Genomic DNA, 115,343 nt, shown 5'->3' on the forward strand with positions numbered 1-115,343 from the left:
GGTTAGGGGTTAGGGGTTAGGGGTTAGGGAAAAACGCTCCCACATCCTATCTACTCACATTTAACCTATTTTCTCCCACTTTTTTCGAAAAAAACTAAACCCTATATCCTCACCCCTATACCCTCCAAAAACCTAATCCGAAATCATACGTTCATCACTCTTCACGGTAAACTTAAACTGTCTTTCGCCTCCAGGAGAACGGAGTTTGACGATATAACTTCCAGAATTTAAAGGGTATAGCGACTTCAACACAACACTATTAGCATCAGAACTAGCTTCTTGTTCACAAGGAACGCCCAAACCAGACTCTGTACCTACTAATGCCGTAACGTTGGTATTACTTTCTACGGTAACTGTAATCACATTGCGATCATTTTGTCTAGCAACAATAACAGGCGATGTAATTTTGGCTGCAATCGAGGTATAAACATTAAACTGCCCGTCTTGTTCATATTCTACAATACGATAATATTCTGAATAACGAAGGATTTTGGAGTCAGTAAACGTAAACTGTAACCTTTCATCGGCCATGTTTTCTTTTACTGGAATTTCACGAATGTCAAAGAAAGTGTCGTTGTCTTTACTTCGTTGTACGATGAATCTTGCAGGACGATGCCCCTCTGTACTCACCCAGCTGAGTACGGCTCGACTATCATCATTTACTTTTACATCAAATAGAACATCGCGACTCGAACGAGCTTTGATTTGAGACTGTGCACAAAAGGAAAATCCCATGACAAGGAGACCCATCATAGCAAAAGCTAAGGAAAACTGTTTCATAGAGGTTGTTTAGGAAATAAAGTTTGGGTTCAATAAAGATAGGCATCTGCTACAAATGGCGGGATAGCAAATATTATTTCAAATTTAGCACTATTTTAATAATATTCTTACATAAAATTATAAAATTTCAATATTTAGTTGCAAAAAAAGGCTTTAATTCAAAAGTGTCTAAACTCCAAAAAAGTTTATAACTAAAGAATTAAAGCCTTAACAGAAAAGCTATTTTACTGAAAATCAAGTATTTTACTAAAAATATTATTTCTTAGCTCTTTGCATTTTTACCATAGCAGGAGTAATAGCGTTTGCTTTATTACCAAAACTTTTACGAATGTACGTAAGCACATTAGCAATGTCTTTATCACTTAAAAAATCATGAGAAGGCATTTCATTTGAATAACTTTCTCCTGCTACCTCTACGCCTTTCAAGCCATTTAAAACAACTTTAATCAGTCGTACTGAATCACCCAAAACCCATTCATTTTGAATCAGTGGAGGATTCAGATTAGGTACTCCACTCCCATCTTCTTGGTGACAAGCTAGACAATAGTTTTCATAAACTAGCTGACCTGAGTCTGCCTGTATGGCTTTATGTATTGTATTTTTTTGACCGTATCTTGCTGAAACTGCCGAACCTAACATTCCTACCAACAACAGACCAGTAACAATATATTTGAACATGAGATGATGTTTAGAATATGTTTAAAAATTTTATTTAGCACGTATCGGAAAAACAAAATTTCCCTTCGCTACACCTTACTTTTCTTCACTAGGCGTGCCCGTCTAACACAAGAAAAGTAACCGCGCGGCGGCCGCAAAAGAAAGTCAAGAAATCCTAATCGGAGTGGCGACCCACCTCGCCTGCGGCTCAAACAACAGGATTTCAGAAAAATAAATACAAATTTTTTATTTTTAATGACTTATAAAATTTAATCATACTCTTAGTTTTTGATAACTCTCCAAACTTTTCCTTTTACCGAATCACTGATATACAATGAACCATCAGGACCTTGTGCCAAGCCCATCGGGCGCGCCTTTGCTTCGTTAGGATTTTTGATTTCGCTACCACCAGCAAAACCTTCTGCAAATACTTCATATTCTCCTGATGGTTTTCCATTTTTGCCAAAAGGAACAAAAGCCACAAAATAGCCTCCTTGTTTTAATGGAGCGCGGTTCCACGAGCCATGAAAACAAATAAATGCGCCATTTTTATATTTAGCTGGCAATAGATTTCCTGTATAAAACAACAAGGCGTTTGGTGCCCAGTGAGCAGGAAAAGCCATAATAGGCTGGTCTTTGCCTTCACAACGTTCTTGAATTTTACCATCACCACCATATTCTGGCGCTAACATTTTTTTGTTTTGGAAACGATCATGGTAACAATATGGCCAACCGAAATCAGAGCCTTTTTTCACTAAACAAAACTCTTCAGAAGGTAATTCTGCATTTTGTTCGGCATTGTACAAAGTCGAGAACATGGTATTCAATTGGTCACGACCGTGTTGCATTGCATACAATTCACCTTGTTGTTTGTTCCAATCCAAGCCTACTACGTTACGTAAACCCGTTGCATAACGCACGCCATCAGCTTGTTTTTGGTTTTTCTTGTTGGCATCAAATTGCCAAATACCACCATGCCATTCCAAAATAGGACAAGGATCCATTCCTTTAGAACCTTTTTGGCGGTTTTTCTCCTGACAAGCGTTTGATGGTGCACCAAAAGTTACATACAAATGTCCTTTGTCATCCAACTCGATAGACTTCGAACCGTGTTCGCTGTAGTGTTCCAATCCAGTTACGATTGTTTCTCCAGCAGCCTCGTCGATCTTTCCGTCTTTCATTGGATAGCGCACTACCGATGTGTCAGACGAAGCATATAAATAGCCGTTACCAATGACGATACCTGTACCCAAAAAATTGCCAAAAGAAGTATTTTGGTCTGCCTTTCCGTCGCCATCAGTATCTTTCAACACAACAGTACCTTTGCCGTTTACCAATTTGTTCAAACGAACATATACATCGCCGTTAGGAGCTACAGCCAAGTGACGAGCTTTACCCAAACCATCGGCTACTACTAGGGCGCCAATACCTTTTGGGAGTGTCAAACCTCCGTTATCAACATCAGCTTTTAACTTAATGGATTTCTGTGCTTTAGAAGATTTCTTTGGAGCTGTGTTGGCCAACAAGGAAGTGTTTACTAATAGCCCAAACAAAGCGGAGAGAATAATGCTTTTTTTCATTGGAAAATGATTTTAATGCTGATTTTTAGTCTTTACTTATGGACATACGCCATAAGCTTGGTTAATGATGTTTTAACCAAAACTACAAAATTCGGTAAAATGTTCTATTGGGCTTTATTGGTTATGATTTAGTATTGGGAAATACCTCATTTTCCAAAGCAATAAAATTGACTAATTCATACGATTTATTGAACATTGGAATAATCTGCACTTTACACAAATAAGGCTCTCCATCAGGTCGATAATTCGTCAAAACACCTTCTACAGGAATTCGCTTTTGGATATGCTCACGTATCAAAGCTCGAACTTCAGCCTCGGTATCTTTGCCTTGTAAAAACTTGGGCTTTTTACCTCTGGCAAATTTAGGCGTATAACCTGTCATACGCTCAAATCCAGTACTGGCTAACAGAATAGTTTGTTGAGGGTCAGTAATCACAACGGCATGAGAAGGATTTTTAAGGTGTAAATGAAAATCTGCCCAGCGAATCCAACCTTGTTTGATGGCATAACGGCAAATTAGTTCATAATCATTTTGTGCCTCTTCGGACAAGGCAATAGGAGGTGTCATAAATTCATTGCCAATCAGTAGTGGATGAATTAATCGGATGTTCATAAAAGCATCCGAACTACTGTCTGAGGACAAATCAAACATACAAGTTTTGTTTAAGGTCTATCAATATTTTTAGTAAAGAATAAAGAATGAATGTCTAAAAAAGGTCGATTTTGTTTGAGCTTTTTGTAAAACAGTCAAACAAAATACAAAACTAATACATTGATTATCAATTACTTAATTTTAAATATACATGAAAACTTGCTATTTGATTCTCATTAGACCAAAGAAATTTTTTAGAGCAATACTCTAAACTTCTTTATATCTATTTGAAAGTCAGAGTGGTTATGGGAGGGGTTAGTATAAATTGTAGAGATATGAATCAGGACTATACAAAAGTTTTTATTTCGCTCATAAGAAGTCTGATTTATTGGTATTTTCTATCGTAGTGTCAACCTTTTAGATCAATTAAAACCTTTTTGTTACGGGCGAATAAATTCACCCACTAAGTGGAATCACATATTCACAATACAAAAAAAGAGTCCGTAAAACCTTAGTTCCACGGACTCTTTTTTATTGAAAAATCATTTATTCACCATTATTCAATCGTTACGATTTTAGATAAGTGATTCCAGAAACTTGGATATGATTTTACGACCACGTCTGGTTCTTCGATTACTACATCTTCTACCAATGCCAACGGAGCAAAAGCCATCGCCATACGGTGGTCGTCATAAGTGTGCACCGATACAGGCACCACTTGACGCTCAGCCGCAGCAGGAGTCAATTGGTATTTATGATTGGTTTCGACTTCTTTCAAGGCTGCGCCAAATTTGATTAACTCATTTTGAAGCGCCATAATACGGTCTGTTTCTTTCACTTTCAAAGACTCAATTCCTGTCAGGGTCAACGGAATATTTTTAGCAGCAGCCACCACACAAATCGTTTGCGCTAAATCTGGACAGTTCGTAAAATCCCATTCTAATGAAGTGGCAGGCTCGATTTTAGTCAATTTAAACCCACGACCCGTGTACTCTGATTTCACGCCCAAGTGACTCATAATGTCAGTAACTACTGAGTCGCCTTGTAAAGAGTTTTCTTTTAATCCTAACAATTCCAAAGATGCATCAGCCTTATCTGACAAAGCCACTACCGAGAACCAATAACTCGCCCCAGACCAGTCTGATTCTACGGCATACTGGATAGGATTATAGGCTTGTGGTGCTACAGTGATCGTTTTTGCGTCCCAATCTGCCTGAGCTTGTACGCCAAATGCTTCCATTTGTTTCAAGGTCATTTCGATATAGGGTTTTGAACCCAACTCTCCTGTAATTTCCAAAGTTAAGCCTTCTGGCAACAAAGGCGCTACCATCAACAATGCCGAAATATATTGTGAACTTACATCGCCACGAATCGCCAAACGATTGTTTCCTTTAAAATCAAAACCATTTAATTGTAATGGAGGATAGCCTTCAGTTTTTACATAGTCAATTTGAGCACCTAACTCGCGCAAGGCATCTACCAAAATACCAATAGGGCGCTCGCACATACGAGGTGTACCTGTCATGGTTTTGATTTGACCAGTTACCGCATAATAGGCTGTTAAAAAACGCATGGTTGTACCAGCATCAATAACGTCAGCAATAGGGTCATTGGACGCTAATAAACGCATCATGGTTTGCGTATCACGAGCCTCTGCCAAGTTTGACAAATTATCATGCCCTTTGGCAAGTGCGTTGATAATCAAAGCACGGTTAGATTCTGATTTTGAAGACGGTAAAGGAATTTCCGTTTGGAAAGACTGTTGTACTTTGTGTAATAATAACTTTTTCAAGGTCAATGTCGGATTGTGGATGTCAAAGTCGAACCTTGGCATCGTTTATTTGGTTAATTAGAATCTTCCAAAGCATTAGCAAACGCCAGCGTTTGGATTCTTTTCAGAAGAATAACAAAATTAATCCATGAACCTAATCTTTCCTAATTTGTTACATGAATCGCACGACCAAGCGTCGTTTCTGGCTGATTTTGTATTGAGGATAAGATAGAGGTTTGGCAATAAGACCGATTCCAATACATACCCCGCTAAACGCCAATAACCCAGGACTAAGTTTAATGGGTTGGTTGCGCTGTACTTGGTTAAGCACATCAATTAGTGAAAACATTATCCCTCCTGCTGCGATAGTCCCCGCTCCTTTGGATACAAAAGGAATATGACGATAGGGTGAAAATATCATTGCGATATTCTTCAAGGCTATTTCGGAAGTAACATGACTTTCTTCATCTGTAAAGAAAAAAGTACTATCAGCAATCTGTTCAATACGACCAGTATAGCGGGTTTTGTTTCCATTCAATTGGAACGATATATCGCTTTCCTCAAAGAATCTTAGCTTTCGAGCATAGCCTTTAGCATACTCTATTGCCAAATATTTGATCGGAGTGTATTTACCCGTACTATCCACTGCTTTCCGAATACGCCCCAGACGAGTATTTTGGCTCAAAACACTCCAACTTATTAAACTCAATAATAATACAAGCAAAAATCTCATGGTGTAATGTTAAAGATGTTATCAGTTAATGGTATATCTGTTACAAAATCAAAAAAGTATCTTGTCGCTTGCCTAAGGGATATTGCCATTGGAAGTTACGGCTTGGAAGCCTTAGCATTTGCTAGTACTGGTTTGGAAGCCAGCACTAGCATAGCAAGACAGATATACCAATAACAGATAACGATTCATCCTATTCAGGAAATTGACTTTTATCTAGTCCTGGAATAAGTTTTAAGGCATTTTTATAATAAACTTTTTTCAAAATTCCATCCGAAAGACCTAAGCCATACATTCTCCAGAATGCGTGATATTTTTTATGATAAGGAAAATACTCGTCGTTGGTTTCTAATACCCTAAAATAAGTAGCATACTCAGAAGGAACCCATGAGTCTTTTCCAAACAGGATTCGGTCTTGACGTTTTTCAAAAAATCTTTTAGCCGTATGTGGCTGACGACCCAACTCCGCTATCACTGCTCCAATTTCGACATACATATTGGGCATTTCGTCCATCAAGCTATCCAATTTGGGTAAGTTATTCGGATACCAACCCATGTGCGCTGCTATAAAATTAGTTTTAGGGTTTTTCTTGAAAACATTATGTTGTTGCTCAATAAGCTGCTCCCATGTAAAGTCATTAGACTTTTCGCCTGCATTTCGCTTTCTGTCTGGGTGCAATTTGAGTTCGAGCCAACGCTCATTAAAACGGTCGACAGGTTGCCAAAAACGCTCTGGGTCAGCCGTATGAATTAGTACAGGGATGCCTAATTCACCTGCTTTTTTCCAAATTGGATCTAGTCGTGGATCATCGACACGTACCAATTTATCTCCATCTTTTACCGAAAACCCAAGGTTTTTATAAATTTTCAACCCTTTAGCACCACGCAGCTTTACATCTTCTTCTAAAGTTTTAACCGCTTTTTCAGTCCAGCCTTTGGTATTGATATTGGCAAAATCAATATTCGTAAATACCGCAAAACGACTTGGATAATACTGTTTTATCTGCTCGATTTGCTTGGTTAGAGTTTGAGTACTTTTGGCTTCGTCGCTTGTCCAACCTCTACCGCTCAAATTGACCATCAACTTCATATTGAGAGCATTCATATCGGTAATTAACTTGTCCAAATTTTCTTTTTCTTCATGCAAATTCCATTGATGATTATGAACGTCGATAAAAGGAAATTTGGCTTTTGTGGTAATATGCTCGGGTACCACTAAGGTAGATTTGGGCTCGTACTCTTCAAAATTTACCGTGATTTGTTGGGCATAAGAGCTCATACTCAGTAGTAAAGCAGACAATAGTAAATAATTAGATTTCATACAATTGGAGGAATTAATTCAGGTAGTTATGAAGGGGAAATATGATACAGACTATAGTTATTCAAGGGATAATTGAGGTTTTTCTTCATCGTCGGGCAAAATCGTAACGGAGCCATAACGGAAACGACCTTGATATATTTCGAGCAAATGCTCTAATCGCCACGAAGAAATATCGAGTTGGCTGATGGGTATTTCTTGAATTCGTCCGTTATTGACAAAAATCAGGTTTTCGGTATATACATTTTTCTTTACCTCTGGCTTGATATGTAACCCGTGCACCAAAGCCCACGAAACAAAAGGTTGACCAAGCAATTGTATGCCTTCTTGCGAAAGAATAATCTTAGGTTGTGGTTTATTATGTTTCACATAAATCCAACCCAAATAAGAAGATAGTGTCAACATGCAAAGCCCTGACCATAGTTCTGCTTGATTCAAAAAATACACCATATATAGCAGCGCCCCCAAAGCTCCAACTAATAACATATAGCGGTCTTGTGCTTTGGTAAAAATTGTGGTAAGCTCTGGAATATCTGGGTCATCTTCAAATACAGATAGTTCGTTGGGGTCGGTCATACTTGATTAATTATGAATTTTTTAACCTAATTCGGATTTGGGATTTGGGATTTCGGAAATATTGCTAGTTCAAGACTTAGTCTTGGACTTACTTTTTTTAACAGTTTACAACTGAACTAATCTCTTCTTTTACTTATTCTGAATTAATGCTCTAAATAAAACATTTTCTTGCCAGAATCATTCCATTTTTAGATACTTTAACATTTGTCTATAAAAATAGGGCAGCCAACAAGCCTATTTGTCAGCTGCCCTATACTATGTCAAAAGTCTATTTCGAAAACACACAACTTAGGGTGTTACATTCCTTCAATATTAATTTAGTCGCGGATCTGTAGGATAATTGGCCATTACCTTAAAATCACCGCCCATTCCTTTAAGAACAGTTCGCCAAAAAGAATCTGAAGGTGTATCAAATACAATTTCGGAGGTAGCTGAAGCGACAATCCAAGAATCTTGTTCAAGTTCATTTTTGAGTTGCTCACCACTCCAACCCGAATAGCCCAAAAAGCAACGAATATCTTCGGGGTGAAGTACTCCATTGTTCAAAAGACGTTTGACTTGTTCGAAATTTCCACCCCAAACAACGCCTTTGAGTAACTCTTGCCCACCATCTATCAAATCAGGTCGACGATGCACAAAATGTAGGGTATTTTGTTGGACAGGTCCTCCGATAAACAAAGGAACGTCAGGATATACATTTTCTTCTAGGACATCGGCTAGTACTAGATTAGAAGTTTGATTGAGCACCAAACCAAAAGACCCGTAGGAATTATGATGCTCACAAATTAACACTACGCTTCGCTCAAAATTAGGGTCGCCCAAGAAAGGCTCTGAAATAAGCAAGTTGCCCCTATTTACATTCCTGTTCTTCATAATATTCCACGTTTGAGTGTTAAACTAGTACTACAAAAACTAACTTTGTACTGCTTTCTGGCAATAGAGTAAGCATCCAAAAATTAATTGCTGATAGGTTTATCAGCGTATATCGTTTATATTAAAAATACAATGCAAGCGCCAAAACTCCAAACGCTTTTTCTGTCTCTGGGCTCAAATTTGGGTAATCGTGAAGAGAATTTGAATCAAGCAATACAACTTATTAGACAAAACATAAGTACAAATCTTTCTATTTCAAATATTTATGAAACAGAGCCTTGGGGCAACTTAAATCAAGCAGGTTTTTTGAATTTGATATTAAAAATTGAAAATTCTTCTTTACTTCCGCATGAGGTTTTAGAAAAAATCCAAAAAATAGAAATTGAACTAGGGAGAGTGCGTGTAGAAAAATGGGGCGAACGCTGTATTGATATTGATATTATTTATTTCAACGACTTAGTTCTTGACGATACTCAACTGGTAATTCCTCATCCATTTGTACAAGAACGCAAATTTGTGTTAGTGCCTCTTGCCGATGTTGCCCCTGATTGGGTTCATCCTGTTTTGCAAAAAACAACCTTACAAATGCTACAAGATTGCCCTGATAGCGGTTGGATTAAAGTATATGAAGGATTCTAAAACCGTCTATTTCGGATATCGGATGTTGGATTTCGGAAGTGTAATCTTGTATGTTTTGTAAAAAATAGAGGTATTTTACTTTATTTCCGAAGTGACCTCACTTCATTAGGTAGATGGTTAAAACTAATCTATTATACCATAAAGAAAAGTTTGTTTGCAAGGAAAAATATCAAGAACGAATCATAAAAAAAGGCGGTCGAAATGAGTTTTTCGACCGCCTTTTTTTATGCTAAAACTTATGATGACAAACCTTTAAACGCAAATATTGCATCTCTACGGATGAAGTACATATTAAAAAATAATCACTCAGTTCATCTATATTTCTTACAAGTTTTCTGAAACTTTTGATTTGTCCATAGTATCCATTGTACCAAAAACATAATCCCAAAGTGGAGAAGAAACCCCAAATACAGCATTACCATCTTTGTAATGGTGTACTGCGTGGTTAATCCACAATTGCTTCAAGAAATTTTTTGGTGGTGCATACGCATGAACAGCATAATGAACCAACAAATAACTAGCATATCCCCAAATAAAGCCAGGAAAAAATGCATAAGCAGCCTCGCCCATCAATACAAAAAATAATGAAAACAAGGTTACAGCCACTACTATAGCTAATACAGGAGGCATAGCCAAACGAGTTTTATCTTTTGGATATTCGTGGTGTACGCCATGTGCTACATATTGGAATTTGGCACGAGCCTCAGTAGTTGGGTCAATATGATAAACACTTCTATGAACCCAGTATTCGATAAAAGTAAATGTGATAGCACCAACACCAAACAGCGTACCTATCAAAGCGTTTGAAAGGTCTGTATAAGTAAAGGCATACCATCCTAAAACCGCTCCAGATACAAAGAACATCGTTACAGGAACAGCAATGTGAGTTCTAGACAGTTTCTCTAAAATTGGGTTTTCAAACAATTGTTTGGTTCCACTGTTTTTGGGTCTCATTTTTTTCTGATTCGCTTCCATATCGTGATATACGTGATGAGTAGTCCTTCTATTAAAATTGCACTAAAACAATAATTTTAATAGGAATGAGGTCTTATTATTGAATTATAACAACAAAGATACAAACTTTTAAAGTTCCTATTTCCTAATTTTTATTGATTTTTGTCACAATTCACTTTTTTTTCCTACTGTTCTAATCTGTTTTATTCTTCATCAATCATCTACTTTGGGCGATTTTTGTTTGATGATTAGTCGCAAAGACTGATCATAGGTAACATAATTCCAAAGCCAGTTGATGAAGATTAAAAGACGATTTTTGACACCTACAATCGACATAAGGTGTACAAACATCCATGTCAACCATGCAAAGAACCCCTGAAATCTCCAGAAGGGTAAATCCACTACAGCCAAGTTACGCCCAACTGTAGCCATCGAACCCAAATCTTTGTAGGTAAATTCTTCCAATGGATTGCCTCTTAAAAGTCTTGGAAGGTTTTTAGACAATAACTTTCCTTGTTGAATGGCTGGCTGTGCCACTTGCGGGTGACCGTTTGGATAGGCATCCTCGGTCATAAAGGCAACATCGCCAATGGCAAAAATGTTTTGATAACCTTCTATTTGGTTGTATCTATTGACCTTAATTCGTCCTCCGCGAGCTAGTATTTCTGGGTTTAGTCCTTCGATAAAATTAGCTTTAATTCCTGCCGCCCAAACCAAATTATTGGTACGGATTTTTTCACCATTATTCAAATACGCATACTTGCCATCAAAATCGGTTACACGGGTATTTAGGTAAACGTTAACACCCAACTGCTCCAAATATTCCTTCGATTTGATTTGTGCATTTTTTGACATCGGTCCCAACAATTCCCCTCCTGACTCAACGATATATACTTTCATTAAATCAAAATCTAATTCAGGGTAGTCCTTCGGCAATACATGGCGTTTCATTTCAGCCAAAGTACCTGACACTTCCACACCCGTAGGTCCTCCTCCCACAACTACCACTGTCATCAATCCTTGACGGACATCGTCACTATCGGAAACCAATGCATTCTCAAAGTTTTCTAACAACCTGTTTCTCAAACCTAAAGCCTCTCCCACTGATTTCATCGGTAGCGCCTTTTCCTGGATATTTTTTTGTCCAAAAAAATTGGTATCTGCCCCTATCGCCAAAATTAGATAGTCATAGCGAATAGCACCCAATTGCGTGATAATCTCCTGCGAGTCGGTACGCAATTCGGTTACTTCGGTAATACGGACATGAACGTCTTTGTAATGATGAAAGGCCAAGCGAAGCGGAAATGAAATGGCCGATGGTTCTAAGCCTGCGGTAGCTACTTGGTAAAAAAGAGGTTGGAACTGATGATAGTTGTTTTTATCGATCAACACTATCTGAAAGTCTTCGCTATCGGCTAGGTCTCTGGCAATTTTTAAACCACCAAAACCTGCGCCAATGATTACCACACGCTTTTTGGTAGTTTCAGGAATATTGGGTGTCATAGGCATCAATGGAAGTGCTGAAAGTTTTCTATACAACACTCACGGTCTAGTTGTTAATGGATAACGAATCTTGTTAATATTAAATCGGATTTTTGACATCAAACTACAAGCCTAAATCTGATTTTTTTAGCATCCTTTTACTTTAAAATAGAATGTAGAGTGACCCAGTAGTCCCTCTACACTCATCTATACACTTTGTGCCTATTGTACATTTAAGTTTTTGCTATTTTAGTTGCTAGCATAAACAGATTTTAGTCTACAAACATTTTTTCGGGAAATTTCCAGCTCTTTGCTGTAATCTGTTCGTAATACTGTTCGTACAAAGGTAAAATATTAGCAATGTCAAATTCTTTAGCTCGGTCGAGGGCATTTCTCTTGAAGGTTTGCAAACGTTCTTCATCTTCAAGAATGTAAATAGTGTTTTTGGCCATATCTTCTACATCGCCAATTTCACTGATAAACCCAGTTACACCATGAACATTTACTTCAGGAATACCACCAGCATTTGACGAAATCACAGGCACTTCGCAGGCCATGGCTTCGAGCGCAGCCAAACCAAAACTTTCTTTTTCTGACAATAGTAAAAAAATATCTGCTAGTGACAAAACTTCCTCAATAACATCGAGTTTACCCAAAAAGCGTACATCGTTTTGCACCCCTAACTCACGACAAAGCATTTCGATAGAAGTACGCTCTGGACCATCACCAACTAATAGCAATTTGCTTGGTATTTTCTGATTTACCAAATGAAAAACTCTCACGACGTCTTCAATACGTTTTACTTTTCTAAAGTTGGACGTGTGCATGAGCAGTTTTTCGCCATGTGGACATATCGCAATTTTGAAATGGTCTTTTCTGAGTTTTTTAAAGCGCTCTAAATCGATAAAATTGGGAATCACTTGAATATTACTGATAATTTCAAACTCCTCATAAGTATCATTTTTGAGACTTTCAGACACGGCAGTCACTCCATCAGACTCATTAATTGAAAAAGTTACCACAGGCTCGAAAGAAGGGTCTTTTCCCACCAAGGTAATATCAGTACCATGAAGCGTAGTAATAAAAGGAATATGTACCCCTTTGGATTTCAGAATTTGCTTTGCCAAATACGTTGCCGAAGCATGTGGAATCGCATAGTGTACGTGCAACAAATCAAGCTTTTCGGTCAGTACCACATGGACAATTTTACTCGCCAAAGCCGACTCATACGGCAAGTATTGAAACAAAGGGTAGCTTGATACACTTACTTCGTGGTAATAAATATTTTCATTAAAAAAATCTAAACGCGACGGTTGACTGTAGGTAATAAAATGTACTTCATGCCCTGCTTTGGCAAGTGCTTTTCCAAGCTCTGTGGCTACAACACCACTACCGCCATAAGTGGGATAACATACTATTCCGATTTTCATTGAATTACTTGAGATTGAGTGTTTGATGGTAGTCTGATGTACTTCACATTAGATAGTCGAGATAACGAACAAGCTAATGGGGATCGATTTTTATTACTCGTTACTGTTTAAAACTACAAAATAGAATAATATTTATGGAACAGTTACCATTTGGTATCATCATTTAGCCAAGAGTCTTAATCTCTGGGCTGTAATCATTTGGGAATAAGCCAAAAGGATAACGGATATATCATGAATCCTGAAAATCTTTTTGCTTAACAAACGTAATTTATAATTTTCCTCCTTCTTTATTAAAACATGATTTGAGAATACAACACCGAAAAATCAAAATTTTCTCCCGAATCAATAGAATTTCTTCAAGGGTATTCATGTTAGGTAGATAAGAGCATATTAAAAACTTTATTTGGTATTTGTCAAAAAAACGACATTTCCCTTCGCAACTCCTTACTTTTCTTGTCTTGACACAAGAAAAGTAACCGCAGCGGCGGCCGCAAAAGAAAGTCAAGAAATCCTAAACTCGCCTGCGGCTCAAACAACAGGATTTCAGAAAATAAAACACTTAACATCATAAAGTTTTCATTTGGGAGACTTTATGAAATTAAAGAATACTATAATTGACCATATTGCTGATAGCTAATAAATCTATTTTGTAAAAAACATTAGATTTATTCTAGATTAGCTTTTAACAGATACCTCGTTAACTCATAACAACAAATAGAACAAAGCGTGTAATTTTGTTTTCATGGAAAATACTTCTCATAAAGTCACTTTGGGTCAATCTATCTTGGCATTTGTTCGGCTTATTCGATGGCCTAATTTGCTGATTATTGCTTTCACCCAATACTTCACTCGAATCTTCTTGATCCTAGAAGCCGATTTGACGTGGAGCAATGTAATCGAGGTATTGTTAGACTACAAGCTTGCTCTGATTGTGTTATCAACGCTTTTTATTGCGGCATCTGGCTATATCATCAACGACTATTATGATATAAAAATAGACTTGGTTAACAAACCTCATCGGGTTGTTATTGGACGATATATCAAACGCCGTTGGGCTATGGTTATCAACCAAATCTTTAATGTAGCAGGACTTCTTTTAGGTTTATTAGTGGGCAAAAAAGTCTTCTTAGTCAATCTCTTAGCCGTATTTTGCTTGTGGTTATATTCCAATCAATTGAAACGTTTGCCGTTTTGGGGTAACTTAATGATTGCAATTCTCACAGGATTTTCGTTGTTGGTATTGGCAGTACACTATCCTGGGCATCAGCGCGAGGTGTGGATTTATGCAATATTCTCTTTTGAAATTACTCTAATTAGAGAGATTATCAAAGACATGGAAGACCTCAAAGGTGACGAAAAACACGGTTGTAAAACTCTGCCTATCATCTGGGGAATCGCCCGCACCAAATTACTCCTTTATGGCCTTATCGCCATCTTCACTGCTTTACTTTTCATTTTGGCAACCCAGCTCCCACATAGCCGTATTGGATATGTTTTTATGGCATTGATGCTTCCTTTAGGCTTTTTGACCTACCGCTTGGTATATGCAGACAAATCAAAAGATTTTGCTTTTTTGAGTGATGCCTGCAAAATTCTTATGATACTTGGCGTGCTAAGTATGATGCTGGCTTAGGAAAGAAAAAAGGTTTCTCAAATTGCACTAGAATGCTGATAAGTTTTTCTGTATTTTTGTGGGAATTGAGCTTGTGCATGATAAGGCACTAGGCAAAAAGGCACTAGGCACTAGAAATTTTTACTCGTTACTATTCCTTAGTAATACTCTCTTTTAATGGATACTAATGCCTTTTTGCCTATCCCCTCAAAACTCGCTTTAATCACTTCATACCCTAAAAATCATGTATCACGAATCTGTAATGCTTCATGAGTGCGTAGAAGGACTCAATATACGCCCCGATGGCGTGTATGTTGACGTCACTTTTGGTGGAGGCGGGCACTCTAAAGCAATTTTGGAAAAACTTGGCGAAAAAGGCAAACTTTATGCTTTTGATCAAGACCCAGATGCTAAAAAGAATGCCAATCTTATTGAGGATAAACGCTTAGTTTTTATTGAAGCCAACTTTAGATATATCAAAAAATATCTTCGCCTACACGGTGTCAAACAGGTAGATGGGATATTGGCTGACTTTGGTATTTCATCGCACCAAATCGACGAGCCAACTCGTGGATTTTCAACTCGTTTTGACGGCGAGCTAGATATGCGTATGAATCAAAAAGCAGAAGTATCGGCCTATACTGTTATTAATAAGTATCCTGAAGAGCAATTGCATAAAATTTTTGGTATGTACGGCGAAATCAAAAACGCTCGTACACTTGCTGGTGCTATCTGCTCTGAACGAATGAATCAGCCTATCAATACTACTGGTGAGCTCAAAGCAATTTTGGAAAAATATGCCCCAAAATTTAAGGAGTTCCGCTATTTTGCACAGGTATTCCAAGCTATTCGTATTGAAGTAAATCAGGAATTGGATGTCATTCAGGAGTTCCTCGAACAAACACCAGAATTATTGCGCGATACCGACAGCCGTTTGTGTATTATGACTTTCCACTCGTTAGAAGACCGTCTTGTGAAAAACTATATCAAATCAGGCAACTTCTATGGCGAACTTCAAAAAGACATCGTTTACGGAACTGTTGACAAACCGCTCGAAGCTGTGTCTCGCAAACCTATTGAGGCCTCTGCTGATGAATTAGCTCGCAACAACCGCTCTCGTAGTGCCAAACTTCGTATTGCAACATTGTCTAAGTAACGACTCTCAACCTTCTCCTACAATGGCAAGAAACGTTTCGAAGAATGTAACACCCAAATCTAGCTCAACTCGCAAGAGTAATGGCAAGGGACTATTTTCGATTATTGATGCAATTTTCAATATGGATCGCCTCCTTGGGGGGGAGTTCCCTGCTTATCAATTGCGCTATTTGCTTTGGCTATCTTTTTTGATTGTACTCTACATTGCGTCGTCGCTACACTCTGAGAGTTTGATTCACCAAATAGACAAAACCAAAGCTGAAGTAGAAGAGCTACGTGCTGACTATACCACTCAACAAGCTGATTTTATGAAAGCAGGAAAACAGTCTGAAATCATCAAAAGAGTGGAGTCTATGGGCATTGAGGAAAACAAAACCCCTCCTACCAAAATCATTGTTAAAGATTGGTAAGCTTTAAGCCTAATTCCTATGGCTTAAAGTCCAAAACGTAATAAGGCACTCAACCAATAGAAGTTTGTATCTATCAAGCATTTTGTAATCTCGTCGAGCCCGTATTAATGGGTTCTTCAATCAATAATCCCTTTGTTATGAATATCAAGAAAGACATCGTCATACGTATTCGTGCTATGTTTTTGTTTATGCTCTTATTGGCTGCGGGTATTATCTGGAAGATATTTTTTCTACAAACTATCGAGGGTAATAAATGGCGTGAAAAAGCAAAAATGTCTTATGTAGAAGAGCGTACGATTGAGGCTGTTCGTGGAAATATATTTGCCGATGATGGTAGTTTATTAGCTACTTCTCTTCCCAAATACAAATTGGGTTTTGACCCTTTGGTAAGTAGAAGGAATAAGAAAAATGCTAAAATCTATGACGATGGTATAGACTCACTTTGTCATTCTTTAGCCAATTTTTATCATGATAAAACTGCCGAAGAATATTACTCTCAAATCGACCTAGCAAGACGTCGTAAAATCACCTATATCGTCCTCAACAATGACTTAATTTCTTATCAGGATGTTAAGAAAATGAGAAAATGGCCAGTGTTTCGAGCGGGTAAGTATAAGGGAGGCGTTGTATTTGAGAAAGTAAATGTGCGCTATAATCCATTTGAAAAAATGGGTGTAAGAACCATTGGCTATAAAAAAGATAAAGAAAAAGTAGGTATCGAAAATGCTTTCGATGTTGAGCTTTCGGGAACATCTGGCAAAGGTGTCTTCGAAAAAATTGTCGGAGGAAGTTGGCGACCTGTAGAAGGTGGCGAAAAAAGTATTCCTGTTCAGGGGCTAGATGTTCACAGTACGCTCAATGTCAATATTCAGGACGTTGCCGAAACATCGCTCATGAATGCACTTCGCAAGTACCGTGCAGACAAAGGATGTGTGATTGTGATGGAAGTAGCCACTGGCGAAATCAAGGCAATGACCAATCTCTCAAAAGTTGGCAAAGATAGCTCTTATTATTCCGAAACTTATAACCACGCCGTACTCAACCGTACCGACCCTGGCTCGGTATTCAAACTTCCATCAATGATTGCTATTATGGAAGAAGGAGGCTTAGAAAATACTGAATTAGTCAATACGGGCGACGGTACTATCAAAATCGGAACACTCACCACCGAAGATTCAAAAAAGGGTGGTCACGGGACGATTCCTGCGCAAGAGGTTTTTGAAGTATCCTCCAACGTAGGGATTATGCGCTTGATGCAGAAATATTTTGGTGATGCAAAGCAAAAAAAATATTATGAGTATCTGAAAAAGTTTCACTTAAATGAACCACTCAAATTTCAGCTCAAACCAGATGTTTCTCCCGTAATCAACGAGCCAAAAGCTGGTGACAAAACAGCCATGTATTGGAACTCCATTGGTTATGGCGAACTTATCACGCCATTACAAATGCTTACTTTTTACAATGCCGTGGCCAATAATGGCAAATGGATTCAACCTATCATTGTGAAAAGCACCAAAATTGCGGACGCAGTTGTGCAAGATTTTCATGTTGGGCAAACAGTTTATCCAGACCCAATATGTTCAGAAAAAACTTTAGAAAAAGTTCGTAAGATGTTAGAAGGTGTTGTTGAGCATGGCACTGCCAAAAACATCAACAATCCTATGTATAAAATTGCTGGAAAAACGGGTACTTCTCAAAAACTCATCAATGGCAAATACCGAGAAGGAATGTATTATACCTCATTTATGGGTTTTTTCCCTGCCGAATCACCCAAATATAGTATTGCCGTAGTGATTGACAACCCTCGTGGCGTTAAGTTAGAAGCCCTATATGCCAGTGATGCCTGTGCTCCTGTATTTAAAGAGATTGCGGATAAAATTTATGCCAATGATATTCAAATGCATAAGCTCTTGATTAAGGAAGACGGCTCAAAACTAAATTTTGCTAAACAAAAAGTCATTGCACATTCGTCAGATATTAAGGTATTTAATGATGAAATGTCGATCGATAAAAGCCCTCAAACTGAAGGCTGGACTGCTGTAAAACAAGACAGTCAAAACTCGTTCAATTACGAAATCAAATACAATAAGAAGAACCGTGTACCCGACACTCGTGGTATGTCATTGCGCGATGCCATGTATGTATTAGAAAATAAGGGGTTGAAAGTACGAGTAAAAGGAATTGGGAAAGTCACAAGTCAGAGTATCCCTCCTGGCGCAAACTTTACCTCAGGGCGTACCATCGAGCTTATTCTTCAGTAAACAAGAGACGTTATTAGTTAATAGTAATTCGTTATTTGAAGACAGAAATAATAGGAGCTTCAGCCAGCATCTATATGCCATAGGCTAAAAATTGTGCTTGCCTAACGCCTACGGCTTATAGCCTAGAACGTATTAATGCATTTTTTGCTATTTTTTCAATGTATGTAGGTAAATATTCGTATTTTTAGTTTCCCGTATTAAAAATCACAAGCTATTTATCAAGCCATTAATCGCATGACATCTTTTGTGCCGAACCCACAATCAACCGAACCACCACAAAAAAATAAGACCATACGAAACAGCGTTATAGTTGGAGCAGGTCTACTCCTAGGATACTTTCTCTATCATCAATATATCCAAGCACAACTCCAAGTGAGTCAGATGCAAATGAATACTGAGGAAATCAAAACCATCAATACCGATATGGGACGACTCAGGGAAGATATTCAGGATAACAGAGATGGAATTCAAGAAAAACAACGTAAAATCGATGAGCTAAAACAACAACTTGAGACAGTTCAAAAAGAAAGTAAGGAGCAAAGCGAAGAACAACGTAGAGAAATGGTTCAAATGCTCCAACGCCAAATCAATCAGCTTTCAAAAGAGAAAGATGAATTGCAGGTTCGGTTGAATAAAACAATAGGTGAATACGAAACTAAAATCACCAGTTTCCAGAAAATTATCAAGCAAAAAGATAGCATTATTTCAGGGCAAAATACTACCATTCATCAGTTAGAAGATGTACTTGCTCAAAAGCAAAATGAGGTAAAAAAGCTTGAATTTGAACTGAAAGAAACCAATGATGTCATAGAGTCTCTCGACGATAAACTTCACGTAACTATTACCAACGTGAGTTTTTATGCCAACGGTTTTGATGATGCCGACGACGACCTGAGCAATAGCAATAACAAATCGAAAATTACCGAAGTTGGGGTATTTTATTCGCTCAGTCGTGAAATCCGTAGCGCTGAGCATATTCTCGTAGAGCTATCCCTTGGTAATCAACGCATTATAGGCAAGAAAGAATTTTCGAGTAAAGATATTGAAGAAATCCAGAAACAATCAAAGCAAAACGGTATAGAACGTCCTCTGAGTATCAAAATTCAGAAAGGCTCTTTTGATGTTCCACTCAAAATCAACTTCTATGTCAAGGTAGGTAGCCACAAGCAACGACTATTCTTGATTGACTCGAAAGTGATTCCTGCGATTAAAAGTAAAAAGTTTATATAATTCCTGAAAAGCGCTCACAAAGCGCTTTTTATGTTACCTTATGAAAACAGTTACACAAATTTTCCAACAAGTAAAAACAATCTCTGTTTTGGGTAATCCCGAAGTAGAGATTTCTCAACTCACCATCGACTCTCGTCAGGTTGGTCCACAAACGCTTTTTGCTGCCCTAAAAGGCACTCAAACCGATGGTCATTCGTACATCGAAAAAGCCATAGAATTAGGTGCTAGCGCGATTCTATGTCAGGACTTACCAGAAGTGATTCATCCTAATGTAACCTATATTCAAGTAAGCGATTCGGCCGAATCGTTGGGTTATGCTTCATCCAACTTTTATGATAATCCTTCTAGCAAACTTAAGCTAGTAGGGATTACTGGCACAAACGGCAAAACGACCACGGTTACATTACTGTTTAGACTTTTCAGAAAATTAGGATACCGCTGCGGTTTGATTTCGACAGTTCAAAACCAAATCGACGATACCATAATTCCTTCTACGCATACCACTCCCGATTCTATCAATTTGAATAAGCTTTTGGCAGAAATGGCAGAGGCGGGTTGTACCTATGCATTCATGGAGGTGAGCTCACACTCGGTTGTTCAGCACCGTATTACGGGCTTATCATTTACAGGAGCCATTTTCTCAAACATTACCCACGACCATTTAGATTTTCACAAAACTTTTGACAATTATATCAAAGCCAAAAAAGGATTTTTTGATATGTTGCCAAAAACAGCCTTTGCCTTAGTCAATATCGACGACCGTCGTGGCTCAGTGATGGTACAAAACACCAAAGCAAGCATTAGCACTTACTCGCTCGAAACGCTTGCTACCGTAAAAGGTCGTATTGTTTCAGATAGTATTTATGGGTTGGAAATGGAAATTGATAACAAAGAAGTTCATTTTCAATTAATTGGTACTTTCAATGCCTACAACCTTATGGCTATTTATGGTGCAGCTATACTTTTGGGTGAAGACAAAGACGAAGTACTCATCAATATGTCGAGCCTACAAACTGCACCAGGACGTTTTGAACAAATTGTTTCGCCTGATACTCGCAAAGTTGGTATTGTAGATTATGCACACACACCAGATGCACTCGAAAATGTTCTGAAGACCATCAAGCAAATCAAAGATGGGAATCAGCAAGTAATTACGATTGTAGGCTGTGGAGGAAATCGTGATGCGACTAAGCGCCCAATTATGGCAAAAATAGCCTGTGAACTCAGTGATAAAGTTATTCTGACTTCGGACAATCCTCGTTTTGAAGACCCTGAGGAGATTTTGGCACAAATGCAAAAAGGTGTCCCTCCTATCGACTTCAAAAAAACTAAAACTATTATCGACAGAAAAGAAGCGATTCATTTTGCCATTAATGAGCTATCTGAAAATGGAGATATTATTTTGGTAGCAGGTAAAGGACACGAAACCTATCAAGATATTCAAGGAGTAAAGCACGATTTTGACGATAGAGTTATCATCCGAGAAGCTTTTGGTATATAGTCTAGACTTGAGACGATCAAAATATTTAGAGGCAAATTGTCTTATAGATAGCTCAATGCTCCTATTTAGGCAAAACTTTTCCATTTTTTAACAGAGTTTATTCAACAAAAAAGTAGAAATTTGACAAATCAAACATCCCTTTTTCATCAAATTTCTATCCACTGAACCATGCTTTATTATCTTTTTGATTATTTAGATAAACATTTTGACTTCCCAGGTGCAGGGGTATTTCAATATATCACCTTCCGTGCCATTGCTGCCACGATAACCTCATTGGGTATTGCAGCAATCTGGGGCAAAACGGTTATTAACATGCTCCGTAAACTTCAAATCGGTGAGGATATCCGCGATTTGGGTCTTGAGGGACAAATGCAAAAAAAAGGTACGCCTACGATGGGTGGCTTTATTATCTTGTTATCATTGTTGGTACCAACCTTGCTTTTTGCTAAGCTTCACAACGTCTATATTATTTTGTTGATTACAACAGCCGTATGGTTAGGCGCAGTAGGCTTTTTAGATGATTATATTAAGGTATTTCGTAAAAATAAAGAAGGGCTTTCAGGACGATTTAAAATAGTTGGACAAGTTGGGCTTGGACTAATTGTTGGACTTACAATGTGGTTTAACGACGATATCAAAGTACGTACTTACGAAAAAGCCACTATTGCTGCCAATATTGGAGAAGTTCAAAAGTTCACCGATTCCAAAGACTTAATCACGACGGTTCCTTTCTTGAAAAATAACCAGTTTGATTATAGTTATTTGTTGCCCGATTCGATGGACCAATACACATGGATCCTATATGTTCTTGTAGTTATTATCATCATTACGGCTATTTCAAACGGTGCTAACATTACTGACGGTATCGATGGACTAGCTGCAGGTACTTCGGTTATTATCGGTATAGGTTTAGCGATTTTGGCTTATGTGTCTGGGAATAAGGTTATTTCACAATACCTCAACATCATGTTTATTCCAAACAGTGGAGAGCTGGCCGTCTTTTGTGCCGCCTTTGTGGGAGCATGTGTTGGATTTTTGTGGTATAATGCCTATCCTGCACAAGTATTTATGGGCGACACGGGTAGTTTAATGCTGGGTGGTGTAATTGCTACATTGGCCATCGTAATCCGTAAAGAGCTATTGATTCCTGTATTGTGTGGTATTTTTGTGGTCGAAAACTTATCCGTAATCATTCAGGTAAGTTATTTTAAATACACCAAGAAAAAATATGGCGAAGGACGTCGTGTTTTCTTAATGTCACCTCTCCACCACCACTACCAGAAAAAAGGCTATAACGAATCCAAAATCGTCACCCGCTTCTGGATTGTATGTATTATCTTGGTTGTGGTATCATTGGTAACCTTAAAATTACGTTAGAAATAAAGGATAGACTATCTTTAGTCCCAAGAAATAGAGACATTTGTTATTCGGTTGTGACAAATTTCTCACCTAAAAAGGAGTTAACGCACAACGTTAACTCCTTTTTTTATGTCCATAATTATGGAGGTTCACCTCCGAATACAAAATCATTCGGCATTGATACCTTTGTTTATGCCTGTGGTCTAATCAAACAACCGTTTATAAAAACTTGTTAATTAGCCATAAAGTCAACTAAACATTTGATTAACTTTGATGTCAAAAGCCCAAGAAACCATTAATGGGAATTTATCGGTCATTTATCAAAACTGTTTATTGAAATGCTCAAATTCGTTCTTATAGTAGTGCTCATTTTCTTTGTATTTCCAAAATTATTGAAATGGGTATTGAGAGGCTTTGTGGTTTCACAAATCAACAAAGCCCAACAGGAATTTCAACAACAATATAATCCCAATACAAACACCAACCGTCCTAAAAAACGTGATGGTCAAGTAGATGTGGATTTTGTACCACCAAAGTCAGGTAAAAACTCAGATGACTTTAATGGCGGCGAATATATCGATTACGAAGAAGTAAAATAATAGTATTAGCGATTGGTAGTCAGCTTTCAGCAATATCCAAAGCATATTCCTTACAAGGTATCTGCTTTTTCATTTCTAGTTTTATAGAATGTTGTTATTTATCTGATAGCTGACTGTCCAAATCATTTTACTTAAAGACTAGCAAGTACTTGATTAATTGGATAATTCAAATATTACCCAACCACGATTTAAATATCTATTTTATCAATGAACATCATTTTTCATCTATAAAAATAGGCTTTTCAAATCCTATTTTTATTCATTTATCTAAAAAATCACACAAACATCGACTTTTATCAACTATAAAATCGTATTTTTGTAAAAATCAGTAGAATGATTAAGTGTAAACCACATATAATATTTTCTATTTTCATTCTATTATTGATGTTCATACACATTAATTCAGTTGTAGCTCACAATAGTCAAAATTGTACAAAAGAAAGATTTTATACGCCAAAACGATTATACAAGTCTTTTCAATTGGCTCCTCTTAGCTCACAACAAACACAACATCCATCGGATGATTTTGACCTAACGACTTCTGATTCAAATCAAGAAGACGAAAATCAAGATTTTTCATCCAATTCAAATCTGTGTTTGTTAGAAGAACCAAATCATTGGTTAGGAGTATCAATATTGACACGAATCACAACTGGGTATTTCTTAAACTATTATGGTGTAGAACTAAAGCAGTTTACACCCCCTCCTCGGTTATAACATATTATCTTTCCACTAGAATACCTACTAGATTCAAAAAACAGCCTCTGTTTCAGAGATTTGAAACAGAAAATGATACTTTTTGAATTATACTTCATCCAATTAATCAACAAACAAAAAACAACTGTTGGAGATGCTTGTCGGAGCATCTCCAACTACTTTCCTATTCAATACAGTAGGCTATAGCTCATAATTTCTCCTTTCCATAATTTTTGAATTTATAAAATTGTTACAGTTTGTTAGTAATAACGTAGCATTGAAAATCCACATAATCAATGGTTTAGCTCAATAGATACCTTAACTCAACTAAAGCAATAAGCACTTTGATTCAATATATTGATAAGCTCAAAAGACAGGAGGAGTACATCCTTTTGTCACTTGAAGATTATCTCATTCAGACAAATAGAAAAATTATGAAGAGAATTCTGTTCGCAGCCAGCCTTTGCGTACTATTGGCATCCTGCAACAAAAAGGAAGAAAAAGCTGACATCACGCTTGAAAACTTTACAGTAACCTCGCCAATTGTGGTGGATACTTTTTTGCACAATGATTACGTAGCCGAAATCAATGCGGTACAAAATGTAGAAATCAGAGCTCGCATTAAAGGCTATCTAGAGAAAATTTACATCGATGAAGGTAAATATGTACAACAAGGTCAGTTGTTATTTACCATCAACAACCCCGAATTGAAAGAAGAGTACATGCGTACCAAGGCAGTAGTCAGAAGTACCATGACAGAACTCAAAGCCGCTGAACTCGACTTTAGTAATGTAAAAAAACTAGTTGATAAAAACGTAGTTTCGAAAACTGAACTTGAACTTGCTCAAAACAAAGTAGAGCTTGCTAGCGCCAAAGTGGAAGAAGCGCAAGCCAATGAGTCTTTTGCCAAAATCAAACTCACTTATCTTCAAATAAAAGCACCCTTTAATGGGATTGTCAACCGTATTCCAAACAAACCTGGGAGTTTGATGGAAGACGGAACTTTATTGACAACCATTTCTAAAAACGATGAAGTTTTTGCCTATTTTGATGTTTCTGAAAAAGAATATTTAGACATTGCTGATAATGCTCGAAAGCAAAAAGACACAGCGCCACAAGTAACGCTCCTACTAGCCAACGGTGAAGAACATGATTACAAAGGTCATGTAGAAACTAGTGAAGGGGAATTTGACAAAAGCACTGGTAATATTGCCTTTCGTGCACGCTTTCCAAACCCTCAAAAAGTCTTAAAACATGGTGCAACGGGTAAAGTTCGCATTTTACAACGCTACCGCAATGCAATGATTATTCCTCAAAAAGCTACTTTTGAGATTCAAGACCGCATGTATGTGTATGTAGTCGATAACAAAAACAAAGTAAAATCTAGGGCTATTAAAACCTCCAAACGTTTACCACATTTCTATATCATAGATTCAGGACTAAACACAGACGACCGAGTGGTATATGATGGTATTCAAAACTTAAAAGAAGGTTCGGAAATCAAACCGAAGTTTGTGGCACTCAAAACGATTGCCAAAGAGCTTTCTAAAACAGATTCCAATTAGTAGAGACCCTAAGATTTTTCACTATGTTTAGTAATTTCATCAATAGACCCGTGCTATCGTTGGTAATATCCATCTTCATTGTGATTTTGGGCTTATTATCAATGACTAGCCTCCCTGTGACGCAATATCCAGATATTGCTCCTCCAGCCGTAACTGTTACAACCAAGTATACAGGTGCCAACGCCGAAGTTTGTGCCAAAGCTGTAGTGACTCCTCTCGAACGAGCCATTAATGGTGTACCTGGCATGACCTATATGACTTCGGTATCGGGTAACGACGGTACAAGTATTATTCAAGTGTATTTTGAAGTAGGTACCGATCCCGACGTAGCAGCGGTAAACGTACAGAACCGTGCGACTACCGTGCTTGATGAATTACCTGAAGAAGTAATCAAAGCTGGGGTTGTAACCGAAAAAGAAGTCAATAGTATGCTTCTTTACATCAACTTGATTAGTGAAGATACTACGCTCGACGAAAAATTCATTTACAACTTTGCAGACATCAACGTATTGGCAGAATTAAAGCGTATCAATGGTGTAGGCTTTGTCGACATCATGGGTTCGCGAGAATATGCTATGCGTGTATGGCTTAAGCCAGGGCGTTTGGATGCCTATCAACTTTCGGCAGAAGATGTTATCAAAGCACTTCGTGAACAAAACGTAGAAGCAGCCCCAGGTAAAATCGGTGAAAGTTCTGGTCGTCAGGCTCAATCACTACAATATGTATTGCGCTACACGGGTAAAATGACCCAAAAAGAACAGTATGAAAATGTAGTGATCAAAGTAACTGATAGTGGCGAAATGCTCCGTTTAAAAGATGTGGCTGATATTGAATTTGGCTCATTGGATTATGATGTACTATCAAAAGAAAATGGAAAGCCATCAGCTGCTATTGTACTTAAACAGCGCCCAGGCTCGAATGCAAGTCAGGTTATTGCAGATATTAAAGCTCGTCTGGAATTTTTGAAGGAAACTTCTTTTCCTCCAGGAATGACTTATACGCTAAGTTATGACGTATCCAGATTCCTAGATGCCTCGATTCATGAAGTAGTCAAAACTTTGTTTGAAGCATTTATCTTGGTAGCTATTGTGGTATTCTTATTCTTGCAAGATGTCCGTTCTACCTTGATTCCTGTGTTTGCCGTACCTGTATCCTTGATTGGTACGTTTGCTTTTATGCAATTGTTTGGGTTTTCGATTAACCTACTTACTTTGTTCGCATTGGTTTTGGCGATTGGTATTGTAGTCGATGATGCCATTGTTGTGGTAGAGTCTGTCCATGCCAAAATGGAAGAAAAGCATCTGAGCGCTAAACTTGCCACTATCGAATCTATCAACGAAATCAGTAGCGCTATTATCGCTATTACGTTAGTGATGTCGGCAGTATTTATTCCTGTAGCATTTTTGGATGGTCCTGTTGGGGTATTCTATCGACAATTTTCAGTGACTATGGCGATTGCGATTGTAATTTCGGGGGTCAATGCTCTTACGCTCACACCTGCTTTGTGTGCCCTAATTTTACAGAATCCTCATCATGGTGAGAAAAAGCAAACGATTGTAACTCGTTTCTTTGATGCTTTCAACCATCAATTCAACCGACTGACTGGTCGCTATGGCTCATTACTCAAAGCGATTGTCAATCGTAAATTAGTGACGTTGGGAGTACTAATCGCATTTAGTATCGGCTCGTGGGGTGTAGCTAGTATCTTACCTACCAGCTTTATTCCTACTGAAGACCAAGGAACGATCTATGCTAGTGTAACCACACCTGTAGGTGCTACGCTTGAGCGAACAGAAGAGGTCATGAACCAAATTGATAAGATAGCTCAAACCTTACCAGAGGTATCTTCTATATCAAGTTTATCAGGTTTTAGTATGATGACCGACGGTGTGGGTGCCTCATTTGGTATGAGTACCATCAACCTAAAACCTTGGGAAGAAAGAAAAGCTACCGCAAACAAATTGATTGATGAGTTAATTACTAAAACAAAACATATCAAAGGTGCCGATATTCAATTTTTCCCTCCTCCTGCTGTACCTGGATTTGGTAATGCCAGTGGTTTCGAAATGCGTTTATTGGATAAAACAGGGACAGGTAATCTTCAAAATATTGCCAAGGTGGCGGATGATTTTATGGAAGAACTCCAAAAGCGTCCTGAAATCAAAAATGTGTTTTCGAGCTTTAACCCTAACTTTCCTCAGTATCTCATTCATGTTGACCAAGATTTAGCCGCCAAAAAAGGTATCTCGGTAGACAACGCCATGAGTAACCTTCAATCTCTGATTGGTAGTTTTTATGCAACCAACTTTATTACTTATGGACAAATGTACAAAGTAATGGTTCAGTCTGACCCTAAATTTAGAGCACAGCCTGAGGATATTATGAAGTTGCGTATCAAAAACAAAAATGGAGAAATGGTTCCTTACGCCATTTTTAGTAGAATCGAGCGCGTGTATGGACCAGAGCAATTGACACGATATAATATGTATTTTTCGGCAATGCTCAATGGTGAGCCTGCCCCAGGCTATAGTACAGGTGACGCCATCAAAGCTATCAAAGAAGTGGCAAAAGCTAAACTTCCTCGTGGTTATACCTACGAATGGTCGGGCATGACACGTGAAGAAGTTTTATCTGGCAACCAAGTAGTTTATGTCTTCTTAATTTGTTTGTTGTTTGTCTATTTATTGCTTTCTGCACAATACGAAAGCTTTATTCTACCTCTAGCTGTATTGATTTCATTACCTATTGGGATTTTCGGTTCTTTGTTTTTCTTGTACATCTTCGGTCTGGAAAACAATATTTACGCCCAAGTTGCCATGGTTATGTTGATCGGGTTGTTGGGTAAAAATGCCATTTTGATTGTAGAGTTTGCTATGCACGAGCAATCTCAGGGACGAACCATAGTCCGAGCAGCAATTTCAGGGGCTATAGCTCGTTTCCGCCCAATTTTGATGACCTCTTTTGCTTTTATTGCTGGATTACTACCCCTTATGTCAGCGTCAGGTGCTGGGGCTATTGGTAACCGAACCATCGGTACAGCTGCGGCAGGCGGAATGTTATTTGGTACTGTTTTCGGTATTGTCATTATCCCTGGGCTTTATGTACTTTTTGCAAGCCTAGCTGGTAAAAAGAAATCCAAAAACAATAAAAAAATTGAAGAAGCTTATGTTTAGATATAAAAAAGGTCTTTTATTCGCCCTTGTAATGCTTGGATTCAGTGCTTGCAAAATCAAGCCTGAAATTCCACAAAACAAGCCTTTACTGGTAGCTTCTAGTACTTTTACCAGTTACTCTGACTCAACACAAAAAGAGATACCCAATATTGGGACATTTTTTGCTGATACTACGCTATCTGCGCTAATTGATACGGCTTTGCAAAACAATTTTGATTTGCAAGTGGCTGTTCAACGAGTAGAAATAGCTCGTGCAGGGATTCGTTTTAGTCGAGGTTTGGGTATTCCAGAAGTTAGTGCTGGCGTCATTGCAGGTGGAAAAAAGTTTGGAGATTATACCATCGATGGAGTTGGAAATTATGACACGCAATTTTCGACTAACCTAAATGACAAACAAAGCATCCCACAACCTTTCATTCCAGATTATATGCTTGGATTGCAGTCTTCATGGGAAATTGATATATGGGGAAAACTCAAAAGTCAAAAGAAAGCAGCTTTGGCTCGATTTCTTTCTTCAGAATTTGGGAAAAATTTAGTGCAAACTCAGCTAGTAGCCGAAATTGCAGATGCCTATTTTGAGCTTTTGATTTTAGATAATGAGTTAGACTTTTTAGAAGAAAACATTAAACTACAGCAGTTTTCGCTCGACATTGTCAGAGTAATGAAGCAAGCAGGTGAAGCCAATCAGCTAGGGGTAGAACTACTGAAAGCTCAATTATTGAGCTCAGCTGCTATGAAAGTGGAAGTAAATCAACAAATTATCCAGAATGAAAGTCGAATCAACTTTTTGATGGGTCGTTATCCACAGCCTATCAAGCGACCAAAATTTGCTTGGGAGAAAGTTATTCCACCAACACTTTCGGCTGGAGTACCATCTGGATTACTCAAAAACAGACCCGATATTCGTCAAGCAGAGTTGGAATTGCAGGCACGAAATGCCGATTTATTTACGGCTAAAGCGGCATTCTATCCTTCTTTTAACATCAATGCCAACTTAGGCTTACAGTCTTTCAAGGCATTGCTTTTACTAAATCCAGCTTCAGCTGCATACGGTCTTGCAGGGAGTCTAATGGCTCCTATTGCCAATAGAAGAGCCTTGGCCGCAGATTTGATGGCGTCACGTGCCGAACAAAAAACCGCTTATATTGGCTATCAGAAAAGTATTGTAAATGCCTTTACTGAAGTTTACAATTACCTTTATTTGATAAAAACCAACGCTGATATTTATAAATTAAAATCAGAAGAAGTTAACACGCTGAAAAATTCGATTGGGATTTCGACAGACCTTTTCCGTTCGGGTCGTGCTACGTATTTGGAAGTAATTACTGCTCAAAAAAATGCACTACAGTCACAAATTGAGCTAATTAACGTGAAGAAAAAGCAATACAATGCCGTAGTGGGATTATACCGAGCACTGGGAGGTGGCTGGAAGTAAAGTTAGTTATGAATTTTAGAATTGAGATTATTCTCTAAATTTTCATCAAAAAAGCGGTTGGAAAATATTTTCCGACCGCTTTTTTGATAATATGACTCGGCTTAAGACGCAATCATTGCGTCTCTACCGCTAGAATACAAATTTTAAAATAATCACTCATTCGCTCAATCTCAATTCACTCAATAATTAAGAATGGCTCATGATTAAAAGTCGCTTATCTTAAATCTCTTCTTTCAACAATTTTTCTACGACTTCAGGAAAGTGTTTATGTTCTAATACCTGTCCTTTTTTAGCTACATCTTCAGGGGTATCAGTAGGTGTTACAGGATACGATGCTTGAAAAATGATAGCACCTTCATCATAACGCTCATTCACATAGTGAATTGTAATACCTGATTCGGTTTCTTTATTTTCTACCACCGCTTCGTGTACAAAATGTCCATACATACCTTTCCCTCCAAATTTTGGTAATAATGCGGGATGAATATTGATGATTTTGTTAGGAAATGCCGCTACCAAATTCGAAGGAATCAGCCACAAGAAACCTGCTAAAACTACCCAATCAATTTCGTTTTCTTTCAATAAGTCTACAATCTTATCTGACTTAAATTCGCTTCTATTAAACAATACCAAAGGAATATTTAAACGTTCTGCACGTTGGATTACACCAGCAGAAGGATTGTTACAAAGAATCAGTTTGACTTGAGCCAAATCTGAATCTTTGAAATATTCTACCAAACGCTCAGCGTTCGAGCCTGATCCAGAGGCAAATACGGCAAGATTTTTCAAGATTTTTGAGGGAGTTTTATTCTACATTTTTTTACAAATTTATAGGATACGTTCCAACCATACTACTGCAATTGTACTCTTTATTCAAAAATGAAAAAGATTCTAAACGCATTAACTTCAAAAATCATGAAAATTAGGCTTCTATTTTTGCTTATTATGATTGGAGCAAGTGCTTGTCATCCAATAGAGAATGATGCCACTGCTAAGGGAAGTATCAGTAATTTGGATAGCCTAAAAGGCACTTGGACACTCAAATATGTTTTTCTAGGTGATGTTATTGATCAACCATGTTCATCTAGCAAAATGCCACATGATATAACACTCAACATTACCAGCCAATTGGTCGAAAACACTTCTGACACCTATGTTATAAATGGTCAATCTGCTGTCAATTCGATTTTTGGCGGACTGAAAATCCTATCGTTTGATGAGAATACTCAGACTGGGAAAGCAACTGTAACACAATTAGGAAGTACTAAAATGGCAGGACCAGAAGATTTAATGAATTGTGAGTTGAGATATTTCACTCTCTTAAATGCCACCAAAGATTTTAAGATATTTAAAGATACTGATGGGAAAACTTACTTACACCTTGGCGACTTCAAGACTGATAATCAGCCCTCTAGGAATGGAGGAATGTATTTAGTTTACACCAAAAATTAGGATAGACGTTTTAAACCTTTTTTGAAAAAGTTGTCTTACTAATTAAATTTTGAAATTACATCGATTGAGATACCAAGATATTACACCTAAAGAGGTACTGACACACACATTATGCACCTCCGTTAAAGTTAATATTGAATACGGCAAACACAGGGATAGATTTGCTTTGTGGAAAAGCTCCAATTATCTTATTTAGATAGTGTACTAGCAAGAATTCCTGCCTTTCCTATTCATTTTCAGACATTACACCGCTTAATGTATAAAAAATTGCTTACTTCTAACCTATCGATGGGGGCTACTTTGGTAGCCCTTTATTTTTGTCATCCTGAATTTTAGTATTATGTCACTAAGTGGAATCGTCAGTCAAGAGCTAGTCATATTGTTAATTTTAACAATAAATCCGTGTTACGCTTTAACCCAAGTATTTTTTTCCTTCAATCAAAAAAAGCGGTCGAAAAATAATTTTCGACCGCTTTTTTTGATACTATATTTCGGAAGGAGACCTATTTAGACGCAAAGCATTGCGTCTCTACTCATGAAATGTAGATTTAAAGAATAATCACTCATTCGCCAAATCGCCATACAAAACATAGTCCAAATACCCATGATTTCTATGCCAAACTAAAACTCTAATAACTTTCTAAAATTTAGTATTGAAAAAATTCCTCTAATCACTATAACTTGCAATAAAAATACCACTTAACCATTTATGAGACCTCTGTTTATATTATACTTCATCAGTTGTACTGCATTTCTGACGGGCTGTGTCGTTGAGGAAAATCTCAATGTAAGTCCACACGAGTTTGCAGACATAGTTAAGAATAATCCCGACATACAAATTATTGATGTGCGCACTCCTCAAGAATGGAAAGAAGGGAAAGTAACATCAGCCAAATGTATCGATTATTTTGACCCAGATATATTAGAGAAAATTGAGTCATTAGATAGAGACAAGCCTGTATTACTATATTGTGCTACAGGTGGAAGAAGCTCTGAGATAGCCGAGCTTCTGAAGGAATATGGCTTCAAAAAAATTTATAACCTTAGAGGTGGTTACAAAGATTTGCTGAAAGAAGGTCTACATTAAGACCTGAATCATACGATAGTACATACCACGTACTTACTCTAAATCTATTTTTTTTCAAAAATAAATACCTTTAAATAGCTTTCTTTTTCTACTATCTTATCCAATCTAAATTGATTTGCTTCTAGTAAATCTACGAGTTGAGTTTCTGAAAAAAGAGGTAACCCACAGCCTTCATGTATTTGTCCTTGGGTCAAGGCTATTTCTTCTTCAATAATAAGTTTTCCTACTGGCTTGAGAATTTGTGATACTTCATGCAACATTTCTTCCAGATATTGAAATTCGTGGAAGGCATTGATGATTAATACCTTATCGAAAGTATTCTTAGGCAAATTTGTTTTTTGTGGGGTTCCTAATATTGCGTAAAATGTCCCGTCTATTGCTCGCCCAAGTTGACGTTCCCAATACGCTTTTGCATAAGCGACTTCTTCTTCATTACAACTGTATTCATCAATATCTTGGATATAAAATGTTAAGCCTGATTGCATGCTGGCTAAGCCTATTTCCCACACCCCAGATGCCGCTCCTATCGAGGCGATGACATCGCCTGTATGTAACTGATATGCTTCAAATGATTTTTTCATTGGTCATAAAAACACAAAACCCTCACCGAAATGAGGGCTTTGTTAGTTTCTTTCTGAAAATTAGACTAAATACTTTCTAATTCAATATGCTCTGGCTCTGCTGTTTCTGCAAACAAACGAGCTTTCATTACATCTTCTAGTTTTACATTAAAGAATACCTTATGAATGTCAAAAGGTTCAATTCCTAAATCTTCTGGATTAGCCAAATGCTTGTATGACCCATCCTCTTGCATTTCATACGTATTGACGTTGTCACGCAAATTACATTGTAAAATATGAATTGCCTGTTGACGTACTTGGTTGGTCACCAACTCAAATAGCGACTCAATACGACGGTCAAAGCTACGCACCATAACGTCGGCAGAACCACCATATACTCTAGGACTTCCATTGTTGTGGAAATAATATACACGAGTATGTTCCAAGAAATCTCCTACGATTGAGCGTACTTTGATATTGTCTGATAAACCTTTGCGTCCTGGACGAATACAACAAATCCCACGCACAATTAACTGGATTGGCACACCAGCTTGAGAAGCTTTGTACAGCTCATCGATGGTGATTTTATCCTGCAATGAGTTTATTTTGATACAAATACCGCTAGGCAAACCCGCTTGAGCATTTTTGGCCTCATTACGAATCATATCTACCAATTTGTTACGCATCTCACGAGGAGCCGTAATCAAGTATTTATAACTATGTGGCTGCGAATGCCCTGTGATTACATTGAAAAATTCTGAAATATCACGTGTAATTACCTCATTGGTTGTCAACAAACCAATATCAGTATAAAGTTTTGCTGTATCTTCATTATAATTTCCTGACGACAAGTGAGCATAACTTACCACTTGATTACCTTCAGAACGAATCACCTGCAAAAGCTTCGTATGTGTTTTTAGACCTGGAATACCATAAATTACAAAACAACCTGCATTTTGAAGACGCAAGGCTTCACGGATATTGTTTTCTTCATCAAAACGAGCTTTCACTTCAAACAATACCGAAACGTGTTTACCATTTTCGGCAGCGTGAAGGAGTGCATCTGCAATACGAGAATTTTTAGAAATACGATACAACGTAATCTTGATTGCCAAAACCTGAGGGTCGTCGGCAGCTTGTTCAAGCAATTGTAAGACAGGTTCAAAATTGTTATAAGGGTGATGCAATAGAATATCTCCTTGTCTTACTGTCTCAAAAATATCGGCCTGTTTTACCGTTGATAAGCCCAATGGAGGTACCGCAGGATGCTGCTGAACCAAGCGGCTTTTAAACTCTGGATATTTAATGATTTGCCAAAAAGCCGTAAAATCGATAAGGTTTCCATTGTAGAAAACACCATCTTTTTCCAGCTTCCAACGTTTCATCATCATTTCGAGCATCCACGGCGAACAATCAGGTTCGATTTCGATACGCGTTACACGACCCAAACGACGGTCTTTGATTTTCTTCTTGATTTCGTCGATAAAATCTGTTTCTGAATCTTCATGCTCTACCACATCAAAATCACCATTACGTGTGATACGGAAAAGGGCAATCGATTCAATTTCTACATTTTTGTAGAGTTTCCACATTTCATGACGAATAATCTCTTCGATTGGGAAGAAGACAATTTCATCCTCGCGCTCAAAAACAAAAAAACGTTTAAGGTTTTGTGGAATTTGTACGAAACTAATTTTACTATTTTCACCACCTTTAAGAGGTTCGTTTTTAATAAAATCAATTTCGCCAGAAGGTATGCGAGTAACCACCCCAAAAATTAGCGTTTTTGCCAGCAAACTTGGGAAAGTATGCGTTTGGTCAAACACCATTGGGGTAAGCATTGGATATATCGTGCGATTGAAGTAATCGGTTACTTTCTCAAGTTCTTCAGAATACAAATCACCAATCTTAATAATTCTAAAGCCGTTTTCAGTACATAGTGGTACGATTTCTTCTTTATAAAGGCGTTGTTTTTCTTGGACAAAAGCCTGAGTAGCAGCCATCAAAGTTTTTTTAAATGGAATTTCTCTCAAACCAGAATAGTCGCTACGCTCCTTACCAAAGTCGATGTAGTTATATAAAGAACCAACTCTAATCGAAAAAAACTCATCAAGATTTGAAGCCGTAATCGCCAAAAATTTCAGTCGGTCAAATACATTTCTTCGAGAGTCACGTGCTTGGTCTAATACCCTCTCATCGAATTTTAACCAACTCAAATCTCGACTGATATAATCCGACTTCTCTATAACGTCATAAGAGCGATTTATGACTTTTTCAAGACGACGTTTTTCCTCTGGTGTTTGTTTCGTATTCATAAAATTACCCAAAAATGAAAAAAGATTCTCGACTAGAGAACCTATTTCACCGCGTTTACGATATTTTCTTCTTAGTCGTTGCATAAATTTTCAGAGGTTATACTATAAAACCTTAACGAAAACCTTGCTATTTTATTCTTGCATTCCACCCTTAATTGCTTCATAATCAGAACGTAAACGACCCATTTCTTTTACCAAAAAGGTTTGTAATTGTGCATTAAATTCCTTTTGATCTTCTGGAGATAAAGAAGCGTATAAATTCTTCAATTCTTGGTTTATTGTGGCTCTTTCCTCAGCAGAAGAGGCATTCATTGAACGAATGTGAAACTGTTTAAAATTAAATTCTGACATTGTAAATGGTGGAATAGACAAATTTAAGGTTTATCATTCATTGTAATATTAACAAAACGTTAAATTAACAAATGCCAAGCCTTTTAAAAAATTTATGGAGCGAAATGTTTACCCTATTATAGAAAAAATATGATTCTATCATCAATAGAAAGGTATAACGGATATAGATAAGGCTCTTGCGACTCATTTTTTTAAAGTCAGTCTCCTACTCTTGCTAAAACTATAACTTGTTACTGGCTTACTTTATTTCAAAATTGTATTTAAAAAAGATTACTCCTCACTTTGTCTCTCATCAACATCAAAGTTATGTGTCTTTCCTGATTGAGTGAATGGTGGTTGAGTGATTATGTAAAAATTTGTATTCTAGCAGTAGAGACGCAATGATTGCGTCTTAAGCCAAGTCATATCTAGCATAGTAGCATCAAAAAAGCGGTCGAAAAATATTTTTCGACCGCTTTTTTGATAAAAACTTGGAGAATAACCCTATTCTAAAAATTCGGGATGACTCATGTTTGATAAACTGTCAAGATAAATCTGTTGATTTTCTCGTTTGCGAAGCTTTATTATCTTTTGTAGTAAGATACGATAGACGCTTTCGCCAAGGTATTTTGCCACAAATAGAATCCTACAATCTCAGGATTTGTATTTTCGTCTAAGCCCAATTTATCTGTTTTCAAAGCATGAATTGTAAAAATATATTGGTGAATACCATGTCCTACTGGTGGACAAGCTCCTCCAAATCCTTTGGCACCATACGAAGTAACACTCTGGATAGCACCTTTTGGAGCTAATCCTTTTGTCAAGTCACCTGCACCTGATTTTAATTCTTTAACATTAGCAGGAATATCAAAAACTACCCAATGCCAAAAACCACTTCCTGTTGGTGCATCTGGGTCATATACCGTAATGGCAAAGCTCTTTGTTCCTTCTGGAGCATTTTCCCACAACAATTGAGGTGAAATATTTTCACCACTACATCCGAAACCATTAAACTCTTGTTTTTTGGTAAACTGTCCACCAATATCGTTACTTTTTAAAGTAAAAGTTTGTGCATAAGTACCTGCAAAAGCTGTTAAAACAAAAGCTACAATAAGTAATAATTTTGAGCGTAACATATTAATAAGGTTTTAATTGATAAGAATAAAGGTTTTTCAGCTAGTAAGATTATTCTTTCTGCTAATATCCTTTTGTACACTACAAAATTACAGGATTGAAATCTAATAGGGGTATTGCTTTCGGTTTAATTACTTATGAAAAAAGGTCAAACTAAGCAATCTGTCTTGGACTTACGCCAAACTGATGCTTAAAGGCAGCGCTGAAATTAGATAAATTCTCATAGCCAAATAACTGGTATATCTCCGAAGCTTTCATTTCTCCTTGGCTTAACATTTCCTTGGCTCGTGCGAGGCGCTTGGCTTGTAACCATTTACCGGGGCTTTCATGGTAGATACTCATAAAATGACGTTTGAAGGTAGACAAACTCATATTACACAAAAAAGCAAGCTCTTCTAAATTAAGATTGGTGTAAAGATTATCCTCTATGACTTTTCTAAAGGAAACTTCTTGCTGATTGAGTAACAGTCCTTGTAGAAACACCACAAACGAGTCGCCATATTTGTCTATCAAATAAAGCATAATTTCTTCCCATTTTAAGGTCAATATAGCCGAATTGAGTAACTGAGGCTTTTGAAGATACAACCTCAGCGACGCAACCAAATGCTGAATGTAGTTATCTTGTTCTAAGACAAAAAAAGCATTTTGTCCTTCTGCTTTCGCTCGAACAAATTGAGGGTATTTCAGAAAAAAGTTAGATACATTTTCTGGCGAAAAGAATAACAACACACTCTGATAAGAATTACTATCGCCCAAACATTCGGACATCAAACAATTGCCTGATGCCATCACTACAGCATATTGCTTATCAACCTGTACAGTATCATTCGAAAAATGTATTTTCTTTTGTCCATGTACCAAAAAACTAATCACATGCTGACGCAAAGTCACTTTGCTATTAAGATGATCTTCGGCAGCATGATAATCAAAGACATTCAATTCAGGTAAATCTCCCGTCTGAAATAAATCTTGTGGTATGGTATGCGTGGTAGCCTGCATGGATAATAGCTGATTGAGTGGGTGAGTGATTTAGTGATTTTTTAAATCTGTATTCCAACAGTAGAGACGCAATGTTTTGCGTCTTAAGCCGATTCATTTCTAGTGTATATTAAAAAGGCGGTCGAAAAACCAATTCCGACCGCCTTTTTAATAGAATATTTTAGCAAATAGTTCATGAGCTTTAGACACAAAATATGGCATCTCCACTAGTAAAATTTATGAAAAACAATCACTCATTCACTCAATCACAACTTACTAAATAGCAAGATGACTAAACATCTACTTTCGCATATTTGGCATTTTTCTCAATAAACTCACGACGTGGGGCTACTTCGTCACCCATCAACATAGAGAACAAGTGATCAGCCTCAGCTGCTGACTCGATTGTTACCTGCTTCAAAGTACGAGTATCTGGGTTCATGGTTGTTTCCCAAAGCTGTTCGGCGTTCATTTCACCCAAACCTTTGTAACGTTGTACACCTACTGAACTTTCCTTGTCACCACCCAATTCACGAATTGCAATATCGCGTTGTGGTTCTGTCCAACAGTAACGTGATTGCTGACCTTTTTTCACTAAATACAAAGGAGGTTGAGCGATATAGATATAACCATTGTCTACCAAATCCTTCATATAACGGAAGAAGAACGTCAAAATCAACGTACGAATGTGAGAACCATCGACATCGGCATCGGTCATGATAATGATTTTGTGATAACGCAACTTTTCGATATTCAAAGCACGCTCATCACCATCTTTACCAAAGCTTACACCCAACGCTGTAATCATATTCTTGATTTCGTCGTTTTCGTAAATTTTATATTCTTGCGCTTTTTCTACGTTCAAAATTTTACCACGCAAAGGCAAAATTGCTTGGAATGCACGGTTACGACCTTGTTTTGCCGTACCACCTGCAGAGTCCCCTTCTACAAGGTACAACTCACAAGTAGCAGGGTCACTATCCGAACAGTCAGCCAATTTACCTGGCAATGAGTTACCACCCAATACCGTTTTACGCTGCACCATTTCACGAGCCTTACGAGCTGCATGACGAGCTTGTGCTGCCAAGATAACTTTAGCAACGATTTGGCGAGCCTCTTTTGGATGCTCTTCCAACCAAGTTTCAAGCATATCAGACATCGCTGCTGATACCGCACCCGAAACTTCACCGTTACCTAATTTTGTTTTAGTCTGACCTTCAAATTGCGGTTCAGCTACTTTTACTGAGATTACGGCAGTCAAACCTTCACGGAAGTCATCACCAGCAATATCAATTTTTAGTTTATCTAAAGCACCTGATTTATCTGCATAGTTTTTCAAAGTACGAGTCAACGCACCACGGAAACCAGCTACGTGAGTACCACCTTCGATGGTATTGATGTTGTTTACATACGACACAACGTTTTCTGAATACGAAGTGTTGTACATCATTGCCACCTGTACAGGAACGCCATTTTTGTCACCCTCCATGTAGATTGGTTCAGCAATCAAACGTTCACGAGTAGAGTCCAAATAAGTTACAAACTCACGCAAACCTCCTTCAGAGAAGAATTCGTCTGATTTTGGCACGCCATTTTCATCCAAATCACGAAGGTCCGTCAAATATACTTTGATACCTGCATTCAAGAACGAAAGCTCACGCAAACGATTTGCTACGGTTTCGTATTTGTACTCAGTAACCGTAAAAATCGTATCGTCTGGTTTGAAATGTACGGTTGTACCTGTACGGTCTGCAATACCGATTTCTTTTACAGGGTATTGAGGCACCCCGATTTTATATTCTTGTTGGAAGATTTTTCCTTCACGATATACTGTCACTTTCAAGTCGGTAGACAAGGCGTTCACACAAGATACACCTACACCGTGCAAACCACCAGATACTTTATAGGTATCTTTATCAAACTTACCCCCTGCGTGTAATACTGTCATTACAACCTCCAAAGCAGACTTTTTCTCTTTAGAGTGCATTCCCGTAGGAATACCACGGCCGTTATCTTCTACTGTAATCGAGTTATCTACGTTGATGGTTACTTTGATTGTATCACAATGACCCGCCAAAGCCTCATCAATTGAGTTATCTACAACTTCCCAAATTAGGTGGTGAAGTCCCTTAATACCCGTATCTCCAATATACATGGATGGGCGTTTACGTACTGCCTCTAAACCCTCTAGAACTTGGATATTGTCGGCACCATAGTTTGCTTTGTTGTCGATTGTTTCTTGAATTTCTGACATATCTTCTTTGAAGTTGTTACTTTAATTAGGGCGCAATAAGCATGCGTAGCTAGTTATAAATTACAGTTTGTTAATGATAAAACGTACCAGAAAGTAAAGGAAGTATAAGGTGCTTCCTTGAGTGGACTTGGGTAGCGATTGAAAACCTGAGCAATTCGTGGGTTTGTATGCTGAAAATTTTGTAAGGATAACAAGTCACTTTCTTTGAAATTTTGCTTTAAAACGTAAAAATACGAAAAAAGTATTGCTTTACCTACAAATAACGGCACTTTAAGGGCTTTAAAAGCCTAAAAAAAGGGCATTTTCAAGGGCTTGACTTTCGAAATTTTCAGGAAATATTTTTTTGAAGATAAAATCAAAAATAATTGAAGAAAAAGGAAGTGTTTTTACGATTCTTTTGAAGCCTACATATTGTGTAAGTGGTAGCACCGAACCTACCCAATAGAGCATAAAAACGCCTCAATCTGGCTGATTGAGGCGTTGTATATTTTCTAGTGTTTGAAGTGTCTCACACCAGTCATTACCATTGCTAAGCCATTGGCATCGCAATAAGCAACAGAATCTTTATCTTTAATAGAACCACCAGGTTGTACAACCGCCGTAATTCCTGCTTTGTGAGCAATTTCAACACAGTCTGGGAATGGGAAGAACGCATCCGATGCCATTACTGAACCAGTTAAATCAAAACCAAACTCATTTGCTTTTTCGATGGCTTGTTTCAAGGCATCCACACGTGAAGTTTGACCTACACCTGAGGCGATTAATTGACCGTCTTTTGCCAATACAATTGTGTTAGATTTTGTATGCTTACAAACTTTCAACGCAAATTCTAAAGCTTTCAATTCTGCTTCAGTAGGAGCTTTTTCAGTTACAGTACGCATTTGAGGTGCTGTTTCTGTAGCTAAATCTTTATCTTGCTCTAAAACACCATTCAACAAAGTTTTGAACATTTTCTTACCAAATGCCACTTCATTGCGTCTCAATAAGATACGGTTTTTCTTCGTTTTCAAAATCTCAAGTGCTTCTGGCGTGAACGAAGGAGCAATCAAAATTTCGAAGAACAATGAGTTCATTGCCTCAGCTGCTTCAGCATCTACTTCGCCATTAGTCGCCAACACACCACCAAACGCTGAAATAGTATCACAAGCAAATGCATTCAAGTACGCCTGTTTTACCGTTTCGGCAGAAGCCACACCACAAGCATTAGTATGCTTGATGATCACAAATGAAGTTTGAGTAAACTCATCCAACAATGTAATACAAGCATCTACGTCAACCAAGTTGTTATAAGAAAGTTCTTTACCATTTAATTTCTCGAAAAGCGCTTCCAAATCGCCATAGAATGTAGCAGTTTGGTGAGGGTTTTCACCATAACGCAACGAGTGGTTTGGTAAAGCTTTGAAATCATAAATATCTGTTGTGTTGCCAGAGAAATACGCATGAATAGCCGTATCATAATGAGATGACACGCCAAATGCCAACATGGCAAAACGCTTACGGTCTGCTAAGTCAGTTCCACCATTTTTAGCTTCCAACAATGCTAATACTTCTGCATACTGTGTACGAGAAGAAACAATCAATACGTCATTGAAGTTTTTAGCAGCACCACGAATCAATGAGATACCACCGATGTCGATTTTCTCGATGATGTCGTCTTCAGAAGCACCACCTGCTACAGTTTCTTCAAATGGATAAAGGTCCACAATTACCAAGTCAATCGAAGGGATTTCGAATTGAGCTGCTGTTTGCACATCGCCTTCATTGTCACGACGGTATAAAATTCCACCAAATACTTTTGGGTGCAAAGTTTTTACACGACCACCAAAAATAGAAGGATAGCTAGTAAGATCTTCTACGGCAGTTACAGGAATACCCATTTCTTCGATGAAAGTTTGAGTACCACCTGTTGAGTAAATTTTTACCCCGTTCTTGTGGAGGAGTTCAACAATTGGAGCGAGTCCGTCTTTGTAATAAACCGAAATGAGGGCTGATTGGATTTTTTTGGATGACATTGTTTTGATACATTTTCGGCTAGTTGCTCGTTAGGGCTTTAGTTTATGTGTGTTACCCTACAACTAACCTCGTCAGAATGAAAGTGCAAAAATAAGCAATTTTGTATTTTTCGTAGTGCTTTAAGGCAATTTTATCTAAAACAAATAACTATTTATAGGTCATTTAGATAAATCGTCTATCCTATCTACACAAGAGTTCGTGTAAAATTGACACAGCCAGCCCTTTTGTTTAAAGTCTTTTGGCTATATTTGAATGATGCTGTAACCTTCAAGGTGGTTAGCAAATGGCTTTATGCTGTTTTGCTTTCTGAGAGTCAACAGTCCACACCCAAATATCATAACCCTGTTATCCATTAAAGTCATGTTTTGGTACGAAGAAGAAGTTAAACGATTAGAGAAATTACAAAAAACCTTAGAATATCAACCCCAAACGGCTTTTTATGGAAGTTCGACTTTTACGCTTTGGCAATCGCTTTACCAAGACTTTGTACCTTTCCAACCTGTAAACTTAGGCTTTGGTGGCTCTACACTAGCAGCCTGTACTTGGTATTTTGATAGAGTATTCAAATACCAAAAGTCTCTCGATAATATTATCGTGTATGCGGGAGACAATGACTTGAGCAATAATCGCCATCCAGAGGAAATTTATATCTTTCTTTTTCAGCTTTTTGAAAAAGTCAAAGAACGCTATGGCGATATTCATTGCTCTTATGTTTCGATTAAGCCCAGTCCGATTCGTTGGTATCTCAACGACCAAGTAAAATATACTAATATGATTATCAAAAACGAGATTGAAGCTCGTCAGAATCCCTATTGGCATTTTGTAAATATTTATGATAATTATTTAGGATACGACAATCGTCCCAATCCACAATACTACGAAAACGACGGATTGCATTTCAATACACAAGGACATACTATTTTGAAGGAAATTTTATTGAAACATTTATCTCAAATTAAACAAGTTTAAAAGATTTCCTATTAAATTTCTGACCTATCAATCCCTTTTAAAATTCCGCTATCATGACCCGCTCATACCACCAATGGTTTAGTCCAAACCTTCAAAAAAACATGGAGTTACTGGTATTTGGGCATACTGGAACACGTGTACTATTTTTTCCTACAAGGGCTGCAAGGTTTTATGACTATGAAGACTGGGGAGTAATTGCTGCCATTCAAGACAAAATCGAAGCTGGATATTTACAGGTCTTTTGTGTAGATAGCGTAGATGCCGAAAGTTTATACAACGAATATATCACTCCTCGCGAACGCATTGTACGTCATATTGCTTACGAACAGTATATTATACAGGAGGTGATTCCGTTTATGCATCAAATCAATCCTTTTAGTGATATGATTTCGGCAGGTTGTAGCTTGGGGGCTTACCATGCTATCAATGTAGCAATGAAATATCCTCATTATTTCTGTAAAGCGGTAGGCATGAGTGGACGCTATGACTTGACTTGGGCGACAGGATATTTTAGGGATTTGTTTAGTGGCTACCACGATGAGGATATTTATTTCAACACGCCTATTCAATTTATTCCGAATCTTCAGGACGAGCAAACACTTGCCGATTTACGCAAAATGGATATTATTTTAGCCATCGGACAAGAAGATGCGTTTTTGGAAAATAACATTCATTTTAGCGAAATTCTTAACCATAAAGATATTCACCATCATTTGTACGTCTGGGACGAAGAAGCTCACAAAGCTCGCTATTGGCGCAAAATGGTACAGATATATCTTTAAATTGAGTGAATTGATATTGAGTGATTGAGTGTTTTACATTTACACAATCATTTATTTTACAGATAGTTATTCATCCATATAGGATTATACGAAGGATTTTAAACTATTGCAGATTTGGGATTTCTGATTTCGAAAATACTGAAAAGTAGGTTACGCTTTCGCAATCCAACATCCGATATCTGAAATGGGTAATTTTTAAAATCATTCATAAAGCACCAATACTCAACTCCTTTTATTTTACGGACAATCTATGTTTCTTAAAAAAGCTCCAGTGGTCAAGGGTGTGTTTTTCTTTGGACACGCATTAGAATTTGGACGGGATCCGCTTACTTTTTTGCTTAAACTTCAAGATAACTACGAGCGTATTGCACAATTACGGATTGTGTATCTCAAAGTCAACTTGCTGCTCAACGCAGAGGACATCAAATATGTGTTACAAGAAAACAGCAAAGCCTTCGTCAAAGGACGTGCTTACAGAGTTCTTGGACAGGTGCTAGGAAATGGTATTTTGACGAGTCATGGTGAATTTTGGCATCGCCAACGTAAGCTAGCACAGCCTGCTTTTTATAAGCAGCGTTTGGCCTTGTTAGTCGATATCATGAACGACGAGACGATGACTTTGATTAAACGCTGGGAAGCTAGCCTCCAACAAGAAAATGGTTCTTCTATCCTACCTATGACCAAAGAAATGATGGCGACTACCTTAGTAATTGTCACCAAATCGTTGTTTGGCACGGGTATAGACGCCAATAAAATCGCTCATATTTCTCAGGATATTGATACCCTCAATGAAATTTTGAGCTTACAGATGCGTACCCCTGTAAGATTCCCGATGTGGGTTCCCACCACAATCAATCAGCGATTCAAAGCTTCGTCTCAGCGGTTAGATGCTGTCATTCAAGAAATTATTAGTACTCGCAGAAATGCCCTTGAATCTAATCCAGAGGCACAATTTGATGATTTATTGCAAATGCTTATCACTGCCAAGGACGAAGAAACGGGCGAACAAATGACCGACAAGCAACTACGAGACGAGATAGTTACGCTGTTTATTGCTGGTCATGAAACCACCGCCATGGCAATGTCTTGGGCCATGTATCTGTTGGCGCAACATCCTGATATAGTCCAAAAAATGCGTCGTGAATCGAATGAGGTATTAGGAGAGAATTTACCCAATTTTGAGAATATCCGACAACTAACTTACACCGCACAAGTAGTGAACGAGGTGCTAAGGCTATATCCTCCAGCATGGGCAATTAGCAGGCAAGTGATGAATGACCAAGCACTTGGGGAGTATTTGATTCCTGCTAAAGAACAAGTGTTTTTTTGTCCGTATTTGCTACACCGCAACAAAGCCTATTGGACAAATCCAGAGGAATTTAATCCTGACAATTTTTTACCAGAGCGAATAAAACAACGCCCAAGTTATGCGTATTTACCATTTGGGGGCGGACCTAGACTTTGTATTGGAAACAATTTTGCCTTGATGGAAATGCAAATTATGTTAGCCCTATTAGTCAAACATTTTGATTTTGAAAAAATGGAAAATGTGATTCCTGACCCACAAATTACCCTCAAACCAAAAGGTAATATGCCCATCAAAGTAAGAATGAGTAGTGAGTTTTGAGTCTATTTTTTGATTACTAATATTTTACCAACTTAATTCTACACGATGGCTTAAAGCGGTAGGATAAAAGTGAAATAGTATTTCTCATGAAGTAATAGAAACTTCTTTGCCTAATGCCTACAGCTTATTGCTAAAAGCAAACATTATAATAATCCAGTAAATGGTATCACTTACATGATGCTTATATGCTTAGAAAAACGTACATTAGTAAAGCTTTCTGAGTTATAAGCCTTATCCTTGTTTCTGCTAACTTTCAATTTGTCCATCTATATCTACGTTTGGACAGCTTTGCAACACACACCATTACATTGAATTTCAATCGATAATCCTTTATTTTCATCAATACACACAAAATATTGATATTTCAAATGAAAATTTATTTCGGTTCAAAACTTTATCTATTATTGCAACCGTAATTTATGGTAAAATATATCTTTTCATTTTTAGTACTTTATTATTATGAATAATCAAAATTCGCCTAACTCAAGCAACAATAGCCTTCTCAAAATTCTTTTGGGACTTGCGGCTGTTGTTATTTTGGTTTTAGGCTATATGCTATTTAATGCAAATCAAAAAACTGAAAGTCAGGAATCTATCATTAATCAAAAAATTGAAGAACTGACCACGGTACGTACTCGTTTGGATTCTATTTCAACACAACTAGATGCCAAAATCGCTGAAATTAAGGAGCTTGGCGGCAAAGTTGAAGAACTGGAACACCTGAAAGCTCGCTTAAATCATGACAAAGCCGAACTAAAAAATACCAGTAAGTTTGACAAAAATACCTACGAAGAGAAAATCCAAGAATACATTGCTTTACTATCTGAAAAAGACCAACAAATCAATAAGCTTCGTTCAGAGAATGAAAGTTTGGTGAAGGAAAAAGGTATTCTTACACAAGAGAAGGAAGGCGTTGTACGTGAAAATACAGGCTTACGTGCCGAGCGTGAAGTCCTGACTCAATCTGTTACTGAAGAACGTAGTAAAAACGAAGAACTAAGCAAAAAAGTTAGAATTGGTGCTCAATTAAAAGCCATCAATATTCAGGCACTGGCAGTGAGTTCTCGAGGAAAGGTACAAGATGGAGGCAATTATAAATCAAAGAAAATGAATCAGTTATTGATTATTTTCACGCTTCCTTCTAACCCTTTAACAGAGCAAAATGAAAAGGAAATCATTCTTCGTATTCTAGATCCAACGGGTGCTGTGATTTCGGATAGTGCATTAGGCTCGGGAATTTTCCAATTTAATGGCATCGAAACAGCTTACACTTCCAAAAAAGTCATAGAATATACGAGTAATGACCAACGTGTTGAAATGCTTTTTAGTCGTGGCGAAAACTCAAGGTACAATGCTGGTAATTATACAATAGAATTGTATGCTGAAGGATTTAAAATTGGACAAGGCGTATTTAGCGTAAAATAAGTTGAGTTATTTATATTCAATTGAGTGAATGGAGATTGAGTGAATTAGTGATTATGTTAAAATTGGTATATCAACCGTAGAGACGTAATACTTTACGTCTAAAACTGAGTTCTATCTAGCATCAAAAAAAGCGTTCGAAAAACAATTTTCGAACGCTTTTTTTGATAAAAATTATTGAATCATGTTTGTTTCAAAATTCAGGATGACTCATGTTTTGATACTACTACGCTATCTCTGACTCGGCTTAAGACGTAAAATATTACGTCTCTACGAATTCAAATAATCACTCATTCACTAAATACTACAGCGCAATCTCTAAACCAGCTACAAAGTTGTGCTGTGCTTGGCATGTTGATAAGATTGTGGATAAGTCGATTTCTTCCACAGTTCCAACCAATTTACCCGTAAAATGTAGTGTAATTGCCTCCGCATTGATTCGAGTCTGAGTAATCAATGGATGAACTGAACCATCTAATGCCTTCACAATATCTTCAGCAAATTCCTTAAACATGATGTTCGTAGAAAGTTTGTAATATTTGGCTGAAGAAGCGTCATTTCCTGTCACAAAAATAGGAACAGGTAGCAAGTCAGCACTAGCTGCCAAACGACCATACGCCTTTTTTGCTTCGGCAAAAGATGCCTCTTGCGCTTCTGCATCAAACCCACCAAACAAAAAGGCTACTTGCTTGCGAGAAGCCAAACCTGCAATACGTGTGGCAATAGCTGCATCTAATTTTTCCAATAATAACTGAAACTTGATGGTATTTTTTCCTGTACGAATACGCTCACGAATTGATTGACGAATGAAATAAGTAATCGCATCGGTCACATTCAAACCGATTTCAGCCATTTGTTTAAAAATCAAGGACGTTGGCGACATACCAGGAATAGTATTTGGGTCGTGCAATAGCACTTCGCCTTCTGGTGTCAAGAAGCCATCGATACGTGTACAAACGCCAAATTTTAAGGAGTCAAAAGCTTTCTTGACATCTGCTTGTACCTTATGTAGATTATCTAATGTAGTTTCAATAGGAATACGTTTGCGTGTTGCAGAAGATTGATATTTTGCTTTAAAATCAAATACCTCTACACCAGCTATAATTTCGGTTGGCGGCAATGCTACCGACACGCAATCTGGCGTTTGGATTACCCCGCAACTAAATTCTTGTCCTTTTACAAAACTTTCAAATAAAACAGCATCTTCGGCATTACTCGAAATCAACTCAGCTTTGGTATTTGCCTGTGCAAAATGTGCATCAAGTTTCGTCAATAATTCAGCAGGATGATATACTAATTCGTTGTTCAATGCCACTGGCAAACCGATCCCTTCATCAAGATTCGCCATTTTCTGAACATATTCTTTCTTGTCAGAGGTATTCCATTCTTCAGCACTTACTTCTCTAATAAAGAAGCACTGTTTTACCGCTTTTACAAAATCACTTACCTCATCTTTTTTCACAAAAGCTACCCCAATAGATGACCCTTGGTGTGGAGCTTTCACCACAAATGGTAAGCCAACTTGTGCTTTGATTTGTTCGAACAAAATACTAGCCTCTTCTTGCTCAAAAGATTGGCGAGTCAATGTTGCTGTTCTTTTGTTAAGACCTACTGCCAAGCGAATCAAGTCATTTTGGGCAATTTTATCAATCCCAATCGAAGAGCCCATCACACTTGGACCTGAATATGGAATACCGTACCATTCCAACAAACCTTGAATACTGCCATCCTCGCAACCAGGACCGTGCATAGCAATAAAGGCAAAATCGAAGTGAGACTTAAACTTGTCGGGTGAAATACGTGTACCAATGGTTTGAAGCATGGTATCAAGTTCTTCATCAGACAATTGCCCTAACGATTCTGAGTATATCGTGTAGTCGCCTTGATAAGATTTTGGGGGATAAAAATCACGAATAGCGCTAGAATATACCAGCGACTCATTGAGAATGATGAAGTTTCCTGTGCCGTCTACAAAAATTGGAACAGGCGTAAAAAGTGATTTGTCGATGTTTTCCATCGCCGTTTTACCACCTGCAAAACTAATTTCACGTTCACGAGCGGGCCCGCCAAAGAAGATACCTATATTCATGCTTGAAACGCCCGATTAAGCAATCGGGATTAAACGTTGAAGAGAATGCTATTTTTGGCGTGCAATATAGCAAATTTAGACGAGACAGCAGGGTTTTGAAGAAGTTGAGGCAATAAAAATGAAATAGAAGCAAACTTGTAATATATATGCAATAGGCATTAGGCTTTAAGCGGTAGGTAAAAGCATAAAAGTATTTCTAATAAAATCATGAATACATTTTCTGCCTAACGCCTACGGCTTATAGCCCATAGCCTATTAATGCAAAATGCAATTGCATTAATACGCTCTACTCTACTTCTTCTTGAAAATCCAGTCTAGTTTTTCAAGTGCTGCAGGATTAGTTGTTTTTGTTTTGACAAAATTCTCGATAAATGCTGCATCTTTCTTATCGATTTGCTTTACATTTTTACAAAAAGCATCTATCAAGTTAGCTGCTTCTATGTCTTTGCCTGCCTTGAAAAGGATAGTCGATTCGGTCCATACAAAACGCCCACGAATGGATTGCTCGTCGATACCCAAACGACGAAGATATTCTTTCATTTGAGTGAATCGTTCAGGCGAATATTGTTGTGCTCGGCTACAATACAAACTATACATCACGATATTTTCGGCTGTAACTTTGACATTTTGTGCACCAAATTTTTTATTAAATTCCTCCAAATGATTCATCATGTTGACAAACAAAGGGTTTTCGTCGTCCATGATGATTTTCTGTAAAACCACAAAATTGGTTGGACTAGACAGCATCTCTGGTTTTTGCTTTTGTGCATACGTGCGCATTGCCGCAAGATTGTCGGTTGTATCACATAGCAAACGGCAAGTGTAGGCATATTCAATCAAGAAATTATCATCATTCATTCCCTGTTTGAAATAGCTTTTCCAAATGGCCGATTGCATTTGTGGATTAATAGCACGCTCGCCCATATTGATGATATAAGCTTCGTTGTTTTGCTCATCACCAGCCGACTGGATATGCAGTAATTTTTCGTCTTTATCCCAAAAACTCATCAGGGGTGTTGACAATACATAAATATTATGTTTTTGACGAAAAGCTCTTGCCTCAGGAGAGTTTACCTCCAATTGATAATTGATAAAGGTTTTATTGTAAAAAGCCCCTACTTTGGCATTAGCATCAAAAGTCTTTTTGAAATTTTCACAGTGAGGACAACCAATCGCATAAATTTCAACAAAAAGTGGTTTGTTTTGAGCTTGAGCCAGAGCAAAGGCACTTTTGAGTGTTCCTTTAAAGAAATTAATACCTCCTCGTACCTGTGCTTGCGTCTGTACCAAACCTACTACAAAGGCAAATAGTAAAGCAATTTTTTTCATACGGTTATTATTGAGTGAATGATTAAGTATTGTGGATTTTGGATATTTGATTTCGGAAGTATCTATTATTATAAACAAGTACTATTATTAAAATCCGAAATCTGAAATCCCCAATCCGAAATTGATTATTGCTCCTACACAACGAATAGCCCCTGCAAAATAATTTGCAAGGGCTATATATATTTTGGACAAAGCTTCAAGTGAATTAAGCCACAACAGCTTCGACACGAGCAATTTCAGGAACTTCACGACGGATGGTTTCCTCTATACCAGCTTTGAAAGTCATGGCAGACATTGAACACGAACTGCATGCGCCCACAAATTGTAATCGAAGAACCAAATCGTTTGTGATTTCGATAACTTCCACATTGCCACCATCAGCTACCAAATAAGGACGAATCTTATTCAAGGCCGATTCTACTTTTTCTGCTAGAGAATTCTCAAACGTTGTTTCCATGCTTTATAACAAGTTGGTTGTATGGTCTTTTAGCAAGATCCATAAATATATTTAAGCTAGAATTTTGCTTCTGCCCTATTCGATTTTGCTAGTAATACAAATATCGTAATTATTTGATACTAAAGCCGACAGATGGCTAGGAAATTTAGCTATATGTATTTATCGTCTACACTTTCAACTGCACTGGCGTAGTTTTGTCTATCGTTGCATTACGAATAGCTACTTGTTGTGCTACGTTTTCGGCAAGATCTTTAAAGGCTTGTGTCATAATCGAATCACCCATTACTACAGGTTTACCTTCATCACCACCTTCACGGATTCCTTGTACCAATGGAATTGAGCCTAATAATTCGGTTTCGTATTTTTCAGCCAATGCTTTACCGCCATCTTTTCCGAAGATATAATACTTATTATTAGGTAATTCTTCTGGTGTGAAATAAGCCATATTTTCCACAACACCCAATACAGGAACGTTGATTTGCGCTTGACGGAAGAACATCAAACCTTTAGTAGCATCGGCCAAAGCTACTTTTTGTGGAGTTGTTACTACCACGGCACCTGTTACAGGCACAAGCTGTACCAACGACAAGTGAATATCTGAAGTACCTGGAGGAAGGTCAATCAATAAGTAATCTAATTCTCCCCAGTGTGTATCACCAAAGAACTGACGCAAAGCTTGTGTAGCCATCGGACCACGCCAAGGCACAGGGTTGTCTTGAGGTGCCAAAAAGCCCATCGAAATCATCTTGATGCCGTACTGCATGATTGGCTGAATCATGTTTTTGCCGTCTATCTGCTGTACCATTGGTTGCAAATCTTCAGCGCCAAACATCACAGGAATCGAAGGACCAGAAATATCGGCATCGATAATACCAACCTTAGCACCAGACAATTTAAGCGCCATGGCTAAATTAGCTGTTACTGTAGACTTACCCACACCACCTTTACCTGAAGCCACTGCGATAATATTTTTGACATCAGGCAACAAAGTAGAATTACCAAAACGAGTCGTAGTTACGTCAGCAGTCATATTAATAACCACTCTCAGATTGGGGTCTACGTGTTCGTGGATAGCGTTTTCGCAGTCTTTTCTGATTTTTTCTTTCAAAGGACACGCTGGTGTAGTAAGTACAACGGTAAAACGTACCTCTCCAACACCCAGCTCAATATCCTTAATCATATTGAGGGTAACAAGGTCTTTTTTCAAATCTGGTTCAGGAACCGTAGATAAAGCCTTGAGAATTTCTTCTTTATTGATTTTTAAATCGCCCATGATTGTTTTTCGAAATTAGTGGCAAATAACATTTATGCCATTTAGATAAGAATTGGTATCTTATCACTATCGTTTATTAAACTTAACCGCAAAGATAGCTTGTAAGTTTCTTTAAGCGATAGGAAGTAAAGAGGAAATTGCCAAATTGGAGATAGCTATAAATTACAAAGGACTCAACAAGTGAGTCCTTTGAAGGGAAAATAGGAGTAGAGACTATTAACTTTAAATGCTTTTGAGGTGTACTCATACCAAATATTATTTGGAAATCAAATTTCAATATTAATACACAATTCTAAAAATTATTTACGTAGACAGGTATATAAAGAGGGTCAACAAGTCAGATTTCTGTGTGAAGCTATTCTCAAAATAGGGCTAAATAAATGTTTCTCTTAACTTAGGTTATGAAATTCATAAAATGATGTTTTTTTTGATGGTAAGTGCGTTTCTTCATGGTAAATTTGGGAATGAATAACAAATTGAGGCTTATCTGGATATATCTTTTGGTATGGTTGTTATACATGTTTTGTGAAGTAGCAGTGTACTATGGGCTAATAGAAGTACCCTTCAGCTTCAAGACGATTGTACCAATCATATTACACGGTGTTTGTAAGCTTTGTGTCTTTATATTAGTTACCCAATATGTACTCCCTCGCCAAGCCCAACCAAGCTCAGCAGGAATTTTAGTACCACGATTGGGGCTCAGCATTGGAATGGTTGTTGTATGGACGTTAACGGTTCATTTTGTCTTTATCCCACAATGGTTTGACCCCTCTCAATATTCGCACTGGCGCAAAGACCTTTGGTTTCAAGCTAGTACTTATACAGTTATTATTTCTTGGGCACTAGCCTTTTGGTATGCTCAAAGCTTTTTTGAACAAGCACAACAACAGCAAATTGAAAAACTAGAAAAAGAACGCTTGAACGACGCCATCAAACAAGCTGAGTTAACTAATCTAAAAAAACAAATCAGTCCACACTTTTTTTACAATACGCTTAATTTCTTTTATGCGCAATCGGTGCAATATTCAGAAAATCTCTCACGAGGTATTTTATTATTATCTGAAATTATGCGTTATGCGATAAAAGATGACGACGAAGAAGGAAAAGTTCACTTGAATAAGGAGGTTGCTCAAATTCAGAATTATGTCGAACTCAACCAACTTCGATTCGATAATCAGTTGCATGTTCAGTTAGAAATAAAAGGCAATTTAGAGTATCGTCGCATTGTGCCTTTGATTCTATTAACCTTTGTAGAAAATGCTTTCAAATTTGGAGATTTATCGAACCCAACTCACCCACTTTTGATAGAAATTTCGGTCAAAGAAAACCACTTAACATTTAAAACTTATAATAAAAAGTGTTCCGAAGCTAAAAAACAATCAGGAGGTATTGGCTTGAGCAATACCCGCCGCCGTCTACTACTAGCCTATCCTAACAGGCACAAACTAACCACCAGTGACGAAGGCGATTTCTTTAGCTTGACGCTGCACTTAGTACTTTAAATACTTTATTAGAATGTTGAATTGTATCGTTATAGATGATGAACGCGCCGCCATTGATGTATTAAGCAACTATGTCAATCGTTTGCCTCAACTAAACTTACTAGCCACCTTTACAAGTCCCGTTGAAGCACTAGAATTAATCAGAACCCAGGCCGTTGATTTAGCTTTTGTAGATATAAGAATGCCTGAACTATCGGGCATTGAACTCATGAAATTGGCGGGCAGTCGCTGCCGATTCATTATTACTACTGCCTATGAAGAATATGCGCTTGAAGGATACCAATATCATAATATCGACTATCTGGTAAAGCCTGTTCCGTTCGAACGATTTGTACGTGCCATCGATAAAACTCAGTCTATTTTGAGAAGAAGCACAGAAAGCGAGCGCCCGGGTACAGCAGATGACTATGTTTTTATCAAAACTGAAAGTAGAATCCAGAAAATTGAACTCAATGACATACTCTTTGTAGAAGGCTTAGGAAATTATGTAACAGTGCATACCACCCGTGGAAAATTCGTATCACTGCTCAATGTAAAAGACTTAGAGGAAGCACTTTCGCCAGACTTATTTTTGAGGGTTCATCGCTCTTATATTATTTCTTTGGGTAAAATAGATTTTGTGGAAGGCAACCAAATTTTCTTGGATAACGAAACTTCTATTCCTCTCGGAGATACCTATCGCAACCAACTTTGGACAGCTTTAGATAAGAAAATTATTACTGGACGAAAATAAAGTCGTGAATCTTTCCGAACTTTGCTGAAATATACAATAGTCTAAATCGAAAGTGGATGTTGAATTCTTCACTCCTCTCTCTTGATTCAGCGCTATTAAGAATTCCCCCATTCAAAGAAACTATTCTATCGGCTGGGGGAGTTTATGTGTATAAGCATAGTTCATTGCCCGTTTGGGTAGAATTCTAGTAGTAAAATTTCTTTAACATTAATCCAATCAATGGCTATTCCCCAACGACCGTATCTCGTAGGTATTACTGGTGGCAGTGCTTCGGGCAAAACTTTGTTCCTGAAGCGATTGCTTGAGGCTTTTCCAGAAAATAAAATTTGTTTGATTTCTCAAGACAATTATTATCGCCCACGTCATCTTCAATTGAAAGATGAAAATGGTGTTGAAAATTTTGACCTTCCCGAATCAATTGATGGAGAGGCTTTTGCCCACGATGTTGAGCTGTTGAAAAAAGGATTGGAAGTACACAAAGAAGAATACACTTTCAATAATAAAGCAGTAACTCCTAAAATGTTATGCTTTAAGCCAGCTCCAATTGTAGTTGTTGAAGGTATCTTTGTATTCCATTACCCTGAAGTAGCCAACCAGTTGGATTTGAAGGTATTTATTGATGCCACCAACAAAATCAAACTTAATCGCCGTATCAAACGCGACGCCGAAGAAAGAGGATATGATTTGATGGACGTGATGTATCGTTGGAAAAATCACGTAAATCCTACCTATAAGAGATTTATTAAGCCTTATAGAAAAGTAGCCGACATCGTAATCCCAAACAATCATAGCTTCGACCTTGGTTTGGATGTGCTGATTAATTTCTTGAAAGCAAAAATTCATCAGTAAGCTTTAAGACATTTACAAGAAAAGGGTAGAATATAGACTAACGGTTTATATCCTACCCTTTTCATTTTTTCTAGCTCTTATTCTAAAATGATATACCTACCGACAGCTTGGCAAAAAATGGTGTTCCTGCCGTAAAATGGATTTCATTTACGGGTTCTGTCTCATTTTTCAGCTGACTTTCGGTGGCAAACTGCGTTTCTTTCCAACGAACATTAGCAAGGTTTTGGATAGATAAGCCAAAGTTGTATGCCTTGTATTGATAATTGACCTGCATATCATTGACAAAATATCCTTTGGCAATAATGGTATTATCGTCATTGGCTGGTCGGTCGGCCATGTATCTGTATCGCAACGAACCACTCCAGCCATTCTGTGTTCTTACATTCAAGCCTCCTGTTGAAGTTCGGGTTGGAGCCAAAGGCAAAAATGCTTGTAGTTCATTTACACCTAACGCTCTTGGTTTGGCTATGTTCCAATCCATATCAGCATACAACCAATCTGTAATTTGATAACGCAACGAAAAATCTAGTCCCATACGGCGGGTTTTGCCACTTGGTTCTACGACGGCTTCGTCACCCACATATACAAACTCTTGGTCGAGCCATAAATACCATGCCGACATATTGAGCAACAATTTAGAAAACGGTTTCCAAACAACTCCCAAATCAGAACCGTAAGCTGCTGGCAATATCTCACGCCCCTGGGTAGCTACCACTACACGTGTATCGTTTGAGTGAAAACCTTTACCCGTATTCAAATACAATTGCAGGCGATTGTTTGGTGTGTAATATAGGTTGAATTTAGGGCTCAATATCGAAGCATTGGCTTTCAAAGTATATTTACTCGAATCACTCAAAAAGTTGTTATAACGATTCCAGAACATATCATATCGCAAACCTACATTGGCTGTCAATCGCTCTGATAGTCGCATGGTGTAGTCGTAATAAAAGCCTAAGTTTTGTTCCATGACTTTGCCGTATTTCAATGAATCACTGACAAAAGTGCGGTTTACAGTTCGTGATAGTTCGAGGTTATTGACAAAATCTTGTCGATAATCTATACCAATATTTGAACTAGCGCCATTACCATGTTCCAACGAATAGCTGGTGTTTCCTCCCCAAAGATTACGGTTTTCATGCTGCTTTATCTGGTCTCCTTTTACAGGATCTTCTTTGAAAAAGGTAAAGTTAGAAAATAACAAAAAGTTGTAGTTGGAGTAAAATAATTGGTTTTTCAACACGCCATTGCCTAATTGTGTTACCAATTGCGCATTGAGATTTGTTCTACTGGTTTCGCCCCCTTCGGTGTCATCGATGGCTCCATAAAATGAAATTTGCCCAGCATCTACCGCACGATCGGGGATTTGTCCTGAGTGATTCCATTTACTCCAGAAGGTAGAAGCAGTCAAAGTTAGTTGTGATTTACTCGAAAATTGTCGATTGTATTTGGTAACAGCATTGACACGACGAAAATGCTGAGGCGAGTCAAAATAACTATCAGAATAACTATACTCCCCTCCTACATACATTGATTCATTGCGCTCTTTGGCTTTTTGTCCTAAAAGATTAAAAGCACCTACAGCACGGTAAGTATTGAATTGCCCTGCTTCAACCTTTACAAAGTTTTTGTCCAAGACATTTCTTGTTCTAAAATCTACCCAACCTGCTGTCGTAAAATTACCTTTATCGGCATAATATGGTCCTTTTTTGAAATCTACTCTTTCTATCAATTCAGGAATCACGAAGTGCAAATCGGCATATCCTTGTCCGTGTGCATGCGATACCATATTTACGGGCATACCATCCACTGTCAAGCGAATATCTGTGCCATGATCAAGGTCAAATCCTCGCAAAAAAATCTGTTCGGCTTTGCCGCCTCCTGCGTGTTGACCAATAAATAATCCCGGCACCGAACGCAATACTTCTTGTGAGTTATTAATAGGACGCAATTGCAAATCTATACTGCTGATTGTTTGTTGTTGGTGCGCGTTTTCGGGATGTACCTCTACCTCATCGAGCTGAACCATCGCTACGGGCAAAGCAATTTTAAGCGTTTGATTAGCTTTTACTTTGGCTTCGTATTTCTGATAACCAATATGCGAAACTTGCACCTGCACTTCAGCAGAAGTCAGTTTTGATATAGAAAATTCTCCCAAAGAATTGGTAATCGCATAACCATTGGGTGTAGTTCGAACAATTGCCCCTTCGATAGGCAACTGCGTAGTTTGATTGATAATTTGTCCTTTTAGGGTAAAATTTTGCGCAATAGTACCAAAAGACAATAGCCATAATAGCCCCACTAAGGTTGTAAAAAGTTTTTGCATGTGATAAACATCGCTTTGTCTGAGCGAAAATAGGATTTAGTCTGTTATGAATGTTGGTTACTTATTCACAAAGATACTATCTGAATGCTCAAATATGTGGTTGGATTTACTATGAAATATTGACTGATATATAGGAAGTTTCGTTACCAAGAAGTCCTAATATACTGGTGAACAGGAAATTATTAGCCCTGAATAGGTTTTCTGAAGTGTTTTGAAATATATTTTTGCGAAAATATATATTTTAGCGAAATTTCGCTTGTATTTAATTTTTACATTTATTAGATTTGATATAAGAACTCAAACAAGTAAAAAATACGACTATGGAAAGATTAATGTATCAAATCGCACAACATCAAGAAAAATTAATGCAAATGGGTGGCACAGTTCGTTTTGACTTGCCAGAAGGAAGTATCATGATTTGTACAAAGGGTCATGTAAGCGACGACTACCAAACAGCAGATTGTTCATTTAGAACAACCACTACAGTATTACAAAGCCTTATCAATGGTCATATTGACCCAATGAGTGCAGTAATCACAGGAAAATTAAAATTTGCAGGAAATGTTATGGTTGCCCTTAAACTAAAAGAATTGTTTAGCTAATGATATGGAGTGATTGTTTTTTAACTGTTCATTAAACATGAGGCATACCGAATTTGGAGATTCACAGGATAGTCCTCTACTTTTTCCCAATAGGGTGCGACTTAAGTCGCACCCTATTGGGAAAAAGCGCTCGAAAAATATTTTTCGAGCGCTTTTTTGATACTAATACTACTATGCTATGTTTTACTCTGCTTCAAATGCAAGCATTGTGTATCTACTGATGGAACGTAGATTTAAAGAATAATTTTCAAAACTCTTCACTCAAAACTCCTCACTTATCTGATATTATCTAAGTTATAATGCAAGCCTCTATTTTCTTTACGAGCAATGGCGTGTTTAATCACCAAATAAGCTGCATTAATCATATTTCTCAATTGACAAATCTGTACTGATAGTTTGGATTCACGATATAACTCTTCATGTTCAATATAAATCAGTTCCAGACGGTCATACGCACGCTTCAAACGACGGTCAGTTCTTACAATACCAACATAATTACTCATAATAGACTCCAATTCACGAGTCATTTCAGTTACCAAAATCAATTCTTCGGGATGTGTCGTACCGTCATCGTTCCAGTCTGGTATATTGTCAGGAATAGTATTTTCCTGATAAATCTCAATCGTTTTTTCGAATGCACGATGCGCATAAACAATCGCTTCGAGCAAAGAATTAGACGCCAAACGGTTTGCTCCGTGCAAGCCTGTACACGAACATTCGCCCGCAGCAAAAAGGTAATTAATCGTCGTTTGCGAATATTCATTTACCTTAATACCTCCGCACAAATAATGCTGTGCTGGCACCACAGGAATCATGTCATTGCCTGTAATATCCAAACCCAAATGATCTTTGCAATAGTTATAAATCATTGGGAAATGATGCTTGAAATCTTCCGCCTCCAAATGACGAGTATCCAAATACACATGGTCGACCCCATTCTTCTTCATTTCAGAGTCAATTGCTCTTGCAACAATATCACGCGGCGCTAAAGATAAACGAGGGTCATAATTTTCCATGAATGTCTCACCATCCTTATTTTTCAGAATACCGCCATGCCCACGCACCGCTTCCGAAATCAAAAAAGAAGGCTTTTTGCCAGGCTGATAAAGTGACGTTGGGTGAAACTGGATAAACTCCATATTGTCTACCAAAGCTTTGGCACGATATGCCATCGAAATACCATCGCCCGTAGCAATTGTAGGGTTGGTAGTACTTTGATATATTTGACCAATACCACCTGTCGCTAAAAGTGTCGTTTTAGCAAGAAAAGTCTCGGGCTTGCCTGTCAAAGTATTGAATACATAAACGCCATAACATTTTTTGTCAGGTGTATCTTTCGTTACTTTTTCACCCAAGTGGTGTTGTGTAATCAAATCAATGGCAAAATAATGGGTAAAAATCTCAACGCTTGGGAAAGATTTTACCTTTGCCAGTAAAGCACGTTCGATTTCGTTACCTGTAGAATCTTTATGGTGCAAAATACGATGATCCGAGTGTCCGCCTTCTTTTACCAAATCGTAAGAACCATCGGCTTTTTTATCAAACTCAGTACCATAGTCAATTAACTCTTGTAAACGAGCAGGTGCTTCTTTTACGACAATTTCTACAACCTTTGGATCTGACAAAAAATCACCCGCAATCATGGTATCTTCGATATGTTTTTCGAAAGAATCCTCATTATTCCAAACAGCTGCAATACCTCCTTGCGCATATTTGGTATTGGTTTCTTCGGCCACCGTTTTAGTGATGACTGCGATTTTGACATCTTGCTTTTTATCAGCAAAATGCGATGCAAGTTTGGCGGTGTAGGAAAGTCCTGCAATACCAGAGCCTATGACTAAAAAATCGTATTTGGGCATTATTTTGAAATAAGTTTGTGCGAATTATCTAAATATAAATTGGCTACCAGCTTTTAGCAATCAGCTATAGAATTATGTCCTAATCTAAGTAAAATATAGAGTAAAATTGCATTAATATGCTTTAGGCGATAAGCTGTAGGCACTAGAATAAAGTCTGTATTACTTCGATAGAAAAAATATGATTAAGCTTAAAAGTGTATTTTAATAAAATTATAGAAATATTTTTGCCTAAAGCCTATGGCTCACAGCCTAAAGCCATTTTGAAATGTCGCCAAAGTTACGTGCAAAGACGACATCATCTTGAGTTAAAAAGAAAATATTTATAAGAAATCTCAAGTTAGTCATACAATCTCTAAAATTAATCACAAATATTAGTACGACACTAAGGTATTTTGAAAAACCACCAGAAACAGGATAATAGGCTATCTTCAAAATTCTATATTTGTTTATACAGTTTCGAGAAAGAGATTTCTTGAATCAGGCTAAATTGTTTAATTTCGGACTTTGAAAAGTGCTTTCAAGTTTTGAAAAAAACGAGTTATTTATCGTTTTCAACAAACATCTTAGCGAAAGTTCTCATATTTAATCAACTCTTTTATGGATGTAAACAAGTCCAACAATAGTCTCTGGAAAGCTGGTACAGGTGCATTTGCTATTTTGTCAGCTGTTTTAGGCTATTTACTATTTGAAGCAAAAGGTATTAGTAAAGACCAAAATCGAATGATAGACCAGCGTGTAGCCGAAATTTCGTCGGCACGTATGAGTTTGGACTCGATTGGGATGCAAATGGATGCCAAAATTGCAGAAATCAAATCTTTGGGTGGACGAGTAGAAGAGTTAGAAGCTGCCAAAAAACAGTTAGAAGCTGATGTTGCTGGACTCAAATCAGCAGGTGAACTTTCGAAACAACAATATGATGGCAAAATAGCCGAGTATATTAGTCTCCTCAACAACAAGGACGCCGAATTGAATCGCCTTCGTAAAGAAAATGGCATTTTGGCAGAAAAAAATCGTACACTAACTTCTGAAAATACCGACTTGAGTACCGAAAATGTTTCGTTGAAAGGCATCAAAAAATCTTTGAGCGATTCAGTCGAAAATGTATCTCGTAAAAACTCTGAGCTTTCGGCAAAAGTGAGTAGAGCCTCCGCCTTGCAAGCGCAAGAAGTGCAAGTATTGGCTATATCGGACAGAGGAAAAGAACGTGATGGTGGTACTTACAGGGCATCAAAAGTGAGCAAAATCAAGGTGGCGTTTAGCTTAATGCCCAACCCAATCGCCAAACAAGACGAAAAAGCTATCTACCTTCGTGTACTCGACCCTGATGGAGCGGTATTGTTTGACACGGCGGCTGGTTCGGGAAGTTTTACAGTATTTGGAAAAGAGACAAATTTCACTGCTAAAAAATCTATTTTCTTTCAGAATAATAACCAAAATGTAGAGATTACCTATCAACGTAGTGGTAATATCGCTTATCGTGCGGGTAACTATAAGGTAGAATTATATGCTGAAGGTTATCAAATCGGTACGGGAGGATTTACGGTGAAATAACACTTTTCTATTGGGGATTTGGGATTTTTGATTGCGGAGTGTACGAAGGATTTTATTTTGTTCAACAGAGTTCTTATTTATTGTTTTTTTTGGGCGTAGCTGCAACCCTTGCGGTTGCCATTTCGAATGCGGTAACTGCAAGAGTTACCACTACATCAATTTTATTTTAAACCTTCGTACAGTCCTAACTCACAACTCATCACTTAACAAGTAACCTTTTCCGAAACTAATATATCAGCTTGCTTATTCTCTTTTTCGGCTGTTAAAAATTCCTTAAACCATTTTCCAGAGCTTTTTACAATTCTTTCTTGGGTTTCGAAATCTACATATACTAAGCCGAACTTGGGTTGATACCCCTCTCTCCATTCGAAATTATCGGTTAATGTCCATGCCAAATATCCTCCCAAATTGATGCCTTCTTGCTTTGCTTTCAAAATACTCTGTAAATACGTTTGATAAAAAGCTGTTCGCTCGGGGTCATGTATTTCACCGTGGCGAAGGGTATCTTTAAAAGCAGCACCATTTTCGGTAATAATCAACTGCTTGATTTGAGGATACGAAGCAAATTTCTTGATAATTTCATACATTCCATCTGGTGACACCTCCCAGCCCAAATCTGTTGTATGATGCACCCCACGCTTATGAGGTTTTACTTCCATAGCATTGATATAGGGCATCCACCAAGCACCTTCCATTACCAACTTAAAATAGTTTTGGATACCAATAAAATCAAAATCAAATACCAAACGCTCCATATCGCCTTCAAAGACATACTTTTTCATCATGGTTTTCAGAAATGGTAAATCTTCGATAGGATATCCCATACCCAATGCTGGTTCTAAAAACAAACGATTGAGTAAAGCATCAACTTTTCTAGCGGCCTTCAAGTCGGCATAGCGATGCGTATGCGGTTCGATATGCGAACATGAAAAAGTAGTACCAATCACTGCATCTGGCACATTTCTGCGAATTACTCTTGCCCCTTCAGCTTGACATAGCGCTGTATGGTGTACTGCTGGTAAAAAATTACTCATACCCATGCGTCCAGGTGCGTGATAGCCAGTCATATAGCCTAGCCCAGTAAAACCTGCTGGCTCATTGAGTACCATCCAATGTTTTACCTTTGAGCCAAATTCTTCGGTCAATATCTCACAGTATTCCACAAACCAATCTACGATGTGGCGGTTGGTCCAGCCACCCATATCCTCCAAAATCTGTGGTAAATCCCAATGGTAAATGGTTGGCCAAGGCTCCAAACCAAATTCCAAACAAGTATCTATCACTTTATGATAGAAATCAATACCTTCACGATTGACCGTACCAATACCATTGGGGAGAATCCTTGCCCAAGCAAACGAAAAGCGAAACACTTCAAATCCTAGCTCCTTGGTAAGACGGATATCCTCACGATAACGATGATAAAAATCGGTAGTTACATCGGCATTCGTTTTATCTAAAATTTTATTCTTTTTATGGCTAAATCTATCCCAAATAGATTCACTTTTATTTCCTTCAGTCCATGCTCCTTCATTTTGAAAGGCCGACATTGCGATGCCCCACACGAAATCATTTCCAAAATCTTCCTTACGCAACTGTTGATGGTTCATAATTTTATTTTTTTTTGACTGTAAGTATTAATGCTGAATGATGAGTTAGTACTGTACGAAGGATTATAAAAACTATTTATTTCGGATATCGGATGTTGGATTTCGGAAGTATAATCTTCTATATTTTGCAAGAAACAAAGGTATTTTACTTTATTTCCGAAATCAGAAATCCCAAATCTGCAATAGTTTGAAATCCTTCGTACACCAGCAGTTGTGAATTATGAATACAAAATTTTAATTATCAACACTTTATATCAAAATCCCTTTCTATCTTATTCTACATGATTAGGCTTTGGATCCTTGGCGTTCAGCCAATATAATATTCTGGTAGCTTTGGTCTTTATTTGCATGAATTCCACTACAACCCACTCCAACTTCCTGATAATTAACGCCTTTGTATTTCTTTAAAGGGCGACAAAAGTAAAAAAACTTTATGAATTGTTTATGTTAAATCTTTTTTGATTGCATTTAAGTTCTCTCGATGTCTCCAAAATTTGACAAGAAATTCATATTGAGCCTCCTCTTTTTACAAATTCTTAACTTATTACAAATCATCAAGTTATACTAAAATCACAATTTTGCACTGTGCTTCTGAGGAGGTAGAGGTGTTAGCCAAGCACTACTTGTTAGCTATTTCTAACCAAGCAATCGCATATTATGCAAAGAAGAGATTTACTTCGACAATTGGCTCTTACCGCAGGAGGTTTATCACTTCCTTCGTTAGCAAATGCTCAAAAACCCAGCGCTCCTAAACGTGTACTTCGTGTAGCTCATATTACCGATGTGCATATCCAACCTTTGATTGGAGCAGCAAAAGGCTTTGAACGTTGCTTACACCATATTCAGTCTTTGGATGTCAAACCAGACCTTATTATCAACTCTGGTGACTGTGTGATGGATGCTCATAAACGCACACCACACAATGCAGACAAACAGTGGAAGCTTTTTAATGAAGTACTTAAAAGTGAAAATAATTTACCTGTTATCAGTTGTGTGGGCAATCACGACATCTGTTGCGAAGGTGATAGTTTCAAAACCTTCGAGGATGGTAAAAAATGGGCTATGGACGAAATGTCGATGCACAAACGCTATTACTCGTATGATACCGACCAATGGCGTTTTGTCATGCTTGATAGCGTTCAGCGCAAAAAAGACGGCTCTTGGTACACTGCACACCTCGACGACGAACAATATGATTGGCTAAAGTCAACCCTAAAAACCACTCCCGACGACAAGCCCGTAATGGTGATTTCGCATATTCCGATTTTGGCGGCTTGTGTTTTTTTTGATGGTGACAATAGCAATAACGGCAAATGGGAAGTACCTGGTAGTTGGATGCATACCGATGCCAAACGTATCTCGAATCTTTTTGACGACCATAAAAATGTAAAATTGGCCGTTTCAGGACATATTCACCTAACCGACAGAGTTGACTACAACGGCGTTTCATACTGCTGTAATGGCGCCGTATCGGGCAGATGGTGGTTTGGCAAATACCAACACACCGAAGCAGGTTATGCCGTAGTCGACCTTTATGATGACGGTTCGTTTACCAATACCTATATAAGTTATTAAGTATGCTTTAGGCTATAAGCTGTAGGCATTAGGCAAAGTGTTTAACATTAATATCATAAAAGCCCTTTTAGGTCTTACCTCATTCTAAGTTCTCATATTTCCAATTGCATTAGGTTCGCTCATCTATTACGTCATGCACTGAGAATATTTTTTTGGTAGCTAGTTATGAAATAAGTGGTTCTCGTTTATAAACGGTAAGGCTTTGTCTTACCGTTTTTTGTTTTAAGCCTTTCCCGATGTTTTGAGCCCAACAATACCAATGGCAATTAGGGCTATCCATCCGATTTCTTGCCAAACCCATTTTTCATGTAAAATAAAAACATCTGCTAGTTTGATAAAAACCAAGGCAAGGGCTGTCCAAACGGCCATAGCCACGGCTGTAGGAAGCATTTTGAGTGCCAGCGCAAAAAAGTAAATATTCCCTATTCCAAAAAAGATATATCCCAGTAAAGGTGAAATAAGCCCCCAAGTATTCATGGAGAAAATGGTATCCCATTGAATCGTTTTGATTTTCTGAAAATCAAGATATTTTAAAGAAAATGCCCAAGCAGCTTCAAATACCGCGGCAATTAATAAGTAAATCCATTGCATGAATTATTGAGTGATTGAGTGGGTTGTGATTGAGTGATTATTTAAAAACCGCAGTAGAGACGCAATGTTTTGCGTCTTATGCCAAGCGAATACACATGCCTTACAGCTATTATCATCTTTTTATTTTCTCCAAAAACCAGTTCCAAAGATTGATTCTGAAGAAATAATACTTTTTGAATAGCGGATATTTCAAAAGCTTTTTTTCCTCAAATCTTTTGACTGAAAAGGCATGTTGTAGGAAATAATCTTTGGGGTAATCATAGTATAATCCCCAGTTTTCAGAGGCATTCCCTGGCTTATGGTTGGGGTCATATACTGTTTTAAAGAGATAATCCCATACAGCAAATTTGGTAGAGAAATTGGCGTGAAATACCTCTTGATAATTGGCATGATGCCAAAGATGTAATTCAGGCGAATTGAAAAGGTATTTCCATTTACCTAATTTGACATCGATATTGCTATGAATAAACATCCCAAACATGGCATCTAATAAGGCTTTTATAGGTAATACTTCTGGCGATGCCCCTAGCAAAATAATCGGTAAAAACTCAATGCTTTGATTAATAATAATCTCGACAATATGAGAGCGTGAGCCACTCAGAAAGTCTACATTTTTACCCGAATGATGTGCCTCATGTGTCCGCCAAAAGAAGGCATTGGCGTGTTGAAATCGATGAAACCAATAGATATAAAAATCATGTGTTACCAGAAAAAAGAGCACCTGTAATGCCAAAGGCCAATGACTCACCGACACCCAAGAAGACCAAGGATAAGCCTGATGAATCGGCTCGATAATGCCTTGAAAAATAAGAATTTTGAGAAAATAGCTTTGGATAAGAGTATACCACACTAAATCAACCCAAAAGCCCTCCCTGAAAAATGGGAGTCCTTTGCGATATGGAAAAAGTCTTTCGAATAAAATGATAAGCACAATCCAAACTACCAAAATGGAAGTAGTGATTTCAACCGTTGTCATTTGAATGAGGGTTCCGTTTTTTAGCACAAAGACCTATAGAGTTGAATCTATAGGTCTTTTTTGAGCCATGAACAATCAGCTTTCTCCTGTCGGTTTTTCGCCCGAAAGCTGAAAGCCGACAGCTATTTATTATACTCAGCAGAAATATGCTTTCTCAATTTTTTCATCTGACCTACTTCAGAATCATATACTTTTTTGACACCATCACCACTTGCTGTTTCTACGTCGCGGATATCTTTTACTAGGCGAGACAAACCTTGTGGTTCAACCGACGCCGCATGGTCAGAACCCCACATAGCACGATCAAGCGTAAAGTGTCTTTCTACAAAAGTAGCCCCCATTGCTACCGCTGCCACAGTAGTAGCCAAGCCAGTTTCATGTCCAGAATACCCAATAGGATGATTAGGGAACATCGTTTTTAGGGTATGAATCATGTTCAAATTCAGCTCTTCTGGCTTACAAGGATAAGCAGATGTAGCGTGAGCAATCGACAAAGGATATTCAGGGTCAAAATCAAGGATAAAACGAACTGTTTCTACGATTTCATTTTGGGTCGACATTCCTGTTGAAATCATCAACGGGCGACCCGTTTTCAAAATACGCTCAATCAATTCAAAGTCTGTCAACGATGCTGAAGCCAATTTGTACAAAGGCGTTTCGAACTGCTCCATAAAATCTACAGATTCTACATCCCAAGCCGATACAAACCAATCCATTCCACGCTCTTTGCAATATTGGTCAATGATAGAAAACTCTACTGCGCCAAATTCAGTCTTACGTTTGTAGTCGATATATGACATACGTCCCCACGGTGTATCACGCATGATTTCCCATTGGTCGCGAGGCACACATACTTCTGGAGTTCTTTTTTGAAATTTCACCGCATCCACTCTAGCATTGACTGCCTCGTCGATGAGTTTTTTAGCAATATCAATCGAGCCATTGTGATTGATACCAATTTCTGCAATGATGTAACATGGCGCACCTTCGCCAATTACTTTTCCTGTGTTAAGTTCAATTGATTTCATGCGTTGTTATTAGTTTTTGAGGCATTAGGCAAAGAGGCATCAGGCAAGGAGTATTTATATACTGATGACTAGTGCCTCTCCCCTAACCCCTTGTTTTACGCTTCTAATAAAATTTCAGTTATCACTTCTGGAGTCTGTGCTTCTAGAATAAGTTCAGCTAGTTCGCGGAAGCATCCTTCGCCACCTTTAGCTTCGCAGATATAGTCTACTTGACTACGAACTTGCTTAAGGGCGTCGGCAGGACAAGCCGTAAAGCCTACGTGCTTCATGATTTCGAGGTCATTGACATCGTCGCCGATATAGGCAATTTGTTCGGGCAGGATATTACGATTCACCAATATTTGTTGGAGTACCGCTAGTTTGTCTTTGATACCCATGTGCAATTCGGTAATCTTGAGTTTTTCAGCACGTTTGCGTACAGAAGGCGAAAGCTCGCCAGTGATAATGCCCGTTGCAATTTGTCTGTTGCGTAAACGTTCAACACCCATCCCATCACGGATATTGAATTTTTTCAATACTTCTCCGTTTTCTCCATAATACACCCCTGCATCGGTCAATACCCCATCACAGTCGGTAAGGAGCAATTTTATATGTTGTAATTTTTCCATTGAGTAATTTGTGGTTGAACCAAAGAATAATGAGTGTAGTCAGAAACGCTATGGCTTTTGCTGATTTGGGATTGCTGATTTCGGAAATATTGAAAAAACTTCGTTTTTATTTTTCATAATGTTTTATACTTCCGCAATCCCACATCCGATATCCGAAATGGACAATTTATAACATCCTTTACACACAGTTAGGTTAAATGCTTGTCCACCCACCATCGACCACTAGGTTGGCGCCCGTCATATAAGCCGAAGCATCAGAAGCAAGGAATACCAATGCACCTTGATAATCGTTAGGCTGAGCCATACGACCGAGTGGAGTTTTATTTGTGTAGTTTTTGATAAAAAATTCGTTCTGACCGTTTTCAACACCTCCTGGCGATAGCGTATTCACACGCACGCCTTTATGTCCCCAATAGGCTGCCAAAAAGCGAGTGAAGTTGAGAACAGCGCCTTTGGTTGTTGGATACGAAGGAGATTTGAAAAAACTCTGTTCCCCATTTTCGTCACAGTAAATTTGTTGATCAGGCCCCACCATACCGTAGGTAGAAGCGATATTGATAATGCTACCAGCACCCGCCTCAGCCATTACTGAACCAAATATCTGCGAGCATAAAAAGACCCCAAGGACATTTACTTCAAGTGATTTTCGGAAAGACTCCAAAGGATAGTTTTCGAAGGCGGACAATTCTTTTGCCATCAATGGATTTTCGAACATATCGTTGATAGCCGCATTGTTGACTAACACATCGATTGAGCCATATTTTTCGAGAATAGTCGCTTTGGCTTTTTCTAAACTATTAGGGTTTGTTACATCGAGTTTTAGACCGATATGTTTTTCTCCTAATTGATTAGCCAAACCTTTGGCTTGTAATTCTAGAACATCGGCTACTACCACGTTGGCGCCTGCGGCAGCGAGTGCTTCGCAGTGTTTTTGTCCAATCAATCCTGTAGCACCTGTAACAATAGCTGTTTTACCTGCCAATGAGAACAATTGAGGAACAGCCAAAGAGGGATTCGAGATAAGCTGATTCATGATTAGGCTTTCTGCAAAGCAGGTTTGATATTGTAGTTTGAGGTTTTTCTAAAAACAGCTTCCAATACTTCTCCACGAATCAATGGCATTGCATCTTTATCAAGAATCGCTTTTTTCATGATTGGCATCACATCACGATAAGCAGACAAAGTGTAAGCAATATCTTCGTCGCTATGGCTGTAGCACATATTATGAAAACCTGCCCATAGGATACCACGCTTAATCATTTCTTGTTGCATGAGCGTTTTTAGCTCTAAGCCATTGCCAGCTTCGGGACTAAATGTTACCATAGAGCGACATGGATAGCCGATACACTTGGTAAATGCTGATAAGCCAAACTCCTCTGCAATCTGGTTATATCCTTGTTGTAAAATCGCGCCTTTTTCAGCTAAATAAGCTGGGACATTTTTTTCCTGTAATTCACGAATGGTTGCAATACAAGCTGCCAATGACAAGGTTTCGCCACCAAAAGTGGTATAACTGAATACTTCTTTATTGAAAAGCTCCATCACATCGGCACGACCCGTCAACAAGGCAATTGGCATTCCATTAGCACAAGCTTTTGAATAAACCGCTAAGTCTGGTTTTACTTGGAAATATTCTTGCGCACCACCTAAGGCAATACGAAAGCCTGTCCACATTTCATCAAAAATCAACAAAGTGCCATTTTCACGACAAGCTTCGGCTAATTCTTGAAGGAAATTATTTTTAGGCGCTTCAAAAATAAATGGCTCTAAAATCACTGCTGCTACGTCTTCGTCTAAGGCTGCACGAATACTCTCGATGTCGTTATATTCGAAAGTATAAGTCATATTTTGAGTACTTTCGGGTACACCTGCATTGCGACTTGTAATGCCGATATACCAATCATGCCAACCGTGATAGCCACAGCAAAAGATTTTTTCACGACCTGTAAAAGCACGAGATACACGAATCGCTGCCGAACAGACATCAGCTCCCATTTTGGAGATTTTGACTGCTTCTGCATTTGGAATAACATCTTGAATCAGTTCTGATAATTCTACTTCTAAAGGGTGCGTCAGAGAGAACGAAATGCCATCCGCTAATTGGCTTTGGATGGCCTCATCAACTGCTGGATAGCAATACCCTAAAGATACTGGACCTATCGCAGCGTTGTAGTCGATATACTCGTTGCCATCGACATCCCAAACGTGTGAGCCTTTTCCTTTTACCAGATACTTCGGTGCAATACCTTTGGTAAATTGTCCTGGACCTTTCGCTAGAGTTTGGGTAATAGGTTTTTGAACTGCCAAAGCACGTTCATATAAAATATCCGAGATGGTAATATTAGGATAATGGTCGTTGAATTTTACTCCGTTGGGCATGGCATTGAATAAATTATGATTCTCGAAATGCGATGTTTTTTATGTTAAAATTAAGTGCTCGGCTTTAGGCTTTACGTATTAGGCAAGCATAACCTTTTGCCTAATGCCTACAGCTTACGGCTTAATGCCTAAAAGACCTTGCGTGCAACGTCTCTACGGATGGGGATTATTCAGCAAATTCAGAGGCTACGATATGTGGCTGAATAGCTTCAGTATGATAACCCAAAATACGTTCTGCAATTTGTTTTCCTGTAAATCCTTCGTATTCTAGCACCTCTTGCAAGCGTGCTGGTTTAAACCATTTTTCAAATAATGCAATGGGTAAAACAGGTGCTTGTATCTGATTTTTCAAGAAAATTTCTGCAACAATTGAATACAAACCTCCTGTAACAAAATGGTCTTCAATGGTTACTAACAAATCTGTTTTTTGCGTTAAATCTACAAGATAAGCCTCGTCAATAGGTTTGAGACTACGAAGATTGACGATACCTACAGACTTGCCTTCTGCTCTAAGAATTTCGGCAGCAATCAGCGTTTGCTCAAGCATAAAACCGTAGGTCAGCAAGGTAATATCTGTACCTTCAGCAATAACTTCAGCTTTGCCAATTTCAAAGTGTTTTTGATGTTGAAAAGAGGTAGGACGGTGACAAATACGAATATAAGCTGGATGTTTAGAGGCAAGAATTTCGGGTAACATAATGGCCAAATCTTGCTCATTGGCAGGTGCAAAAACTTGCATATTAGGAATCCCACGCATCAGAGATACGTCTTCCACAGCTTGGTGTGTGGGACCATTTCCGTCTGATAAAAAACCTGGGATAAAGGCACTCAACTTGATTGGTAAATTGGGGATTCCTGCATCGGTGCGCACAAACTCAAACGCACGCATTGAAAGAAAAGAAGCCAATGCGTGTAATACAGGCACTCTTCCACGTAATGCCAGCCCTGCGGCGGCACCTACCATACATTGTTCGGTAATTCCTGTATCGATAAATCTTTTACCTAAAACTGAAGGCAAATTACGAATCAAAGCACGGTTTTCGGCTGTCATGACTACGATACGCTCGTCGTCGATGGCTATATTTTTTAGTAGTTCTTCGTACATAAATTCAATTAGTTAATTGTGAATGAGCGAGTTGTGAATTAATAACAGAAAACTCAGCCACTCAATAAGACGTTGCGGTGCAACGTCTCTACGGGATATACCTTCCTTCTACCTTACCACCAAGGTTTCTGAGACTAAGGTAGTCGTGTGTTCGCCGTGGAGTTCTTGCAAAAGTTGCTCGATTTCGGTAGATGAAAAATTACAAAACCAACGGTCAGCACGAGCCTCGATACTTGGCAAGCCTTTTCCACGAATCGTATCGGCGATAATTACACTTGGTTTATGTTTTTTGTATGGCAAATCCGCAAATGCTTCTTCCAAATCCAAGAAATTGTGTCCATCAATGCGACATACTTCCCATCCAAAAGCTTCAAATTTATCTACTAATGGCTCTAGTGGAATGAGATCTTCTGTTGCCATATTGGCTTGGAAATTATTACGATCTACCACAAAAATAAGGTTGTCCAATTTGTGTGCGTGTGCTACCATAACAGCCTCCCAAACCGAACCTTCATTAAGCTCGCCATCGCCCAAGATACAGACCACACGATTTTGTGAACCACTAATTTTCAAATCCATTGCCACACCAACTGATACCGCTGGCAAATGTCCCAATGAACCCGAATGAAACTCAATACCAGAGATTTGAGTGTTGGGATGCCAATAGATATGGTCGTTGGTAGATAAGTGATTTTGCAGTCTCTCTGCTTCTAAAACACCCATTTCGACCAACGTACCATAAAGGGCAGGCACATCGTGCCCCTTCGACAAAAACAAATAGTCTCTGTCGGGGTCATCCAAGTTAGTAGGGTTTAAATTGAGGAATTCAGTATAGAGGTAGACGATTAAATCTGTTGCTGAAAGCGATGCACCCACAAAACAGCCTCCGTCAGTCGAAAGCTTGATGATATGCTCACGTACCCGCAAAGCTGTTTGCTCCAATTTTTTCAATTTTATCTCGTTCATGGGGATTTTATGGAGTGAATTGCGATTGAGAAAATGTGTAACTTTTCAATCTAATCCCTCTTTTATATTTTTAAAGAATTATCTATTCTTAGAAATGCAATGCTTTGTGGCTTACACCAAATAAGCCAATATAAAGAGTATTCTATTTTCTAACAACCTCTCTATTAATCATTTGGATTCTGCACTTCTGGGGAAGACGCAATACCTTGCGCATCTACCTGAACCGTCATAGAGGCATCGATAGTTTTTAACTCGCCCAAATGATTTCTATACCAATTGACACCTGCCCATTGGGCATTAAGTGCCATAATTTCAGGCTTTTGAGTCAATAATGTTAAAATATCTTCCAAAGAGAATTCAGGCTTGAGAGGATATAACTCTTCAAAAATCCGCTTAATAAATTGGTAGTCTTCATGATAATCTATGGTAAATCTGTGTGACATCGAATAATCTAAACCTGTTTCCCAAAGTACATTTCCCAACTTAAACTTCTCTGGATTTTCCCAGAAATAAGGCGTGGTATGCTCTAGTTCCAAAGGGCGAACGGCCTCCTCCCAAGCTTTGGTTAGGGCTTTAAAACTCATAATTTCTACATCATTGCCATCGGGATAAGTAGCAGGATGTAAGTTACTTATATAATCATATTGCTCTGGATTGGACAAATACACATCTAACACTTTATCCACAATACGAGGGTCGATAAGTGGACAATCTGACGGTATTTTGAGAACAACATCTGCCTCTGTCAGATGTCCTACTTGCCAATGCCTGTCGAGTAAGTCATTAAGGCTTCCACGGTAGCAATCGATTTGATATTTTTTACAAAAACGCTCTATGACATCGTCTTGAGTATGGTCAGAAGTTGCAATAACGATATGTGATATACGCTTTACTCTTCTAAGACGCTCTATCATGCGATAAAGTAGGGGCTCTTCTAAGATAGGAAGCATTACTTTACCTGGCAATCGGCTCGAACTCATACGAGCCTGTACAACGATGGTGATAACTGGCGTTTGACTCATGCGATTTCGCAAAGACTAGGTTTAATAATGGGTGTTGCAGTGTATTGGTACTGTTTGGTAAATTCTTCTTTTTTACCATTAAATTCCAAAAAATCACGGCAAACACGAGCTATATTTTGCGCTGAAGTCCCTCCGTTTTGAATAGGGGCTAAGCGGTTTAACTCTTCGACATCAAAATATGAATGTACTTTTTTCCCCAAGGCTATACCCACATATACAAGCGTCGAATATTGTGTAATCAATTCATCACAATTGGCAATCATGTGATTAACATTGCCATTGGTATAGATGAAAGTACCTTCGGGTGTGTTTTCTTTGATTTCGGCAATGGCTCTTTCAAAAATCTCGTTGGGATGCAATTTGAATACCAATGGTCGTCCGTTGGCGATTTCAACACAACGTTTGATAAAGCCTATTCTATTGTCTGGTCGGTAACACTCACGAATATCCGAAGTTGTTACCAACACATAGTTTTTCATATCGAGGGTATTATCCACAAACTTTTCACAGTTATCAAAATTAGGCATACCTGTGACCATAATTTTGTGAGCTTGGGTTCCCATTTTCGAAAAATATCCTTTGTAGCCCTCCGATGCAGCGCAATACACATCGCAAATATTGGAAGTACCGTTCAGCGATGTTCCAATAGCCAAATAAGGAGGAAGATGTAACTTTTTGACCCATTTACTAATAGTGGTGCATTCGTCTATCATGCCTTCTTGTACCCACAAAGTTTTGGTTTGAAGCATTCTGTCAGGAATTATCAAATCCGAACAGTAAACCACCAAATCATAACGGTTCTTTTGGGCTTTGTAGTCCATTTGTAAACCGTGCTCAGCGCAATAAGTCTCCGAATTACGACGAAATTGCCCTGCTAATACAGTACGGTCGGCCCAAGTAGTGTTTTCAATCACCCAGTTCACCAATGGCGAGTCTGCAAAAATCTGACTAAACCAACAATCATACTCAGGCAATTGCTGAGCGATTTGGTGCATCTGCGAGGTTTGGTTAATCGACCCTGTGATAAACAGTATTTTCTTTGGTATGTGCATTCGCTATTGATAAGCTTAGTGAGTCCAGAATACTAGTAATATCTAGCGTTTTCTGTGATGTAAAAGTAGAGAATTATTGTTACCCAAATATTATGAATAGGTTACGAATTATTGAGTTAACAATTTGATAATAAAGGGAGTGGAAGAGAAGCTTTGCACATATACTTCCTGATTGCTTAGCTTAGTTTGATGCAAAAAACATTGATTTGATATAGTTAAGAGAATTCCGTAAATTGCATATAAAAAATTTTGCATGAAATTTACATCTGTCGAAGAAATAATAGAGCATTTCAGTTTAAATGCACAAAGTCGTGAAGATATTAAAAAGATATTGAAGAATTTGATTAAAGAGTATCATCCTGACAAAAATATGGGAGACTTTCAGGATGATACTCAGAAAAGTAAATTCCACGAAATAAACTCAGCTTTAGAGTATTTAAATAGTGCATCATCAGAAGTATTGCAATCAAAGCAAAATGAAATGTTAGCCTTGGTTAATATTTTGACAGAGCTTTCTTCAATAAAAAAAGAAGAAGTAAAAGTTGAAAATTTCGAAGCAAAAAATTCTTCTTTGAAATCAAAATTGAACGATAGTGTTAATACCTTTCACAAAAAAAATATAACGCCTAAAATCACGAGTCTAGCACTAACCTCAGTACTGACAACTATTTGGTTATTTCCTTCAATTGTTAAAGATCATCCAATCCTTAAAACTCTATATACTTATAACGAAGAGTTTACTCTCGTATGGATAATATGCCTGTCTTTGACGGCTATAATTTGGTTTTTCACCAAGTATATTGAAAAAAAAGACGAAATGATTAAGCAAAGCTTTAAGTTAGAATCAACGCAAAATAACATATTTCTACTCTACACCATATGGATGAGAGCAACATGTCGAAATTATACAATGAGTGAGGATAATAAATTTATTGCTTTATTTACAAAAGAAGACTTCATTTACTTTTTAATGAATCGATTTAGTATTTTGGATACTCATGCGGAAGAAATAGAATTACTCTCGTCGCGTTATGAAAGAATAAAGCTGGTTGAAGAAATAGAAAATCATTTAAAGTATAATCTTAGGAAAAATAAATTAAAGACCATAAGACCATTAAAGCTTTTTCCTGTAGCTGGAGAAATTGATATAGAGACAGCTCAACTTATATCCGACTTACTTATCGAAAGACTTATAACAAAAGAGGTTATTAGTAAAACTGGTACCAAAAGTCTAAGTGATACATTCCAATTTGCTTACGATTATTAATTTTATTAAATACTAAACATTGTCACAGTTTATTATGTATTGGTATTTTACAAATAAATCTGTGACTTTAATATACATAATATCTGCTAAAAATGAGAATTATCTCGTGATTCAATGTAATGGAAAGGTAAAACTAAATACAGTATTGTAAGACACTTAATTATATTAACACATCTACCTTTATTACAATTAATCCATAGAGACACCAAGCATGACGTCTCTATGGGTTAATTGTAATACTTTTTCCTAAAAATCAAACTTCACTCTAAACCTAACTGCCAGCGAACTAGGCGCATTAGGATGGTCGAGATAAGATAAACGTTTGAGAAGGTCTATTCGAAGAATTTTAAATACGTTTTCTACCCCAACGCTCATCTCCATATAAGGTCGATGGTCTAAGGAATAAGTAATAGGGTCGCCATTAGTATATTTGGGAAACGCCAGTAACTGATTATCCGACGAAGGTTTGTTCTGGTCGGATACGCTTCCCCACAAACCAGTAAATGAGGCAACTTCACGAATTTTGAGTCGGTTCAATAAGGGGATTTTATTAAAGAAAAATCCGTTGAAATGATGGTCGAAGAATATCGTGGCATATTGGTCACTCACAAACTCCAAGAAGTTCATCAAGTTGTAGGATTCTAACTGATACGAATACGTTTGGTTGGCTCTATGAATGAGCAATAGTGGAAATGGTACTTTCCCCCATAACTTAGCTCCTTCAATCGTTAAATTGGTATAACCCAATGGCGGAATATTTACCCGTTTGTACATCTGTGCCATCACGCGACTATATTCGTATTCACTTCCCAAAAATCCTTTTGGCGAATAATTATAGCGTAATTGAATAACGGGATATTGATTCACAATCGGGATACGATAGTTTTTCCCTTGATAAAACTGCTCATTGGGCGCATATCTCAAACCTACCCCAAATTCAGTATTATCGAGTTGCGGTACGGTTTGTCCTAGTCCATTTTCGTAGGTCAACGAGCCTGTTGGTGTTTGAATCGTTTTCTTGATTTGCGCACTCCACGCTACCCCAGATTTCGATTCTCGTAGCCAGTCGAGTGTCCATACTTGGTTGTAGGTTCGTTGGTTGTTGATACCTCTTTTGAAAGAAAGTAAAAAGTTATCTTCTTGAACAAACTGTAATTCTTGTCCTGGGATTTTCAAGTCATTTTGATAAGACAAGCGTAAATGACGAATCGGATAGGTATAAATATTATGGTCGGTCAGTGATAACGTTGCCGAGGCAAAATACTTCCATTTTTGATCACGGAAACCATACGCCGAATATACCTCAAAAGCCATTCGTTCGCTAAATTTGGCAGTAGTTCTCCCTCCCAAACGTAGACGAAGCCCCTCAACAGGGTTGAAGCTATAAAAAGTATTTACGGGACCTATTTCTATAGCACCTAATGGCTTATAACCTTCCATCAAAAAGGACGCCGTATTCATAAATCGCTGAAAGGCTGGCACTCTTTTGACACTATCTACCATGGTATAAATACCCATTTCCTTGGTACTGAGTGGTTGGTGACGTGCTTGCGACCAATAATCATCTTTCCGTTGAGTAGCATCTTTGAGGACTTCGGTACGATACCCCTCAAAACGGCTTGCTTCAATCGGTAAATCAAGTTTATAATCATGATAGGACACGCTTCTTTGTCCAAACAAGCTCATGCCATTTTCTTTTTTCAAAGGATTAAACTCAATAATTAAATCGTCCTTGGTAAGCATTAAGCCCTTATCCCCTACAAACTCGAATTCCTGTGCAATTTTGAGGTCAGTCACAAAGTTGACATTAATATCTTTCGAAAAACCCATTTCTACTTTTCGTACCGCATAACTCGAATCCATTGCGACAAGCATTTGCCCTTGAAACAGTTGGTCATTGGTATTGCGAGGTGCAAATCCTAAGGTAATGCATTTTACATCTTTATAAACGGTTGTATCAATAATGGCATAACGATAAAACTGCGGCGCAATCGGCGAAGTAGGCCCTAAAAATTGCTTCGCAAGTAATAGGATATTATTGTCATAAAAATTGACCTCTTGATACAATGCCTCCAGATAAAGTTTTATCCCATTGTTATCCACATAGCCACCCAGACCAGTCATTTTATCTCCAGTAATAACCTCTTTTTTAGATTCTGGATTTTTACGATAATACACATCAGAGATAGTCTCTTTGAGATACATAGGCAACGTAACCTTCCCAGTGATTTTAGACGTATCGAGGTGATTAAATACAAAGTCAAATTTGCGAAGAGAGCGTTTGTTTCTAAATTTTTCAGAAATATTACTCAAATCAAATTCTAACTTTTCGTATTTATTGTATTGATAAAAATTGAGCGCCTCAGGGCGGTTCATGGATTTGTGCTCAATCACTTTGCGTACCAGTTGTACCGCAGGGTTATCTTTATTACGGTATTTGTCCTTTTTTCCTTTTACCACCACTTCGTCCAAACTGGTATTGAGCGATTGAAGGCGCACAGTAAGTTGTTGGACATCTTTGGCAGTTTGAAAGGTTTTGGTTTGGGGCTGATACCCAATAATCGAAACTTTGATAGAAGGATGCTGTGGAGAGGTTTCAATAAAGAAATTTCCGTTGAGGTCGGTTTGCGTTCCACGATTGGTACCTTGAATCAATACGCTGGCAAAAGGAATAACTTCGCTGGTCTTGGCATCAACCACCTTTCCTTTTACCTTGATATAAGTTTGAGCACTAGAATTCCAAGCAATTAGTAGAATACAAAAAAGCCAAAATGGTCGATAAAACGCTTTCAAAATAAATTGATTTGATAACATAATTAAGGGGCAAAGATGCAATGCTAAACTGGCATTTCGGATTATGGAATTATTAATTTAGCATTAAAGAAAAATATATGTAACGTACTGATAAACAACGGAAAAAAGAATAATAATTAGATAACATACCGATAACCTTTTCTCCATTTTGTTCAAGTATTTTGGGTCGAAATTAAAACCCTTTTTACCCATGACAACCAAAAGGCTTATCTACCTTTACTCGGATTCTAGCTTTACCCCATGGAAGGAAAATATTTTTGCTCGTACAGTAGCTAATTTTTTAGCTTCCACACCCGAAGAATATTACCCCTATGTTACTCATTTTGTAGGATTCACTTCCGAATTTGCCAATTTTCTTAAACAATTTGACATTGTATTCAACGTATGTTATGGTTTTGGCGACGAAGGACAACATGACATCGTTCGTTGGCTCGAAGATAATGGAATAAAACATACCGCTAGCAATTATCAGTCACAGATATTGGCTAAAGATAAACTACATTTACCAGAGGTATGTGCCAAAGTGGGTGTTGCCACGCCTGCAATTATTCCTCTGAGCGAAGTTAGTACTTCAACCTTTACTCGTTTTATTGCCAAACCTCGCTTTGGTAGTCTTCACCAAAATATGTTGGTATTTGACAAGGAAAATATTCCTTATCAGCAATTATTGGAAAAAGATGAAATGATTATCCAACCGTATCTTTCGGGTCGAGAGTTTACGGTCGGTGTAATTCCTAACGAAGAGGCGAGCGATTATATTTGTTTGAATCCCTTAGAAATTCGTCCTGATGACGAACGAGAAGTGTACATTGCGGGACAGCAATACGGTCGTACCGAAAAAGTGCTGTATCATGACTTAGATGCAGAGACTTGCCAAGCTATGCAGGAAATGGTATTACGAGTGCATCATGCCTTAGGATTAAGAGGAATGTCACGGACAGATGTACGTGTGTCGGACGGAAAAATCTATATTTTGGACATTAATACCATGCCAAATTTGGACTCAAATAGCTTTTTGCCTTTTATTGCTCAACATCAAGGCATCAGTTTACAAGAAATTTTCAGAAGGATTTTACTACGTCTCGAAAAAGAAGAACAAGTAAGAGAACGAGGTCTGGTAGTCTCAGACTTTATGTGAGTTGTGAGTGATGAATTGTGAATGACAAATTGTCTATTTCAGATATCGGATGTGGGATTTCGGAAGTGTAAGCTTCTATATTTTGTGAAAAATAAAGGTATTTTACTTTATTTCCGAAATCAGAAATCCCAAATCCTCAATTGTTGAAAATCCTCCGTACAGTTCTAACTCACAATTCATCATTCACAATTCACTGCTTAGTTGCTAAAACTTTGATAGCAAGGTTGCAGCATTCTAGCTGTTTTTTGAGAAAGTATCGAATATTGATTAGCCTTTTCGACAGAATGATGTCGCTCCAATCGTCGAATAGCAAATTTTAAAGGATTGTCATTTGAAATAAAAATCAAGGAGATTAGCCATTCACCATTTTGTTCGTCGACCATATATCCTACCAAGGAGTTCCCTAACCATCTTTCGTCTCTCACCACCTCCAGATCCTTCTTTTGTCCTTTACCTTCGTTTGTATAGTTATAATTAAAAATAGGTAGCTCCATTTGATCTATATATTTAAACTATCCAAGAATTTATTAAACTTTTTAAATATAACGATTTGTGATAATAAATGTTTCTTTGAGGAGGAATATTTATCATTGTTTAGTGAACAGGGGCAAAGGCACAGGGTGAGTTAGGGGATAGGGTTTAGGCAAGGAGGCATTAGTTTTTTTATTGAGTGAACAGTAGCAAAGGCACAAAGGTGCAAAGTGGATTTAGGGATATAGTCTCTCTAAAGTTGACATATAGATAGTTCTAAATCAATGATTCCAATTAGCGGGTAAATTTATTCACCTGTTATTGATTCAGTTTTAAAACTATTTAAAAAGTAAGTTCAAGGCTAAGTCTTGAACTAGGAATTTGCTATCTTACCTATCCCTTAAACCCACTTTGCACCTTTGTGCCTTTGCGACTGTTCACTCAATAAAAAAACTATTCCCTCCTTGCCTAATCCCTATCCACTCTGTGCCTCTACGCCTTTGTGCCCGTTCACTCAAAAAAACTCACCCCTATCCCCTATCCCCTAAATATTCTTTAAAAAACTCTATCTTTGAAAGACGTTCACTTCTAAATTCAAACTAAATGTCGTTAACCTGTCAAAAACATCTTTTTAGTCTCGAAGACGGAATTCATTATATCAATTGCGCTACCATGTCGCCCAACCTGAAGTCGGTAGAGGAGGCAGGTATTCAAGGAATTTTGCGTAAATCTCAGCCACAACGTATTACGCAAGAGAGCTTTTTTGAAACTACTGCTCCAGTACAAGAAGCCTATTCAAAGCTGATTAATTGCCCTGAACCCAAACGCATTGCCCTCATTCCATCGACCTCTTATGGAATGGCAATCGTTGCTAAAAACTTAGCCTTCAAGGCAGGTTTGGCATCGGGACAGGAAATCTTGATGGTGCATGAAGAGTTCCCTTCAGATGTATATGCTTGGGAAGAAATTGCTGAAGACAAAGGCTTATCTATTCGCTATATTTTACCTCCAGACACTTTAGAAAATCGTGGTAAAATCTGGAATGAGCGTTTATTAGACGCTGTCAATCAAAATACTTGTATGGTGGTAGTTTCGCCAACACACTGGGCTGATGGTACACGATTTGACCTAGTAACATTAGGGGCTCGTTGTCGTGAAGTTGGAGCTTGGTTGATATTGGATGGTACTCAGTCGATCGGTGCGATGCCTTTTGATGTGCAACAGGTACAACCAGACGCCATCATTAACGTAGGTTATAAATGGTTATTGGGTCCCTATTCGGCAGGTGCTACATATTTTGGTCCTGCTTTCGACGAAGGTCGCCCTTTAGAACGCAACTGGATTAATAGAGTAGGTTCAGAAGAATTCAAAAACTTAGTTAATTATCAAACCGAATACCGTCCCTTTGCCGATCGCTATAACGTCGGCGAAAGAAGTAATTTTATCTTGAATCCTATGTTTTGTGCTTCGCTGACACAGATTCTTGATTGGGGCGTCGAAAATATTGAAGCCTATTGCCATCAACTACTAGAAGAACCTTTAAAATTACTACAAGAAAAAGGTTTCTGGGTAGATGACCTACCATATCGTAGCAAACACTTGGTTGGCTTACGTATTCCACCACAAGCAGATATTGCTCGAATTCAAGCATCACTCAAAGCTCGAAATGTTCAGGTTTCTTTCAGAGGACAAGCTATTCGTATCGCACCGCACGTGTACAACGATATGAATGATATAGATGCCTTGGTAGAAGGACTAATATTATAATTTGAAGATTGGGTGATTTGAAGATTTGAAAATGAGGGTAATTTTCATCCCTAGTTCAAGACTTAGTCTTGGGCTAATTTTTTTAACAGTTTTAAAACTGAAATTTTCAAATCTTCAAATTATCTCATTTTCAAATTGCCAAGCTCTTTCTAGCCATTCTCATAATCGATTCGCTATTATTAAGATTAGATACTTCTGAAATTGCTACCCAAGCCAAATCTTTTGATTCTGAACTCACAACCAAAGGTTCGTGTTTGTCAGCTTCTATCAAAAAACGAACATCATAATGATAGTGTTCAGGCTCGGTTTTACGAGCAGGAATGATATGTACATCAATATCGAAAATCTGAGGAGATATAGCCTTTACAGATGTTAAACCAGTTTCTTCCTCCGCTTCGCGTAAGGCTACTGCCAATACATCTGGGTCACCATCGCAATGCCCACCAGTCTGAAACCACTGATTCAATTTATGGTGATGTGTCAATAAAGTGTGTTGACGTTCAGCATCAACAATCCAAGCCGAACCTGTTACATGACCTATCAGTAGAGTACGTTCAAAACAGTCTGGTTGTTGGTTAACAAACTCACAAATAGCCTCATAGTGTAGTTGTTCTGTAGCATCGGCAGGCGTGTATTGCTCTAGCAGTTGAAGAAGTTGCTTTCTGTGCATGGAATAAGGATTTTTAATTGAGCCTACAAAGTTGAGGATATTCTGTTGGGATAGCAAGGATATTGTGTCTCGAATTAAAATCTTAATCAACCTTACATAGCTAGCTTTCTGAGCATTTGAGCGAAAAAATAGTCTATCTCCACGAAAGACTTTTAGCTTTGTATTCAATTCATTCTAATCATCATTTTTACCAATCTCATGAAAAAAATCCTCTTAGCTTTACTCGTATCAGGCTCATTTGCAGCCTCGGCTCAATTGCGTTTGCCACAACCTAGTTCGGCAGCATCGGTTTCTCAAACTGTTGGAACAACTGATATTGCTATCAAATATTCTCGTCCGAATGTACGTGGTCGTGAAATCTTTGGCGCTTTGGTTCCTTACGATAAAGTATGGCGTACAGGTGCAAACGCTGCTACACAAATCACTTTGTCAAATGATGTAACAATCAATGGTCAAAAATTAGCGGCTGGCACATATTCTATTTTCTCAATTCCTTCGCAAAGCGAATGGACGTTGATTTTCAACAAAGATATTACTGCTTCTGAGCAATCTTATAGCCAAGAAAAAGACGCTCTTCGTGTAAAAGCTTCGGCAAGTGGTAATGCTAAAGTTGAGTCTTTTAGTTTTGATTTATCTGATATTACAGATAGTACTGCCAACTTAAACTTTTCTTGGGCTGACAAAAAAGTTTCTGCTAAAATTGGCGTTGAAACTACCAAAATGATTGAAGCTGCTATTGCAAAAGCTGCTACTGACAATGCCAATACGATGAATAATGCAGCTGGCTTTTTGTTAGGAAAAGGTAAGTTGGAGCAAGCGTTAAAATTAGCTAACTCGTCAGTTGGAGCAGTAGAAACGTTCAGAAATGTATGGACAAAAGCTCAAATTTTGGCTAAAATGAACAATTTCGTAGAGGCTGTTCCATTGGCACAAAAAGCCCTTGAGTTAGGTAAAAGCGACGCAAACTTCGGTTTCTTCAAAGATGCTATCGAAAAAGGCGTGGCAGAATGGACTGCAAAACTTCCAGTAATGAATCCTATTAAAAAGAAGAAGTAGGTTCTTATTAATTTGAAAATTGGGGGATTTGAAGATTTGAAAATGTCTTTTTTTAATCTTCGAATTCTAAAAGATAAACTATTGCATTTTTCCTAATAGGGTGCGACTTAAGTCGCACCCTATTAGGAAAAATCTCTTCATTTTCAAATTTTCAAATTCCCTCGTTTTCAAATCATCAAAATCATTTTGTCTTCAAATACGCAATCAATACCTTTCTCACATCTGAGCGCACGTCATTAGTATCATTGGCATCGGGTTCGACTACCTTCAATACATCAGGATTTTTATCTGTCAAAAACCCTAGATTTGTTTCTTTTCCTTCTATCAAAAATTTAGGTAACACCACGTAATAGGTTTGATTGACATCCAATAATTTATCATTGATTGTCCACTCGTTTTTTGTAGCATCGTAGGTAATTTTATCCCACTGCAAATATCCCCCATTACCTTTGTTTTTCAGGCCTGTATTCAATACTTGTTCAAGCAAGCGGCCTTTCATTTCGGCCTCCACGATTTTTCCACCAAAAGGCAATACACGCATAATATCCAACTGTGTCACCTTACCGCCCACTTGGTCATCGATACGCACCGAACCACCATTAAATATCGCACAGTCGTTGGGTTTGCTTGATGCTTTTGACATCGCTTTGGCAATAGCAGTACCAAGGTTAGTTTGAAAATTGCGAATACTACTTTCACGACCGTCAAGAGGTGTATCGAGTGTGGCAACTACATCATTTTTATCAAGCCCCATTTTCTTGATAGCTGCATCCAATATTTGCTCCCATTTTTGTACAATAGTTGCCACAGAGGCATCTTCCACAATGGTGTCGTCTATTTTGCGTAGTTCGCTTGTAAGGCTCACTTTTTTCGTTTGGGTATCAAAAGAAAAATGATGTACATAAACTGTTTTTGCATTGGCATCCGCTTTGGCAATAACAACATCTCCTACTTTCTGAATCATATTGTCGTGATCGTGCCCACCCATCAAAAGTTTTACTTCTGGTAACATTTCAGCTAGTTTTGCATCATCTACCTTGTTGAGGTGAGTAATAGCCACTACAAAATCACATTGGGGTTTGAGTTCTTGATACGCTTTTTTAGCTGATTCAAAAAAGTCGTCATATACTACAAAGTTCTTCTTGTTGGCTGGCAATACCACCGAGAACATTCCCACTTTTACAGAGGCTCCTGAAGCATTTTTGAAAGTCAAAATTGTAGTCTTCGGAAATGGAACACCATTTTTGGCAAAAGGCTCTGCGCCATTTGGGGTATTATGAAAAGCATTTGAAGCCAACCAATTAAATTTAGAAAGGTTGATTCGTTCTAATAATTCGGCTTCGTCTACATCAAACTCATGATTGCCCAATCCTACCCAATCCATTCCAATGGCATCCATTACCTCCACCATTTGTTTGCCTTTAATACTTTTCCCTTCATGCTTAAAAGTTCCTATTAAAGACGGATTTAGGAAGTCTCCAGCCAACAACGTAATCGTATTGGGGTTTTGAGCTAATAACTCCTTGCGAACTGTAGCTACGCGTGCCATTCCTCCTACTTTACCTCCTTCAAGCGGTGCGATTTCATACACATCATTGAGATGCAAAAACGTAACATTTACAGTTGACTTAGAAGAAGAATTAGGCGTTTGTCCGCTTTTACAACTAATAAGAAGTGCTTGAAAGACAAGCAAAAGAAGTAGTAGTTTTTTCATATTGGTATTCATAAAAGATAGTATTGAAGGTTAACTGACTTTTCTCTAACATCCTGAAAATAAAGAAAAAAGGCACAAGATTTAAGTTAATGTTTTTATACATTTATTCCTTAAATCTTGTACCTTTTTATTTTCCTAAAATCTTCCTATATCAGTTTTACACTCCACGAACGAGTAAAGGTTTCGGAAGGGTTTAAAGCGATAATACCTTCTTTTTGAGTAATATCTTGGTTATGACTTACATGGTCGGCAATGCCACACCATGGTTCTATACAAACAAAATTGGCATTTTTAGCCGCCCAAATTCCTAAGAAAGGATACCCTTTGAACCCAAACTCTAATTGATGCTGCCCCGAATTAGACTTTAATGTAATACAATCAGATTGTAAGTTTTTATAGACCAAAGCATCTTGTTGAAATAGCTCTTTTGTAAGCAGAATTTCATGAGAGGTCACCACGGTACTTTCTGGCGTATCCATAATCAAACCTTCGGGTGACAAAGGCCAACGAGCAAAGTCTTCGGTTTTATTAAAAACTAATCGATAATCTTCATACGCAAGCCCTTCTTCTATTGGAACTTTGAAGGCTGGATGCCCCCCCACCGAAAACCAAAGTGACTTATCCCCAGAGTTATCCACAATGTATTGTAATTCCAATTGGTTTTCTTGAAGAGTATATTTTAATCTAAACTCAAAGTCAAAAGGATATACCGTTTTTGTATTTTCATCAGAAGCTAGCAAAAAAGTTACCGTATCTTCTGTCTGCGTTTCTATTTCAAATACGCTATCTCTAGCAAATCCATGACGTCCCAATTGATAAGCTTTTCCTTCGTAGAAATAGGTATTATCCTTCAGCGAACCAACAATTGGAAAAAGTACAGGCGAGTGTTTACCCCAATAAGCAGCATCTCCCTCCCACATATAATCGATATGGCTAGATAACTGTATAAGGCTCACTAACTCAGCACCTTTGGGATTAATCGTTGCTTTGAGGTATTGGTTTTGAATGGTAATCATGAGACAGAGGTAATGGTTTGTTGTTTGTTTTAAGAGAACACAAAATTAAGCTGTAAAGATACTTACAAAACATATCAATCTTTATAGAATTAGGGAATGGTCAGTGGTAGCTACCCAATAAGCTAACTATCTAACTAATAACCATTAGCCTATAATCTTTTTAGGTGTTAGTAAATGAATCAAATACGCAAAAACAATCACCAATACACAGCCAATAAGATTTAACCATAAAAAGGCAGTTAAATCAATCCACCAAGTATAAATCACGATAATTTCGGCTAAAATTGCTGCCCAAAACACAGCATTTCCTTGGATATTTCTGAAATAAAAAGCTACTAAAAATACCCCAAGGATTGTTCCATAAAACCATGAACCAAGGATATTTACCGCTTCAATCAAACTACCAATATTGACAGTAAATTGCGCCACGATAATACAAAAAATCCCCCAACCAAGCGTGACCCAGCGTGATACGGTCAAATAATGCTGATCGGTATCTTCAGGATGTAGCAATCTTTTATAAATATCAATAATAGTACAAGAGGTAAGCGAACCAAATGCCGATGCCATCGAGCCCATAGAAGCTAATAAAATCACCGCAATCAATAGTCCCACCATCCCAACAGGAAGGTATTTAGTCACAAATGACAAGAAGATATAATTGGTATCGTTGGTATCTGTTTCGGGGCTAGTCTTTTTCAATAAATCTTTTACTTCTGTTCTCAACTCACCGCTTGCCTTATCGGCCTCAGTCACCTTGACTTTTGTTTGCTCGATTTGTTGCTCATTGCCACTTTTAAGGGCATCGAACATTTGAGCAACTGCTACCTTTTTTTCTTGAAAAATCTGTGAATGTTTGGCTTCTATTTGTCGGTATTCCTGCGTATTGGCAATTTTATCTAAACCTGTTTGGTTAAAAAATAGCGGTGGTTGATTGAACTGATAGAAGACAAAAACCAAGGCTCCAACCAATAAAATCAAAAACTGCATCGGTATTTTAAGCATACCATTCATCAATAAACCAATACGGCTTTCACCTACAGATTCCCCAGATAGATATCGACCTACCTGCGACTGATCTGTACCAAAATAAGATAACTGCAAAAAGAAACCACCAATTAAACCCGACCAAACATTATAGCGATTATTCAAATCAAATTTCCAGTCGATAGCATTGAGTTTTCCCATTTTACCAGCAACTTTTAACGTATCCACGAAACCAATTTCCGTAGGTAAAAGGTGTACGACCATATAACCAGCCAAAAACATTCCTATCAATACCACAAACATTTGCTGCATTTGGGTATATGAAATGGTTTTTGAGCCCCCATACATACAATAAAGCGTTACGACCAAACCTGTCATGATATTGGTCCAGTACAAATCCCAACCCAGAATAGTCGATAAAATAATCGAAGGCGCCGCAATAGTCACCCCTGTAGAAAGTGCTCTAGGAATCAAAAATAAGAAAGAAGTCAGTACACGTGTTTTTAAATCAAAACGACCTTCCAGAAACTCATAAGCGGTATAAACGTTGAGTTTTTTAAACATCGGTATAAAAGTTACCGACAGCACAATCATGGCCAAAGGTAAGCCAAAGTAAAATTGTACAAAGCGCATACCATCGGTATATGCCTGCCCTGGAGCCGACAAAAAAGTAATAGCGCTTGCCTGCGTGGCCATCACCGAAAGCGTGACATGATACCAAGGTAATTGTCTGTCAGCCAACAAGAAGCCTTCAATATTTTGCCTAGAAGCACGCCCCTTCCACATACCAAATCCTACAATTCCACCAAGGGTAGCCACCAAAACTAACCAGTCTATATTCTTCATCTATTTAATCATTTACAATTCAAAGCTTGCGATTTAGCAGTACAAAATTCATAAACTATAACCAAGCTTTTACTAGTGGTATTTTGGTCTAGCGAAAATATTCGCTGAATAGTTGGAATAAACATATCATCAGTACAAGGTTGCCGACAACAATCCAATATAATTGTGACCATGAAGACACAAATGGAGGCAAAGCTTTATCTTTTTTAGTTTCTGGTTTCATAAATTACGTTAAGAAATAGTCTGTATTCAATCAGCAATAAACCTTCTGCAAGATAAGACATTTGCAATGGAATTGAAACAGGGCTTACAAAGTGCCTCTATCTTGTGTTTTTGAAAAAATTCATTTAAATTTAGTATGCAAGCATAATATTTTACTCAAAAGCAATCTTAACTATTGAAAAAATGAATGCCAATCAAATTTTTAGTCTTGAAAATAAAGTAGCCCTTATTACAGGTGCCAGTAAAGGAATCGGAGAAGCCATTGCACGCCATTTTGCGGCCTGTGGAGCCAAAGTGGTGATCAACTCTCGAAAACAAGAAGAACTAGATAAAGTAGCAGAAAGTATTCGTGCAGCAGGAGGATTCTGTGTAGGTATGGCTGCCAACGCTGGCGATATTCCAAGTTGTAAAGCTCTCATTCAAAAAGTAGTTGATGAACTGGGCGGTATCGATATTCTTGTCAACAATGCCGCCACCAATCCTGTATATGGTCCTGTACTAGACTGTGAAGAGTGGGCATTCGACAAAATTATGAACATCAATGTAAAAGCTCCTTTTGAAATCAGCAAATTAGTGCATCCTATCATGAAACTACGTGGAGGAGGTTCTATCATCAATATTAGCTCTATTGCAGGTCTCACCCCCGACCCAGGCTTGGGCATCTATTCTGTATCGAAAGCGGCATTGAATATGCTGACAAAAGTTACGGCTAAAGAATGGGGAAGTGACGGTATCAGAGTAAATTCAATCTGCCCAGGGCTTATCAAAACTAAGTTTTCAGAAGCACTTTGGCAAAATGAACAAGTACTTAACCATTTCGTCAAACGCTTACCTATTGCTCGCATGGGAACTGTAGACGAAATCGCTGGCTTAGCCTTATTCCTTGCCTCCGAAGCCTCTGGTTATTGCACAGGAGGAATCTACGAAGCCGACGGAGGAACAACAATATAACTCGAACGGAGAATTAATAGTGTGTGAAAGGAACTAAGATTTGTCAATTTCGGATTTCTGATGTCGGATTTCGGAAGTGTAATCTACCTGTTACATGGTATTTCATAAAAACAGAAAAGGTTTACTTTACTTCCGAAATCAGAAATCCCGAATCCGTAATAGAAATCCTTACTACACTACTAATTCACTCAATAAACCTACTCAATTTCTTTCCATTCGCCTTTTTTGAAATAGACATTATGATATTTTTTTGATTTAAAAACTAAAAACAGTTCATTGTCTTTGAAATACAAGCGTGGATTTGTCTTGAGAATGTGGTGTGTTGGGGTATCCATGTGCAACATCAAATTTTCATTTGAATCCAGCTTGGTGGTAGAAATACCTCCTCTGTGAGTTTTATTGATTTTGGCCCCATTAGTCAAATGGAAATAGATAGAATCGTTGTCTTTTATTTCAAATCTAAAATGATTGTATTGCCAGTCTACTTGGTCGCCCGAAAAAAACTCTCTTGCAATTACATACGAGCCATAATAGTGCTTTTTCTCGATAGGAATATTCACCAGTTTTTCTTCAGGTGAGGATCCACGTTTACTAAACAAAAATAGTATTCCCACAACTCCCCAGAGCATTACCAAAAGCCAGATGTAGATTTTCTTTTTGGTAAGATCCCAAGCACCTACTAAAATCCCAGATATGGGTATGATGATTAGAATAAATACCCAATTAGCACTTATTTCCATATTTTTAAGAGTTTATCAATTTTAATTTTAGGCAAAAAAGACAGTCAAAATTGCTCATTATTTCTCAAACTTGTTAGTCTAAGTTATTATTAGGCTTCTTCGATATGAGTTCTCCAAGAATTCTGTAACTTCAATACCACATCTCTAACAAACTGTATTATTTCTATGAAATTTCTATTTAGATTGCTCAGTAAAAGCATTTTCATACTTCTATTTTTTTACAACGGTCAAGCACAAACGTCTCCTGAAGGCATTATCAATTCAGAATTCATTTTTCCAACAACTGAATTTCCCGAATGTCATGCTTCAAGTATTGTACAAACTAAGGATGGTTTCTTGGTTACGTGGTTTGCGGGTACACACGAAAAAAATCCAGATGTTTCTATTTATGCCAGCAGATATAGCCATGGAACATGGTCTAAGCCCATCGAACTAGCCAACGGTATTCAATCTTCGGATGTACGCTACCCTTGTTGGAACCCCGTGCTGTTCCAAGTACCCCAAGGTGATTTATTATTATTTTACAAAGTAGGCCCCGACCCTGTTCATTGGTGGGGAATGATTAGACGTTCAAAAGACGAGGGTAATACTTGGTCTGAACCAGAAAAGCTTCCAGAGGGAATTTTAGGTCCTATCAAGAACAAACCCGTTTGGTTACACAACAAAACAATCTTATGCCCTACTAGCACCGAGCTAGATGGCTGGAAATTGTACTTTGAATATAGCAAAGATTTAGGAAAAACATGGCGTAAAACGGCATTTTTAAACGATGGCAAAAATATTATGGCTATCCAACCAAGTGTACTGTTTCACCCTAAAGGCAAACTTCAGCTACTATGTCGTAGTCAAAACGATGCCATATTAGAAGCATATTCAAATGACAATGGCATGACTTGGAGCGAAGTTCAAAAAACAAACCTTCCTAATCCCAATTCAGGAACTGATGCTGTTACGCTCAAAGATGGTCGGCATCTTTTGGTATATAATCATACAATTAGGTATGAAGGCAAATGGGGTGGACCTCGCTCCCCTATCAATGTCGCTATTTCGAAAGATGGTAAAAAGTGGTTTGCAGTTGCCGAATTAGAAACCGAACCTGGGGAATTTTCATATCCAGCCATAATCCAATCGACCGATGGAATGGTACATATCATCTATACTTGGAAACGCAAAACAGTCAAACATGTAGTTTTAGATCCCAAAAAGATTTCAGGTACAGAAATCATGAATGGACAATGGCCCAAGTAATTGACAAAGTAGCGGAGATTGGTCATTGAAACCTTATGAATAAATCAGTAGTAAATTTTGAATTTATTTTTTAAAAAATATCTCAAAACAATCAACTGAAAGACAATTAGTTGCGACACAAACAGCAAAAAACAGAAAAAATATTTTCATTTTTTTTTCGTAAAAAGTTTGGAATGACGAATCTCTTCACTAATTTTGCAACTCCAAAACGCAAGCGGGCGTGGTGGAATTGGTAGACATACCAGACTTAGGATCTGGCGCCGCGAGGCATGGGGGTTCGAGTCCCTCCGCCCGTACTATCTCAAAGCCCTCTCAACCGACAAGGTTTTGAGGGCTTTTTTGATTGTGGATACACGGGTTGCGGAATCAGATTTACACATTTAAGTAAACGAAAATGTAGAAAAGTTTAGGACAGCCTACAGATACAGCGCCTATCCATTTCTATATCCTCCATTTCAGAGATGACTCATTCTCGCATTACTTAAACGTAAATTTTTGATTTTCAAAAATTATCCACCTTCAAGTATCAAGCCGCAATCCTTAATTGCAAATCAGAAATCTCAAGAAAATGAACATTACGCTCGAAAAAAGTAGCAACGTAAACGCCAAGCTTATCGTAGCATTGGTTGAGGAGGATTACAAATCACAAGTTGAGAAAACACTTAAAGATTACCGTAAACGTGCTAACATCAAAGGTTTCCGTCCTGGAACTGTACCAATGACTGTTGTACAAAAAATGTTCGGAAAATCTGTTTTATTAGAAGAAATCAACAACTTGTTGGGTAGTTCTGTTCAAGAATATATCAAAGAAAACAAATTGAACATCGTTGGCGACCCAATGCCAGTAGTTGAAGACCAAGAGTCTATCGACTGGAATACTCAAAAAGAATTTACATTCTCTTATGAGTTAGGTTTAGCTGGTGATTTCACTGTAGATTTCGACGCAATTCCTGCTGTTACTTCTTACGAAATTCAAGCAACTGAGAAAGAAGTTGAAGAAACTATCGACAACTTGAAAAAGCAATTTGCTGAGCAAATCCACGCTGAATCAGTTGAAGATGGCGATATGATTTTCGGAACTTTTACTCAAGGTGAATGGTCAGAAAAGTCTGCTATTCCAACAAAATCAATCAAAGACGAAGCTAAAGCTACTTTCGTAGGTGCTGCTAAAGGTGCTACTTTGACTTTCGATATCGACAACGTGTTTGTTGACGAAAAATCAAAAGGTTTAGCAACTAATAAAAAAGGTGATGATGTAGCTGCTTTAGCTGGTGAAGTATCTTTCGCTATCGAAGATATCACTCGTCAAGGAGTTGCTGAATTGAACCAAGAGTTGTTCGACAAAGTATTAGGTGCTGGTAAAGTATCTTCAGAAGAAGAATTCAGAAAAGAAATTCTTTCTATCATCGAATCTAACTACGTTCGTGAATCTGAGTATTTGTTGAGAATCGATGCTGAAAAAGCACTTCTTGAAAACATCTCTATCGAACTTCCAGAAGAATTCTTGAAAGAGTGGTTGGTGAAAGTAAACGAAGGTAAATTTACAATGGAACAAATCGAAGCAGATTTCGAAGCTGTAAAACGTGACGTTCGTTGGAACTTTATCAAAAACGAAATCGCTGACAAATTTGAAGTAAAAGTAGATTACCCTGAGGTAATCGAAAAAACTAAAGATATGGTTCGTGGTCAATTCGGTATGTACGGTCCTGGCGATGCTCAAATGGAAGAAATGATCGAGCGTATCGCTAACGGTTACTTGACTGACAAATCGAAGAAAGACAACTTTATGAATATGTTCAACCAAGTATATGCAGATAAAATTGCTGCTGTAATTGTTGAAAAAGTAAAAGTTGAGAAAAAAGCTATCGATGTTGAAGAATTCAAAACTATTGCTGGTGCATAATTAAGACTTTTGAAAAATAAAAAAGGCTAAATCTTATGAGATTTAGCCTTTTTTATTGACTCTTACTTGGTGTTTGCAACCGTATCTGTTTGTGTACTGGTACTAGTCGAATCTCCTCCCCAAGCCCTTACAAGTTGTTTCTTCTTATTCCACGGTGCTGTGGTATTTCGAGCCATATCAATAGCCAGAATTACGACAATAGTTGTAAAAATAACAAATACCCAACGAAGGATTTTTTGATTCTTATTCATCGTATCACTCGGTTTTATAAATTGATTTGATATAAAGAAAACCTCTTCTTTAATATCAAAGTTTTAGGTTATACTAATAATCGAATCAGGTGAATCATATATAAACATGTGTCCTGTTCTCTTGGATACCTCTGCCCATGTTAAATTCTCGAAAGTCATTCCTACGACTGCACAAGTTGGCATTGAACCGATATCTTCATGTGTTAGATATTCAGCAAAATAACTGATACTTGGATTATGTCCTACCAACATTGCCACTGTAATGTTCTCTGGTATAGCATTAATAGCATCGAGATAATATTTGGGGGTGCTTTCATACAAAGAAGCCTCTTCTTGAATCATTCCTTCATCCAACTTCAGTTGTTCACAAAAAACTTGTGTTGTCATCCGTGTACGTTCTGAATTGGAGGTAAGAATTAATTCAATTCCTGTCAACTTATCAGCCAAATGTCTGCTCATGCGTGCGGCATCAATCATTCCACTGGGTGTGAGTGGACGAAATATATCTGGACTTACCGAGCTCGATGCTTGTGCATGACGCACCAAAAAAAGTGTTTTTTTCATAGACCAATAGCGGTTTAAAATTGTTGGTAACGATTATTTGTTAACAGGATCTGTTATGTAAAATATGTTTTTATCGAACTACTACAGTTCCTAATTCTTTAGCAATTTGCTTCTCTACTTCTTTGGCCTGCATAAATTGCATCAATAAAGTATTTTGTTCTTGAGGATCTTTGGTTTGTGCAAGTTGCTTCATTAATGAACTTAGATGATCGTCATTAAATGATTTTTTCAAACGTAAGATATTCGTATAGGCCATATCAGCCAGTTTATCTAATTCAGTTGGTACAAATATTTCATGCTTACTCAACCATGCTTCTGAAACTGAGTGCTTTTCTGCTACTAGGTTAATTGATTCGGATTGGATTTCTGCAATCGGATGGGATAAAAAGTATTGAGTATCTGCCACCGTACCTTCGAGGAATTTCTGGCGACAAAGCATCAGCATTTCCTGATAAATAGGTGTATTAAATTGTAAACCATCTATTTCCCCTAAGACATATTGCATAAGGGTAATTCCTGGTGCTACCGCTGGGTCTACCTCTCGTGTACCATGATTGATCAATAAACGAATACACTCTTGTTCATGTAAAGTTGTGGCATAGTTCGATATCTGAGGTAAAGGGCTAGGCTCAGGCGTTGGTAGCACGGTGGCTGGTGCTCCTCCAAACTCTTCGTACCCAAAATTATCCTCTTCCGAAAAGCTCATCATACCTTCATCAAAGGCAGGCACGTTATTGGTTGAAGTCGATAAGGTTATCCCCGAAGGCAAGTCACTTTGAAGTCGTTGGCGGTTATTATCCCTTTGAGCGTCTTTCTCTTTTTGTTTAACCTTTTCAAGTGCTAGCTTATTGCTTTCTGTAATCAATAACCCTTCGTCGATTTGCATCAAGCTCGCAGTTTTTTGAAAAAACACCGAACGCTTAATAGAGTCTGGAATTCTGGAAATACTTCCAACCATATCCTTAATCAACTCAGCACGCTTGAATGGATCGTTACCTGCTTCTTTCAGGAATAATTCAGCTTTAAAAGTAATAAAATCGGACGAATGGTCTGAGATATATTGCACAAATGCATCAGAACCAATTTTTTGAACATAACTATCGGGATCTTCTCCTTGTGGAAAAACTACCAATTTTACATTCAAGCCTTCCTCCAAAATCATGTCCATTCCTCTCAGTGAGGCTTTGATACCCGCAGGGTCACCATCGTAAAGAACAGTAATATTTTGCGTAAATCTCGCAATCAAACGTATTTGCTCTATCGTCAAGGATGTCCCTGAAGAAGCCACTACGTTTTCGATACCTGCTTGGTACAACGAAATCACATCGGTATATCCTTCCACCAGATAACAAACATCCTTTGAACGGATAGCATTTTTGGCTTGATAGATTCCGTAAAGAATATTGGATTTGTGATAAACTTCGGTTTCTGGAGAATTGAGATATTTAGGTTGATTTTTGTCAGCTCGAAGGATTCTCGCACCAAAAGCAATCGTTTTACCCGATACATTATGAATAGGGAAAATGACACGATTTCGAAATCGGTCAAACATTTTGTTTTCTTCTGGCTTCCGAATTGTCAACCCCGCTTTTTCAAGTACATCAATACTATAGCCATTTTTGAGTGCATCTTTGGTAAAAGCATCCCAAATATCAAGACTATACCCCAACTCAAAAGCTTTGATCGTTTTATCAGAAAAACCTCTTTCTTTAAAATACGGATAGCCTATCGACTGCCCTTCTTCGTGTTGAAATAAGTTATTTTGATAATAATTTTTGGCATAATTCAAGGCGATGTACAAACTCTCACGAGCATTTTGTGCTTGTAATTGTTCATCCGTCAACGGAGATTCTTGAATAGTTATATTATATTTTTTGGCAAGGTGACGAAGCGCTTCTCCATACCCTAAACCTTCGATGTCCATAATAAAGCGCACCGAGTCTCCTGCTTTTCCACAGCCAAAACACTTATAAATACCCTTGGCTGGCGATACGGAAAAAGAAGGTGATTTTTCGCCATGAAAAGGACAACAAGCCCATAAATTCGCCCCTTTCTTCTTCAACGACACATAGTCGCCTATCACATCTGCAACCTGCGCAGCCTGTTTAATTCGCTCTATGGTTTCTTGGTCAAGTCTCATTTCAAAAATTTCTAAAAATACTTACAACTTAAGGATTCGCTTTTACAAGCACGATGTCTTCTTTACTAAAAACAATACTAAATTAATGAATGTCTCATAGATTTTGTCGAAATCCTTAGTTATTCCATAAAACGGTATATTTTTTCGTTTGTGTATCTTCTTAGAAAGTTACATTTACCAAACCATCGTTTTGATTTATATCATCAAAACAACGCGTTCTTAGGCATTATTTTTGCACAATAATACTTACGCAATCAACCGCCGAATCCAAATCACACTGCTTTTAGTAGTAGCTTATTGAAAAATATAATGAAAAAAAAATTACTCAACTACAGATTGTCTGTACTCAAACAGCTATTTGTACTTAGCCTCTTTTCAGTCTTTCTTGCTGGATGTTCTAAAAACTCAGATGTCAATCCTTCAAATAAGACCAACCCAGCCGATGCCTTTACGTATGAAATAGCCACTAATTGGGCAGAGCTTCAGCTCAATTTAACCAAAAGCACAAGTGGCTACACTCCCCCTGTGGCTGCACGAGCTTATGGACTAGGTGGACTTACGATGTACGAATCTATTGTTCCAGGATTGTTGGATCATAACTCCTTAGCAGGTCAACTTTCTAATTTAAGTAAACTTCCTACCATCGAATCTGGAAAAAGCTATAACTGGGCATTGGCACTCAATGCAGGACAAGCTACTATTTTAAAAGCGCTCTATACCGAAAGCTCTTTAGCACAAGCTTCCAATAATCAGAAAAAAATAGATTCGCTAGAAACAGCAATGACTGCCTATTTTAAAGGTAGCTCAAACACAGACGAAATCGAACGCTCCGTTACTTTTGGAAAAAATATTGCTAATGCCATTTTCGAATGGTCAAAAACCGATGGTGGGCATGAAGGATATAAGCGTAATTTCCCTTCAAGCTACATAGTACCTATTTTTCCTGGGGCTTGGCAGGCTACCGAGAATGGACAGAAAATTCCTATGCAACCGACTTGGGGCAACAATCGTACTTTTGTTCCTGTAAATACCACACTTGTCCCTCCAGCACCGATTGCTTTTTCAACGAGTATTACATCACAGTACTTTGCTCAATATCTTGAGGTTTATACCAAAAATAAAACTTTAACTTCTGAGGAAAAAGAAATTGCCGTTTGGTGGGCAGATAACCCTGTTGAGACTTTTACGCCACCAGGACATTCATACAACTTGGCCAACATCGCGGCCAAAACTTCAAAAAGTACTTTAGGAAAAGCTGTTGAGGGATTTGCTCGCACAGGAATCGCCGTTGCCGATGCTTTTATTCTTTGTTGGAAATGCAAATTTTTGTTCAATAACGAACGCCCTTACACCATGGTGAGAAGAGCCATAGATCCTTCATGGAAGCCATTTTGGCCAGCTCCACCTTTTCCAGGTTATTCTTCAGGCCATGCGACACAGTCGGGTGCTGCTGCCGAAGTATTGACGTATGTATATGGAAATAATTTTAAGTTCGTAGACAATTCGCACGTAGGCCGAGGAAATGATGCTGCTACAGGTACACCATTCAAAGCAAGAAGCTTTAATAACTTTTATGAATTTGCCGACGAATCAGCTATGTCACGCTTTTATGGAGGAATTCATACTCGTCAAGATAATGAAGTTGGGTTAAAAGAAGGAAAAAAAATAGGCAGAAATGTTAATAGTTTAGCTTTCCTGAAATAATCTAGCATGTATTTTTCTTTCAAAAGCCCTAATCATAACAATTGATTGGGGCTTTTATATGATCAAAATAATCAGACAAAACAGTTTTTATCTCCTTCAGGCTCCCTATAAAACTTGTACATTCCTAAGAATCGAATTTTACCCTGATTTTTTTGGTATATTTTTCTGTAAATTTGTTCTAGAATCATTGTGCAAATATCTATCCGTTGAAACGTATTCTTTCCATATTACTGGTTGGTCTCCTTCTGTATAACATGATGGGGTATTCGGTAGTCTATTGGTTTGAGACCAATAGAGCCGAAAGTTCGTTTGCGCATACGGTTCAGCCTGTTTCGGGTAAAGAAGATTATGTGCTTCTCAAAATGCCATTGTCACTTCCTTATCAAACAGATTGGAGCACAGATAAAAAGGTAAGTGGTACTATCCGACAAGGAGATATTCATTATCAGATGATTTCTCAGAAATTAGTCAATGATACCCTTTATACGGTTTGTAAAATAGACCAATCTGCTCGTGATCGCTTTTTCAACCTTGCTTCGCATATCAACGAGCATGTGGCTGACAAAGCTGGCGACTTCTCCAAAAAATCATCTTCTCAATTACTCAAAAACTTCTTGAAGGAATACATGTCTTCTGACAAGAAGCATATCGTATTCGTCATTGACTGGGTACAACCACGTCACAACACCATTCATTTATTCACACCAGAAACTCGTTCTGTAGATACTCAATCGCCGCCTCCATGGCAATGCTAATTTGTACGATTTGTTGGCAGTAGCAATTGCTATTGTATAATTTGTTTTGGGTAAAATTTACCCAACAGATCTCCTATGTCCATACAAAACGCTTAAATTCAGCATTATATGAAAAAATTCTCCTCAATCGCAATTATCTTTTTTTGCATTTTTCTAATAAATTTTAAAAATTTTTCACAAGGATGTGTAGCCGTTCGTCACATGAGCTGCTCGACTGGTAGTGGTACTAGTTCTTCATCAATGTTACAACCTGGCCAATGGCAGGTTTCATTAGGGTTTAGAAACCTTCATTCTCACAGACACTTTGTGGGTACAGAAGAACAAACTCAAAGAGCCTTAAACAATACTGAAGTAATCAACGATTCTCAAGGATTTGATTTAGGTATCTCTTATGCTTACAACAGCCGCTTAAGTTTTGCTCTAAATATTCCATTTGCTGTCAATGTTCGTGCATCTAAATACGAACACTATGGTAACACTGCTGCCAATACACAATACTTTGATACTCACTCAACAGGTATTGGTGATATGCGTTTGACAGCTACTTACTGGTTATTAGACCCATTAGATCATGCAAAAGGCAATATTGCTTTAGGTCTTGGTGTAAAAGCACCGACTGGCAATTCGAATGTGCAAGATCAGTTTCATAAATTAGATAAAGAAGGAAAAGAGTATCTACTTACTAAGGCCGTAGACCAATCGATTCAGCTTGGAGATGGCGGATGGGGCGCAAACCTAGAAATTCAAGGTTATCAGCAGATACTTCCTAAGACTGTTCTTTATTTCAACGGGTTTTATTTATTCAACCCACGTAACGTAAACAATACTTTAACGTCAGGAACTAAAGAGGCCGCTGCAAATGAAATCGTGGTATATCACTCTGTAGCCGATCAATTTGCAGGTCGCGTTGGAGCTAGTTATTCACTACTTCCAAAAGCTGGTTTAGCGGTAAGCTTTGGCGGTCGTATCGAGGGTGTTCCTGCACACGACGTTTTTGGCAAAAGCGAAGGCTTCCGCCGTCCTGGTTATATCATCTCAGTAGAGCCTGGTGTTGTTTACTCAAAAGGAAAAAACACTTTTGCTCTCACAGTACCTATAGCTACTACTCGCAACAGAATCCAGAGTGTAGCTGACTTGAAATACGGTAAGCATGGCGATGCTGCTTTTGCGGATTACTTTATTTCGGCAACCCTTTCTCATCGCTTCTAAACTCTATTTAGACCGGTCGGGGTGCTCTTTTTGATGCACCCTATGACCCAATTACGAACTATTTTGATAGCAAAATTCCAATTTATATATAACAGTATGAAATTTAGACTATTACTCGTATCAAGCATTCTTGCATTTAGCTCATCGCTTTTTGCACAAAATATGACAGATGGTATTTTCATGGCAAAAAATAATTTTTGTGGTGGAATTGGCTATACACATGACACATGGAATAAATACTGGGAAGGAACCCTTTTCAGAGAAAATAAAAACTTAGGTAATGTAAATACCCAAACTATTACGGCCATGGGTAACTATGGTATTTCAGACCGTTTTAATGTTCTTTTTATGCTTCCGTATGTGAAAACCGAGGCAACAAAAGGTACTTTGAAAGGCATGAGTGGAGTACAAGACCTTACGCTAGCGTTGAAATATAGACTCGCTCAAATCAAGAACTTGTCAGTAATTGGCTCTGTGGGTGGTTCTCTTCCTACAAACAATTATGTTGCTGACTTCTTGCCATTGTCGATAGGTATGCAAAGTAAGACAGTATTTGCTCGTGGAATTTTGTATTACACACTTCCTCACGAATTGGCGCTTACAGCTCAAGGCGCTTATATTCATCGTAGTAATGTTCGTGTCGACCGTGAGATGTACTTTTCTGACCAAGCATACTTCACTAATGAAATGATGATGCCAGATGTAGTAAACTTGGGAGCTAAGTTTGGTCACTATTCATATCGTTGGCAATTGGAAGCTACTTACGAGCAAAATATCGTAAATGGTGATATTGACATTCGTAGAAATGATATGCCAGGTTTGTGTGCTAAAATGGACTTAACTCGTATTGGCTTGGTGGCAGCGTATCGCATTCCACAATTGAAAGACTTACAAATTATGGGGACTATCGGACAGGTAGTTGCAGGTAGAAACGTAGGAAAATCTACAACTTTCTCTATCAGTATTCTTCAATATATTGACTTACGTAAAAATAAAGGAGGTGGCGGTATCCCAACTGGGCCAATTTGTCGTCCAGGAGATACTAACCATGCAGGTAATATGTCGACAGATGAGCATAAAAGTGGTCATTAATAAATCAGTGTATGCATAGATAGTTTATCAAAACATTGATGACTTTTTTTATTCTCTTTAAAATTATAATTCTTGAATCATGAAATCTTCATTTTTATCTATAAAAAAACTAATTGCAGCAACGGCAGCATTAGCAGTTATTTGGGCTTGTGAAAAAAGCTTAGAAAGAGACGGTACCGAATTAGATACCCTTGTTCCAACAAAAGTTGACGCTGATGCTGGAACTTGGAAACCATATATTTTACAAACAGCTACAGAAGTAGCATTGACAGCACCCGAAGATGTAAGTTCGGCGAACTACCAAAAGGAGCTTCAGGAAGTAAAAACAGCCATGGGAAATATCAGCGATGATCAACGTTTGGCTATTCGTTATTGGGCTGGCGGCGGCATTTTGCGCTGGAATCAGATTATGCGTAGTTTGGTGGCGAAGCGTAACCTTCCTCCTGCCGAAAATGCCACAGGTGAATATCCGATTCCGAATTCGGCAAACCCTAATGCTGATCCGATATTTCCATTTGCCAACCCTCCTTATGCATCACGCTCGTATGCGTATGTATCTGTGGCACAATATGATGCATTGATTGCGGCTATGGCTTACAAACAGCAATACAAAAGAAAAGCACCTTATCAGGTAGATGCTAGCATTACTCCTGTTATTGTAAGCAAATCTACTCTTCCTTCGTATCCATCTGAAGATGCAGTAATGGCAGCCGTTTCGTATGAATTCTTGAAACGTCTTTTCCCTTCTACAGAAGATACTTTGTTCCTTTACAAAAAGAAAGAAGAGCAAAAATGGTTTAAGCTTTGGGCTGGTGCGTCTACTCGCTCAGATATTGAGGCAGGAGAAAAACTAGGAAAAGCAATTGTGACCAAAATTCTAGCTCGTTACAGTTCAGATGGTATGCGTAATGCTATTGGAGTAAAAGCACAATGGGATAGTCTTTCAAAAAGAGTTGAAGAAAAAGGTGAAGTAGCTTGGAAATCTTTAGAAGATGCTCCTCGTCCACCAATGCTTCCATTCTTTGGTAATGTTAAACCTTGGAACATGACCAACCCTGAGTTACAGCAATTGAGTATTCAGTATCCTCCACTCTCTTACAATTCTGCGGAGTTCAAAAAGCAAGTAGCAGAGGTAAAGGAGTATGTTACTACCAAAGCTACTCGTGAAAATATCGCTATCGTACATTTCTGGGCAGATGGAGCGGGAACTTATACGCCTCCAGGTCACTGGAATGCGATTGCAGAAAAATATATTGTAGCAGAAAAACAATCTGAGTTCCGTGCAGCACGCAACCTTGCCTTATTGAATACAGCCATGATGGACGCTGCGATTAGTTGTTGGTACACTAAAACATACTATTACTTTCCTCGTCCTAGTCAAGCTGACCCAAGTATTAAGACCCTGACAGGAGTACCAAACTTTCCTGCTTATTCGTCAGGTCACTCAACATTTTCTGCGGCAGCAGCTACAGTATTAGGATATTTGTTCCCGACGGATGCAAGCAAATTCAATGATATGGCTTCAGAAGCATCTATGTCACGTTTGATGGGAGGTATTCACTACCGTATGGATTGTGAATATGGATTGAAATACGGCAAACTTGTGGGAGATAAAGCTGTAGCTCGTGGGCAACAAGACGGCGTAAAATAAATAAATGAATTTGAAATTTGAAAAATAAAAAAATCACCTGTCCTTGGGAAGACAGGTGATTTAACCTCTAAATAAAGATCATATATAAATGGTTAGTGAACGACACCTGTCTGGATTTTCTGGGCAGGTGTTTCTTTTACTAACGATTTACCTTTGTTTCAATTTCTTGCTGAAGCTTGGTGTTTTCTTTTATCAAAGACTCTGCTTTGAAATAAAAGTACACAGCCAAAACCAAAAATATCTTTGACAACACAAATACCGCAATGAAGGCTGGTCGCCAAAATTTATGCACTTTGATGTGTGTATTATCGTATTCCACCTCCAGATAACTTGTATCTGCTTTAGGTTTTTCTTCATGATGCCCTCCCTGTTCTGTAAACTCCCATTTTTTGAGGTCATTCGTTTCTTCTTTATATTTCAATCTATCACGAATAACTGGGGGAGGTGGTACGGCTTGTACCATAAAATGCTGATTTATGGTAACGCTCAGTTGGCTTAAGGCATCGGCAATTTCTGGAAATTCATAGGCATATTGCTCTACCTGTTGTTGCTCTGACTCATTAGCCACACCCAACAGATATGCTTCCAGAACACCACTTTCTATGTATGTTTGCGTATTCAATTTAGTTCAAAATTAGGATTAACGAAATAGTTTAAAATACTCGTTGAAAGCCTTCAATACTCTTTCTCTTGAGATATTGAGTTTTTCGGCAATCACTTCAGGCTTTAAGCCTTGTCTAAACGATAAGTCAAACACTAGTTTTGGAATGGCATCCTCCGAAACTAGGTTTTCGTTAATAGGAGGTGAAGTCGAACTTGCATATTTTGTTTTATATTCAACAGCTTTTGCTCTTGCATTACGTATAATACAAATAGTTTTATTCACCACATTTTCATTACATCCTTGCAAGGATATAGAACTAAATAACGATACCAGCACCTCCTGTGCTAGTTGTTCGTTTGGAATAATTTGAAGAATTACCCCATAAGCTAGTGCTCCATACTGGTCATACATAGACAAATGATCAGAGTAAACAGCTAACTTTTTTCCCAATAGATTATTGTTTGACGGCTCCAATATACTTATTTGGTTTTGATGTAATTTTCCCTACGGAAATATAAATTAAAATGCCTATACCGCTTGTTTTGCACGGTTATAAGACAACAAAATGGTTTATTGATAACTATAGTAAAACTAAGGATTATCGCCTGTGTTTCCAAATTTGGAGTGGCTTTTCAACTGGCTATACAGAATCATTCTAACCAAAATCAATATCTATATCTACACTTAAGAATTTTTAACACAAAGTATCAAATATTTTCTCCAACTTTGTGTTATAATAAAGTATACGTACAGAATCGTACCTAGTTGAGCGTCAATTACTGACCTAATTTTTTACATATTCAAACAAATTATACATTCATGAAAAAGGCTTTACTCGTAAGTTTACTACTGGGAGGTGCAAGTACAGGCACAATTGCTCAGTCCGTGGATGATTCAAAGCCATTGACTATCACACCTCAAGTATCTATTGAACAGTTTAACTGGATTGAAAATTATACGACAGGAAAAGCAGGAATAAAGTTTGAGCTAAAACCCTCAAGCAAGCTAAATATCAATTTGGATTTAGGGGCTTATAAAAATATCAATAAACCTTATGCAACGCAGTCAAGTGGAAACGCCTTAAGCATAAATTTTAGTGATTATAAAACAGCTCCGCCCTACTCTGCTAGTATTAATCCGCTTTATAATCAACCAAAGGCTAACCTCTCTGGTTTTTATGCTAATATAGATGCAGGTGTTCCTTTCAAACTTAGTGATACCTCAAAAATAAGCATAGAGCCATTTATCGGTTTAGAAGGCAAAATGTGGAGCCGTTCATTGATATATGGACAGGAAGGAGAACAAACAGTTTTTGAAGAAAAATATAAGTTTCTCTCCCCAAGTCTTGGTGCAAAATTGAATTATACCTCTAAATCAAAAGTCAAATTAACTTTAAGAATAGGTGTTAGCTATCCAGCTTTATCAAAGCTCAAAACAGATGAAAAAAACCTTACTGCTCCTAATACTGAATTTAACTTGTCTAAGCACTTATCGCCTTCAATAGAGGCTTCTGCAAAGATGAAAAAGCTTACGATAAAGATTCGGTATGAAAGACTTAACTTAGGCTCTACAGACTCATTGAAAGGTGTTACACAACCTTCTACCAAAGCCAATGTAACAGGATTCTCGATTGGATATGATTTCTAGAATTTTAGACTATAACTTAACATTTTATTAAAAGATATATCAACAAAAAAGGGAGCCGAAAGCTCCCTTTTTTGTTGATATATCTAAAATTTAGAAATTTCTTTCTCCTGCTTCTCTCTTACCTAGCATTACTGCACCCACCATTGCTACAAAGAACAAGATTGATACTAACTCAAAAGGAAGAAGATAATTGCGATATAAGAGCTTACCTAAATTCTCAACCATACCCGTTTGAGAATCATATAAAGCATTATCAGCACCTGTACCTAGATTGATTTTGCGTGTTGCTGCAATAAAAATTACTAAGACAGTACCACCTACAACAGCCCCAGCCAACTTTGTTAAGTTAGTTTTCGAATCAGGGGAGTTTCGTCGTAGATCGAGCATCATGATTACAAACAAGAACAATACCATAATAGCTCCAGCATAAACGATGATATTAACCGCCATCAAGAACTGCGCGTTGAGCAATACATAGTGTCCTGAAATACAAAAGAACGTAAACACCAAATACAATACACTGTGAATTGGGTTTTTGGAAAGTACAACCATCAACGCACTAATTAACGTAAGGGCTGTAAGAAAGTACCAAAATTGCATATTTTTCGAATTTAAACAGGTAAAAATACCTTCTGCTGTTAAATCTATAAATGTTTCTTATTTCCAACCATCACGTAGATAACGGTCATCCATTTTTTCTACGAGTTTATCTTTACCGAAAATTACTTCGTTACGGTCGTTGAAAACAGGTACCATTTTGTCATGGCGTAAGAAAATAGCCTCTTTAGGACAAGCTTCTTCGCAAAGTCCACAGAAGATACAACGAAGCATATTGATTTCATATACTTTAGCGTATTTCTCTTCGCGGTACAAAGTTTCTTCTCCTTTTTTACGTTCTTCGGCTACCATAGAGATTGCTTCGGCAGGACAAGCTACGGCACAAAGACCACAAGCTGTACAGCGTTCTGCTCCGTTTTGATCTCTTTTCAAGATATGGTGCCCACGAAATATAGGACCTAAATATCTTTTTTGCTCAGGATAACGAATTGTTACTGGCTTTTGAAAGAAGTGCTTGAGGGTAGTTAACATCCCACCTGCAATCGCTGGCAAATATATACGCTCTGCTAGCGTCAATTCTTCTTGTTCTAATACTTTCGTTCTATTACTTAATTTCATACTAAGTCAGTAAAAGTTGGGATATTGAAGGCTATTGGGGATTAACGAGCCAATGCTGTTTTCTTTTTCTTTCCTCCAGCAATCGAGTGATAAATAAACAAACCTACAACCAAAACAGGAATACCTGCAATGGCGATACCGATTGAGGCCAAGCTTGACAAATTAAATTCAGCTGGTAACAAAATGATAAGACCCGTCCATACTACATTGAACATGGCGATTGGAATCAAGCCTGTCCAGCCTAAGTTCATCAATTGGTCATAACGGAAACGTGGTAATGTCCAACGAACCCACATGAACACAAACACAAAGAATAATGCTTTTCCGATTAATGCGCCGAAACCAATAAAGTTTGCAACATTTTCGCCAAATGAATTGACTACTGTTTCGTAGAATGGATAGTCATAACCTCCAAAATACAAAGTAGCCATTACTGCGCCTGAAACAAACATGTTGATGTATTCTGCAAACAAATAGAAACCTAATTTCATTGAAGAATACTCTGTATGGTAACCACCAATCAATTCAGTTTCACATTCAGGTAAGTCAAATGGAGTACGATTACACTCTGCAAAAGCACAAATAATAAAAAGAATAAACCCTACTGGTTGGTAAAGGATATTCCAGTGTCCATTTTGTTGCGCTTCAACGATTGCTTTGGTTGACAAAGAACCTGTCATCATCAAGATAGAGATGATTGAAAGACCCATTGCTAATTCGTAAGAGATATTTTGCGAAGCCGCACGGATAGCTCCCAATAAAGAGTACTTGTTGTTAGATGCCCAACCACCTACTAAGATACCATAAACACCAAGAGATACGATACCAAATACCCACAAAATACCGATGTTTACATCGATACCTTGCAAGTCAAATTTCACACCATTACCTAAGTCAATAGTATCGCCAAAAGGAATTACAGCAGAAGTCATAAGTGCTGTAAACATAGACAAACATGGGCCTAGAATAAAGAGCCATTTACTTGAATTAGCAGGAATAAAATCTTCTTTCATAAACATCTTTACAGCATCGGCAAGAGGCTGTAAGATACCAAATGGTCCCGCTCTATCTGGACCAACACGGTCTTGAAAGAAGGCAGCAAAAATACGCTCGAAATAAGTAGAGTACGCTGCTACGCCCAAGGTGATAGCAAAGATAACACCTACATATATGGCTTTTGCGGTAAATACTGTGGATGTAAGTTCCATGAATATACAATATTAGTGCTATTGACTACTGTTGACAGTAGCGACAAAAATTATTTCAACTGCTTTTGTGGTTCCAAAAATGAACGATCACGATTATCGTCAATTTGCTTATACTGTTCAGCAGCTTGCTTCAATGGGAAAGCAGGTTTGATAGAGCTTGCACCATATTTATTCGCTGAAATCACAGAATGACGAGCTACTTTCATTGGGCCTTCGATAGTCCAATCAGAAGTTTTCTTACGTTCAAAACGACAAGTATTACAGATAAAGTCTTGTACTTCACCCCACTCATTTTTACGAGCAGTTACACGAATTACTTCATCGCCACGATACCATAAAGTTACTTTTCCTGAGCATTTACCACAATCACAGTGAGCATCTACAGGCTTAGTAAACCATACACGGTTTTTGAAACGATACGTTTTATCAGTCAAAGCACCTACTGGACAAACATCAATCACGTTTCCTGAAAAATCGTTATCAATCGCTTTCTCGATATAAGTACTAATTTCGGCATGGTCACCACGGTGCATTACCCCATGAACACGTCCTTCAGTAACTTGGTCTGCTGTGTACACGCAACGATAGCAAAGCACACAACGGTTCATATTCAATTGAATATATGGACCTAAATCCTGTGGTTCGAAAGTGTTACGTTCTTCGATGGTACGAGTTTTAGAAACACCATGTTCGAAAGTAAAATCTTGTAAGTGGCACTCCCCGGCTTGGTCACACACAGGGCAATCAAGAGGGTGATTCAACAATAAGAATTCTACTACACCTTTACGAGCCTCAAGCACTTGTGGACTGGTTGTGTTTTCCACAATCATACCATCCTGAACTTGAGTAATACAAGAAGGTACTAATTTTGGCATTGGACGAGGGTCTTTTTCAGAACCTGCAGTTACTTTCACCAAACAAGCGCGGCATTTACCACCCGAACCCTTGAGTGGTTCGTAGTAACACATCGCTGGAGGGGCAACATGCGCACCGATTTGACGAGCCGCCTGCATAATAGTGGTACCCGGTTCTACCTCAATAGTGATGTTATCAATAGTTACTTTCATTGTTCTCTTATTTGAAGATTTGAGAATTTGAAGGTTTTGCCTTAAATAATCAAATTTAAAAAGACTTATTAATAGAAAAATATGGGCAAATCTTACAATGTCCAACTAGCACCTTCACGCATAAACACCGCACCAGGCTTTGTAGCTTCTTCTGGATGTTTTACGTGCCATTCAAACTCATCACGGAAGTGACGGATGGCTGCTGCCACTGGCCATGCTGCTGCATCTCCTAATGGACAAATGGTATTTCCTTCGATTTTCTTCGCAACATCAACCAACAAATCAATGTCTTCCATACGACCTTTGCCATGCTCAATACGATGAATTACTTTATCCATCCAGCCTGTACCTTCACGACATGGAGAACATTGTCCACATGATTCATGATGGTAAAAACGAGCAAATGTTAACGTATTATGTACGATACAAGTAGTTTCGTCCATTACGATAAAACCACCTGACCCTAACATTGTACCTGTAGCAAAACCACCATCAGATAACGATTCGTAAGTCATCAAACGATTTTCACCGTTGGTTGTTTTCAAGATTAATTCTGCTGGTAAGATGGGTACTGACGAACCTCCCGCTACAACAGCCTTGAGCTTGTGTCCATCACGAATACCTCCACACCATTCGTCAGAATAGATAAAATCCTCTACCGTAATACCTAGTGGAATTTCATAAACGCCAGGTTTGCGTACATGTCCAGAAACCGAAATCAATTTGGTACCTGCACTACGTCCTACGCCTATTTTAGCATATTCTTCACCGCCGTTGTTTACAATCCAAGAAGTAGCGGCAATAGATTCTACGTTATTAACTACGGTTGGGCACTGATACAAACCTTTTACCGCAGGAAAAGGAGGCTTATTACGTGGATTACCACGTTTACCTTCCAAAGACTCTAGCAAAGCTGTTTCTTCACCACAGATATAGGCACCACCACCAGGTTGTACAAAAAGGTCTAGATCATAACCTGAACCTAAGATGTTTTTACCTAACAATCCTTTATCATAAGCTTCTTGAATCGCTTTTTCTAGGATGTTAATCACATACATCAACTCACCACGCACATAGATGTATGAAGTATTGGCTCCCAAAGCATAAGAAGATACAATCATACCTTCGATTAAGGTATGTGGAGACTTCATCATCAAATAGTGGTCTTTGAACGTACCAGGCTCTGATTCGTCGGCATTACAAACCAAATAGCGAGGTACACCCTCTGGTTTAGCCAAAAATGACCATTTCATTCCTACAGGAAAACCTGCACCTCCACGACCACGCAAACCTGATTTTTTCACTTCTTCAGTTACTTCATCTGGCGCCATTGTCTTGATGGCTTTTTCTACCGCTGAATATCCACCATGCTTACGATAAACGTCGATGGTTTCAATACCAGGTACATCAATATGTTGGGTTAATATTTTCATGTGATTAAAAAATACATTAAAGCATGAAATGTTATTTTCAAGAAAAGTAAAAAGTGCTTATTCTGTCCAATCTTTTCCTTGTGAAATAATATCTTCTTGTGCCAAATTTGCAGGGTTTGCATAGATTGCTACCCCATTATAATAGCTTGTCTGAGACACATCTTTAGTTTCTGCACGGTGCTTAGGTTGCGCCTGTACTGTTGAATAATGGCAAACAAATGACTTGCGTGTCATTTCAGCATTATTGATACGACTTCCGCCATGTGCTAATGCTCCGTGCCAAATCAAAATATCACCCTTTTTAATCAAAAGTACTTTCTTTTGAATTCCGAACTTGGCGCATATTTTATCCAAATACTTACCAAATTGATCAGGGCTAAACAGCGACAAACCATGTTTGTACAAAATACCTGTAACTCCAAAATGAAACTTTGGCAATTTATGAGAGCCAGGATAATAGAACAAAGGACCAGAATCAGGGTGTACATCTTCTAGGGGAATCCAAGCAGCAGCTAAATGGCTCGGAACACCCGATGTTACCCAAGGATAATCCTGATGTGTACTTTGTTGACTACTATACTTAAAGATTAAACTTTGAAAAGCAGTAAGATCATTATCCAATACGGCACGCAAAAAGGCTACAATATTGGGATGAGTCATTACTTTTTTGGCTCCAATCGAAGCATTGTGGTAATCATTAATACGAGCACCTATGCTTTTCAACTTATCTTTTGGTATATCCTTTAGCTTGGCATCCTTAGTATTATTAAATTGATATACCAAAGCTGTCATATCATACTTCTCATGATTCTCGATGGTTTCTTCAACTTCATTCCAAAGATTATCTAACCATTGGGTCGGCAAAACATTTTCAAGAACCACAAAACCATTTTCTCTCCAGAATGCTAGCTTTTCTTTTAAATCAAAAGGCAACGACCCTTCAATTTTAACTTTATTTATTACTTGTTCCAAAGAAACATCCTTATCAACTAGTGGTAATGTTTCGCTATCAAAGTCTTTTGGACCTTGAGGCGCAACATAATGTCTAATTTGGTGATAAGGTCTTCTAAAGGTATTTTTCAAAAAAGCTATCATTAGGTAGAGGAATTAAGTATCAAATGATTTATTATAATTATTTTGAAAGATCTTCGATGATGGCATCTACCTTTTCTGTCGTAAGGTTCATATAGTACTTCTCACGAATCTGAAAAACTGGTCCCCAGCCACAAGCAGCAAGACATTCTACTTCTTTTACTGTAAACTTGCCATCTGCCGAAGTACCACCAGTATCAACACCCAATTTTTTCTTTAAGTGGTCATACACTTCACCACCGCCCATTAGGCAGCAAGGGCCTGTACGGCAGTATTCAATTACATGCTCACCCACAGGCTCAAGGTGGAACATCGTATAAAATGTGGCTACTTCATAAACCTCGATTGGCTTAATATTTAATAAGCCAGCTACATAGTCCATTACCTCAGAACTCAACCAACGCCACTCAGCTTGTGCTAAGTGTAAAATTGGAAGTAAAGCTGACTTTTGTTTACCTTCTGGATAACGTTTGATGATTTTGTGTACCCTCTCCAACGTATCTGCTGGAAACTGAACGGTTTGTGTGTTCGTCATGTTCGGTATTAGCATTTCGGAAGGAATACTTTTGAATATTCCTTTTCGCTTCTAACTAAATATTTCTACTAAAACTATTGGGTCGATTTGTTTGAAATGGAAAAACACTAGGTATCCAATTCGCCAGCAATCACGTTCATAGATGACATCGTAATGATAGCATCAGAAAGTGTTGAGCCTTTAATCATTTCAGGGAAAGCCTGATAGTAAATGAAGCAAGGGCGGCGGAATTTCAAACGGTAAGGAGTACGTCCACCATCAGAAACTAAATAAAAACCTAATTCACCATTACCTCCTTCTACAGAGTGATAAACCTCGCCCACAGGAGCATCAATTTCACCCATCACAATCTTAAAGTGATAGATTAGTGCTTCCATGTTGTTATAAACTTCTTGTTTGGGAGGCAAATAATAATGAGGAGCATCAGCATGATAAGGTCCTTCTGGAAGGTTATCCATGGCTTGCTGAATAATGCGTAAACTTTGCCACATTTCTTCGCCACGAACCAAGAAGCGGTCATAGGTATCACCAGTTGTACCTACTGGGATTTCAAACTCGAAGTCTTCGTAAGAAGAATAAGGGTTCATGACACGTACATCGTAGTCAACACCCGTTGCACGTAAGTTTGGACCCGTGAAGCCATAATTTAAAGCTCTGTCAGAAGATATAGCACCTACTCCTGTAGTTCTATCCATGAAAATACGGTTACGCTTAACCAAACTTTCAAACTCTCTAAGACCTTTAGGGAATTCACTTAGGAAATGTTTGATTTTACGAATAGCTTCGGCAGAGAAGTCACGCTCCATACCACCAAAACGCCCCATGTTGGTAGTCAAACGAGCACCACATAGTTCTTCGTAAATTTCATATATATGCTCTCTCCACTGCATTACATACAAGAAACCAGTCATGGCACCAGTATCTACAGCGAGTACCGAGTTACAAATAATGTGGTCAGCAATACGAGCCAACTCCATCATAATCACACGCATATATTGTGCTCTCTTAGGAACTTCAATACCCAACAGTTTTTCTACAGTCATGTGCCAACCCATATTATTGATTGGTGACGAACAGTAGTTCATACGGTCGGTAAGCGTTGTGATTTGATAAAAAGGACGACGTTCAGCGATTTTTTCAAACGCACGGTGGATATACCCTACAGTTTGTTCTGAATCGATGATTGTCTCCCCGTCCATGGTAAGGATATTCTGGAAAATACCATGGGTGGCAGGGTGAGTAGGACCAAGGTTGAGGGTGGTCAACTCATTAACATATTTTTTGTTTTCTTCTGATTTGGCGATTCCTACATTAGGACTCGACACTAAAGCAACATCTGACATATTTCGCTTGGGTGAATGAGCTACCGAATAGCAACCCGATAGTTACCGATTATTATCTTCCAAATAAAGCATCAATCTTATCTTGACGAGTAGCATCCTCCATTGGATACTCTTTGCGCATAGGATGATAGTCCATATCTTCTACATTCAAAATGCGAATAAGATTTGGATGTCCTTCAAAGATAATTCCATAAAAATCGAATGCTTCACGCTCCATCCAGTTAGCTGTAGCATAAAGCCCTGTGATGGTTGGCACTTTTGGAGACTCGATAGGAACATACAATTTGATAATCAATCGTACATTGTTTTCGAGGCTATGCAAGTGATAGATGACACCTAATTCCTGACCTACAGCATCGGGAAAGTGGATACCCGCTAAATCAGTAAGAAATTGGAACTTGAAAGTGGGATGTTGATATAAATAATGCAAAAGAGGTACAATAGTATCTACAGAGGTAGTTACGTTCAAAAGACCGTAATTTTCCATGATTCCGTAAATTTTATCCTCTCCGAATTTCGCTACTAAGTCTTGAGCAATTTGTTCGTTTGTCATTGTAAACGCTGAAATGATAGACTAATGAAAAAGGGATATTTAGTTATAAAGTGTTGCTTTATAACTATTCAATACCATAAGAAGACAACAACGCCTTGTATTCAGGAGATTCTCTTCTTCTTCTTTGTTCTGATTTAGCTAGCTCCTGAATTTCCATAAAGCCATCAAGGATTTGTTCTGGACGAGGAGGGCATCCTGGTACATACACATCGACAGGGATAATACGGTCGATACCTTGTAAAACAGAGTAAGTATCAAACACACCGCCAGACGAAGCACAAGCACCAACAGCAATCACCCAACGAGGCTCAGCCATTTGAAGATACACTTGTTTTACAACTGGAGCCATTTTTTTAGCAATGGTACCCATTACCATCAAAACGTCGGCTTGACGTGCTGAGAAAGAAAGACGTTCTGCACCAAAACGAGCTAAGTCATAGTGCGAAGCCATGGTTGCCATAAATTCGATACCACAACATGAGGTAGCAAATGGTAAAGGCCAAAGTGAGTTTGCTCTCGCCAAACCAACCAAGTCATCTAGTTTTCCAGCGAAGAATCCTTGACCTTCTAGTCCCTGTGGGGCATCTACTGTCTTTATTATTCTATCACTCATTGTCTTATTCAATTAATAATATTTGATGTCTTACTACCTAACTAGCTGTTGAGGCAGAAGGTTTTATAGAGAAAGAGGCTTTGAGAATTATTTTTCCCAGTCAAGCACTCCTTTTTTCAATACATAAATAAAGCCTGCTAAAAGAAGACCCATAAAAACTACCATTTCCAAGAAGCCGTCCCATCCTAATGTCTTAAAATTTACAGCCCATGGATACATAAAGATAATTTCTACATCAAAAAGCACAAATAGGATAGCCACAAGAAAGTATTTTACAGAAATAGGCGTGCGTGCATTTCCCACTGACTCGATACCACATTCAAATACATCGTCTTTTGCTTTGCTATGTCTTTTAGGTCCTAACCAGTGAGTAGCCACCATTGTCAATACGATGAATGCAAGTGCTGCCCCTATTTGGACAATAATCGGAAGGTAGTCTGATGGTTGATAGTTCATTTCTTTGTCTTTAAGTTTTGAAATTTGCCTACAACGGCTCTTTTCTCTCGGTGCTTTTAGTCAATATATTCTGAATGAGAGACTTGTGTTTTGCTCGTTGTGAGATTGTTTTTGCTATCACAGCTTTTTAATGGTCGCATAGCAACAATTTCAGAAATCAAGTCGCAATTTACTGATAAAAATTTACATGAAGTGTTTTTTTTACCTGAAAAAGCTCGGGAATTATTGTGCTTGAGCATGATTACTTAGATGTTTTTCAGGATTTCAGCTAATTCAGAATTATTCTAAATTAGACAGCTACTTTTGTTTACATAGAATTAATATCTGCCTTTCTTTCTCGAAATCTTCCAGTAAAATAACCAAATTTTAAAATCAATTTTCTTCTGGCTCTTGTATCTTAACGGTTGGCGCATTTTTCGTCAAAATACTATTGATCACTTCTTGAAAATATTGCCCGTTCTGAGGACCATACCAATTCATTACTCGAGTTTCGTATTTATTCAAATCATAATGGTTGTCTTCGGTAATGTATCCTACATAACTTCCATCAAAACTAGTAACAATGAGATTTAGATGCTGAGCCTTAGCGGTTTTGAGGACTTCTGGCATCAATTCGCCACTGTAATCACAAGGTGTACCTACAAAAATGGTATTACCCAATTG

Annotated in this window: 99 protein-coding genes and 1 tRNA gene (1 of these 100 running past the window's edge); 39 read left to right on the forward strand and 61 right to left on the reverse strand. The window is 38.0% G+C overall.

Annotation, left to right across the window (positions count from 1 at the left end):
- Window positions 1–132 precede the first annotated feature (132 nt).
- From GVN22_RS13950 to GVN22_RS13990, 9 genes are all read right to left on the reverse strand, one after another.
- The gene (locus tag GVN22_RS13950; RefSeq protein ID WP_166551628.1) at window positions 133–780 is read right to left on the reverse strand and encodes a hypothetical protein; all 648 of its coding nucleotides are present in this window, start codon (window positions 778–780) and stop codon (window positions 133–135) included.
- 255 nt (window positions 781–1,035) lie between these two features.
- The gene (locus tag GVN22_RS13955) at window positions 1,036–1,458 is read right to left on the reverse strand and encodes a cytochrome c (RefSeq protein ID WP_166551629.1); all 423 of its coding nucleotides are present in this window, start codon (window positions 1,456–1,458) and stop codon (window positions 1,036–1,038) included.
- 260 nt (window positions 1,459–1,718) lie between these two features.
- Entirely contained in the window at window positions 1,719–3,017 is a 1,299-nt protein-coding gene (locus tag GVN22_RS13960) for a sorbosone dehydrogenase family protein (RefSeq protein ID WP_166551630.1), read from the reverse strand.
- Window positions 3,018–3,138: 121 nt separating this feature from the next.
- Window positions 3,139–3,669, reverse strand: a complete 531-nt coding sequence (locus tag GVN22_RS13965) for a PAS domain-containing protein (protein WP_166551631.1) — start codon at window positions 3,667–3,669, stop codon at window positions 3,139–3,141.
- A gap of 496 nt (window positions 3,670–4,165) precedes the next feature.
- The gene (locus GVN22_RS13970; RefSeq protein WP_205690899.1) at window positions 4,166–5,443 is read right to left on the reverse strand and encodes a 3-phosphoshikimate 1-carboxyvinyltransferase; all 1,278 of its coding nucleotides are present in this window, start codon (window positions 5,441–5,443) and stop codon (window positions 4,166–4,168) included.
- Between the two features lie 109 nt (window positions 5,444–5,552).
- The gene (locus GVN22_RS13975; RefSeq protein WP_166551632.1) at window positions 5,553–6,113 is read right to left on the reverse strand and encodes a hypothetical protein; all 561 of its coding nucleotides are present in this window, start codon (window positions 6,111–6,113) and stop codon (window positions 5,553–5,555) included.
- 190 nt (window positions 6,114–6,303) lie between these two features.
- Window positions 6,304–7,431: an amidohydrolase family protein gene (locus GVN22_RS13980; RefSeq protein WP_166551633.1), complete on the reverse strand. Its 1,128-nt coding sequence runs from the start codon at window positions 7,429–7,431 to the stop codon at window positions 6,304–6,306.
- Window positions 7,432–7,488: 57 nt separating this feature from the next.
- Complete coding sequence (locus GVN22_RS13985; protein WP_166551634.1) at window positions 7,489–8,004, reverse strand: hypothetical protein; 516 nt, start codon at window positions 8,002–8,004, stop codon at window positions 7,489–7,491.
- A 312-nt stretch (window positions 8,005–8,316) separates the two neighbouring features.
- Entirely contained in the window at window positions 8,317–8,877 is a 561-nt protein-coding gene (locus tag GVN22_RS13990) for a YqgE/AlgH family protein (protein ID WP_166551635.1), read from the reverse strand.
- A gap of 132 nt (window positions 8,878–9,009) precedes the next feature.
- Between GVN22_RS13990 and folK the strand changes: the two genes are divergently transcribed.
- Entirely contained in the window at window positions 9,010–9,516 is a 507-nt protein-coding gene (gene folK, locus GVN22_RS13995; protein ID WP_166551636.1) for a 2-amino-4-hydroxy-6-hydroxymethyldihydropteridine diphosphokinase, read from the forward strand.
- 324 nt (window positions 9,517–9,840) lie between these two features.
- On the opposite strand, the gene GVN22_RS14000 is transcribed toward folK, so the two are convergent.
- The 3 genes from GVN22_RS14000 to bshA form a co-directional block, all read right to left on the reverse strand.
- Entirely contained in the window at window positions 9,841–10,470 is a 630-nt protein-coding gene (locus GVN22_RS14000) for a sterol desaturase family protein (RefSeq protein WP_240915659.1), read from the reverse strand.
- A 213-nt stretch (window positions 10,471–10,683) separates the two neighbouring features.
- On the reverse strand, window positions 10,684–12,012 hold the full coding sequence (locus GVN22_RS14005; protein WP_370520417.1) for an NAD(P)/FAD-dependent oxidoreductase: 1,329 nt from the start codon (window positions 12,010–12,012) through the stop codon (window positions 10,684–10,686).
- Between the two features lie 212 nt (window positions 12,013–12,224).
- The gene (gene bshA / locus GVN22_RS14010) at window positions 12,225–13,382 is read right to left on the reverse strand and encodes an N-acetyl-alpha-D-glucosaminyl L-malate synthase BshA (protein ID WP_166551638.1); all 1,158 of its coding nucleotides are present in this window, start codon (window positions 13,380–13,382) and stop codon (window positions 12,225–12,227) included.
- 742 nt (window positions 13,383–14,124) lie between these two features.
- Here bshA and GVN22_RS14015 point away from each other — a divergent pair.
- The 12 genes from GVN22_RS14015 to GVN22_RS14070 all read left to right on the forward strand — a co-directional run bounded on the left by GVN22_RS14015 (window position 14,125) and on the right by GVN22_RS14070 (window position 30,378).
- Entirely contained in the window at window positions 14,125–15,015 is an 891-nt protein-coding gene (locus tag GVN22_RS14015) for a geranylgeranylglycerol-phosphate geranylgeranyltransferase (RefSeq protein WP_166551639.1), read from the forward strand.
- Window positions 15,016–15,238: 223 nt separating this feature from the next.
- A complete protein-coding gene (gene rsmH, locus GVN22_RS14020) occupies window positions 15,239–16,150 on the forward strand; it encodes a 16S rRNA (cytosine(1402)-N(4))-methyltransferase RsmH (RefSeq protein ID WP_166551640.1) in 912 nt (303 codons plus the stop codon).
- A 22-nt stretch (window positions 16,151–16,172) separates the two neighbouring features.
- Window positions 16,173–16,559, forward strand: a complete 387-nt coding sequence (locus tag GVN22_RS14025) for an FtsL-like putative cell division protein (RefSeq protein WP_166551641.1) — start codon at window positions 16,173–16,175, stop codon at window positions 16,557–16,559.
- A gap of 137 nt (window positions 16,560–16,696) precedes the next feature.
- On the forward strand, window positions 16,697–18,820 hold the full coding sequence (locus GVN22_RS14030; RefSeq protein WP_166551642.1) for a penicillin-binding protein: 2,124 nt from the start codon (window positions 16,697–16,699) through the stop codon (window positions 18,818–18,820).
- A gap of 234 nt (window positions 18,821–19,054) precedes the next feature.
- On the forward strand, window positions 19,055–20,050 hold the full coding sequence (locus GVN22_RS14035; protein WP_166551643.1) for a hypothetical protein: 996 nt from the start codon (window positions 19,055–19,057) through the stop codon (window positions 20,048–20,050).
- A 40-nt stretch (window positions 20,051–20,090) separates the two neighbouring features.
- Window positions 20,091–21,551 carry a UDP-N-acetylmuramoyl-L-alanyl-D-glutamate--2,6-diaminopimelate ligase gene (locus GVN22_RS14040; RefSeq protein ID WP_166551644.1) on the forward strand — a complete coding sequence of 487 codons (1,461 nt, stop codon included), beginning with the start codon at window positions 20,091–20,093 and terminating at the stop codon, window positions 21,549–21,551.
- Between the two features lie 168 nt (window positions 21,552–21,719).
- Window positions 21,720–22,928: a phospho-N-acetylmuramoyl-pentapeptide-transferase gene (gene mraY / locus GVN22_RS14045; protein ID WP_095164149.1), complete on the forward strand. Its 1,209-nt coding sequence runs from the start codon at window positions 21,720–21,722 to the stop codon at window positions 22,926–22,928.
- Window positions 22,929–23,248: 320 nt separating this feature from the next.
- A complete protein-coding gene (locus GVN22_RS14050) occupies window positions 23,249–23,509 on the forward strand; it encodes a DUF4834 family protein (protein ID WP_166551645.1) in 261 nt (86 codons plus the stop codon).
- A 384-nt stretch (window positions 23,510–23,893) separates the two neighbouring features.
- Window positions 23,894–24,226: a hypothetical protein gene (locus GVN22_RS14055; RefSeq protein WP_166551646.1), complete on the forward strand. Its 333-nt coding sequence runs from the start codon at window positions 23,894–23,896 to the stop codon at window positions 24,224–24,226.
- Between the two features lie 413 nt (window positions 24,227–24,639).
- Window positions 24,640–25,770 (forward strand): efflux RND transporter periplasmic adaptor subunit, encoded by a 1,131-nt coding sequence (locus tag GVN22_RS14060; RefSeq protein ID WP_166551647.1) that lies wholly within the window; start codon window positions 24,640–24,642, stop codon window positions 25,768–25,770.
- 23 nt (window positions 25,771–25,793) lie between these two features.
- A complete protein-coding gene (locus GVN22_RS14065) occupies window positions 25,794–28,943 on the forward strand; it encodes an efflux RND transporter permease subunit (protein ID WP_166551648.1) in 3,150 nt (1,049 codons plus the stop codon).
- Window positions 28,936–30,378: a TolC family protein gene (locus GVN22_RS14070; protein ID WP_166551649.1), complete on the forward strand. Its 1,443-nt coding sequence runs from the start codon at window positions 28,936–28,938 to the stop codon at window positions 30,376–30,378. Before GVN22_RS14065 ends, GVN22_RS14070 begins: the two co-directional genes overlap by 8 nt.
- 219 nt (window positions 30,379–30,597) lie before the next feature.
- Here the strand turns inward: GVN22_RS14070 and purN are convergent, their stop codons facing one another.
- On the reverse strand, window positions 30,598–31,167 hold the full coding sequence (gene purN, locus GVN22_RS14075; RefSeq protein ID WP_166551650.1) for a phosphoribosylglycinamide formyltransferase: 570 nt from the start codon (window positions 31,165–31,167) through the stop codon (window positions 30,598–30,600).
- Window positions 31,168–31,293: 126 nt separating this feature from the next.
- Here purN and GVN22_RS14080 point away from each other — a divergent pair, with 126 nt between their 5' ends.
- Window positions 31,294–31,830, forward strand: a complete 537-nt coding sequence (locus GVN22_RS14080) for an META domain-containing protein (RefSeq protein WP_166551651.1) — start codon at window positions 31,294–31,296, stop codon at window positions 31,828–31,830.
- 709 nt (window positions 31,831–32,539) lie between these two features.
- Window positions 32,540–32,917, forward strand: coding sequence for a rhodanese-like domain-containing protein (locus GVN22_RS14085; RefSeq protein WP_166551652.1), 378 nt, complete (start codon window positions 32,540–32,542; stop codon window positions 32,915–32,917).
- 44 nt (window positions 32,918–32,961) lie between these two features.
- Here GVN22_RS14085 and GVN22_RS14090 read toward each other — a convergent pair whose 3' ends face one another.
- The 7 genes from GVN22_RS14090 to purH all read right to left on the reverse strand — a co-directional run bounded on the left by GVN22_RS14090 (window position 32,962) and on the right by purH (window position 42,500).
- Window positions 32,962–33,498: a methyltransferase domain-containing protein gene (locus GVN22_RS14090; RefSeq protein ID WP_166551653.1), complete on the reverse strand. Its 537-nt coding sequence runs from the start codon at window positions 33,496–33,498 to the stop codon at window positions 32,962–32,964.
- A gap of 65 nt (window positions 33,499–33,563) precedes the next feature.
- A complete protein-coding gene (gene ppk1 / locus GVN22_RS14095; protein WP_205690900.1) occupies window positions 33,564–35,876 on the reverse strand; it encodes a polyphosphate kinase 1 in 2,313 nt (770 codons plus the stop codon).
- Window positions 35,877–35,924: 48 nt separating this feature from the next.
- Entirely contained in the window at window positions 35,925–36,143 is a 219-nt protein-coding gene (locus GVN22_RS14100) for a hypothetical protein (RefSeq protein WP_166551654.1), read from the reverse strand.
- A 563-nt stretch (window positions 36,144–36,706) separates the two neighbouring features.
- Window positions 36,707–37,258 carry a YbhB/YbcL family Raf kinase inhibitor-like protein gene (locus tag GVN22_RS14105; RefSeq protein WP_166551655.1) on the reverse strand — a complete coding sequence of 184 codons (552 nt, stop codon included), beginning with the start codon at window positions 37,256–37,258 and terminating at the stop codon, window positions 36,707–36,709.
- A gap of 151 nt (window positions 37,259–37,409) precedes the next feature.
- Entirely contained in the window at window positions 37,410–38,255 is an 846-nt protein-coding gene (locus GVN22_RS14110; protein ID WP_166551656.1) for an AraC family transcriptional regulator, read from the reverse strand.
- 271 nt (window positions 38,256–38,526) lie between these two features.
- Entirely contained in the window at window positions 38,527–40,488 is a 1,962-nt protein-coding gene (gene gyrB, locus GVN22_RS14115; RefSeq protein ID WP_166551657.1) for a DNA topoisomerase (ATP-hydrolyzing) subunit B, read from the reverse strand.
- A gap of 491 nt (window positions 40,489–40,979) precedes the next feature.
- Window positions 40,980–42,500, reverse strand: coding sequence for a bifunctional phosphoribosylaminoimidazolecarboxamide formyltransferase/IMP cyclohydrolase (gene purH / locus GVN22_RS14120; RefSeq protein ID WP_166551658.1), 1,521 nt, complete (start codon window positions 42,498–42,500; stop codon window positions 40,980–40,982).
- Window positions 42,501–42,861: 361 nt separating this feature from the next.
- Between purH and GVN22_RS14125 the strand changes: the two genes are divergently transcribed.
- From GVN22_RS14125 to GVN22_RS14140, 4 genes are all read left to right on the forward strand, one after another.
- A complete protein-coding gene (locus tag GVN22_RS14125; protein ID WP_166551659.1) occupies window positions 42,862–43,470 on the forward strand; it encodes a GDSL-type esterase/lipase family protein in 609 nt (202 codons plus the stop codon).
- Window positions 43,471–43,523: 53 nt separating this feature from the next.
- On the forward strand, window positions 43,524–44,252 hold the full coding sequence (locus GVN22_RS14130; RefSeq protein WP_166551660.1) for an esterase family protein: 729 nt from the start codon (window positions 43,524–43,526) through the stop codon (window positions 44,250–44,252).
- A 250-nt stretch (window positions 44,253–44,502) separates the two neighbouring features.
- Entirely contained in the window at window positions 44,503–45,879 is a 1,377-nt protein-coding gene (locus GVN22_RS14135; RefSeq protein ID WP_166551661.1) for a cytochrome P450, read from the forward strand.
- 459 nt (window positions 45,880–46,338) lie between these two features.
- On the forward strand, window positions 46,339–47,304 hold the full coding sequence (locus GVN22_RS14140) for a hypothetical protein (protein ID WP_166551662.1): 966 nt from the start codon (window positions 46,339–46,341) through the stop codon (window positions 47,302–47,304).
- Window positions 47,305–47,605: 301 nt separating this feature from the next.
- On the opposite strand, the gene GVN22_RS14145 is transcribed toward GVN22_RS14140, so the two are convergent.
- From GVN22_RS14145 to GVN22_RS14160, 4 genes are all read right to left on the reverse strand, one after another.
- Window positions 47,606–49,390 (reverse strand): D-alanine--D-alanine ligase, encoded by a 1,785-nt coding sequence (locus GVN22_RS14145; RefSeq protein WP_166551663.1) that lies wholly within the window; start codon window positions 49,388–49,390, stop codon window positions 47,606–47,608.
- Between the two features lie 291 nt (window positions 49,391–49,681).
- Entirely contained in the window at window positions 49,682–50,719 is a 1,038-nt protein-coding gene (locus GVN22_RS14150) for a thioredoxin family protein (protein ID WP_166551664.1), read from the reverse strand.
- A 205-nt stretch (window positions 50,720–50,924) separates the two neighbouring features.
- Complete coding sequence (locus GVN22_RS14155; RefSeq protein ID WP_095161448.1) at window positions 50,925–51,176, reverse strand: NifU family protein; 252 nt, start codon at window positions 51,174–51,176, stop codon at window positions 50,925–50,927.
- A gap of 166 nt (window positions 51,177–51,342) precedes the next feature.
- On the reverse strand, window positions 51,343–52,449 hold the full coding sequence (locus GVN22_RS14160) for an Mrp/NBP35 family ATP-binding protein (RefSeq protein ID WP_166551665.1): 1,107 nt from the start codon (window positions 52,447–52,449) through the stop codon (window positions 51,343–51,345).
- Between the two features lie 464 nt (window positions 52,450–52,913).
- Here GVN22_RS14160 and GVN22_RS14165 point away from each other — a divergent pair, with 464 nt between their 5' ends.
- From GVN22_RS14165 to GVN22_RS14175, 3 genes are all read left to right on the forward strand, one after another.
- On the forward strand, window positions 52,914–53,951 hold the full coding sequence (locus GVN22_RS14165; protein ID WP_166551666.1) for a sensor histidine kinase: 1,038 nt from the start codon (window positions 52,914–52,916) through the stop codon (window positions 53,949–53,951).
- A gap of 13 nt (window positions 53,952–53,964) precedes the next feature.
- Window positions 53,965–54,684, forward strand: coding sequence for a LytTR family DNA-binding domain-containing protein (locus tag GVN22_RS14170; protein ID WP_166551667.1), 720 nt, complete (start codon window positions 53,965–53,967; stop codon window positions 54,682–54,684).
- A 219-nt stretch (window positions 54,685–54,903) separates the two neighbouring features.
- A complete protein-coding gene (locus GVN22_RS14175) occupies window positions 54,904–55,533 on the forward strand; it encodes a uridine kinase (protein WP_205690901.1) in 630 nt (209 codons plus the stop codon).
- An 82-nt stretch (window positions 55,534–55,615) separates the two neighbouring features.
- Here GVN22_RS14175 and GVN22_RS14180 read toward each other — a convergent pair whose 3' ends face one another.
- Window positions 55,616–57,856, reverse strand: coding sequence for a TonB-dependent receptor domain-containing protein (locus GVN22_RS14180; RefSeq protein WP_166551668.1), 2,241 nt, complete (start codon window positions 57,854–57,856; stop codon window positions 55,616–55,618).
- 320 nt (window positions 57,857–58,176) lie between these two features.
- Between GVN22_RS14180 and GVN22_RS14185 the strand changes: the two genes are divergently transcribed.
- Window positions 58,177–58,458, forward strand: coding sequence for an SCP2 sterol-binding domain-containing protein (locus tag GVN22_RS14185; protein ID WP_166551669.1), 282 nt, complete (start codon window positions 58,177–58,179; stop codon window positions 58,456–58,458).
- Between the two features lie 275 nt (window positions 58,459–58,733).
- On the opposite strand, the gene nadB is transcribed toward GVN22_RS14185, so the two are convergent.
- Window positions 58,734–60,317, reverse strand: coding sequence for an L-aspartate oxidase (gene nadB, locus GVN22_RS14190; protein ID WP_166551670.1), 1,584 nt, complete (start codon window positions 60,315–60,317; stop codon window positions 58,734–58,736).
- Window positions 60,318–60,914: 597 nt separating this feature from the next.
- Between nadB and GVN22_RS14195 the strand changes: the two genes are divergently transcribed.
- Complete coding sequence (locus tag GVN22_RS14195) at window positions 60,915–61,868, forward strand: hypothetical protein (RefSeq protein ID WP_166551671.1); 954 nt, start codon at window positions 60,915–60,917, stop codon at window positions 61,866–61,868.
- 203 nt (window positions 61,869–62,071) lie between these two features.
- Here GVN22_RS14195 and GVN22_RS14200 read toward each other — a convergent pair whose 3' ends face one another.
- On the reverse strand, window positions 62,072–63,475 hold the full coding sequence (locus GVN22_RS14200; protein WP_166551672.1) for a GH1 family beta-glucosidase: 1,404 nt from the start codon (window positions 63,473–63,475) through the stop codon (window positions 62,072–62,074).
- Between the two features lie 657 nt (window positions 63,476–64,132).
- Here GVN22_RS14200 and GVN22_RS14205 point away from each other — a divergent pair.
- Window positions 64,133–65,050, forward strand: coding sequence for a metallophosphoesterase (locus tag GVN22_RS14205; protein WP_166551673.1), 918 nt, complete (start codon window positions 64,133–64,135; stop codon window positions 65,048–65,050).
- A 222-nt stretch (window positions 65,051–65,272) separates the two neighbouring features.
- Here GVN22_RS14205 and GVN22_RS14210 read toward each other — a convergent pair whose 3' ends face one another.
- The 10 genes from GVN22_RS14210 to GVN22_RS14255 all read right to left on the reverse strand — a co-directional run bounded on the left by GVN22_RS14210 (window position 65,273) and on the right by GVN22_RS14255 (window position 74,777).
- Entirely contained in the window at window positions 65,273–65,641 is a 369-nt protein-coding gene (locus tag GVN22_RS14210) for a multidrug efflux SMR transporter (RefSeq protein ID WP_166551674.1), read from the reverse strand.
- Window positions 65,642–65,753: 112 nt separating this feature from the next.
- Window positions 65,754–66,617: a sterol desaturase family protein gene (locus GVN22_RS14215; RefSeq protein WP_166551675.1), complete on the reverse strand. Its 864-nt coding sequence runs from the start codon at window positions 66,615–66,617 to the stop codon at window positions 65,754–65,756.
- A gap of 122 nt (window positions 66,618–66,739) precedes the next feature.
- Entirely contained in the window at window positions 66,740–67,645 is a 906-nt protein-coding gene (locus GVN22_RS14220) for an N-acetylneuraminate synthase family protein (RefSeq protein ID WP_166551676.1), read from the reverse strand.
- A gap of 95 nt (window positions 67,646–67,740) precedes the next feature.
- The gene (locus GVN22_RS14225) at window positions 67,741–68,253 is read right to left on the reverse strand and encodes an HAD family hydrolase (protein WP_166551677.1); all 513 of its coding nucleotides are present in this window, start codon (window positions 68,251–68,253) and stop codon (window positions 67,741–67,743) included.
- Window positions 68,254–68,446: 193 nt separating this feature from the next.
- Window positions 68,447–69,286 carry an SDR family oxidoreductase gene (locus tag GVN22_RS14230; protein ID WP_166551678.1) on the reverse strand — a complete coding sequence of 280 codons (840 nt, stop codon included), beginning with the start codon at window positions 69,284–69,286 and terminating at the stop codon, window positions 68,447–68,449.
- 2 nt (window positions 69,287–69,288) lie between these two features.
- Complete coding sequence (locus tag GVN22_RS14235) at window positions 69,289–70,632, reverse strand: aminotransferase class III-fold pyridoxal phosphate-dependent enzyme (RefSeq protein ID WP_166551679.1); 1,344 nt, start codon at window positions 70,630–70,632, stop codon at window positions 69,289–69,291.
- 166 nt (window positions 70,633–70,798) lie between these two features.
- A complete protein-coding gene (locus GVN22_RS14240; protein ID WP_166551680.1) occupies window positions 70,799–71,737 on the reverse strand; it encodes a transketolase family protein in 939 nt (312 codons plus the stop codon).
- Window positions 71,738–71,845: 108 nt separating this feature from the next.
- A complete protein-coding gene (locus GVN22_RS14245) occupies window positions 71,846–72,703 on the reverse strand; it encodes a transketolase (RefSeq protein ID WP_166551681.1) in 858 nt (285 codons plus the stop codon).
- A 164-nt stretch (window positions 72,704–72,867) separates the two neighbouring features.
- Window positions 72,868–73,725: a cytidylyltransferase domain-containing protein gene (locus tag GVN22_RS14250; RefSeq protein ID WP_166551682.1), complete on the reverse strand. Its 858-nt coding sequence runs from the start codon at window positions 73,723–73,725 to the stop codon at window positions 72,868–72,870.
- The gene (locus GVN22_RS14255) at window positions 73,722–74,777 is read right to left on the reverse strand and encodes a hypothetical protein (protein ID WP_205690902.1); all 1,056 of its coding nucleotides are present in this window, start codon (window positions 74,775–74,777) and stop codon (window positions 73,722–73,724) included. The genes GVN22_RS14250 and GVN22_RS14255 overlap by 4 nt, the downstream gene beginning before the upstream one ends.
- A 253-nt stretch (window positions 74,778–75,030) precedes the next feature.
- Here GVN22_RS14255 and GVN22_RS14260 point away from each other — a divergent pair, with 253 nt between their 5' ends.
- On the forward strand, window positions 75,031–76,044 hold the full coding sequence (locus GVN22_RS14260) for a J domain-containing protein (RefSeq protein WP_166551683.1): 1,014 nt from the start codon (window positions 75,031–75,033) through the stop codon (window positions 76,042–76,044).
- 246 nt (window positions 76,045–76,290) lie between these two features.
- Here GVN22_RS14260 and GVN22_RS14265 read toward each other — a convergent pair whose 3' ends face one another.
- A complete protein-coding gene (locus GVN22_RS14265; protein ID WP_166551684.1) occupies window positions 76,291–78,858 on the reverse strand; it encodes a DUF5686 and carboxypeptidase-like regulatory domain-containing protein in 2,568 nt (855 codons plus the stop codon).
- 190 nt (window positions 78,859–79,048) lie between these two features.
- On the opposite strand from GVN22_RS14265, the gene GVN22_RS14270 reads away from it, so the two are divergent.
- Window positions 79,049–79,996, forward strand: coding sequence for an ATP-grasp domain-containing protein (locus GVN22_RS14270; RefSeq protein WP_166551685.1), 948 nt, complete (start codon window positions 79,049–79,051; stop codon window positions 79,994–79,996).
- Between the two features lie 197 nt (window positions 79,997–80,193).
- Here GVN22_RS14270 and GVN22_RS14275 read toward each other — a convergent pair whose 3' ends face one another.
- Entirely contained in the window at window positions 80,194–80,490 is a 297-nt protein-coding gene (locus GVN22_RS14275; RefSeq protein WP_166551686.1) for a hypothetical protein, read from the reverse strand.
- Window positions 80,491–81,070: 580 nt separating this feature from the next.
- On the opposite strand from GVN22_RS14275, the gene GVN22_RS14280 reads away from it, so the two are divergent.
- Window positions 81,071–82,234: an aminotransferase class V-fold PLP-dependent enzyme gene (locus GVN22_RS14280; protein ID WP_166551687.1), complete on the forward strand. Its 1,164-nt coding sequence runs from the start codon at window positions 81,071–81,073 to the stop codon at window positions 82,232–82,234.
- A 130-nt stretch (window positions 82,235–82,364) separates the two neighbouring features.
- Here the strand turns inward: GVN22_RS14280 and GVN22_RS14285 are convergent, their stop codons facing one another.
- Window positions 82,365–82,904, reverse strand: coding sequence for an NUDIX hydrolase (locus GVN22_RS14285; RefSeq protein WP_166551688.1), 540 nt, complete (start codon window positions 82,902–82,904; stop codon window positions 82,365–82,367).
- A gap of 198 nt (window positions 82,905–83,102) precedes the next feature.
- On the opposite strand from GVN22_RS14285, the gene GVN22_RS14290 reads away from it, so the two are divergent.
- Window positions 83,103–83,960 carry a DUF2911 domain-containing protein gene (locus GVN22_RS14290; protein WP_166551689.1) on the forward strand — a complete coding sequence of 286 codons (858 nt, stop codon included), beginning with the start codon at window positions 83,103–83,105 and terminating at the stop codon, window positions 83,958–83,960.
- Window positions 83,961–84,141: 181 nt separating this feature from the next.
- Here GVN22_RS14290 and GVN22_RS14295 read toward each other — a convergent pair whose 3' ends face one another.
- The 3 genes from GVN22_RS14295 to GVN22_RS14305 all read right to left on the reverse strand — a co-directional run bounded on the left by GVN22_RS14295 (window position 84,142) and on the right by GVN22_RS14305 (window position 88,523).
- On the reverse strand, window positions 84,142–85,674 hold the full coding sequence (locus GVN22_RS14295) for a bifunctional UDP-sugar hydrolase/5'-nucleotidase (protein ID WP_166551690.1): 1,533 nt from the start codon (window positions 85,672–85,674) through the stop codon (window positions 84,142–84,144).
- A gap of 146 nt (window positions 85,675–85,820) precedes the next feature.
- The gene (locus tag GVN22_RS14300) at window positions 85,821–86,690 is read right to left on the reverse strand and encodes an aldose 1-epimerase family protein (RefSeq protein ID WP_166551691.1); all 870 of its coding nucleotides are present in this window, start codon (window positions 86,688–86,690) and stop codon (window positions 85,821–85,823) included.
- Window positions 86,691–86,834: 144 nt separating this feature from the next.
- Window positions 86,835–88,523 carry a sodium:solute symporter gene (locus tag GVN22_RS14305; protein WP_166551692.1) on the reverse strand — a complete coding sequence of 563 codons (1,689 nt, stop codon included), beginning with the start codon at window positions 88,521–88,523 and terminating at the stop codon, window positions 86,835–86,837.
- A gap of 405 nt (window positions 88,524–88,928) precedes the next feature.
- Here GVN22_RS14305 and GVN22_RS14310 point away from each other — a divergent pair, with 405 nt between their 5' ends.
- Window positions 88,929–89,696, forward strand: coding sequence for an SDR family NAD(P)-dependent oxidoreductase (locus GVN22_RS14310; RefSeq protein ID WP_166551693.1), 768 nt, complete (start codon window positions 88,929–88,931; stop codon window positions 89,694–89,696).
- A 197-nt stretch (window positions 89,697–89,893) separates the two neighbouring features.
- On the opposite strand, the gene GVN22_RS14315 is transcribed toward GVN22_RS14310, so the two are convergent.
- Entirely contained in the window at window positions 89,894–90,436 is a 543-nt protein-coding gene (locus tag GVN22_RS14315; RefSeq protein WP_166551694.1) for a hypothetical protein, read from the reverse strand.
- Between the two features lie 165 nt (window positions 90,437–90,601).
- On the opposite strand from GVN22_RS14315, the gene GVN22_RS14320 reads away from it, so the two are divergent.
- The 3 genes from GVN22_RS14320 (at window position 90,602) to GVN22_RS14330 (ending at window position 93,587) form a co-directional block, all read left to right on the forward strand.
- Window positions 90,602–91,684 (forward strand): exo-alpha-sialidase, encoded by a 1,083-nt coding sequence (locus tag GVN22_RS14320; protein WP_166551695.1) that lies wholly within the window; start codon window positions 90,602–90,604, stop codon window positions 91,682–91,684.
- Window positions 91,685–91,898: 214 nt separating this feature from the next.
- Window positions 91,899–91,980 (forward strand) — tRNA-Leu (locus GVN22_RS14325).
- A 272-nt stretch (window positions 91,981–92,252) separates the two neighbouring features.
- A complete protein-coding gene (locus GVN22_RS14330) occupies window positions 92,253–93,587 on the forward strand; it encodes a trigger factor (RefSeq protein WP_166551696.1) in 1,335 nt (444 codons plus the stop codon).
- A gap of 62 nt (window positions 93,588–93,649) precedes the next feature.
- On the opposite strand, the gene GVN22_RS14335 is transcribed toward GVN22_RS14330, so the two are convergent.
- The 3 genes from GVN22_RS14335 to dnaG all read right to left on the reverse strand — a co-directional run bounded on the left by GVN22_RS14335 (window position 93,650) and on the right by dnaG (window position 96,542).
- Window positions 93,650–93,838, reverse strand: coding sequence for a hypothetical protein (locus tag GVN22_RS14335; protein WP_166551697.1), 189 nt, complete (start codon window positions 93,836–93,838; stop codon window positions 93,650–93,652).
- Between the two features lie 63 nt (window positions 93,839–93,901).
- A complete protein-coding gene (locus GVN22_RS14340) occupies window positions 93,902–94,402 on the reverse strand; it encodes a histidine phosphatase family protein (protein WP_166551698.1) in 501 nt (166 codons plus the stop codon).
- A 70-nt stretch (window positions 94,403–94,472) separates the two neighbouring features.
- Entirely contained in the window at window positions 94,473–96,542 is a 2,070-nt protein-coding gene (gene dnaG / locus GVN22_RS14345; RefSeq protein WP_166551699.1) for a DNA primase, read from the reverse strand.
- A 309-nt stretch (window positions 96,543–96,851) separates the two neighbouring features.
- Here dnaG and GVN22_RS14350 point away from each other — a divergent pair, with 309 nt between their 5' ends.
- The 5 genes from GVN22_RS14350 (at window position 96,852) to GVN22_RS14370 (ending at window position 102,953) form a co-directional block, all read left to right on the forward strand.
- Window positions 96,852–98,246, forward strand: a complete 1,395-nt coding sequence (locus GVN22_RS14350; RefSeq protein WP_166551700.1) for a vanadium-dependent haloperoxidase — start codon at window positions 96,852–96,854, stop codon at window positions 98,244–98,246.
- Window positions 98,247–98,452: 206 nt separating this feature from the next.
- Window positions 98,453–99,001: a hypothetical protein gene (locus GVN22_RS14355; RefSeq protein ID WP_166551701.1), complete on the forward strand. Its 549-nt coding sequence runs from the start codon at window positions 98,453–98,455 to the stop codon at window positions 98,999–99,001.
- Window positions 99,002–99,241: 240 nt separating this feature from the next.
- Window positions 99,242–100,210 carry a hypothetical protein gene (locus GVN22_RS14360; protein ID WP_205690903.1) on the forward strand — a complete coding sequence of 323 codons (969 nt, stop codon included), beginning with the start codon at window positions 99,242–99,244 and terminating at the stop codon, window positions 100,208–100,210.
- Window positions 100,211–100,306: 96 nt separating this feature from the next.
- Window positions 100,307–101,302 carry a transporter gene (locus GVN22_RS14365; protein ID WP_166551703.1) on the forward strand — a complete coding sequence of 332 codons (996 nt, stop codon included), beginning with the start codon at window positions 100,307–100,309 and terminating at the stop codon, window positions 101,300–101,302.
- Window positions 101,303–101,381: 79 nt separating this feature from the next.
- Complete coding sequence (locus GVN22_RS14370; protein ID WP_166551704.1) at window positions 101,382–102,953, forward strand: phosphatase PAP2 family protein; 1,572 nt, start codon at window positions 101,382–101,384, stop codon at window positions 102,951–102,953.
- A gap of 139 nt (window positions 102,954–103,092) precedes the next feature.
- Here the strand turns inward: GVN22_RS14370 and GVN22_RS14375 are convergent, their stop codons facing one another.
- A complete protein-coding gene (locus tag GVN22_RS14375; RefSeq protein ID WP_166551705.1) occupies window positions 103,093–103,575 on the reverse strand; it encodes a hypothetical protein in 483 nt (160 codons plus the stop codon).
- Window positions 103,576–103,593: 18 nt separating this feature from the next.
- A complete protein-coding gene (locus GVN22_RS14380) occupies window positions 103,594–104,007 on the reverse strand; it encodes a hypothetical protein (protein WP_166551706.1) in 414 nt (137 codons plus the stop codon).
- A gap of 369 nt (window positions 104,008–104,376) precedes the next feature.
- Here GVN22_RS14380 and GVN22_RS14385 point away from each other — a divergent pair, with 369 nt between their 5' ends.
- Window positions 104,377–105,204 (forward strand): hypothetical protein, encoded by an 828-nt coding sequence (locus tag GVN22_RS14385; RefSeq protein WP_166551707.1) that lies wholly within the window; start codon window positions 104,377–104,379, stop codon window positions 105,202–105,204.
- 90 nt (window positions 105,205–105,294) lie between these two features.
- On the opposite strand, the gene GVN22_RS14390 is transcribed toward GVN22_RS14385, so the two are convergent.
- The 12 genes from GVN22_RS14390 to GVN22_RS14445 all read right to left on the reverse strand — a co-directional run.
- A complete protein-coding gene (locus GVN22_RS14390; RefSeq protein ID WP_166551708.1) occupies window positions 105,295–105,804 on the reverse strand; it encodes an NADH-quinone oxidoreductase subunit J in 510 nt (169 codons plus the stop codon).
- Between the two features lie 57 nt (window positions 105,805–105,861).
- Complete coding sequence (locus GVN22_RS14395; protein ID WP_166551709.1) at window positions 105,862–106,380, reverse strand: NADH-quinone oxidoreductase subunit I; 519 nt, start codon at window positions 106,378–106,380, stop codon at window positions 105,862–105,864.
- A 41-nt stretch (window positions 106,381–106,421) separates the two neighbouring features.
- Entirely contained in the window at window positions 106,422–107,588 is a 1,167-nt protein-coding gene (gene nuoH, locus GVN22_RS14400; RefSeq protein ID WP_166551710.1) for an NADH-quinone oxidoreductase subunit NuoH, read from the reverse strand.
- 50 nt (window positions 107,589–107,638) lie between these two features.
- The gene (locus tag GVN22_RS14405; RefSeq protein ID WP_166551711.1) at window positions 107,639–108,655 is read right to left on the reverse strand and encodes a 2Fe-2S iron-sulfur cluster-binding protein; all 1,017 of its coding nucleotides are present in this window, start codon (window positions 108,653–108,655) and stop codon (window positions 107,639–107,641) included.
- Between the two features lie 92 nt (window positions 108,656–108,747).
- Complete coding sequence (gene nuoF, locus GVN22_RS14410; protein ID WP_095161397.1) at window positions 108,748–110,088, reverse strand: NADH-quinone oxidoreductase subunit NuoF; 1,341 nt, start codon at window positions 110,086–110,088, stop codon at window positions 108,748–108,750.
- Between the two features lie 57 nt (window positions 110,089–110,145).
- The gene (locus GVN22_RS14415; RefSeq protein WP_166551712.1) at window positions 110,146–111,171 is read right to left on the reverse strand and encodes a phytanoyl-CoA dioxygenase family protein; all 1,026 of its coding nucleotides are present in this window, start codon (window positions 111,169–111,171) and stop codon (window positions 110,146–110,148) included.
- A 49-nt stretch (window positions 111,172–111,220) separates the two neighbouring features.
- A complete protein-coding gene (nuoE, locus tag GVN22_RS14420) occupies window positions 111,221–111,715 on the reverse strand; it encodes an NAD(P)H-dependent oxidoreductase subunit E (RefSeq protein WP_166551713.1) in 495 nt (164 codons plus the stop codon).
- 107 nt (window positions 111,716–111,822) lie between these two features.
- A complete protein-coding gene (nuoD, locus tag GVN22_RS14425) occupies window positions 111,823–113,058 on the reverse strand; it encodes an NADH dehydrogenase (quinone) subunit D (RefSeq protein ID WP_166551714.1) in 1,236 nt (411 codons plus the stop codon).
- 52 nt (window positions 113,059–113,110) lie between these two features.
- A complete protein-coding gene (locus GVN22_RS14430; RefSeq protein ID WP_166551715.1) occupies window positions 113,111–113,611 on the reverse strand; it encodes an NADH-quinone oxidoreductase subunit C in 501 nt (166 codons plus the stop codon).
- Between the two features lie 64 nt (window positions 113,612–113,675).
- Window positions 113,676–114,224, reverse strand: coding sequence for an NADH-quinone oxidoreductase subunit B (locus tag GVN22_RS14435; protein WP_095161392.1), 549 nt, complete (start codon window positions 114,222–114,224; stop codon window positions 113,676–113,678).
- Between the two features lie 87 nt (window positions 114,225–114,311).
- Window positions 114,312–114,680 carry an NADH-quinone oxidoreductase subunit A gene (locus GVN22_RS14440; RefSeq protein WP_095161391.1) on the reverse strand — a complete coding sequence of 123 codons (369 nt, stop codon included), beginning with the start codon at window positions 114,678–114,680 and terminating at the stop codon, window positions 114,312–114,314.
- A gap of 372 nt (window positions 114,681–115,052) precedes the next feature.
- Window positions 115,053–115,343: the 3' end of a neutral/alkaline non-lysosomal ceramidase N-terminal domain-containing protein gene (locus tag GVN22_RS14445; protein WP_166551716.1), read on the reverse strand. It continues 1,086 nt past the right edge of the window; 291 of the gene's 1,377 nt are visible here — the last part of the coding sequence; the start codon falls outside the window, past its right edge; the stop codon is at window positions 115,053–115,055.

The sequence above is a fragment of the Cellulophaga sp. BC115SP genome (assembly GCF_009905545.1).
Lineage (GTDB): Bacteria > Bacteroidota > Bacteroidia > Cytophagales > Spirosomataceae > Flectobacillus > Flectobacillus rivi.

Excerpts from the sequence above, each read along its gene's own strand:
- GVN22_RS13950 (WP_166551628.1), bottom strand. The coding sequence starts at position 780 with ATGAAACAGTTTTCCTTAGCTTTTGCTATGATGGGTCTCCTTGTCATG.
- GVN22_RS13955 (WP_166551629.1), bottom strand. The coding sequence starts at position 1,458 with ATGTTCAAATATATTGTTACTGGTCTGTTGTTGGTAGGAATGTTAGGT.
- GVN22_RS13960 (WP_166551630.1), bottom strand. The coding sequence starts at position 3,017 with ATGAAAAAAAGCATTATTCTCTCCGCTTTGTTTGGGCTATTAGTAAAC.
- GVN22_RS13965 (WP_166551631.1), bottom strand. The coding sequence starts at position 3,669 with ATGTTTGATTTGTCCTCAGACAGTAGTTCGGATGCTTTTATGAACATC.
- GVN22_RS13970 (WP_205690899.1), bottom strand. The coding sequence starts at position 5,443 with ATGCCAAGGTTCGACTTTGACATCCACAATCCGACATTGACCTTGAAA.
- GVN22_RS13975 (WP_166551632.1), bottom strand. The coding sequence starts at position 6,113 with ATGAGATTTTTGCTTGTATTATTATTGAGTTTAATAAGTTGGAGTGTT.
- GVN22_RS13980 (WP_166551633.1), bottom strand. The coding sequence starts at position 7,431 with ATGAAATCTAATTATTTACTATTGTCTGCTTTACTACTGAGTATGAGC.
- GVN22_RS13985 (WP_166551634.1), bottom strand. The coding sequence starts at position 8,004 with ATGACCGACCCCAACGAACTATCTGTATTTGAAGATGACCCAGATATT.
- GVN22_RS13990 (WP_166551635.1), bottom strand. The coding sequence starts at position 8,877 with ATGAAGAACAGGAATGTAAATAGGGGCAACTTGCTTATTTCAGAGCCT.
- folK (WP_166551636.1), top strand. The coding sequence starts at position 9,010 with ATGCAAGCGCCAAAACTCCAAACGCTTTTTCTGTCTCTGGGCTCAAAT.
- GVN22_RS14000 (WP_240915659.1), bottom strand. The coding sequence starts at position 10,470 with ATGAGACCCAAAAACAGTGGAACCAAACAATTGTTTGAAAACCCAATT.
- bshA (WP_166551638.1), bottom strand. The coding sequence starts at position 13,382 with ATGAAAATCGGAATAGTATGTTATCCCACTTATGGCGGTAGTGGTGTT.
- GVN22_RS14015 (WP_166551639.1), top strand. The coding sequence starts at position 14,125 with ATGGAAAATACTTCTCATAAAGTCACTTTGGGTCAATCTATCTTGGCA.
- rsmH (WP_166551640.1), top strand. The coding sequence starts at position 15,239 with ATGTATCACGAATCTGTAATGCTTCATGAGTGCGTAGAAGGACTCAAT.
- GVN22_RS14025 (WP_166551641.1), top strand. The coding sequence starts at position 16,173 with ATGGCAAGAAACGTTTCGAAGAATGTAACACCCAAATCTAGCTCAACT.
- GVN22_RS14030 (WP_166551642.1), top strand. The coding sequence starts at position 16,697 with ATGAATATCAAGAAAGACATCGTCATACGTATTCGTGCTATGTTTTTG.
- GVN22_RS14035 (WP_166551643.1), top strand. The coding sequence starts at position 19,055 with ATGACATCTTTTGTGCCGAACCCACAATCAACCGAACCACCACAAAAA.
- GVN22_RS14040 (WP_166551644.1), top strand. The coding sequence starts at position 20,091 with ATGAAAACAGTTACACAAATTTTCCAACAAGTAAAAACAATCTCTGTT.
- mraY (WP_095164149.1), top strand. The coding sequence starts at position 21,720 with ATGCTTTATTATCTTTTTGATTATTTAGATAAACATTTTGACTTCCCA.
- GVN22_RS14050 (WP_166551645.1), top strand. The coding sequence starts at position 23,249 with ATGCTCAAATTCGTTCTTATAGTAGTGCTCATTTTCTTTGTATTTCCA.
- GVN22_RS14055 (WP_166551646.1), top strand. The coding sequence starts at position 23,894 with ATGTTCATACACATTAATTCAGTTGTAGCTCACAATAGTCAAAATTGT.
- GVN22_RS14060 (WP_166551647.1), top strand. The coding sequence starts at position 24,640 with ATGAAGAGAATTCTGTTCGCAGCCAGCCTTTGCGTACTATTGGCATCC.
- GVN22_RS14065 (WP_166551648.1), top strand. The coding sequence starts at position 25,794 with ATGTTTAGTAATTTCATCAATAGACCCGTGCTATCGTTGGTAATATCC.
- GVN22_RS14070 (WP_166551649.1), top strand. The coding sequence starts at position 28,936 with ATGTTTAGATATAAAAAAGGTCTTTTATTCGCCCTTGTAATGCTTGGA.
- GVN22_RS14080 (WP_166551651.1), top strand. The coding sequence starts at position 31,294 with ATGAAAATTAGGCTTCTATTTTTGCTTATTATGATTGGAGCAAGTGCT.
- GVN22_RS14085 (WP_166551652.1), top strand. The coding sequence starts at position 32,540 with ATGAGACCTCTGTTTATATTATACTTCATCAGTTGTACTGCATTTCTG.
- GVN22_RS14090 (WP_166551653.1), bottom strand. The coding sequence starts at position 33,498 with ATGAAAAAATCATTTGAAGCATATCAGTTACATACAGGCGATGTCATC.
- ppk1 (WP_205690900.1), bottom strand. The coding sequence starts at position 35,876 with ATGCAACGACTAAGAAGAAAATATCGTAAACGCGGTGAAATAGGTTCT.
- GVN22_RS14100 (WP_166551654.1), bottom strand. The coding sequence starts at position 36,143 with ATGTCAGAATTTAATTTTAAACAGTTTCACATTCGTTCAATGAATGCC.
- GVN22_RS14105 (WP_166551655.1), bottom strand. The coding sequence starts at position 37,258 with ATGTTACGCTCAAAATTATTACTTATTGTAGCTTTTGTTTTAACAGCT.
- GVN22_RS14110 (WP_166551656.1), bottom strand. The coding sequence starts at position 38,255 with ATGCAGGCTACCACGCATACCATACCACAAGATTTATTTCAGACGGGA.
- gyrB (WP_166551657.1), bottom strand. The coding sequence starts at position 40,488 with ATGTCAGAAATTCAAGAAACAATCGACAACAAAGCAAACTATGGTGCC.
- purH (WP_166551658.1), bottom strand. The coding sequence starts at position 42,500 with ATGTCATCCAAAAAAATCCAATCAGCCCTCATTTCGGTTTATTACAAA.
- GVN22_RS14125 (WP_166551659.1), top strand. The coding sequence starts at position 42,862 with ATGTTTTGGTACGAAGAAGAAGTTAAACGATTAGAGAAATTACAAAAA.
- GVN22_RS14130 (WP_166551660.1), top strand. The coding sequence starts at position 43,524 with ATGACCCGCTCATACCACCAATGGTTTAGTCCAAACCTTCAAAAAAAC.
- GVN22_RS14135 (WP_166551661.1), top strand. The coding sequence starts at position 44,503 with ATGTTTCTTAAAAAAGCTCCAGTGGTCAAGGGTGTGTTTTTCTTTGGA.
- GVN22_RS14140 (WP_166551662.1), top strand. The coding sequence starts at position 46,339 with ATGAATAATCAAAATTCGCCTAACTCAAGCAACAATAGCCTTCTCAAA.
- GVN22_RS14145 (WP_166551663.1), bottom strand. The coding sequence starts at position 49,390 with ATGAATATAGGTATCTTCTTTGGCGGGCCCGCTCGTGAACGTGAAATT.
- GVN22_RS14150 (WP_166551664.1), bottom strand. The coding sequence starts at position 50,719 with ATGAAAAAAATTGCTTTACTATTTGCCTTTGTAGTAGGTTTGGTACAG.
- GVN22_RS14155 (WP_095161448.1), bottom strand. The coding sequence starts at position 51,176 with ATGGAAACAACGTTTGAGAATTCTCTAGCAGAAAAAGTAGAATCGGCC.
- GVN22_RS14160 (WP_166551665.1), bottom strand. The coding sequence starts at position 52,449 with ATGGGCGATTTAAAAATCAATAAAGAAGAAATTCTCAAGGCTTTATCT.
- GVN22_RS14165 (WP_166551666.1), top strand. The coding sequence starts at position 52,914 with ATGAATAACAAATTGAGGCTTATCTGGATATATCTTTTGGTATGGTTG.
- GVN22_RS14170 (WP_166551667.1), top strand. The coding sequence starts at position 53,965 with ATGTTGAATTGTATCGTTATAGATGATGAACGCGCCGCCATTGATGTA.
- GVN22_RS14175 (WP_205690901.1), top strand. The coding sequence starts at position 54,904 with ATGGCTATTCCCCAACGACCGTATCTCGTAGGTATTACTGGTGGCAGT.
- GVN22_RS14180 (WP_166551668.1), bottom strand. The coding sequence starts at position 57,856 with ATGCAAAAACTTTTTACAACCTTAGTGGGGCTATTATGGCTATTGTCT.
- GVN22_RS14185 (WP_166551669.1), top strand. The coding sequence starts at position 58,177 with ATGGAAAGATTAATGTATCAAATCGCACAACATCAAGAAAAATTAATG.
- nadB (WP_166551670.1), bottom strand. The coding sequence starts at position 60,317 with ATGCCCAAATACGATTTTTTAGTCATAGGCTCTGGTATTGCAGGACTT.
- GVN22_RS14195 (WP_166551671.1), top strand. The coding sequence starts at position 60,915 with ATGGATGTAAACAAGTCCAACAATAGTCTCTGGAAAGCTGGTACAGGT.
- GVN22_RS14200 (WP_166551672.1), bottom strand. The coding sequence starts at position 63,475 with ATGAACCATCAACAGTTGCGTAAGGAAGATTTTGGAAATGATTTCGTG.
- GVN22_RS14205 (WP_166551673.1), top strand. The coding sequence starts at position 64,133 with ATGCAAAGAAGAGATTTACTTCGACAATTGGCTCTTACCGCAGGAGGT.
- GVN22_RS14210 (WP_166551674.1), bottom strand. The coding sequence starts at position 65,641 with ATGCAATGGATTTACTTATTAATTGCCGCGGTATTTGAAGCTGCTTGG.
- GVN22_RS14215 (WP_166551675.1), bottom strand. The coding sequence starts at position 66,617 with ATGACAACGGTTGAAATCACTACTTCCATTTTGGTAGTTTGGATTGTG.
- GVN22_RS14220 (WP_166551676.1), bottom strand. The coding sequence starts at position 67,645 with ATGAAATCAATTGAACTTAACACAGGAAAAGTAATTGGCGAAGGTGCG.
- GVN22_RS14225 (WP_166551677.1), bottom strand. The coding sequence starts at position 68,253 with ATGGAAAAATTACAACATATAAAATTGCTCCTTACCGACTGTGATGGG.
- GVN22_RS14230 (WP_166551678.1), bottom strand. The coding sequence starts at position 69,286 with ATGAATCAGCTTATCTCGAATCCCTCTTTGGCTGTTCCTCAATTGTTC.
- GVN22_RS14235 (WP_166551679.1), bottom strand. The coding sequence starts at position 70,632 with ATGCCCAACGGAGTAAAATTCAACGACCATTATCCTAATATTACCATC.
- GVN22_RS14240 (WP_166551680.1), bottom strand. The coding sequence starts at position 71,737 with ATGTACGAAGAACTACTAAAAAATATAGCCATCGACGACGAGCGTATC.
- GVN22_RS14245 (WP_166551681.1), bottom strand. The coding sequence starts at position 72,703 with ATGAACGAGATAAAATTGAAAAAATTGGAGCAAACAGCTTTGCGGGTA.
- GVN22_RS14250 (WP_166551682.1), bottom strand. The coding sequence starts at position 73,725 with ATGAGTCAAACGCCAGTTATCACCATCGTTGTACAGGCTCGTATGAGT.
- GVN22_RS14255 (WP_205690902.1), bottom strand. The coding sequence starts at position 74,777 with ATGCACATACCAAAGAAAATACTGTTTATCACAGGGTCGATTAACCAA.
- GVN22_RS14260 (WP_166551683.1), top strand. The coding sequence starts at position 75,031 with ATGAAATTTACATCTGTCGAAGAAATAATAGAGCATTTCAGTTTAAAT.
- GVN22_RS14265 (WP_166551684.1), bottom strand. The coding sequence starts at position 78,858 with ATGTTATCAAATCAATTTATTTTGAAAGCGTTTTATCGACCATTTTGG.
- GVN22_RS14270 (WP_166551685.1), top strand. The coding sequence starts at position 79,049 with ATGACAACCAAAAGGCTTATCTACCTTTACTCGGATTCTAGCTTTACC.
- GVN22_RS14275 (WP_166551686.1), bottom strand. The coding sequence starts at position 80,490 with ATGGAGCTACCTATTTTTAATTATAACTATACAAACGAAGGTAAAGGA.
- GVN22_RS14280 (WP_166551687.1), top strand. The coding sequence starts at position 81,071 with ATGTCGTTAACCTGTCAAAAACATCTTTTTAGTCTCGAAGACGGAATT.
- GVN22_RS14285 (WP_166551688.1), bottom strand. The coding sequence starts at position 82,904 with ATGCACAGAAAGCAACTTCTTCAACTGCTAGAGCAATACACGCCTGCC.
- GVN22_RS14290 (WP_166551689.1), top strand. The coding sequence starts at position 83,103 with ATGAAAAAAATCCTCTTAGCTTTACTCGTATCAGGCTCATTTGCAGCC.
- GVN22_RS14295 (WP_166551690.1), bottom strand. The coding sequence starts at position 85,674 with ATGAAAAAACTACTACTTCTTTTGCTTGTCTTTCAAGCACTTCTTATT.
- GVN22_RS14300 (WP_166551691.1), bottom strand. The coding sequence starts at position 86,690 with ATGATTACCATTCAAAACCAATACCTCAAAGCAACGATTAATCCCAAA.
- GVN22_RS14305 (WP_166551692.1), bottom strand. The coding sequence starts at position 88,523 with ATGAAGAATATAGACTGGTTAGTTTTGGTGGCTACCCTTGGTGGAATT.
- GVN22_RS14310 (WP_166551693.1), top strand. The coding sequence starts at position 88,929 with ATGAATGCCAATCAAATTTTTAGTCTTGAAAATAAAGTAGCCCTTATT.
- GVN22_RS14315 (WP_166551694.1), bottom strand. The coding sequence starts at position 90,436 with ATGGAAATAAGTGCTAATTGGGTATTTATTCTAATCATCATACCCATA.
- GVN22_RS14320 (WP_166551695.1), top strand. The coding sequence starts at position 90,602 with ATGAAATTTCTATTTAGATTGCTCAGTAAAAGCATTTTCATACTTCTA.
- GVN22_RS14330 (WP_166551696.1), top strand. The coding sequence starts at position 92,253 with ATGAACATTACGCTCGAAAAAAGTAGCAACGTAAACGCCAAGCTTATC.
- GVN22_RS14335 (WP_166551697.1), bottom strand. The coding sequence starts at position 93,838 with ATGAATAAGAATCAAAAAATCCTTCGTTGGGTATTTGTTATTTTTACA.
- GVN22_RS14340 (WP_166551698.1), bottom strand. The coding sequence starts at position 94,402 with ATGAAAAAAACACTTTTTTTGGTGCGTCATGCACAAGCATCGAGCTCG.
- dnaG (WP_166551699.1), bottom strand. The coding sequence starts at position 96,542 with ATGAGACTTGACCAAGAAACCATAGAGCGAATTAAACAGGCTGCGCAG.
- GVN22_RS14350 (WP_166551700.1), top strand. The coding sequence starts at position 96,852 with ATGAAAAAAAAATTACTCAACTACAGATTGTCTGTACTCAAACAGCTA.
- GVN22_RS14360 (WP_205690903.1), top strand. The coding sequence starts at position 99,242 with ATGTTACAACCTGGCCAATGGCAGGTTTCATTAGGGTTTAGAAACCTT.
- GVN22_RS14365 (WP_166551703.1), top strand. The coding sequence starts at position 100,307 with ATGAAATTTAGACTATTACTCGTATCAAGCATTCTTGCATTTAGCTCA.
- GVN22_RS14370 (WP_166551704.1), top strand. The coding sequence starts at position 101,382 with ATGAAATCTTCATTTTTATCTATAAAAAAACTAATTGCAGCAACGGCA.
- GVN22_RS14385 (WP_166551707.1), top strand. The coding sequence starts at position 104,377 with ATGAAAAAGGCTTTACTCGTAAGTTTACTACTGGGAGGTGCAAGTACA.
- GVN22_RS14390 (WP_166551708.1), bottom strand. The coding sequence starts at position 105,804 with ATGCAATTTTGGTACTTTCTTACAGCCCTTACGTTAATTAGTGCGTTG.
- GVN22_RS14395 (WP_166551709.1), bottom strand. The coding sequence starts at position 106,380 with ATGAAATTAAGTAATAGAACGAAAGTATTAGAACAAGAAGAATTGACG.
- nuoH (WP_166551710.1), bottom strand. The coding sequence starts at position 107,588 with ATGGAACTTACATCCACAGTATTTACCGCAAAAGCCATATATGTAGGT.
- GVN22_RS14405 (WP_166551711.1), bottom strand. The coding sequence starts at position 108,655 with ATGAAAGTAACTATTGATAACATCACTATTGAGGTAGAACCGGGTACC.
- nuoF (WP_095161397.1), bottom strand. The coding sequence starts at position 110,088 with ATGAAAATATTAACCCAACATATTGATGTACCTGGTATTGAAACCATC.
- nuoE (WP_166551713.1), bottom strand. The coding sequence starts at position 111,715 with ATGACGAACACACAAACCGTTCAGTTTCCAGCAGATACGTTGGAGAGG.
- nuoD (WP_166551714.1), bottom strand. The coding sequence starts at position 113,058 with ATGTCAGATGTTGCTTTAGTGTCGAGTCCTAATGTAGGAATCGCCAAA.
- GVN22_RS14430 (WP_166551715.1), bottom strand. The coding sequence starts at position 113,611 with ATGACAAACGAACAAATTGCTCAAGACTTAGTAGCGAAATTCGGAGAG.
- GVN22_RS14435 (WP_095161392.1), bottom strand. The coding sequence starts at position 114,224 with ATGAGTGATAGAATAATAAAGACAGTAGATGCCCCACAGGGACTAGAA.
- GVN22_RS14440 (WP_095161391.1), bottom strand. The coding sequence starts at position 114,680 with ATGAACTATCAACCATCAGACTACCTTCCGATTATTGTCCAAATAGGG.